The following is a 112,574-nucleotide window of genomic DNA, read 5'->3' on the forward strand; positions in this document are numbered from 1 at the left end:
GTTGGCGCCGCGCAGCTGCGTCGTGAAAGTCACCTGTTTGGACTGCCCCGGCATCATGCCGCAACCGGCTACCAGAACCACGGCGGCAGAGGCCGCCAGAAGAGCGCGAAGGGCTTGGCGATAACTCATCATCATGATTGTCTCCAGGTGAATGAACGGGCTTCATCTTAGATCGGCCCACCAAGCCAAGGTTGTAGGACACCGGCTAGTCAAGCTGCCGTTGGCGTTTCTGAGCAAGCTATCAAGACTTTCCGAAAAACAATAGAGAAATCAGCCCCCAGCCATTTACCCACGTTCGTAAACAGCTATCCATTCCATAGCAATCATGTCGCCTGAGAAAAATCCAGTAGCCGACCCCAAGGACGCAAAGGTTCCCTGTAGGACCGCCATCACACCCGCTTGCGTGCTGTGCTGACAAAGGGGCGGCTTTTCAGCCGCTGGGCAAAGCAGCGGGACGGCTCTATCGTGGGTGTCTGCCTAAGCCGGTGTGCCGGTCGGCGCTGCGTTTTATCCTCGATGGGAGCACGACATGAAGTCATTGATCACCGCCCTGCCCGTTCTCCTGGTTTTGCTTGTCCTCAGCGGCTGCCCCCAGTCCAAGCCGCCCGAGATCCCGCCACATGCGCCGCAACCCAAAGCCGCGATGCAGGCCGGGGAGGCGATCCACGCGCTGGCGTTCTTCGGCGTGCTGCCGCAAGTTTGATGTAGAGAAGACAATCACCCGATGAAGACCAAACGGCGAGCGCATGCAGCTATTGAATAGATAGCAACCACAAAGCCTTACAAACCCGCTGCGACGCCCTACGCAACTTTACAAAGCATGCGGTATGCCGTTGGCGAGACCGGCGGACACTGCCATCAACCAATAAGGAGAGCCCTCATGACCCTCAGCAGCCCCATCAAAAAAATCCTGCTCGCCACCCTGCTCGCAAGTGCTGCCGTCGCACCCGCGCTGGCTCAAGTCAGCATCAATATCGATATAGCCCCACCGCCGCAGCAATACGAGGCGGTACCCATGCTCGCGCCCGGCCAAGTCTGGGCACCGGGTTACTGGGCCTGGACCGGCAATCGCCACGTCTGGGTTCGCGGACATGCCATCTTGCAGCGCGACGGCTACCGCTGGGCGCCCGACCACTGGGAACACCGCGGCAATGGTTATTACCGCCAGCCGGGCTATTGGGTGCGCGACACCCGGCCCAGTTATAACAACAGGCCAGGTAACCGGCCGCCACACGCCGGGCCCGGAGACAAACATGGCGATAAACACGGTAACAAGCATGGGAACAAGCACCGGGACAAACATGATGACCGAGGGCATGGCAAAGACCGGGATCGTGATCGTGATCGCCACTGACGTGACGCGATCATGAAGAGATGAAAAAGCTGGCCATGCCAGCTTTTTTTGCTTCGCCCGATGCTGTCTTCTGACTTGTCAGCGAAAAACCTTCACAGACCTAGCATGACGATTGAAGCCTCAGACCAAAACCGGATCGGTGCGGCTAAATCTGAGGGCCTGGCCCCGTAACGTTACGGCAAACGTTACGAAATGACAAAAGCCTGTTACGGAACATACCCTTGTTTCGAACGACGGCCCGTGTTTCCTCAAACTCGGAGCTTCCAAATTTACCCTTTGAAATCAACGTCTTGACCTATTAACGGAAAACGATTCCCTCAAGTTCCCACCAGCGGCACGCATGTTGCCTTGTCTTGATCTCTCGTTCACTCATGGAGGTCAAAATGGCTAACTGTTACTTCATCAATGATTTGGCGCTGCGGCGCAGCTTGGCAGCGGCTGGTGTCGCGATTCTTCTGGGACTCACCGGCTGCGCCAGCGATGGCACGTTCTCAGCCGGCGACAGCGGAAGTGGTGGGGGCGGCGCGGGCAACCCTGGCGCTGGCAATCCTGGAGGCGGCGGCATTGTCCCCATACCGCCAATCGCCGATGTACTCAAGCCCATCAACGGTGTGATCCAGCAGACCGGCAACTCAGCCAGCACGCTGGGTGGCGCTGTCGGCGCCTTGGGGACCCAACTGGTCGCCGCCTTGCCCGGTGGGCTGAACACACAACTCACACAGGGTGTGGGTGGCGCGCTGGTGAAGGTTGGCGATGCGGTCGACTCCCTGGGCGATGGCCTGACCACCGGCCTGGGCCAATTGGGCAAGGTCGAAAACCCTGTCGGCGTCACCGTGGGTTCGCTGGAAGGGGTGGTGGTCAATACCGGGCAAGCCGTGAGCAAGCTGGGCGCGGGCATCTCGCTAGGTGTGCCGCAACTCGGCGTGGCAGGCACGCTTGTCGACCAGGTCGGGGGAGGCGTCAGCAACCTCGGCACCGGTTTGGGCAACACGCTCGACAGCGACGCGGTCAAGCAGGTCACCCGCACGGTCACCCAGGTGATCGTGCCCATCACGACCGGACTGCTCCACACCACGCAACAGGTCGGCGAAACCAGTGGACTCGGTCAGCCGGTTCGCAATCTTCTGACCACCGTGGGTGGTGTAGTGAATCAACTGGGCGTACAGGTTGTTGGCGATGACAAGACGCCGGTGATCAGCCCCGTTGGCCAGGTCCTTGCCAACACCGGTACCAGCGTCGCCATACTCGGCGGCGCGCTTGTGTCGCCATCGGGAATACCTGTCAACGGCTCGGCCGGACTGGGCGGCTTGCTGTCACCCGTGACGGGATTGCTGGGTGGCTTGGGCAACGGCAATGCTTCCACCAACAACCTGCTGGCACCCGTGACGGGCCTGCTGGGTGGCCTGAACTCCGGTGGCAGCAGCGCAGGTTTGCTGGCGCCAGTAACAGGCCTTGTCGGCGGCCTCACCGGCGGTGCGTCATCGTCAGGCAACGTACTGGCACCCGTGACCGGACTTGTGGCCGGCGTCACGGGTGGCTTGACGGGAGGCAATGCCGCAACTAACAATGTGCTGGAGCCCGTGACCAATTTGCTTGGAGGTCTGACCGGCGGGCCCAAAAAATAAAATAGGGAGGAGCCGGTTTGAAGCATCACTGCGTCCTGATTCTCGTGGGAGTGGCCATTCTGGACGCAGGGGGCTCGCAAAGCGCCCTGGCCCAGGCCGGTGGCGGCAATCCGCTCGACACCCTGCCGGCGGTGCCGTCCATCGAAATCCGGCCCGGCGGCGTGGCCAGTCCGCTGGCAGCGCCGCCGACAACAGCACAGCAGGTGATGGACATCCGTCTGACGCCAGCACGCTTCGACATTGAGGGCGTGCTGGCGCTTTCTTTTTCAGAGATTTCATCGCGGTTTGCGCCCTTGGCACGCCGTGAAATCACGGTCGGCCAACTGGTCGAGCTGGCGCGCGGCGTGACACAGTTGTACCAGGACCGCGGTTACGCGCTCTCGTTTTGTTATGTGCCCACGCAGGACTTCAAGGACGGCGTGGTGCGTATTGTGGTGGTGGAGGGGTATGTAGGCGAGGTTCGCATCGAAGGCGATGCGGGCAACGCCGAAGCCAAGATACGCGAGATCGCCGCGCGCATCCAGGCAGACAAGCCCTTGCACCGCGCCACCTTTGAGCGTTACGTCGGCTTGCTGGGCCAACTACCCGGCTTGCGTGTGCAAGCCAGCGCCCTGCCCCCCAACCGCACCGACGGCGCCACCGTGCTGACGCTCAAGGTGGCGCGACGCCCCGTCACCGTCTCGGCCGGTTTGGATACGCAGCAGTCCAAACCACGCCTGTTGCTGACGGGGTCGCTGAACGACGTCATTTCTTCCGGCAGCCAATTAAGCGCATCCGTCATTGCGCCGTCCTCGCAAGGTGAAACTTTCGGATCGGCACAGTTCACGCAGTTCATCGGCAGCAACGGTCTAAGCGCCAAGATAGACGCATCACACTACCGTGGCGATCCCAATGCGCAACTCGAGGTCAACAGCAGCACGCAACGCCGTGTGAGCAACGACCGGATTGAGTTATCCGCCAGTTACCCGCTGGTCCTGAGCAACACCATGAGCCTGGTCGTGAGCGGCGGCGCCTACGCGGTGAACTACAGCGACGACTACAGCAACCCGGCCAATGGCGCGGCCTTGGCCTACGACACACGTGTGCGTGCTATTTTTGGCCAGCTCAGCTACACCTTGAGCAAGCCCGACACGGTACGCCGGCTCAGCGTCCTGCTGGCGCACGGTATCAATGGCTGGGGCGCCCAAGCCACGGCGCAGACCAATGTGGCCGGCCTGGTCACGGCCAACCCGGCAAACGTGGGTTTCAGCAAGGTTTTGCTGCAAGCCAGTCAGCTCAACCAATGGCCCAACGGCTTTGGCAGCGTTATATCGCTACTAGGTCAATACAGCCCGCACATCTTGCCCACCACCGAACGCATTTCGTTTGGCGGCTTGCGCATGGCGCGGGGTTATGCCCCCGGTGAAGCCTCGGGCGACTCCGGCTGGGGACTGGGGATGGAGATCAACCGCAGCTTTGCAGCAGACATGGCCTATCTGAAGCAGGTGCAGCCCTACTTGCTTCTTGAGCTGGCACGTGTCTACAACCAAAGCGGTGTTTTCACGCCATCCAAACTCAAGTCCGTCGCCATTGGAACTCGCTTGTCTGACCAGAAATTTTTTACCGTCGATATATCGGCCGCCAAACCCCTGGGAGATCAGCCTCTTGAAAACGCCGAGCGCCACCCACGTTTTCAGGCAACGCTGAATTACCGGTTAGCACCGTAATGGTGGAGTTGATATTTTTGTAATTCTTAGGACTTAACTTTTTAAATAACTGTTGTGAAATAAGTCCGAAAAAGCGGCGTTTCAACGATCCATCGTACTTGTACGTACTTGACTTCAACGAACACTGCTAGCATGAATTTGTCAGGGAGGAATGCGCCAAAATAAGAATTGCGAAGCCTGATATTTGATTTGAAATTTAGGTTTGTTTTTTAAATGAAAGGGTCATTATGAAAAATTCCATTATTCGTTTTCTCAAAGATGAAGAAGGCGCCAGTGCAATTGAATACGGTTTGATCGCAGGTTTGATTGCTGTCTTGATTCTGGCGCCGGTGGGAGAAATTGGTACCAAGCTAAAAACCATCTTCCAAACTATCAGCAACACACTTGCCCCCCCTCCCGCCCCGACATAACTAATTGACTGCTTGTGCGATCAGCTGGCACCTCTCTTTTTTTGTTGTTCCTGCTTTTCGCAGCAGTATTCGATCTGCGTAAGCGTCGCATTCCTAATTGGTTGGTAATTGCGGGAAGTTTTTCCGCCGCGCTTACTTTATTTTTTGATATCCAGCCATTTAATTTGACTTGGCCGCAGGCAGTAGTTGGTGCACTCATTGCTTTTTTCGGCTTATTGATTTTTTATTCCATGGGCCTTATGGGTGCAGGCGATATTAAGTTCGCTGGCGTCCTGGGACTTTGGATGGGTTGGCAATTAATCATTCTTGTCTGGACGGTTGGCTCGGTAATTGCGGGATTACACGGCATTTTTATTCTGGCGACCCGTTGTCTAGAGCGAAGAACCTATGCACCTGTTGCCAACGAGATCAAAGCGGACATGGCGCCGCCAGCGCTTTTCCAGAGGAATCGGTGGAAGCGGGAAACCCCTTATGCAGCTTGCCTCGCCGCAGGCGCGGTGATTGTTTTGTTTTGGAATTCATCGACCTAGCGGATATGGAGCAAGAGACAAAGCTCAAAGCCCAGGTGCTGACGATATTGGGAGGCTTTCATGACTCAGAAAAAGAAGACTGAAGACGGTATCGAACGTCCCCGAACGCTGCGCTGCGCACAAGGAAATATGCGGGGAACCGTGGCTATCGAATTTGCTTTTTTGTTTCCCGCATTTTTTCTAATTTTTTACGCTATAACCACTTACGGCCTGATTTTTGCGGCCCAGCAAACGCTGACACTCGCCGCGGCCGAAGGCGGGCGCGCAGCGCTGCGTTATCCCGGCGGGGCTGCGGACACGTTGACCGCCCGACAAAACAATGCCTGCGCGGCTGCGCTTTTACCCTTGAGCTGGCTTCAGAACATGGGCGGCTTAGGCGCAGGCAGTGGTTGCAGCGGCGGCCCTGCGGCTCCCGGGGTCTCTGTCAAGAATGATCCCTGTTCCTATGCGACCTCGCACCGCTGCTTCACCGTGACTGTGCGCTATGACTACCAGGCTCACCCCATGGTGCCGCAACTGCTCGGAAGTTTTAGCCTGCCAACGCCAACCGCCCTGCAAGGGTCCGCCGTGGTCCAGGTCAATACGCTGTGAGTCAGCAGAACTAAAAAATCTATGCGCCGCGTTCTCACGGCAGGGAGACATCATCATGGTCCATCTCACCAAAATTATTGCGGCCGTGCTGGTACTCGCAGGGCTGGCGCTTGGCATTTATGCCTGGACGCTGAGCCGTCAGCCCGTGCCCTCGGGCCCGCCTGTTGCTGCGGCCAAGGCCAGCTATGCGGTGGTCGTGGCCGACAAGTCCTTGCCGGCCGGCCAGGCGATCAAGGCAGAGGATTTACGCATCGAACGTCTGCCCATGCAACCGACCGATGCCTTCCACGATCCGCAACTGGTGGTGGGCCGCGTTCCCATCATTGACATGAGCGCTGGTGCGCCTATCGTCGACCAACAACTGGCCTCTGGCCTGTCAATCAAAATCGCCGAAGGCGAACGTGCCGTGGCCGTCAAGGTGGATGAAGCCATAGGCGTGGGCCACAAGGTGCGACCGGGGGATTTCGTCGACGTTTTTTTTGTGCTCAAGCGTGATGGCCATGAGATCGACAGCAGTCAGGCACGACTGCTCCTGTCGCGCAAACGCGTCCTGGCCTACGGTGCCAGTTCCGTCGATGGTGTGCAGAAAGACCCGAGCCAAACTGCTGGCGGCGCACGCACGGCCATCCTGGCGGTCCCGGTAGAAGAAGTGAACCCGATCCTGCTCGGTGAAGCCAATGGGCGACTGTTGCTGGCGCTGCGCAATCCCAAGGACACGGCTGAACCCGACCCGAAAACGACCGCCCCCTGGATGATGTCCATGGTGCCTGCCCCGCGTCACCCGTCGCAAACACGACCCCCTGCCGCTTCTGACCACGCTGCCGCCGGTACGGCCCTGAGCACCCTCGCCGGGCGTGCGAAAGACAGCGCTTTACCGGTTCACGCCGTGGTGACCCAGCGCGCCAACAACCGTCCTGTGGACAAACGGCCAGCGGCACTGGATGTGGTGAGTGTGGAATTCATTCGCGGCGCCAAGCAGGAAATTGTGACCTACTGAAAACCCCAACATGCTCCATCATTCTCATTCAATTCGTTCCCGCCCAACGCCTACCTCATCCCGCGTTCTTCGAGCTTTTTTATTGCTGGCGGGCGCGGCAACGACGCCGCTGTCAACCCTGGCCCAGCCGGCAGTGCAAACCGCAACACAAGAGAAACCGCTCACCCTGCAGGTCGGCGACCAGCACGAAATCCTGGTGGAAAAAAGTCTGGAGCGCCTGGCGATTGGTGACCCGGCCGTGGCCGATGCGACCATTCTGCGGTCCGCCAAAGGCACGGCAGGTGCACGTATTCTGGTGTTGGGCAAAGCCGCCGGCCGGACCACCTTGCTGGTGTGGCCCAAAGGCGGCAAGGCACCACAGCGCTACGCCATCCAGGTCAGTGGAAAGGCTGCGGCCCCCTTGTCTGGCAAGGGCCGCGTTGAAACCTACGGGAAAACAGTGGTGATCGAAGGTCGCCTGCCTGATGTAGACAGTCACCAGCAACTGGCCGCGGTAGCCGGCGATGCGTCCGGAAAACCCGTGCTTGTCGACCGCTCGGTGGTCGATGTCCGGAGCAACATCGTCCAGGTAGATGTGAAAGTGGTGGAGTTCAGCAAAAGTGTATTGAAAGAAGCGGGATTCAATTTTTTCACCAACCGCAATGGTTTCGGGTTCGGCGTGTTTGCGCCCGGCGGCGTGCGCTCGTTTTCTGGCGGAGGCAGTGCCCCCATCAGCTTTGGCGGCATCACGCCGCTGGCCCAGGCCTTCAACCTCGTGTTCAGTTCCACCCGCAGCGGCATCGTGACCAACCTCGGCATTCTCGAAAGCAATGGTCTGGCGCGTGTGTTGGCCGAACCAACGTTGGTGGCAATGTCGGGGCAAAGTGCGAGCTTCCTGGCCGGCGGTGAGATTCCCGTTCCGGTGCCGCAAAGCCTGGGCACCATCAGCATCCAGTACAAGCCCTTCGGCATTGGCCTGTCCTTGACGCCGACAGTGCTGGCCAACGACCGGATTGCCCTGAAAGTCGCACCGGAAGCCAGCGACCTGGACTTCACGAATGCCGTCACCATCAATGGCATTGCCGTGCCGGCCATCACCACGCGCCGGGTGGACACCATGGTGGAACTCGGCAATGGCGAGAGCTTCGTGATCGGAGGGCTCGTCAGCCGAACCACTCTTTCCGATGTCGATAAGGTCCCAATGCTGGGCGATATACCGATTTTGGGGACCTTCTTCAAGCGCCAGACCTACAAACAAAACGAAAAGGAACTGGTGATCATAGTCACGCCGCACTTGGTCAAGCCCATCGCCAAAGGCACAGACCTGCAGCCCATGCTACCTGGGCGCGCCGAGCAGCGCGATGGCGCCGTCTGGCGGTCTTACCTGGCCGGCGGTGCGAGCCAGGATGCTCTGCCCGGGTTTTCCGACTGAACATGACGCTACGTTCCAGCAGCATGAACGCCAGACACGCGCCCTTTGTTGAGCAAGTGACCGAGGTTTGCCTGTGGGTGTCGGGCACCGCTGAACACGGCCGTCAGTTCGAGATAACCCTCGCAGGGCAATACGCCTTGGCGCAGGTGGAGCCCGATATGACTCTACTCAAGGAACGCCTGGTCGCACTGCTTCCGGTGGCGGTAATTTTCGATTTTTCGGCAGCCGATGCGCAGACGATGACAACGCTGGTCGAGGACCTTCGCAAGCTTCAACCCGGAATGCCGGTTTTGGGTGCGGGCTCGGTCACCCAGCCCGGGGCTACCTTGGCGGCCTTGCGCGCTGGTGTTGACGACTTTATTGGCCTGGAGATGGCCGCCGAGGAGGTGCTTCAGGTTCTGCGCGGTCGCGCCTCAGCATCGCGCATGACTGAAACCGGTCGGGTCGCCGTGCTGCTGGGCGCCCGCGGCGGCTTGGGCGTGAGCACCATCGCCTGCAACTTGTCGCAGGTGCTGCGCGAAGCCGGCCAGGCTGGGCACCGGGAGGTGGCGTTGCTGGACCTGGGTTTGCCCGCCGGCGACGGTTTGCTGTACATGGACATGAGCAGCGACTTCAGCTTTGTGGACGGCGTGCGTAATTTGAAACGCATGGACTCGACCTTGATACAGACCACGCTGGCCCGTCAGGCCAGTGGTGTGGCGGTGTTGCCCTTGCCTGCCAACCTGACGCAGATGCGCGAGATTTCGCATGGAGACAGTGTGGCGCTGATCGGCCGACTACGCGATTTCTTCCATTATCAAGTGGCCGATTTCGGCGGCTTCTCCAACCTCGACTTCCTGGCCCAGGTCTTGAGCCGCGCCCAGGGAGACCGGGTGTGGGTGGTCTGCGACCAAAGCCTGGGGGGCATAGTCTCCACCACTCAGATGTTGACGGAACTACGAGAGCGTGGTGTGGAGCTGAAGGATTTTGGTCTGATCGTGAACCGCTTCGATGTTCATGTGGACATCGCCGCCAAGGACATCGCGGACCGCCTCGCCCTTACGCTGGATGCCGTGCTGCCCTCACGTAGCGCGGCACTGATGAACGCTTGCAGTCGCGGGCAACTGCTGGCCGCAGTCCACCGGGGTGATCCCTTCGTCCAGGGCTTGCAGACGCTCGCCCGGCAACTGCTGGCCCCCTCATCCGGGCGCAGGCCGCCGCGCTCGCCATGGGTGGAGAAACTATCGCATTTTGCGGATAAATGGAGGGGAGGCACCCATGTCAACGGAAATTGAATTCGCGGACGATGGGCAGGCTTTCATGCAGACCCAGCAGTTCCAGGACATCAAGTCCTGGGCGCACGAGCACCTGCTCAACCGCATCGAGGAACTGGGCGCGGAATTCGGCCGCTGGTCACGCACCGCCATCCAGCAGTTCGTCGACCTGGAGCTGGATAGCTTCGTGCGGCTGCAGCGCGTGCCCATCAACGATGCCGAAACGCGCCTGATTGCCGAGGCGCTGACCAAGGAGCTCTCTGGTTTCGGTCCCATTGAGGATTTGCTGCAGGACCCTGCCGTCGAAGACATTCTCATCAATGGGCACAAACACGTGTATGTGTCGCGCCACGGCATTTTGCAGCGGGTGTCCTTGCGTTTCACCGACGACGACCACGTGCTACGCATCGTGCGGCGCATCCTCGCGCCCATCGGACGACGCCTGGATGAGTCCAACCCCATGGTTGACGCCCGCTTGCCGGACGGAGGGCGCATCAACGTCATCATCGAACCCTTGTCCATCGACGGCCCGGCGGTGTCTATCCGTAAGTTTCGCAAAGACCCGCTGAGCCCGGCCGACCTGGTGAAACTCGGAACCTTCGACACGCCCATCTGTCAGTTGCTGGAGATAGCCGTTCAGGGACGCTGCAACATCATTGTGAGCGGCGGGACCAGCTCTGGAAAAACCTCGCTGCTCAACGCGCTCGCCACCTTCATTCCCGAAACCGAACGTGTCGTCACCATCGAAGACACGGCAGAACTGTCGCTCAACCACCCGCACGTGGTGCGCCTGGAAAGCCGGCCCGGTGGCTTCGACGCATCCGGCGTAGTTGCCATTCGCGACCTGCTGCGCAACAGCCTGCGCATGCGACCCGACCGCATCATCGTCGGCGAGGTCCGCGGCGGCGAGGTGCTGGAGATGATGCAAGCCATGAACACCGGCCATGACGGCTCCATGGGCACCATCCACGCCAGTTCACCACGCGAATGTATCTACCGCCTGGAGATGCTGGCGGGATTTGCCGGCTACCAGGGCAGCGAGGTGAGCTTGCGCCGACAGATTGCCAATGCCGTGGACTTCATCATCCAGATTGGCCGTTTGTCCAGTGGCCAGCGCCGCATCCTGTCCGTAACCGAAGTCACCGGGCTCAACGACAGTGTGGTGGCCATGCAGGAGCTCTACCGCTACGAGCCCGCCCCAAACCCCGACGGCACCGAACGCGACCGCTGGGTCACGCTCGGCATCACACCACACTCGCCCAAGCTCGCACGCTTCCGGCAGGCGCTGCAAAAGCTCAACGGGGACGGACGTGTCTAGCGCGGCCTTCACGGTCATGAGTCTGGCCTTGCTGCTGCTAGCGGCGGGCCTGTCGTTCTGGCTCTGGGCCCAGGGCCGGCAGTCGCGCCAGGCCGTCGGCCAGCATCTGGACAAACGTCTCGCAGCAGAGGCCAGCGAAAACACCGAGGTCTTTTTTTACCCAGGTGGGCGTGCATCCAGCGAGGGTACGGGCGCACTCACCGGTGGGGCGACCGACGGCAAACAGCTGAGCCGCTGGGGCGCGCGCCTGACTCACTGGCTGTTGCCGGCCTGGCAGTTGGGCGTACTCAGCCCGCGTGCCCTGCTGGGGCTGGTCACCTTGATTGTTGTTCTGGTGACCTTCACCGGGTTAGCCGCGGGCATGGTGCCTGCGGTAGGCCTGGCCGCGATGCTGGTGCTGGGCGCGTTCTTTTTTGTCTGGTACCGCGCGCAGCATCGCCGACGCCAACTTGTGCGTCAGTTGCCGGGGTTTCTTGATTCCATGGTGCGGCTGATCAACATCGGTAACTCCACCCATGCAGCGTTCCAGATTTCGGTGCCCGCAATCAAGGCGCCGCTGCGGCATTATCTAGACGATGTGAGTGCGCTGATCAGGGCCGGTGTAGAACTCGAGCCAGCGTTGCTACAAGTGGCTCGCGGCATGCAGATCGATGAACTCCATCTGCTCGCCTCCATTCTGGGCCTGAGCGTGCGCTACGGCGGCCGGGCCGACATTCTGCTAGAACGCATGGCCAACTTCATGCGCGACCGCGAACAGGCTGACGCGGAGTTGATCGCGATGTCTGCAGAAACACGCTTGTCGGCGTGGGTTCTGGGCTTGCTGCCTGTGCTGGTGGGCGCGGGCATCATTGTCATCAACGCGTCCTACTTCATACGCATGTGGGACGACCCCACCGGACGCAGCATGCTTTATGGGGCGCTGGGCCTGCAACTGATCGGAGCCTTCCTGTTGTACCGCCTGGCACGGCTGAGCTGAGGCAGCACGAACCATGACCCCGCAGCAACTCATGATGACCGCCCTTGGACTGGTCGCACTGGGCATGCTGGCCCTGGGCGTGCTCCTGATGGTCCAGCAGTGGCGCCGCGCGCAAGGCCAACGCGCCATCGAGCGCGTCATGCATCGCAACACCGCCGGTTCTGCAGCAATGCCGGACCGGTCACGCCCCAGCGCTGCGCCCGAAACACGGGAGGTGCTCTGGACCACCTCTCTGCGCGAGGAAGGCGCGGCAGCGCGCTGGCTGGACTCGCGCATGGGGCGGCTGCTCGTGGTCAACGAAGACCGGCGGCTGATCGAGCAATGCGGTTTTCCCTCACTGCGAGCACAACTGAGCTTTCTGGCAACCCGCGTGGCGCTGGCTGCGCTGTTGCCTGCGCTCTACTATGCGCTGGCACCCGGGGAAACCCAGTTCGTCTATGCTGCGGCGCTGTTCACGGCGGGCGTTCTTGGGCCCAAATGGTTCTTGAAGTGGTTTGCCGCCCAGCGTAAACGCCTGGTGGCGCGCGAGCTTCCGCTGCTGGTGGACCTGATTGGTCTGCTGCAGGGCGTCGGACTGAGCCTGGACCAGACCTTGCAAGTCATCGCCCACGACTTTCGGACCGTGCTCAAGGTGCTTGGCAAGGAACTCGACATCGCCAACCGCCAATACAGCCAGGGCCGCACACGCGAGCAGTCCCTGCAACGTTTCGGTCAGCTTCATGACAACGCACATCTCGGCAACCTCGTGGCCTTGCTGGTCCAGGTGGACCGGCATGGCGGCGCCGTCCAGGAGCCGCTGCGCCAGTTCAGCGAGCGCCTGCGCGAGATGCGCAAGTCGGAAATGAAGGCGCAAATCGGCAAGATCACCGTCAAGATGACAGTTGTCATGGTCACCACGCTGTTGCCAGCGCTGATCCTGGTGACCGCCGGGCCAGGCTTCCTGGCCATCATTCGTTCCCTGGGAGCTATGGCCCGATGAAAATCAGATTTTTTTGCATGACAAGCGCTATTGCCGGCACATTGGCGCTTGCTGGCTGCGCCGCGCCCTCCGGCTATGGACTGGCTTCGGCCCGAGCGCCCGCGATACCGTCTGCCGAAGCGCCCATCAATCCGCTGAGCACCTATATCAACCTGATCCAGCAGATGCAGCAGAAAGGTTTGTGGTTTGCATCGCTGGCGCACATTGATGCCATGGAACAGCAAAACGGCGTGTCGCCCGAGACACAACTGATGCGCGGCGACGCCTTGCGCCAGACCGGCCAGCTCGACGAGAGCGCCGCTATCTACCGCAAACTGATGGGCACACCGGTTGAAGCGGCGGGCTACCGAGGCTTGGGGCTGATCGCCGGTGCGCGTGGCGACTTCCCGCAGTCGATCCAGATGCTGGAGCAGGCGCAGCGCCGCAACCCGACAGATGCCGTCGTCCTGAGTGATCTGGCTTATGCCTACATGCGAGCCGGCCGTGTGGCGCAAGCGCGGGTACCGGTGATGCAGGCGTCGCAGTTGCAGCCAAGTTTGGCCAAGGTGCAAGGCAACCTGGCCTTGTTCCTGCTGGTCGATGGACAGCGTGCGCAGGCCGACGCCGTGATGGACCGCGCCAAGATGTCGTCCAACCAGCGCGAAGCCATCGAGCGGGAAGTGCAACTCGTCAACCCAGACCGTGCGCTGGTGGCCAATTCCACCCCGGTGCCCTTGCGGCTCAAGACCTCGCAATGGCCGTTCAGCAACTGATGGCGGTCAGGCCCGCTTTTCAAGGAGTTAGCTCATGAATAAAAACATTCTCACTCACCGGATCGTCTGGCCAACCGGCGTGTTACTCGCTGTCGGCGCCCTGGGGTTCCCAGCCTCGGCCCAAACGCCGCCGACACCCGTGCCAGCAGCCCCGGCGGCGGTAGCCGTGGAACCCCTGCGTGTCGGCGATGCCACCCGCCAGTTGCTGTCCTTGCAGCGCAACGCCACCGGGCCCGACCGGCCCATTCCCGGCGAGCAAGCTGGGTTGAGCTACCAGCGTTATCTAGACAGCTTCAAACACCCCATCCCCGAACGCATGGGGTCGAGCATTTCCAGTACCAGCGGCAACAAGGCGCAATAAGACACCGCCAGACAGTCATGTCGATAAATCCACGCATCTCCGGAAAAAGTCCCCATCAGTTGCAGCAACGGGGCGTAGTTGCCCTCATGGGCGCGATCTGGATGATGGTGGCGCTGATCGTGTTAATGGGGCTGGATATTGGCAACCTGTTCTGGCAGAAACGGGAGTTGCAGAAGATTGCAGACATGGCGGCGCTGGCGGGGGCGCAAAGCACTGGCGAAGGCTGCAGCGTCGTCCAGTCGCACGCCCAGTCGAATGCGAAACTCAATGGATTGCGAGTTAGCGGGACGAATGCAGATATTTTCTCGCCAGCGGATTGTGGAAACTGGAACCCAAAGTTGCCCCCGGTCGTGGAGCCCGGTGCCACTTGCAACCCCGCGTGTTACTTTGACACAAGCCGAACACCGCTGAACGCCGTGCGTGTGAATGTGTCTCGAATGGTTCCCTATTTTTTCGTTTTTAACTGGGGAAGTGACAGTCGACTCGTGAAAGCAACGGCCACTGCAGCCAATGCGTCAACCACGGCAAGGTTGCAAATTCGCAATACCCTGGTCAGCGTAAACACCGAACAGTCTGATGTACTCAACGCCGTAGTCGGCGGGATGCTGGGCGGTAACCTTGCCTTGGACGCGGTCGGCTGGAACGGGCTAGTGAACAACAACATAAAACTGCTCGATTACCTTGACCAGCTGGCCGTGAATTTGAATATCGAGGCAGGAAAATACGATCAAGTTTTAGGTACAAATACCGATATTGGTCAGTTACTTCAGGCCGCAATTGATGTCATGAACCGCGCCGGTCCAACGGCCGAAGTGGCTGTTAACGCACTGAAGGCAATCAAGGTAACGGCGCAAGCGGGGGCCGCCAATCCATTGCTCAAGCTGGGTGACCTGCTGGGCGTCGCAACGAGCACGCCTGCGGAGGGATTGCGTATCGACCTCCAAGCATTTCAACTGGTCCAGGGCCTTGTTCAACTGGCTAATGGACAGAATGCTGCTGTCGCCAGCATACCTCTTCTATCTGTACCCGGACTGGTTGACAGTAACGTGAGGTTGCAGGTGATCGAGCCACCGCAACTCTCTGCTATCGGCGACCCACGGTTAGCGAAAGCCGATCCACTTGGGCCAAATCGCATTTATGTCCGAACTGCGCAGATCCGGACAATGGCATCGTTGGATCTGTCAGGGGTTGCAGGAAAAATTTCAGATATTGGAAACGCCGTTTTCTCGGCGATATCTCCGCTAACCAGTGCCGTTAACAGTGTTTTGAATCTCCAACTCAAGAGTGCAGTCGAGCAACTATTGGGCGCCGTGGCTTGTCCTATTCCCATTCTTTTACCGAGCTGTCCCGAGTACGAAGAAATGTATACCCAGGCGCTGCCGGCGCGTGTGGATATCAGCCTCGAGGTCGGTAACGCCGAGGCTTACATCACAGACTACAACTGCAACAGTTCGGAGTCAAAGACTTTGACCGTCCAAGCGCGCGCACCCATTGCCGATGTACGAGTGGGACAGATAGGGAACGCTTTTCTCTCCAAAACCCCACCAACCGTCGCTCCAGTGGCGTTAGTGGAGCTGGGCTACACAACGGCTAAACCGGACGTCTGCCTACTTGCTGTTCTCTGTGGTGGCTGGAAATGGAAACAACCCAATGGCACTTGGGGAGCCAAAGCCACGGCGGCAAAGAACATCATCGCAGGCGTCGGAGCGCAGGTTGGCTCCTCCCTGAGCACGGTTGGACAGGGACACTCACTGTTGTACGTCACCCCACCGGCTGACAACCTCCCCGACATCACAGTTCCGTTCAGTAACAACGACAGCTCGTTCAAAAAATTATCGGTCACTGATCTGATTGCACAAATTGGCAGCACCATAGGTAATGTGAATATAAATGTGTACCGCAGCAACTCCGCTGGTCTTTTAAGCGCTCTTTTAGCAGGAACACTGGACACCGTGAATGCACTAGTTTCAACACTCCAGAATGTGGTTAAAGGCGTATTAGCCCCCTTGCTCGATCCTTTACTGACTAAATTGCTTCAGACGCTGGGTATTGATCTCAACGAGGCATCCGTTGGTGCCCGGCTAAGCTGCCAACAAGGCGCCGAACTGGTCTACTGAACAGAAACCTCCCCGCATGCGAACCCCATTCCACTTCGACGAACTAGATCTCTATGTCTGGGAAGGCAAGGCCGACATCCTTGACCGCATCGCGCGTTGCATGGCCAGTTTCGACGTGGAGGTGATACGCGCCGACGGCATTCCTCATCCTCAGGAGCGCACCAAGGGGCGGGTGGGTTTGGGCATCATCAGTGTCACGGTGATCGACAGTGGGGGGTTGCCTATGGCCAGCGAGGTGTTGCAAGGCATGCCGGTGATCTGGGTGGCCGCGGCGAACCGGGACCGCGACACGCGAAACTACCCGGCGGAATACCAGCACATCCTGCCCTTTGACTTCACCGGGGCTGAGCTGCGCACCTTGGTGACCAAGCTGGTGCAGCAGATGCGCGCCCACGAAGCCACACCGGACCGGCCCGACGTGCTGGTGGCCAACTCCGAGTGCATGCAGTCGCTGCTGGCCGAGGTGACGGCTTTTGCCGACTGCGACCACAATGTGCTGGTCCACGGCGAAACCGGCGTGGGCAAGGAGCGGATTGCCCAACAGCTGCATGCGGGTCACGGTCTGTATGGCAAAGGACCGTTCATTGCGGTGAACTGCGGCGCCATTCCCGACGGCTTGTTTGAGTCGCTTTTTTTCGGCCACGCCAGAGGCTCCTTCACCGGAGCGGTACATGCACACCGGGGCCACTTTGAGCAGGCCACGGGCGGCACGCTATTCCTGGACGAGATTGGCGACCTGCCGCGTTACCAGCAGGTCAAGCTGCTGCGCGTGCTGGAAGAAAACATGGTCACCCGGCTCGGTTCGACGGTTCCTATCAAGCTCGACTTCCGCCTGGTGGCGGCGACCAATTGCGATCTGCGCGAGCTGGTGCAATCGGGCGATTTTCGGTCCGACCTGTTCTATCGGCTGGCGGTGATCGAACTGCAAGTGCCATCGCTGGAAGAACGCGGCGCGGTGGACAAAATTGCCATCTTCAAAGCGGTCATGGCCTCGGTGATGGGCGATACACACCGCGAGAACCTGCCGGATTTGCCCTACTGGCTGACCGACGCCATTGCCGACATGTACTTTCCCGGCAATGTGCGGCAATTGCGCAATCTGGCCGAACGCGTTGGGGTGATCGTGCGGCAAACCGGCGCATGGGACCAGACGCTGATTGAGCGCGCCTTGACCTTGGCCAGACGTATGTCGCCGCCTGTGCCCGCGCCCGCCGAAGCCGAGTTTCCGGAGCCCGCCGCACGCCGAAACTGGGACGCGACGGAACGCAACCGCATCATCAGCGCGCTGGAAACCAAAGATTGGCGGCGGCTCGAAACGGCGCAACTGCTGGGCATCAGCCGCAAGGTGCTTTGGGAAAAAATGCGCAAATACCAGATTAGCAATGGCGAGCCCGGCATTCCACTACCGGACTGAAGGCCGGCGACGCGCGAAAGAAAAAAGTCCTGCTGAGGGCTTTTTTTTATTTGACGGCCGACTGCTCCAGTGTTCCGGCGGCCATCGCCTCCTTGACCCACTGGGGTTTGCGGCCGCGTCCACCGGACCAGGTTTCCCCGGCGGCACTGCGGTATTTCACCTTGGCAACTGGCGCCGGCGCGGCGGCGTTTTTCCGGCCCTTGCCTGTTTTGGCGGGGAGTTTCAATTCGCTGGCGGTGATGCCGTACTGGGAAATGATCTTGCGCACCTCTGCGAGTTTGGCGGTCTTTTCCATGTTGAGCAATTCGGCCCTGCGACTCTGAAGTTCCGCAATCCGCTCTTCCAGCTTCAAGATTTCGTTGTCTATTTCGTCGAGCTTCGAATGCGTCGTCATGTAGGAATCCTTGATGGCCGAAAGCTGGAATTTTAACGAGTTCACATGGCACACTGAGCAGCCCTCGCCACTCATTCACTTCACGTTTTCTGAACGGCTGCGGGATTAGCCCTCTGCCAAAGAAGCCGCCGTATCAGCCGTCCAACTCGGGGTAGCGCCTGAAAATGCCTTCTTCGTTGAACGCAATCCGCCGGTCGCTGGCCAGGTAAGCCGCCACACGCCGGTGTTGCGCCACCCGCAGGTGCAGATCGGTCAGGTGGGGCGCCGATTTGAGCACCCGCTTGCTCGCTTTCGGAAAGGCGTAGAGCAAACCATCGACCAACTGGAACAAGGACAGATCGGCGTAACTCAGGCGCGCGCCGACCAGGTGTTCGGGACCTTTGGGATTGCGTGCCAGCACGGTTTCAAACCAGGCCAAAAACTTGGGCAGTCGCAGCTGGCGAAAGGCCTTCGCCCGTTTGCCGGCCTCCGCCTTCTGGTCTTCGTAATACAGGCTGCTCGCGATCGGGTGATGTGTCTCATGGACTTCCGCCACCAGGTCGGCCATGGTCAGTTGTAATTGATGCGTCCACAACTGGCTGGTTTCGCTTTTGCCCACCAGGCCCAGGCGCGGCCCGAGGTACAGCAGGATGGCGGCGGTCTGCGCTATGGTGTGTTTGCCATGGACCAGAAAAGGCAGCGCAAACGGCGGCTGTTCCAGCGCCGGGTCTTGCATGCAGGCCAAGGTGGCCGCCAGGCCCTGCCCCGGCTTGCCTTGGCCGCGTGCGACATCCACATAATCGACACCGGCGGCCTCCAGCGCCAGCCGCACAAACTCACCGCGGCCTTGAATGGTGGGCCAGTAATGCAGTTCGTAAGGCATGGCGATGTCCTTTTCTTGAAACAGGCCAGCCGGCTAAAGTGCCGTCAGCCTGCTTTTGGCAGGAAATTTAAATGAAATAAGCCTCCAGCCCTTTATACACGGGCGCAAGCAGCTATCACATTCATAGCTACTGTCAAGCAGCCGCTTTGGCACCCAGCCGCCAGAGCGAGGTCACCTCGGCCGCCCGGGCCGCGTGCAAGGCATCGTCCACGTCAAACACCTTGCTGTGTTGCGGTTGGGCGTCCACACGTGCCAGCACCTGCAAACCGGCGGCATCCACCCAGGCCAGCAAGTCCGCACGCGTGCGCAGGCCCAGGTGTTCTGCCAGGTCCGACAGGATCAGCCAGCCCTCTCCGCCAGGGATCAGATGGGCCGCCAGTCCGCTGAGAAAACCACGCAACATACGGCTGTCGGGGTCGTACACCGCGTGTTCAATCGGTGAGCTGGGGCGGGCCGGCACCCAGGGCGGGTTGCAGACGATCAGCGGCGCGCGCCCTTCTGGGAACAGGTCTGCCTGCAGCAGGTTGATCTGGGCGCTCAGCCCGAGTCGTTTGATGTTGTCGCGCGCACAAGCCATGGCCCGCGGGTCCTGGTCCGTCGCCACGACCCGGTCCACGCCCCGGCGCGCCAGCACCGCCGCCAGCACGCCGGTGCCGGTGCCGATGTCGAAAGCCACGCTGCCAGTCGCCAAGGCCGGCGGCAAGGCGGTGTCGGCCACCAGGCCCAGATATTCGCTGCGCACGGGCGCAAACACGCCGTAATGCGGGTGGATACGCTGACCGCCCAAGGCGGCAATCTCGACCCCTTTGCTGCGCCACTCGTGCGCGCTGATCAACCCCAGCAGTTCCCGCAGCGACATCACGTAAGGACCTTGCGCCAGGTCGCCGGGGCCATACACCTCGCGGCAGGCCTGCACCACGTTCGGCGCACGCCGCAGCGCGCTGTGATGTGCGCCGTCAAATTCCAGCACCACCATGGCCAGCGTGCGCGCCCGTTGCGACTGCGCCTGACGGTGCAGGTTGAAGACGTCTGCAGAAGAAGGTTCAGGCAGGCCTGGCTTGGCTTTTTTGGCCTTTTTAGGCCTGTCGATGCGCCTGGCCAGGGCCTGCACCAAATGCCGTGCGTTCTGGAAATCACCGCGCCACAACAAGGCCGTGCCTTCGCTGGTCAGACGATAGGCCACGTCCGCGCTCAGGGTATCGTCGGCAAGAACCACACGTTTGGGCGGCAATGCGCCGCTTTCGGAGCGCCAGCGGGCAGAACGTGTTTCGCCGGCTTCGCTCCACTCGATGTTGACCGGCGCGCTCATGCGAGCACTTTCGGGGCAATGCAGGTGATGCGCTGCAAGCGCAAAAATAGGAGAGACATTGCAAAAAACCGGTAGATGAATAGACCTCTATTATCCGGTGCCGCACCCAAAGGCGGCTGTCGGGACTAAGCCCAGCCCTTTATCGGCTGTCTTTTCCGTTGTCGAGGTCGCCTAGCGGCGCGAGGTCGGACGCGTAAGTGCGGTCGCCTATGGTCATCTGGCTGCTTTTTTGCCAGGCGGCCTCGAAAGCCGCCAGTTCTTCCGCGGTCGCACGTTCGTAACGGCGAACATCCGACGAGCGGGAGCTTCGTGCTGAGGCCGGCTCCGCTCGCACGCCCTCACCGGATCGCGGGGCATCCAGGCCCTTGAGTTCTTCATTGACGCGCCAGTACACCGCCGGCACACCCAGCCCATACCGGCTCAAGGCGTTTTTCTTGATGGCGGCGCCCAGCGCCGCCAATGGTTCTTGTCGCCCCTGCTCGTTGCGGAGGAAGTCGGTGGACAGGTCCACCATCACGGCAAAGGTATGGCCGCGCTTGTCGACACGCACCACCTTGAACCGATAACTTCCGCCCACCATGCCCCAACTCTTCATCGTGCTGTTGATCGAGTCAAAAAGCATTTCCCGACGAAACGCCATGCGTTCCTCCAGGCTCATCTGGACCGGCCCGGTCTCCGGCCCCGAACGACCGTCCTTGATAGCGCGCGAAGGGGAAAACAAATTTTCGAAAAGCGACATGGCGAAAAAAGAGATTGAGTGAGGTTTCCCAACCTCGTTGCAAAACGTTCTTCGAGTTATCAGCTGTTGACAAGTATTCAGCCAGCTCATCACCAACAAACATCCTATTCTTTTCATTACAAGTTGTCACGATCGGATACATGGCATTTTCAAGCACCGCGCCTGTTAAAAATGTCGAAAAGTAGCTTCAAAGAGTGCGTTCACCCCCCCGCGTTAGAAAATTTCCATATAGGTGCCCGAATTACCAGGAGGCTGCTTGGGCTTGCGACACCCCACTCCGCCAGCAGAAACAGGTAGGCCTTTTCTCACGCCGCAACGCGGATAGCTCCCACAGGCGCACTGCCGCCTCAGTCGCAATGTGGCGATTGGTACAGGCACGGGCAGAACTGACGCCCATGGGCCTATTTATCCATTTTTTTGGAGCCCTTATGAAACTGAACCGTCTCATCAACCTTTCCGCTGCAGCGGCCGCACTGGCTTGTTCAGGCCCTGGCCTGCTGCTGGCCCAGCCCGTTCAAAACTCGTCGATTTACATCATGCCGTCCCTGACGATCGTGGACCCCGATTCCCGCTTCAACGGCGACAAAAATCTAGGCGGCCTTGGCCTTCGTCTGGGCAAAGCGATCACTCCGTCCTGGGACATCCAGGTCGGCGGCAGCATGGCGCGAGCGACCAACAATGGTCAGCGTTTTGAGCAAAGCTCACTGGGTGTCGATGCGCTGTACCTGTTCAACCGCAGCAACTTCCGCCCCTTCCTGCTGGCTGGCGTGGGGGCCGAAAACGACAAGTTGCCCAACGCCCGCCAGACCTCGCCCTATATCAACCTGGGCTTGGGGTTTCAACTGGCACTGTCCGAGCAATGGTTTATGCAGGCCGATCTTCGCCGCAGCCGCGCCTACCAGCGCGACGACAACCTCTTTGGAGCGGACCGGACCAACAGCAACACCCTGAACTTCGGCGTGAGTTACTACTTTGACAAACCAGCACCACCGGTGGTCGCGCAGTACAACCCACCGCCCGCACCCGAACCTGTGGTCACCCCTCCGCCGCCACCACCGCCCCCACCCGCTCGGTTTGAGCGGGTCACCTTGTCGGCGACCGAGCTGTTTGAATTTGACAGCGCCGACCTGCGTATGCCACAGACCAAGCTCGACGAAATTGTCCAGGCCTTGAGCGGCGGGCAATACACCGGCAACATCACCGTGACGGGTTATACCGACCGCATCGGGGCGGACAGCTACAACCTGAAGCTCTCCCAACGCCGCGCGGATGCGGTGAAAAGCTACCTGGCGAGTAAAGGCGTCAGCGCCAATCGCCTGACGGCCATCGGCAAGGGCAAGGCCAACCCGGTCGTCAACTGCCAGGACCGCAACCAGGCGGCGCTGATCAAATGCCTGGCTCCCAACCGCCGGGTGGAGGTCGAAGAGATTGTGATTGAGCGCCGCGTCAACTGAGCGCTATCAGCAACGGCTCCGTGCCAGGCCACGGAGCCGTTGCTGAGGACAAGTCAAGGCCGCTATTTGGTACCCAGGCCCATGGCCCGCGAAATCACCTCTTTCATGATTTCGTTGGTGCCGCCGTAAATCCGTTGCACGCGCGCGTCGGCATAAGCGCGGGTGATGGGGTACTCCCACATGTAGCCGTAGCCGCCAAAAAGCTGCACACATTCATCCATGACTTTGCATTGCAGGTCCGAGCACCAGTACTTGGCCATGCTGGCCGTCGCGGTGTCCAGCTTGTCCTGGCTGATCAGCTCGGTGCATTTGTCGACAAACACGCGCGCGACCTGCACTTCGGTTTGCAACTCAGCCAGGGTGTAACGCGTGTTCTGGTAGCTGGCGACCGGCTGGCCAAACACCTTGCGCTCTTTCACATACGCCAGTGTCCAGTCAATTGCGGCCTGGGCCGAGGCGACGGCTGTGATGGCGATTTGTAAACGCTCCCAGGGCAGTTGCTCCATCAGGCAGATGAAGCCCCGGTTCTCGTGTGCCTCGCCGCCCAACAGATTCTCGGCGGGAACACGCACGTCGGAGAAAAACAGCTCGGACGTGTCCTGGGCCTTGAGACCGAGTTTTTTCAGGCGTTTGCCCACTTCAAAACCGGGCATGCCGCGCTCCACCAGCAACAAGCTGGTGCCTTTGGCGCCAGCCGTCGGGTTGGTTTTGGCGACCACAATCACCAGATCCGCATGCCAGCCGTTGGTGATGAAGGTCTTGCTGCCATTGAGCAAGTAGCTGCCATCAGCCTGCTTGAGAGCGGTGGTTTTCACGCCCTGCAGGTCGGAGCCAGCGGCCGGCTCGCTCATGGCGATGGCGCCCACCATTTCGCCGCTGGCGAGTTTGGGCAGGTACTTCTGTTTTTGCGCCTCGGTGCCGTAATGCAGAATGTAAGGCGCGACGATTTCATTGTGCAAGCCGTACCCCATGCCGGAAAAGCCGCCGCGCGCCAGCTCTTCCATCTGCACCACCGAATAAAGCTTGTCGGCGCCCGAGCCACCATAAACCTCGGGCATGGTCATGCATAAAAATCCGTTTTCACCCGCCTTGTTCCACACAGCGCGGTCGACATAACCCTGCTCCTCCCAGTCCGCATGGTGGGGGGCAATTTCCTGCGCCATGAAACGCCTGAAACTGTCGCGAAACGCTTCATGGTCCGTTGAGAAAAGGGTTCTTTCGATCATGGTGTCACCTTGAGGACTATTTATAAAAAGCAATTGCTTGGTGAAAAGAATATACTGCAAACGCCATAAAACAACCCGGGACACAGACGCACCATGTCGCAAGCCGCCGTTGATGACACAGCCCTTACGCCTCCCGCCGCCACGGCTGCCTTGCTGGAACGTATCCGGGTCCAGTTGGCCAGTGGTCAGCCGGACTGGAAGGCCAACGGTGCCGCCGAGATCCATATTCCAGTGGCGCGTTATTTTTCGCCAGAAGTCTGGCAGGCCGAGTTGCAAGCCCTGTTTCGTCCCTTGCCCCTGATTGCCGCACACGGCAGCGAACTGGCGCACGGCCAGACCATGGCACACGACAGTTTTGGCGTGCCGCTGCTGCTCAGCCGCGACGCAGATGGCACGGTGCGGTGTTTTCTCAATGTCTGCCGTCACCGCGGCATGCGGCTGGTCGAAGCCGCGGGCGGCGCGCAAACGCGCAACAGCGTGGTCTGCCCCTACCACGGCTGGACCTACAAGCTCAACGGCGAGCTGCGCCACATGTTGCATGCCGACGCTTTCGATCCCTGCCCCGCAGGTACACGCGACCTGACACCTGTGCCTTGCGCTGAGCGCCACGGCCTGATCTGGGTGGTGCCGGATCCCCAAGGCGCCATCAACCTGGACGATTTTCTGGGCGGACTCAATGATGAGTTGCCTTTTTTCGCCATCGACCAGTTGCAGCACTTTCGCACGGTTGAAGCCGACTACCCCGCCAACTGGAAACTCATCATCGATGCGTTTTTGGAGTCTTACCATATCCGGGTACTGCACCAGAACACGATCTACCCCTACTTTTCCGACGGCATCACGTCGGCCGAGCGTTTTGGCCCACACATCCATTCGCTGGTAGCGCGCAAGGCCGCGCAGGAATGGGCGGCACAGCCGGGCAACGAACCGCCCGCCACCCTGGAAGGCTTGAGCCGGCTGGCGACCACAAGCCAGGTGATTTTCCCCAACACGGTGACCATCTTCCACCCGGACTATCTGAGCCTGATCACCGTGGTGCCAACCGGCCCTGAGACCTTGCGCTGGACACACCGCATGCTGATTCCCGCCGCCAAGGCCACGCCAGACTGGACACCGCATTGGGAAAAGACCTTTCGCCTGATCGAACAAGGCGTATTCCAGAAAGAAGACATCCACTGCGCCATCGGTATTCAGCGTGGACTGAAAAGCGGCGCCAACCGACACATCACGGTGGGCCGCGCCGAACAGGGCGTGGCCTGGTTTCATGAACAGGTCCAACAAGCCACCAAGCCTTTTTTAAAAACCACATCCACCCCGCCATATTGATCAGGAGAACAACGATGACCGAAGCATTCATCTACGACGCCATCCGCACACCGCGTGGCAAGGGCAAAAAAGACGGCAGCCTGTACGAGGTCAAACCCGTCAACCTGCTGGCCGGCGTGTTGACGGAGTTGCAGCGCCGCAATAACTTCGACACGGCGCAGGTCGACGATGTGGTGATGGGCGTGGTCTCGCCAATCGGCGAACAAGGATCGGTGATTGCCAAGGTCGCCGCGCTCAAGGCCGGCTGGGACTTTCGCGCCTCGGGCGTACAGATCAACCGCTTTTGCGCCTCGGGTCTGGAAGCCGTCAACATGGCCGCGCAAAAAGTCCGTTCGGGCTGGGAAGACCTGGTGGTGGCCGGCGGCGTGGAAAGCATGAGCCGCGTGCCGATTGGCTCGGACGGCGGCGCCTGGGCGCAGGACCCGGAGACCAACAGCGCGACCGCGTTTGTGCCGCAAGGCATAGGCGCCGACCTGATCGCCACGCTGGAAGAATTCAGCCGCGCTGATGTGGACGCTTTTGCACTGGAAAGCCAGAAACGTGCGGCCACGGCGCGTGAGGCCGGCTACTTTGAGCGCTCCATCGTGCCGGTCAAAGACTTCCTGGACCAGACCATCCTGGGTCAGGACGAATTTATCAAACCCCACACCACGCTGGAAGGCCTGGCCTCGCTCAAGCCGGCGTTCGAGCAAATGGGCGGCATGGGTTTTGACCAGGTGGCGCTGACGCGTTATCCGCAGGTTGAACGTATCGCCCATGTGCACCATGCCGGCAACTCCTCGGGCATTGTGGACGGCGCAGCGGCGATGCTGATCGGTTCTGCTGCCGCTGGAAAAACCCATGGTTTCACGCCGCGCGCACGTATTGTCGCGGCAGCCCTCAGCGGCGCCGACCCGACCATCATGCTGACCGGCCCGATGCCGGCGACACGCAAAGCGCTGGCCAAGGCCGGGCTGACGATAGACCAGATCGACCTGTTTGAAGTCAACGAAGCTTTTGCCGCCGTGGTGATGCGTTTCATGAGGGAGATGAAAGTGCCGCACGACAAGGTCAACGTCAACGGTGGCGCGATTGCCATGGGCCATCCGCTGGGCGCCACCGGCGCGATGATTTTGAACACCCTGGTGGACGAACTGCACAGGCGCAAGCTGCGTTACGGACTGGCCACGCTGTGTGTGGGTGGCGGCATGGGCATTGCAACGATTGTGGAAAGAATCTGATGAAGACCATCCAGTACGAATTGGCAAACGGCATCGCCACCCTGACCTTTGACGAGCCCGGCTCGCCGGTCAACACCATGTGTGCGCAATGGCAACAGGATATGTCCGAAGTGACCGCGCAAGTCCTCAAGGACAAGGCGGCTATCCAGGGCATCGTCCTGGCCTCGGCCAAATCCACCTTTTTTGCCGGCGCCGATCTCAAGGCGGTGATGCGCCTGAGCCCGGCGGATGCGTTGGCCTCGTATACCGAAATCGAGCTGCTGAAGAAGAACTTCCGCACGCTGGAAACACTGGGTGTCCCGGTGGTAAGTTGCCTCAACGGCACGGCGCTGGGCGGCGGATGGGAGGTGGCCCTGGTCGGCCATCACCGGATTGCGGTAGACGATAAAAAAATCCAGTTCGGCCTGCCGGAAGTGACGCTGGGCCTGTTGCCCGGCGCCTCGGGCGTGACCAAGATGACGCGCCACCTGGGCCTGCTGGCGGCGCAGCCCTATTTGCTGGAGGGCAAACTGTTTGGCCCGCGCGAAGCCCACGAAATGGGTCTGGTCCATGCGCTGGTCAGCGATGCCAGCCAGTTGCGCAGCGAAGCACTGGCCTGGATCGCATCCAGCCAGGGTGAGCCGGCAAAAGCCCAACACCCCTGGGACGCCAAGGATTACAAGATTCCCGGCGGCACACCAGCCAACCCAAAGATCGCCATGGCACTGACGGTTGCGCCGGCCATGCTGAAAAAGCAGACGCGTGGCCTCTACCCGGCCCCCGAAGCCATCCTGGCCTGCATGGTCGAAGGCGCGCAGGTGGATCTGGAAACGGCCTTGCGCATTGAAAGCCGTTATCTCGCCAAACTGATGACGGGCACCAACGCGAAGGCCATGATCAACACCTTCTTCTTCAACATGAACGCAATCAAAAGCGGCCAGTCACGGCCCAGGGATGTATCGCGTTTCAAACCCGCCAAAGTCGGCCTCTTGGGCGCCGGCATGATGGGCGCCGGCATTGCCTATGCACAAGCCAGCAAAGGCATCCCCACCGTACTCAGGGATGTCAGCCAGGACAAGGCCGATGCCGGCAAGGCTTACAGCGCAAAGATCACGCAAGCTCGCGTGGACAAGGGCCGCATGAGTAGCAGCGACCAGGCCGCCCTGCTTGCGCGGATTCACGCCACGGACAAAATCGCCGATCTGGCTGGCTGCGACCTGATCATCGAAGCGGTGTTTGAGCGCCGCGACCTGAAAGCCAAGGTCACGCAGGAAGCCGAGCCGCTGCTGGCGCTTGGCGGCTTTTTTGCATCCAACACCTCCACGCTGCCTATCAGCGGCCTCGCGCATGCCAGTGCCAACCCGGCCAAATTCATAGGTATCCATTTCTTCAGCCCGGTCGACAAGATGAAGCTGGTCGAGATCATCCGCGGCAAACAAACCGACGACGAAACCGTGGCGCACGCTTTCGACTATGTACAGGCCCTCGGCAAGATTCCCATCGTGGTCAATGACTCGCGCGGGTTTTACACCAGCCGCACATTTGGCACTTTTGTGATGGAAGGCGCGGCCATGTTAGGCGAAGGTATTCCGGCCGCCGCCATTGAAAATGCCGGCATCCAGTGCGGCATGCCGGTCGGCCCGCTCGCCGTGCTCGACGAAACCGCCTTGTCATTGAGCGTGCATGTGCTGGACCAGACCCGCGCCGACTACGTGGCCGAAAGCAAGACCTACATCGCCACGCCGGGCGAATTGATTGTCGAGCGCATGGTCAAGGAGTTCGACCGCAAGGGCCGAGCCGCGGGCGCCGGTTTTTACGACTACCCCGCGGAAAAAGGCGCGAAGAAAACCCTGTGGCCTCAGCTGAAGACACTGTTTGAAAAACCCGGCGTCACCTGGGACATCACCGAACTGAAAGACCGGCTGCTCTACCGCCAGGCCGTGGAAACCGCGCGTTGCCTCAGTGAAAACGTGCTGACCACCGTGCACGATGCCAACATCGGCTCCATCTTCGGCATCGGCTTTCCGGCCTGGACCGGGGGGGCCATGCAGTTCATCTACGGCATGGGGGTGGATGCTTTTGTGCAACGTGCCGACCAGTTGGCCGCGAAGTTCGGTCCGGGTTTTGTTCTCAGCGACAAGGTCAAGGCCGCGATCAAGCAACACCAGCCGGTTTATTGACCCAGGCGCTCCAGCAAGCCGGCTTTTTGCACCTTGCCCAAAGCTGTTTTGGGCAAGGCATCGCAAAACAGGATGCGTTTCGGATGTTTGAAACGCGCCAGCCGGCCTTCGAACAAACGCATGACGGCGGCAACGTCCAGGTCTGCCCCCGGTGTTTTAACCACCACGGCAACCACCACCTCGCCCCAGTGGCTGTCCGGCTGGCCGACCACGGCTACCTCGGCAATCTGCGGGCAATCGGCCAGCAGGTTTTCGATCTCGGCCGGGTAAACGTTTTCTCCGCCCGAGATGATCATGTCTTTGGACCGGCCCACGACTTCATAAAACCCCGCGTCGTCACAACGCGCCAGGTCGCCCGTGTGAAACCAGCCTTGCGCCAACGCCGGGTTGTCCGCATCCTTCCAGTAGCCACACAACAGGTTGGGGCCACGCACCCACAACTCACCGACCTCCCCCACGGCCACCGGCTCGCCCGTATCGTTGACCAACCTCACCGCTACATGGAGACCCGCCTGGCCGGCTGAGCCGACATGCGCCATCGCATCTTCACGGCGAAGATAGATGGACACCGGACCGGTCTCGGTCGCGCCGTAAACCTGGCACACCGGCACGCCGCGCGCGTGGATCGCCGCGATCATGGCGGCAGGAATTGTGGAAGAACCCGCGGCCAGCAGCTTCAGTGAAGACACATCCGTCTTTGCAAAATCCGCATGCTCAAGCACCGCACGCAAGGTGGCCGGCACCATCAGCGACAGCGTGGGCCGGCGCTTTTCCACATCGCCCAGCCAGGCCGCCGGGTCAAAGCGTGCATGCAAGGTCACGGTCGCCCCGGCGTGTAAAGCCGGCAAGGTCTGGATGCACAAACCGCCGACATGAAACATCGGCAACACACTCAACACATGGTCGTTCTGCGTCAGCTCGTGCGCATGGGTGGAGATCACACAGTTCCAGACCAGGCCAGCCTGGGTGTGCAACACCCCTTTGGGCTGGCCAGTGGTACCGGAGGTATAGACCAGCAACACCGGCGAGGTTTCGCCACCGCTTAACACCCGCGCGTCCGACCCGTCCGGTGCGGAACTCAGGTCAGCGGCCTGCAGCAAGCGGCAGGTGCCAAGTGTTGGCGCGGCGTCGGCATGTACGGCGTCGGCCACCAGCCAAGCTGCACCTGCGTGCTGAAGAATCGCCGTCTGTTCCGGCGTGGCCAGGCGGTAGTTGAGTGGCAGCAGGATGGCGCCGATGCGCGCCAGCGCAAAAAGCAGCACCAGCAAAGCCGGATCGTTCAGGCCTAACCAGGCGACACGGTCACCGGGCTGAATACCCGCTGCCAGCAACACCTCGGTCGCGCGCTGGATACGTCGCCACAGTTCGGCGTAAGTGATGTCTTCGCCGGAAAAATGCAGGGCCACCTGCGCCGGAGAAAGCTGCGCGTGCCGCTCGATGATGTTGGCCAGACCCATGCCGGACCTTGTTTACAGCGCGGCCTGTTCGTCCTGCTCACCGGCCTCGTACAAGCACTCGCGCCCTAGCCGGTCCAGACACAGCTCCGCGGTCCACGGCAACATCAACGAGCCGCAGCGCGAGTCGCGGTACAGACGCTCCAGCGGCAGGCTTTTGAGCATGGACTGGCCGCCGCAGGTACGCACCGCCAGGCGGCAAATTTCGTTGGCATTCTCCATGATGGTGTAATGCGCCGCGTAAAGCCCCAGGCGGATTTCCTTGGAAGGATCAACCCGGGCGGCGCGGGCATTCTGCAGAAAAATGGCGCGCGTCTGCTCCAGCCTGACTTTCATTTCCGCCACGGCGATCTGTTTGGTCGGGTACATGCGGCGTTTGACCGGCGGCGTGCCAGGCACTTCGCCGCGCAGGTATTGCACCGTGAAATCGTAAGCAGCCTGGGCAATGCCCATGTAGGTCGGCGACAAGGTGGCAAACATGTGCGGCCAGCGCAGCGCTGCCTGGGCGTACAGGCCTTCGGGCATCAGGCGTTCGATCTCCGGGACAAACACGTCCTGGAACACCAGCGTGCGCGACACCGTGCCGCGCATGCCCAGCGGGTCCCAGTCGCCGGTGACGCTGACACCGGCCAGGTTTTTGTCCACCGCCAGGTAGAGCGAGTCACGCTGGGTCGCACCCGGTTTATCCAGGGTGCACAAAATGCCGTAATAGTCGGCAGCCCCTGCCAGCGAGGCAAAAATCTTCTTGCCGTTGACGATGTAGCCACCTTCGACTTTTCTGGCCAGCGTGCCGAAAGGCGCTTTGCCGGCGGCAGCGGCACCACCTTCCGAGAAAGGCTGCGAATAGACCTTGCCCTGCACCACCACGCGCTGGTAATGCAGTTGGCGGTGTGCCTCGTGGCTGGCACGTTGGTCGGCCGTCATGTCGAGGTCGTCGGCGATAAAACCGGTCCACATCGTCGAGCTCACATGCATGTTCAGGGTCAGCGCGGTTGCGCCGCAATGGCGGCCAATTTCAGCAGCCGTCATCACGTAGGTGGCAAAGTCGGCGCCCCAGCCGCCATAAGCTTCGGGCACACAAATTTTGAGCAGGCCGGCGGCACGCAGATCGGCGTAATTTTCAAAAGGAAAAACCGCATCACGGTCTATCTGCCCGGCACGTGGTGCAAACTTGGTACGCCCGAGGTCGGAGGCAATCGCCAGCAGCTCGGTTTGTTTGGCCGTCAGTTCGCTGTAGTCCCCCGCGATGGATGGCGGCACATAACACACAGCAGACGGCGGGCAGGCAGGGAGAGCAGACATGGGCAATTCCTCGTGGCTAATCGTGGCTAAAAGTGTTGCTTCAGAAATGTCAGGACCGCGCGGTTGAACAGCGCCGGCTGCTCGATGTTGGCGATGTGCCCGACACCCGGCAGGCACAGGTAGTCGGCCCCTGCAATGCGGCTGGCCATTTTTTCCACGACGGTGGGCGGCGCATTCAGATCCAACTCCCCGGCCAGGCACAAGGTCGGCACGGCGATCTGGCCCAGCTCGCTGAGCCGGTTGAAAGACACGATGGCCGAGAGTGCGGCGCGGTAAGCCTCGGCGGGCACCTGGGCCATCAGGCTGCGGGCCTCGCTCATACGTGCGGGATCGGCCTCAGGCGCAAACATGCCGGGTACCAGCGTCTCCGCCAGGCCCGCCATGCCCAGGCCCTGGTCCAGCGGCGCAAAACGGCTTTGCAAAAACTGCTGCTGCCAGTCGCCACCGGGCTTGCCAAAAGCCGGCGAAGTGCTGTGTAACACCAGGCCGTGGACCAGCGTGCGATACAAGGCCGCGAATTCCTGCGCGATCATGCCGCCCATGCTGTGGCCCAGCAGCACATTGCGCTGGGCGCCGATGTGCTCTATCAGCGTTTTGAGCGCCCCGGCCAGCATGGCATTGCTGCAAGGCTGGACCGCCGGCGAAGCGCCGTAACCCGGCATGTCCCAGGCGATGGTCTTGAACCCCTGGTCGGCCAGTGCGGCCTGGTTGTGCGCCCAAGCCTCCTTGCCGCCGCCCACACCGTGCAGCAAGAAGATGGCGGTATCTCCGTCACCCCGTTCAAGATAAGCCGGCAGTGTGTGCATGGTTCAGCCCATCTCGCCACACAGGCGGCCGGCGTCGACAGCAAGCTGACCATCCAGGGCCACGGTGCAGCCCCGGAGCGGCAGATCAAAATGCCCGAGGGTGTGGCGGCCGGCGGCTTCGTTGGCGCCTGTGGAATACAAAAAGTTGCCGGCAAAGGCGCGCAGCTCGGTGCCGTTGAAATCGTTTTTGTCGTAAAAAGCCATGGCATCCCAGCGTGCTTGAGGGTTCATGCCCCAGCCGACATGTGACACCGCATAAGCCTCACGGTCGCCCCAGGCCGCCCAGTAGCTGCGCATCAAATCCGCGTCCACATGCTGGCCCGCAATGTCGGTGACAAAGTCGTTTTCAATCGTCAGCACCACCGGTTTTTCCAGGTAACGCTTGAAGGTGAGGTTGACATCGCCCTGGTCCAGCACCAGCCGGCCGTTGACGCTGCTTTTAGCCGGAAAAGCCAGACATAGCCCACCCGGCCAATGCGAGATGCTGCCGGGTTTGGCGGTGTAACCCCAGCCGCCACCGGTACGCGCACCTTCGAGTGAAATGTGCAGGTCGGTACCCGCGCCTGACGTCACGTGCATGGTTTTTGCGTTTCTGAGCAGCTTCATGCCGGCCTTGACCTTGGGCTCCAGCGCGGTGTTGGGCATGCAGCGCTCCAGTATTTCCGGGTGTTCGTTGGAGACCATCAACACACGCGCACCCCCTTGCAGGATCTCGGGCAATTCCGCCGCATGCAACAAACCTTCCACCGTCAGGTCGGCCACAAAGCTGCAGACCGCCAGCGCCTGCACCACCGGCGCCAAGCGTGCAATGGCATCCGAGGCGCCGGTGGAGCGCACCGGCACGGGTGCAGCCAGTTTGGGACTGGTGAGCACCAGATGAAAGGCCCGCGCGCCCAGACGCGCCAGCGCCAACTCGGCCAGTTGCACATTGACCGGTCGTGATTGCGTCTCGGACAGGATGGCCGCTGTGTCGCCAGCCTTGACGCCGCACAGCGCAAAGGTTTGGGCGAAACAGTCAATCCAGCGGGCTTCAATGCGTTGTTGCAGCATGCATCACTTTCTTAAAGGCGTGAACCCAGTGCGAAGTAGCCGCCGGCGTGAAACAGCAGCGGTGCCACCTCGGACGCGGTGAAACGTTCGACTTCGGCGATAAACAAACAATGGTCGCCGGCGGTTTGCCGCGACAGCGTGCGGCACTCCAGCCAGGCACTGGCGCCGTGGAGCAAAGGCAAGCCCCATTGATTTTCTGCGTGCGCCACACCGTCGAACTTGTCCGCCTGGGGCGATGCAAAACGGCGCGACAAATCGACCTGGGCTTCAGCCAGCACATTGACCACAAAACGCTCGGTCTTTTCAAACACCGGCAGGCTGGGCGAACTGGCCCGCAAAGACCAGAGGATCAGCGGCGGATCAAGCGACAGGGCTGCAAACGAATTGACCGTGAGTCCAACAAATACCCCGGTCGCGGCACGCGCCGTGACCACCGTGATGCCAGTGGCAAACTGGCCCAGTGCACTGCGCAGGAGCCGGCTGTCTGGCGCGGCCCGGCTGGCGAGGGCATCGGGGTCTGCGACGGCTTGCAAGGCAAGGTTCATTTATTCATAATATATGAAAATTCATGCAATACCAACCTGACTTTCCCGCAACCCAAGGCCGGCCGTGAACCGTTCCAAGGCCCCTGCCGACCCGGCACCGCCCCCTGTCGCCCGCTTCATCGACGGCTATCTGTCTTACCTGCTGGCCCGCGCCAGCCACACCGTGTACCGCGAGTTTCATGCGCAGGTCCAGGCGGCCGGATTGAGCTCTCTGGAATGGCGGCTGCTGGCCACCCTGTCCGACGGCGATGGACTGACCATCGGCGAGCTGGCGCATGAAATCCTGGCGCAGCAGCCCACCTTGACCAAGCTGGTGCAACGCATGGAAAAAGCCGGCTGGGTGCGGCGCGGCGAAGACCCGAGCGACGCCAGGCGCACCCTGGTGTTTGAAACCGCCCAAGGTAAAGCCACCGTGGCCGCACTGCTGGCCCAGGCCAAGACGCATGAAGACTCCTTGCTGCAGGACTTTAGCGAGCGGGATGTCACGGCCCTGAAGAAAATCCTGCAAACCCTGATCAGTCGCGGCGACGAAGGTTGAGCCGCGCGCCCCAATTACTTGACCAAGTCAAGTAATTGCCGGATGATCAGCGCCATGAAACCCGCACCTTCTTCCGCCGTGCCCGTCGCCCATGTCAAGGCCGTACGCGGCTTCAACCGCTTTTACACCCAGCGCATCGGGGTGCTGGCGCCCTACCTGGGCAGCGAGTTTTCGCTGACCGAAGTACGCGTCTTGTACGAGCTGGCGCACCGCCAGCAACTGACGGCCACCGAGTTGGGGCGCGATCTGGCCCTGGACGCGGGTTACCTCAGCCGTATCCTGCGCCGTTTTGAAAGTCAGGGCTGGATGGCCCGCAGTCCCTCCCCGGTCGATGCGCGGCAAAGCCTGTTGCAACTCACCGAGGCCGGTTACCAAGCTTTTGCACCACTGCAGCAACGCTCGCGCGACGAAGCCGCCGCGCTGCTGGCGCCGCTGCCCGCGCCGGCCCAACAAGAATTGACCGCCGCGTTGGCCACGGTGCAGCGCCTGCTGGCACCGGCCGACACGCCCGCTCCCAGCGTGCTGCTGCGTGAACCGCAACCCGGCGACATGGGTTGGGTGGTGCAGCAACACGGTGAAATTTACGCGCGTGAATACGGCTGGAACAGCGCGTTCGAAGCCCTGGTCGCGGGCATCGTGGCTGGCTATATACGCAAGTACCGGCCCGGCTCGGACCGCTGCTGGATTGCCGAGCTGAATGGCGAGCGGGTCGGCTCCATCTTTGTGGTGCGCAAATCCGCCACCGTGGCCCAGTTGCGCATGCTGATCCTGACACCGCAGGCGCGCGGCCTGGGCCTGGGTGCGCGTCTGACCGACGAATGCATCACGTTTGCCCGCAGCCAGGGTTACAAAAAAATGGTGCTCTGGACCAACAGCTGCCTGGACAGCGCCCGGGCGCTGTATGCCAAACGCGGCTTCCAGCTGGTCAAAAGTGAGCCTTACACCGGCTTTGGGAAAGACCTGGTGGGAGAAACCTGGGCACTCAAGCTGTAGAAACTTGGCGCCGATTTGGCTGGATTTTCGTATTTTTATATGCTTTTTAGGCCTTCATCCCTTATGGGACGGGCGCAAGCAGCTATAAAAACAGAAGCAACTCAAAGGAGCTATGCCCTTGTGCTCCGCAGTCGCACAACAACAAGCCAGTGATAATTGCGGCATGACTGCCTTCCCCACCGACGAAGAAGCCCCCCGCCCGCGACCCGAATCCCTGACCGACCTGTTTGTCTCCTTCACCCTGCTGGCACTGCAAGGTTTTGGCGGTGTGCTGGCCGTGGTGCAGCGCGAGCTGGTCGAGAAAAAGCGCTGGATGACGCGCGAGGAGTTTGTCGAGGAATGGGCGGTGGCCCAAATCATGCCCGGGCCCAACGTGGTCAACATCTCCATGATGATTGGCCACCGCTACTTCGGCCTGCGCGGCGCCATGGTGGCGCTGGCCGGCATGTTGACCGTGCCACTGGTGGTGGTTTTGTTGCTGGCGCTGGTGTATGCGCAGTTTGCCGACAACCCCGGCGTGGCGGGTGCCTTGCGCGGCATGGGCGCGGTCGCCGCCGGCCTGATCGCCGCCACCGGCCTGAAGCTGATGGGTGCCCTCAAAACCCACCCGCTCGGCCTGCCCCTGTGTATCGGGCTGGCGCTGCTGTGTTTTGTCGGCATCGCGCTGCTACGCCTGCCGCTGGCTTATGTTTTACTGGGCCTGGGTGTGACGGCCTGTACCCTGACCTACCGGAAGCTGGCACCATGAGCCTGACCCTGCACTGGAGCGACTGGCTCGCCATGTTTGGGCATTTCATGACCCTGTCGCTGCTGTCGATTGGCGGCGCCATCACCACCGCACCCGATATGCACCGCTACCTGGTGGACCGTCAGCACTGGCTGACCGACCCTCAGTTCAACGCCTCGGTGGCGATTGCGCAGGCCGCGCCCGGCCCCAACGTCTTGTTTGTCGCACTGATGGGCTGGCATGTGGGCCTGAATGCCGGCGGACCGCTGCTCGGGCTGTTCGGCGTCTTGGTCACCATGCTGGGCATCATGTTGCCCAGCACCACCCTGACCTACCTGGCCGCCAGCTGGGGCCATCGCAACCGCAACCTGCGCTGGGTGCGCGCTTTCAAACAAGGCATGGCGCCGATTGTGATTGCGCTGCTGATCGCCACCGGCTGGATCCTGGCCAGCGCCAGCGTCACCAGCCTGAAAAACTGGCCGGTGATGTTGCTGACCGCGGTGACGGCACTCATCGTCTGGCGCACCCGGCTGCATTTGTTGTGGCTGCTGGGCGCGGGGGCCTTGCTGGGCTGGTTCGGCTTCGTTTGAAGCGCGGCCTGCAGAAGATGCCGAATGCGGAAACAATGGCCCTTCCGCATTTGAACCCAAGCACCAAGGACAGCGCATGACTCACCCCGGCTACCGAGAACTGGGCCGCTCCGGCCTGCAGGTTTCACCACTCACCCTGGGCGGCAATGTTTTTGGCTGGACGGTGGACGAACCCACCTCCTTCACCCTGCTGGACGCCTGGGTTGATGCCGGCTTCAACTTCATAGATACGGCGGACGTGTACTCCAGCTGGGCCCCTGGCCACAGCGGCGGGGAGTCTGAAACCGTGATCGGAAAGTGGCTCAAATACAGCGACAAGCGTGACCGCGTGCTGATTGCCACCAAGGTGGGTAAACCCATGGGGCCGGGCAAGCAAGGCTTGAAGCCGGCGTATATCCGCCAGGCGGTGGAAGACTCCTTGCGTCGCCTGCAGACGGATCACATCGACCTGTACCAGTCGCATGACGACGATACCGACACGCCCCTCGAAGAAACCCTGGCCGTCTTTGGCGAACTGATCCAGGCCGGCAAGGTGCGCGCCATCGGCGCATCCAATTACAGCGCCGCCCGACTGGCCCAGGCACTGGAGGTCAGCGCCACAAACAGCCTGCCCCGTTATGAAAGCCTGCAGCCGCTCTACAACCTGTATGACCGGGCCGTGTTTGAAGACGAGTTGGCGCCGCTGTGCCTGAAACATGGCGTGGGGGTGATCAACTTTTACACCCTGGCCGCCGGTTTTTTGACAGGCAAATACCGCACGGCGGCCGATGCCGGCAAAAGCGCGCGCGGCGCGGGCAGCACGGCAAAATACCTCAATGCGCGCGGATTGCGCATCCTGGCCGCGCTGGACCAGGTGGCAGCGCGTTACAACACCACGCCGACGCAAATCGCCATCGCTTGGCTGATGGCGCAAGCCGCCGTGACCGCCCCGATTGCCAGCGTCACCTCGCTGGCGCAGATGGCGGAGCTGGTCGCCGCCACACGCCTGACGCTGGATGCCGAGGCGATGGCAACGCTGAACCAGGCCAGCGCCTGACGGCGCTTTGGGACTAAGGGGCGCGCTGAGGGGTGGCCGTCGCCGGCACGCGCAACTGCCTTAGTTTGCTGGCCAGGGAGGCGGCCGACAACTCCCCCAGATGGCTGTCGACCAAACGCCCACTGGCGTCATAAAACAAGGTGGTCGGCAAGGAACGCGAGCCGACGGCCAGCGCGAGCGCGGTGCGGGGGTCGAACACCACATGGGAGAGCTTCAACTGGCTGCTGGCCAGGTAACGCAGCACGGTCGCGCCGTCTTCGCCCTGGTTGGCAAACACAAAACGCATACCGCTTTCCTGTTGTTGTGCGGCGGCGAGAACCGGCATTTCACGGCGGCAAGGCGGGCACCAGGTGGCCCAAAGGTTCACCACCAGGGGTTTGCCCGCCGCCAGATCCGTGAGTTGGACCGACTCGCCCGCGAGTGTGGTCAACACCACCGTGGGTAACACCGGCGGTTCCTTGTTCACCCAGTGCAGCGTTGCCAACATCGCGCCCCAGACCAGGGCGCCTGCAGCCAGTCCAAAAATCAGCGGCTTGCGTAATGCCGCGCGGCGCCTCCCCTGCCCGATCGCCACACCTAAGGCCCCCAGCAGCCCGGCCCAGAGGGTAAAGCCGCCATCACGGATATCGAGAATAGACAAAGGCACCTGGCGGTAGCTGTCAAACCAGAGGGCCACAAACACCAGGCGTGCCACCAGCAGCCCGATGAGCAACATGTCGGACAAGGTGCTGGCGATGCCGCCCGTTTTCTGCCTGCGCCCGACCAGGTGGCCAATCGCCAGAGCCACCAACAGCGCCACCATCAGAAACAGCTGGCTGAGCGGCAATGGGAAAGGACCGATATTGACGCTTAACATGTCTCAAGCGCCGGCCTGGCACGTGGCCAACGTGCCGTGAAGGCAGTCAATGCCAATGGTCAGCCGCGCTGACGCAGGGCTTCGTACAGGCAGACGCCGCTGGCCACCGACACGTTCAGGCTTTCGACCGCGCCGCGCATCGGGATGCTGACCAGTTCGTCGCAGGTTTTGCGTGTCAACTGGCGCATGCCTTCACCTTCGGCGCCCAGCACCAAGGCCACCGGGCCCGTGAGTTTGACGTCGTAAATGGTTTTGGTCGCGTCGTCGCTGGTGCCAATGATCCAGATATTGCGTTCCTTGAGTTCGCCCAGGGTGCGCGCCAGGTTGGTCACCATGAAATACGGCATGGTTTCGGCCGCACCGCTGGCGACCTTGGCCACCGTGGCGTTGATGCCAGCCGCATGGTCCTTGGGTGCAATCACCGCATGTGCGCCGGCACCGTCGGCCACCCGCAGGCAGGCGCCCAGGTTGTGCGGGTCGGTCACGCCGTCCAGCACCAGCAACAGCGGCTGGGTGGTGCCCGCCGCCTCCAGATTTTCAAGCAGCTCGTCGAGTGAGGTGACCTGGGCCACAGCGTCCACCCGCGCCACCACGCCCTGGTGGCCATGGCTGCCGCACATCTTGGCCAGGCGCAGGCCGTCCGACTCGATCAGGCGGACACCGGCCTCTTTGGCACGGTCCACAAACTGGCGCATACGCGCGTCACGGCGCGAAACATCGAAAAAAACTTCAAAAACGGACTGGGGTGCGGTCTTGATACGCACACCGACGGCATGAAATCCGAACAGGACTTTGGGGGATGAGGACATGGCTGGATTATCGCTGCAACGCAGCATCGGGCTGACAGCAGGAAGTCCAGACAGGATGGACGGTCCGGCTGTAAGCCTAAAATAGTAACAAGACGTTTTTTCAACAAGGGCGACATGGGACTGCGGCTTAAATTCAACTTGGTGCTGATCGTCGTGTTTCTGGCCGGTTTTGCTGCGGTCGGTTTTGTCTCGCGCGAGTTGCTGCAGGAGAACGCGCGTGAAGAAGTGTTGCGCAACGCCCGCCTGATGATGGACACCGCGTTGTCCGTGCGCAGCTACACCGTCGAGCAGGTCAAACCGCACCTGGACAAACAACTTGAAGACGTGTTTTTGCCGCAAAGCGTGCCGGCTTATGCGGCCACCGAAACCCTGAACCAGCTGCAGAAAAAATACCGCGACTACGGCTACAAGGAAGCCACGTTGAACCCGACCAACCCGCGCAACCGGGCCACCGACTGGGAAGCCGACATCGTCCAGCAGTTCCGCCAGAACGCGGCGTCTAAAGAACTGGTGTCCGAACGTGTGGGCGGCACCGGTCGCATCCTCTACATTGCCAAACCGATCCAGATCACCAACGCCGCCTGCCTGCAATGCCACAGCGTGCCTGCCGCAGCCCCGGCCAGCATGCTCAAAATTTATGGCGATGCCAACGGTTTTGGCTGGAGACACAATGAGATCATTGGCGCGCAGGTGGTGACCGTGCCCATGGACATCCCCATCCTGAACGCCGACCGCGCCTTCAAGACCTTCATGGCTTCGCTGGCTGGCGTGTTTGCCGTCGTATTCATCGCTCTCAACGTCATGCTGAGCTGGCTCATCGTGCGTCCGATACGGCGCATGTCGCAGGCCGCCGACAAGGTCAGCACGGGTGACTTTGATGTGCCCGAATTTTCCGACGCGGGCCGCGACGAAGTCGCCGTGTTGGGCAGCTCTTTCAACCGCATGCGCCGCAGCCTGGAAAAAGCCATGCAGATGATTGAACGGGGCGGACACTGAGCTTATGCGTGTTCTGCCAGACCCCGGTGTCCGGCCTGTAGCGGCCGGTGTGGACGCGGCCGCCCTCCCCGCTGGCCACACGGTGTTTGAATACCGCATCGAAAAAATGCTGGGCGGCGGCGGTTTCGGCATCACCTACCTGGCGCACGACATCAACCTGGACCTGCCGGTCGCGATCAAGGAATATTTTCCGGGCGAGCTGGCCCTGCGCGCGTCAGACCTGTCGGTGCAAGTGCGCAACCCCGGAGGCCAACAGCAGTTTCAATGGGGGCTGGAGCGTTTTCTCGATGAGGCGCGTGCGCTGGCCTCGTTTCGCCACCCCAATATTGCGCGTGTGCTGCGTTATTTCCGGGAAAACGACACCGCCTATATCGTCATGGAATACGAGTCCGGCGACCCGCTCAGGCGCTGGCTGGCGCGCCAGCCCGCATTGAACCAGGCCAGCCTGTTGAAGGTGATTTACCCGCTGATGGATGGGCTGGAGGCGGTGCACAAGCTGAACTTCCTGCATCGCGACATCAAGCCCGACAACATCTATATCCGCGCCGATGGCACGCCGGTGCTTCTCGACTTTGGCGCGGCGCGGCGCATCACCGGCGAGCGCGATTTGACCCACATCGTCAGCCCTGGTTTTGCACCTTTTGAGCAATACCACAGCCAGGGCAAACAAGGGCCGTGGAGCGATATCTATTCCTTGGGCGCGGTGATGTACTGGCTGACCACCGGGCAAAAACCCGTGGAGTCGGCCGCACGCGTGCAGCACGACAACATGCCGGGCGCGCTGGCCCTCGGCCATGCCGCGACCTTCGGCGAAGGCGTGTTGCGCGCCATCGACTGGGCCTTGAGCCCGGACGAAGCCGGCCGGCCGCAAAACGTGGCCGAATTGCGCGCGGTGCTGGTCGGTGTGGCCGCCGTGAGCCCCGCCGCCCACGCGCCGACCCACCCCGGGGCCATGCCCGGCAGCGGCGCCCTGGCCTTTGCCGCCAGCGCGCAGACAATTCCCGGCCACAGCAGCCAAAACCCGCGCAAAAACGTGCTCGGCACGTTGATGTTCCTTAACCTGATGGCCCAATCCAGGCGGTCTATCGAGCAGCAGAGGCTGCTGAAAGAACGTTTCAACGAGCTGATCCTCAAGGCCCTCAAAGGGGTGCCCGAGGCCTCGCGTATCGTGATCGATACCCCCGATGGCGCGGCCACCTGTTTTCTCGGCGACCCGGAAGAGGCCTTGCAGTCGGCTCAGCTGCTGCGCGGGCTGCTGTTGCAAAAATACGGGCCCTTGCTGTCGCTGCGTATCGGGCTGCACCTGGGGCCCATGCGTATCGTGTTTGATGCCAACCAGCGTGTCACGGTGGTCGGCGACGGCATCAACGTGGCCCAGCGCATCATGGACTTTGCGCAGCCCAACCAGATCGTGGTGTCGCGTGCTTATTACGACGTGATCTTGCGTATCACCGACAACGCCGCCGGCCTGTTCAGCGCGCTGGGGCCACACCTGGACAAACACCTGCGCTCACACGACATTTACGCCTTGCTGGAGCCGCAGGCCCGCGCCGCGCCGGCACCGCTTCCGTCCAGCAGCGCGTTTGAACACACCGCGTCTCTGGCCACCCTGGCGTCCCTGACACCGGAAGTGGTGGTCGAGATCGAGGCCGAACTGGCCCGCAACATCGGGCCGCTGGCCAGGGTGCTGGTGAAAAAAGCGCTGCCGCGCAGTGTCAGCGCCCAGCGCCTGCGTGAATTGCTGGCGGTGTCCATCCCCGACCCGAAAGCGCGCGAGTTGTTTGTCAACCCCAAGAGCCACCACACCCAGCCCACGCCCCACACCGACGGCCGGCCTGAGGTCACAGCGCCTATCAGCCAGCGCTGGGCAGACCGCAGCCAGCCGGTCAGCACCACCATCAGCGGGCGGACTGTCCCGGTGTCCTCGCCCTACTTCAGCGCAGCCCTGCTGCAGCAGCTGGAAAAAGCCCTGAGCCAAAGCATAGGCCCCTTGGCCAAGATGATTCTCAAACAGGGAGTGACGCGGCATCACACGCCGGAGGCGCTGCGGCAAGCCCTGGCAGCGCAGGTGGACTCGCCCACCGAGCGCGAAAAATTCCTGGCCGCCACGCACAAACTCCAGCAGTCGCTACCTAATTGATAGCTGCTTGCGCCCGTCAATAAAGGGCTGGAGGCCTATTTTGTGCTCAAGAAGCGATGACTTGCCCGGCTTCCAGCGTGATACGCCGCTCGCAGCGCGCCGCGATGCTGCGGTCGTGGGTCACCAGGACCAGCGTGGTGCCCAGCTCCTGGTTCAGCTCGAACATCAAGGCCATGACTTTTTCGCCGGTGGCAAAGTCCAGACTGCCGGTCGGCTCGTCGGCCAGCAGCAGCGCCGGCTGCACCACAAAGGCCCGGGCCAGCGCCACACGCTGTTGCTCGCCGCCCGACAAAACCTTGGGGTAATGGCCCAGACGTTCGCCCAGGCCCACCCGTTTGAGCATCTCGGTGGCTTGCGCCCGCGCGTTTTTGGCACCCGACAACTCCAGCGGCAACATGACGTTTTCCAGCGCGCTGAGGTTGCCCATCAGCTGAAAACTCTGGAACACAAAACCGACCTTCTGTGCGCGCAGCGCGGCGCGGTCGTCTTCACTGAGCGCAAACAGGTCCTGGCCGGCCAGTTGCACCGTGCCTTGTGTGGGCGTGTCCAGCCCGGCAATGATGGACAGCAGCGTGCTTTTGCCCGAACCGGAAGCCCCGACAATGGCGGCAGTCTCCCTGGCTGCGAGTGCGAAATGAATATCGCGCAAAATAGTCAGGGTGCCGGTCGAGTCGCTCACACTCTTGAATACATGCTCCACGGAAATAATTGAAGAGGGAGAGGACGCGCATGCAGCGTCGTTCAGCACATTAACCGCGGGTTCAAACATGTCAGCCTTGTCAGAAAACTTGAGAACAGACTTTACCAAGCTTGCCCGCGCCGCGGCTGGCCGCCTGCTAAAACCTTTCGCCGCGCTGCTGCTGGCCGGGCTGGCGGCCGGTACCGGCTTTGCCCAGGCGCCTGCCGCCGCTTCCGCGCCCGGCGAAACCATTCTGGTGGTGGGTGATTCGCTGAGTGCCGAATACGGCCTCAAACGCGGCAGCGGCTGGGTGCCCCTGCTTGAAAAACAACTGGCCCGCGAGAACAAAGCCGCCAAAGTCGTCAACGCCAGCATCAGCGGCGACACCACCTCCGGCGGCCGGTCGCGTCTGCCGGCGCTGCTGGCGCAACACCAGCCGGCCACCGTGGTGATCGAACTCGGCGGCAACGACGCGCTGCGCGGCCTGCCGCTGGACATGACCGAAAACAACCTGCGCGCCATGACCCAGGCCGCCAAAAAAGCTGGCGCCAAGGTCCTGCTGGTCGGCATGCAGGTGCCGCCCAACTACGGCGGCGACTACAGCGCAAAATTTTCCGGCCTGTTCACCAACATCGCCAAAGCCGAAAAAGTCGGGCTGGTGCCCTTTTTCCTCAAAGGTATTGCCGATGTTGACGACGCCGTCGCCAACTTCCAGGCCGACCGCATCCATCCCAACGAACAGTCGCAGGCCCGTATGTTGGCCAATGTCTGGCCTGAACTGAAGAAACTCATCAAGTGACCCTGGAACGCATTTCCGCCGAGCAAGCGCTCGGCACACTCGCCGATTATTCCCTTGTGATCGACGCTCGCAGCGAGGGGGAATACGCCGAAGACCACCTGCCCGGCGCCGTCAACTGGCCCAGCTTGCACGACGATGAACGCGCCATTGTCGGCACCAGCTACAAACAGATCAGCCAGTTCGAGGCCAAAAAACTGGGCGCCGCGCTGGTCGCCCAAAACATCGCCGAACATATCCGGCGCGAGGTGCTGGACAAACCCCGTGAGTGGCAACCACTGATCTATTGCTGGCGCGGCGGCAAACGCAGCGGCTCGCTGGCGTTGATCCTGGATCAGATCGGTTTCAAGGTCACCTTGGTGGACGGCGGCTACAAGGCCTTCCGGGCAGCCCTGGTGACCGATCTGCCGCAGCTGGCGGCACGCCACCACTACCAGGTGGTCTGTGGCCCCACCGGCGCCGGCAAGACCCGCCTGTTGCACGCGCTGGCGCAACAAGGCGCGCAGGTGCTGGACCTGGAGGCGCTGGCCAGGCACCGCAGCTCGGTGCTGGGCATGATTCCCGGCGTGGCCCAGCCCAGCCAGAAGGCTTTTGACAGCCTGATCTGGGCCGCCTTGCACCGCTTTGATCCAGCGCGCCCGGTGTTTATCGAAAGCGAAAGCAAAAAAGTCGGTAATGTCGCCGTGCCCGAAGGCCTGATCACCGCCATGCGCCGCAGCCCCTGCCTGCGCCTGGACCTGCCCGAAAGCGAACGTGTGGCGCTGCTGCTGGAGGACTATGCGTTTTTTGTCAAAGACACCGCATTTTTCTGCGAGCGCCTGGGCGCGCTGACCGAAGCCCGCGGCAAAGCCATGGTGGAAGACTGGCAGGCCCGTGCACGCAGCGGCGATGTCGCATCGGTGGTGCAGGAATTGCTGGTGAAACATTACGACCCGGCCTACCTGCAATCGATACGGCGCAACTTTGACCAGTATGAAAGCGCACGGGTGTTGGCACCACGCGACCACACGGCGGGCGCCATGAGCGAACTCGCGCAGACCCTGCTGGCGGCCTGAACGCCGCCCCAAAAAACAAGGCCCCGGGGGACAGGGTGTCTGTCCCGGCGGAGCCTGTTGTGGTGCAGTCGCTATCAATACAATAGCTGCTTGCGTCCGATCATAAAGGGCTAGCGCCCTCTTTCATTTAAATTTTCAGTGACGTGCGCCCTTCAGGGTGCTGCATCGGTGGCGGGCGGCGTGCCGGCTTCCTGGCCGTCAGTCCCCTCATCGTCCGGCAGGTCCGGCTTGCCTTCGGCCTTGCGTTTGAGTTTTTCCTCTTTTTTCTTCTTTTTGGCCAGCTCTTTCTGGCGTTTTTCGTAGGAATAATTGGGAGTTGCCACGGCGTACTTTCTTCAGGAATATAGCCCTAACTGTACTGCATCGCAGCCAGCGATTGGGCCAGGTCGGCCTGCAGGTCGGAGGTAGCCTCCAAGCCGATGGAAAAGCGCACCAGACCGCCTGTATAAGGCCAGGGCGTGCTGCGGATCGCGGGCACGTCATAAGGCACACACAAGCTCATGGGGCCGGCCCAGCTGTAGCCCAGCTGAAACAGTTGCAAGCGGTCACAAAAACCATCAATCTCGGCCTGCGTAAAAGCCGGCTTGAACACCACGCTGAGCAGACAGGCCGCCGCCGTGCAGTCGCGCTGCCAGACCGCGTGGCCAGGCGAGCCGGTCAGCGCCGGGTGTAACACCGCCTCAATCTGCGGCTGCTGTTGCAACCAGATGGCCAGGCTGCGGGTGGCGCTGTCCTGCGCCGCATAACGCAAGGCCAGGCTACCCAGGCCGCGCAAGACCAGTTCGACGTCGTTGCCGCTGACGCCGAAACCCAGGCGCATATGGCAAAAATGCACCAACTGGTACAAGGCGTCGTTGCGCGTGACCACCGAGCCCATCAACACATCCGCGCCGCCGCTGGGGTATTTGGTCAGGGCCTGGACCGAGATGTCGGCGCCCAGCGCAAAAGCGTTAAAGGCCACGCCCGCACCCCAGGTGTTGTCCAGCGCCGTGACGATGCCATCCGGATGTACGTCGCCGTGCGCCTTGACCACGGCCACCAGTGCCGGCAGGTCGGGAAACTCCAGCGTGATCGAACCCGGCGCTTCCAGCCAGACCAGGCGGGTTCTGGCACTGAGTTTGGCCGCCAGATCGCTGGGCCGCATGGGGTCGTAATAGGCGTAACTGATGCCCCAGGCCGCCAGTTCGTGCTGCGCAAAGGCCTTGTTCGGGCCGTAGGCGTTGTCGGGGATCAGGACCTCGTCGCCAGCCTTGAGCAGCGCCATGTCGACCAGCGCCACCGCCGCCAGCCCGCTGGGCACCAGGGTGCAGAACTGACCGCCTTCCAGCGTGGCGATACGCTCTTCCAGTATGAAGGTCGTGGGTGTGCCGTGCAGGCCGTAGGTGTAGCCGGTCTTGTGTTTCCAGTCGCGCTGACGCAGGACCGCAACACTGGGGAAGAGGATGGTGGAAGCCTTGTGCACGCCCGGCTGGACAGACTCAAAACCGGACGGCGGCCGGTAGGCGTGGTGGATCAGTTGGGTGGAAATGTCGCTCATGCACCGATGTTAACGGCAGGCGACCATGCCATGAACCATCCCTCTTGGAGTGCCGGCATGGATTGCGGATCAAGCCCGCAATGACCAAGACGAGCTCCGCGAGGCTCGGTCTTCCACCAGCCAGGGCCGCGGAACCGGCTACGCCGGGCCGCAGGCGCAACGGCCCCCTCGGGGGGCAGGAAGCTACACGCAGTGAGCGACCGTGGGGGCTAAATTTTCCACTTCTCCATCAACTGCGCCGGCCGCATCGAATCGTAACTTTCGAAGGGCTGGTGAATCCACGGATTGGTGGCCAAAAACTCGACCGAATAGTCCGCCTGGAAAGTCGACACGCCCTTGGTCCAGATCACGGCGCTGCGCAGCTCGGAAATCGGCTCGTAGTTGTCGCGCAACTGGTTGATCACGGCGTTCAGCGTGTGGCCCGTGTCGGCCAGGTCGTCGACCAGCAGCACCTTGCCGGCGATCTCACCTTGCGGGGTGGTGATGTAGCGGGCGATGTCCAGCTTGCCCTGCACCATGCCGGCTTCGGCACGGTAAGAGCTGGTGGACATGATGGCCAGCGGCTTGTCGAAAATACGCGACAGGATGTCGCCCGGCCGCATGCCGCCACGCGCCAGACACAGAATGGTGTCGAACTCCCAGCCCGATTGGTAGATCTTGAGCGCCAGTTTTTCAATCAGGTTGTGGTATTCGTCATAACTGACATAAAGGTGCTTGCCGTCTTCGGTCAACATGAAAAATGCTCCTGATTAAATAGCTGGTTACGCCCACAGATACTGGGCCAGGCCACGATTTGGCTTGAAACTTTTTTAAAACCCGACTTACACCGCCGGCGCCGCGAAGGGGTCGCGCAACAAGATGGTGTGGTCGCGGTCCGGGCTGGTGGAAATCATGTGGACCGGCACGCCGGTGACATCTTCGATGCGTTTCAGGTAACGCTGGGCTGCGGCAGGCAGCTTGTCGTAGTCGGTCACACCCACCGTGCTTTGGGTCCAGCCCGACAGGGTTTCGTAAATCGGCGTGCAGCGGGCAATGTCGTCGGCACCCATGGGCAGGATATCGGTGATATGGCCGTCCAGCTCGTAACCGGTGCACAGTTCCAGTTGCTCAATGCCGTCCAGCACGTCCAGCTTGGTGATACACAGACCGGACAAACCGTTGACTTGCGCAGAACGCTTGAGCAAGGCCGCGTCAAACCAGCCGCAACGGCGGCTGCGGCCTGTGGTCACGCCTTTTTCGGCGCCCACGGTGCTCATGTGGTAACCCGGCGTGCCAGGTGTTTCCCAGTCCAGCTCGGTCGGGAACGGGCCACCGCCCACACGGGTGCAATACGCCTTGGTGATGCCCAGGATGTAATGCAGCATGCCGGGGCCGACACCCGCGCCGGCGGAGGCATTGCCGGCCACGCAGTTGCTGGAGGTCACATAGGGGTAGGTGCCATGGTCCACGTCCAGCAAAGTGCCCTGCGCGCCTTCAAACAGCAGGTTCGCGCCTTCAGCGTGCGCGTCGTTGAGTTCGCGCGAGACGTCGGCCATCATGGGTTTGAGCAACTCGGCGTGTTTCATGGCCTCGTTGTAGACCGTGTCGAAATCGATGGCCGGGGCATGCAGGTAACCGGTCAGCACATAGTTGTGCAGGTCCAGCAGCTCGCGCAGCTTGGTGGCAAAACGCTCGGGGTACTTCAAATCTTGCACGCGCAACGCGCGGCGGGCGATTTTGTCTTCGTAAGCAGGGCCGATGCCGCGGCCGGTGGTGCCGATCTTGGTCACGCCGCCTTTTTCGCGGAAAGCTTCGCGGGCGATATCAATCGCCGCGTGGAAAGGCAGGATCAGCGGGCAGGCTTCGCTGATGCGCAGGCGCGAACGCACTTCCACACCGGCTTTTTCCAGGCCTTCGATTTCTTCAAACAGCTTGGCCGCCGACAACACGACGCCGTTGCCGATGTAACACTTGACACCGGGGCGCATGATGCCGCTGGGGATCAGGTGCAAGGCGGTTTTGACACCGTTGATGACCAGCGTGTGGCCGGCGTTGTGGCCGCCCTGGAAACGCACCACGCCTTGCGAACTTTCGGTCAGCCAGTCGACCAGCTTGCCCTTGCCTTCGTCACCCCATTGGGTGCCCACGACCACCACGTTGCGTCCGGGGCTGGCGGCTAATGTTTTTGTCATCATCGGTTTACTCACTAAGAATGGATTGCGGAATGCGGGGTCGAACGCCGTGCCGGTCAGGCTGGCGTTTTGCCCAGGGGCTGGACCTGCCACTGGCCGGCCACGCTGGCCAGTTCGCGGTCACAGTAAAACTCGTCGACTTCATGTTCATGGCCGGGCAACACACAGGCCACGGTTTCGCCGCTGGCGCGCAGCTGGGCAATGGCGGCGCGCAGGCCGGCCTCTTCGCCCCAGGGCGCACGAATCGCGGCTTTCAGCGGCTTGGGCAACAACACGCTGACCAGTTCCTTCAAATCCAGGCTGAAGCCTGCGGCCGGGCGGTTGCGCCCGAACACCGCACCGACTTCGTCGTAACGGCCGCCGCGCACCAGCTCGGCGCCTTGTGCGCCTTCGCGCTGGCCATGGCCATAAATCGCAAAACGGGTGCCGCTGTAATAGGCGTAACCCCGCAAGTCGGCCAGATCGAAACCGATCTTGACCTCGCCGGCGAGGTTGCCGACATGCGTCGCCAGCCATTTCAAGTTTTGCAGCGCCTTGAGCGCTTCAGGCATGGCCTGGAAGGCTTTTTCAGCCTCTTGCAAGACTTTTTCGTCACCGTAGAACTGCAGCAGCGCCAGCAGGCCCTGGCGCGCGGCGGCGGAGATCTCGCTGCCCAGGCTGGTGCTCAGGCTGGCCAGCTCGCTGGCATCTTTGCCGGCCAGGGCCGCGTGAATCCGCGCCAGCATGGCGGGGCTGATTTTGGCGCCCGCCAGCAAGCTGCTGACGATGCGCACATCGGCCATATCCACAGACAGTTGTGTCACGCCGGCGGCGCTCAAGCCCTGCAACGCCAGCAACTGGGCTTCGAGGTCGGCTTCGAGTCCGGCATGGCCATAAATCTCGGCACCAAACTGCAATGGCTCACGCGTGGCGTAGGGGCGGTCTGCGCGGGTATGCACCACCGGGCCGCAGTAACACAGGCGGGCCACGCCCTGGCGATTCAGCAAATGGGCGTCGATACGCGCCACTTGCGGCGTGGTGTCGGCGCGCAGGCCCAGAGTGCGGCCCGAGAGCTGGTCCACCAGCTTGAAGGTCTGCAGGTCCAGTGCTTCACCGGTGCCGGTGAGCAGGGACTCCAGGTGCTCCATCAGCGGGGGCATGACGAGTTCGTAGCCGTAGCTGCGTGCCGTGTCCAGAAACAAACGACGCAGTTCTTCGATGTGACGCGCCTCGGAAGGCAGGACATCGGCAATTTGATCCGGCAATTGCCATGATGACGACCAGGCGGGCATGTATTTATCGTAGGCTGTTAAAAACAGGATTTTACCGGGCTTGGACGCGGTTTCCGGCCCGCTCGGGAATTGGCAGCGAAAAGCGAGCCCAATTACAGGCGCCCGCCCCTCGCGTCAGGCAAGAATTGTCAAAGCAGAAAAGCGATCCAGGCCAAGCCTGCGAGCACGCTGCACAGGCCAAAAAACCGGATCTGGCCGTTGCTCATCTTGAGGATTTGCTCAAACATGCGGCGCCAGCCACCCGGCGAAAAAAACGGCAGCAGGCCCTCGATCACGAGCAGGCAGGCCAGCGCCAGCCAAAGCGTGCTGCTGTCCAAGGAGAATTACTTCTTGGCCGGAGCCGGAGCAGTGCCCGAGCCTGAACCACGCATGGCCTTGAAGAAGTCCGAAGACGGGTCCAGCACCATCACGTCGCTCTTCTTGCTGAAGCTGGCCTTGTAGGCGTCCAGGCTGCGGTAGAACTGGGCGAACTGCGGGTCGCGGCCAAATGATTCGGCGTAAGTGCGTGCCGCCTCGGCATCGCCCTCACCCTTGATCTTCTGGGCATCACGGTAGGCGTTGGCAATTGTGATTTCGCGCTGGCGGTCGGCATCGGCGCGAATTTTTTCGCCTTCGGCAGCACCGGTGGAGCGCAGTTCGTTGGCTACCCGTTTACGTTCGGCTTCCATGCGGCGGTAAACCGACTCGGTGATGGCTTCAACATAGTCCACACGCGTGATACGCACGTCGACCACGTCCATGCCCAGAGGCTGGGCGCCGCGCACTTTTTCAAGCACTTCGCGTTTGACGTCGACCATCAAGACCTCGCGTTTTTGCGACAACAAGTCCTTGAGCGTGTATTTGTTGATTTCTTCCTGGAAGGCATTACGCACCACCCGGTTCAACTGATTCGCACCCGCACGTTCGTCCGTCCCGACATTGCGGATGTATTCGGACGGCTGGCTGATGCGCCAGCGCACATACCAGTCGATGACCACACGCTGCTTTTCGGCGGTGTAGATAGGCTCCACATCGGTGCTGTCCAGCGTGAGCAGGCGCTTGTCGATATAAGACACGTTCTGGAACGGCGGCGGCAACTTGAAATGCAAGCCGGGCTCGGTCACCACGGACTTGATTTCGCCGAGTGCGTAGACCACACCAAATTGCCGCTGATCGACGACAAACAACATGGAACTGGCCAGTGCAAGCACAACCAGCAACGAAGAAGCAATAAATCCAACTCTGTTCACGGTATCTTCCTCTTAACGGGTGTCGCGGTCACGCGTACGGGACGCATCACGGGCACGTGAATCGGTGCTGGTGGCGGGCACATTCGGGGCGGCGGGCGCTGCGGCACCCGGCAACAAGGTCGGCTCACCGCCGGCGGCGCCGCTTGCGGTCGACTGCTGCATGATCTTATCCAGCGGCAGGTACAAGAGGTTGGAACCCTGGCGCGATTCGACCAGAACCTTGGTCACGTTGGTGTAGACCTGCTGCATGGTGTCGGTGTACATGCGGTCACGCGTGACCTGCGGCGCCTTCTGGTACTCGGCCAAGACCGAACGGAAGCGCTGTGCATCACCCTGTGCCTGCGCCACGATACGGGCTTTGTAAGCTTCGGACTCTTCTTTCAGGCGCGATGCGGAACCCACAGCCCGCGGAATCACGTCATTGGCGTAAGCCTCGGCTTCGTTCTTGGCGCGTTCGCGCTCCTGGCCGGCCTTGAGCACGTCGTCGAAGGCGGCTTGCACCTGCTCGGGCGGACGCACACCGCCTTGCTGCAAGTTGATGGCCACCACTTCCACACCCACTTTGTAGCGGTCCAGGATGGTCTGCATCAGCATGCGTACTTGCGGCGCGATCTTGTCGCGGTCTTCGCCGAGCGCAGCGTCCATACGCATCTTGCCGACGACTTCGCGCACTGCGGTTTCAGCCGCCTGCACCACCGCGCCGGCGGGGTCCTTGCTTTCAAACAGGTAGGCACGGGCATCGCTCAGGCGGTATTGCACGGCAAACTTGATCTCGACGATATTTTCATCGGCGGTCAGCATGGCCGACTCGCGCAGGCCGGTGGCCTTGATCACGGTGTCACGACCCACGTCGACCGAACGGATTTGTGTCACCACCACCATTTCATGGCGCTGCACCGGATACGGCAGGCGCCAGTTGAAACCGGCCCCTACGGTTGACTTGTACTTGCCGAACTGCGTGATCACGGCCTGCTGGCCCTCTTGCACGATGAAAAAACCCGTGCCCAGCCAGATCAGGACAGCCACACCGGCGATCAGGCCAACGCCGATGCCGGCACTTTTCATGTCGGGCTGGAAACCACCGGGGCCGCCATTGCCGCCCCCACCCATGCCGCCATTACCACCGTTGCCGCGCGCACGCTGACCCGCATTTTTGGCGCCACCGAACAAGCCACCGAGCTTGCGGTTGAAGTCACGCCACAACTCATCCAGATCGGGCGGGCCCTGATTCGGACCCTGGCCTTGCTGCCCCTGCGGTCGATTCGGCGCTGCTGGAGGCCGGACCGGAGCATTCTCGTCGCGGCCAGCTTCCGGCTTGGATTCGTCGGGAGAAGCTTTGTTGTCGTCGTCGCGGCCCCAGCGTGGATCGTTCAGATTGAACATTCCTCGGGCGCCTTGCCTCAGGCGTCCCGGCAGGGTTGTCAGCGTCTGTAGCACAGGGTTCAGGTTCATGGAATCAAGCTCTTTTTTTTAATGACTTCGACATTGTGCCCAATCAGGCGACAGCCTCACTTATTGGGAGGGTATCTTCGGCCGGTGGCAATGCGGCATGCCGCGCCAGCAACTCGCGCAGCAAAGGCAAACCTTCACCGCTTTGCGCACTGACAAACACCCGATCGACCCGCTTGCCGGTGTCGGAAAAGGCGTCCTTGATTTCAAAGCTGTCACTTAGCTGCAGCGGCCAGCGTGCCTTTTCAAGGGCATCCAGCTTGTTGAAGACCAGAATTTGCGGCACATCGGCAGCACCTATCTCGGACAATACACGCTGGACTTCCTCGATCTGCTCCAGATGGTTGGGATTGGCACCGTCCACCACATGCAGCAGCAAGTCGGCATCGGCCGCTTCTTGCAAGGTGGCGGCAAACGCGTCAATCAGGCCGTGAGGCAAGTCGCGGATAAAACCCACGGTGTCCGACAGCGACACGGAACGTCCGGCATCCCCCAGGTAAAGTTGCCGCGTGGTGGTGTCCAAGGTGGCGAACAGCTGGTCGGCCGCGTAGGCACGCGCCTTCACCAAGGCGTTGAACAGCGTCGATTTGCCAGCATTGGTGTAACCCACCAGCGAGATCGTGAAGGCATTTCGGCGACCACGTTGCTTGCGTTGGGTTTGCCGTTGTTTTTTGACTTTGCTCAGGCGTTCTTTGGTGCGCTTGATGGCCTCGCCGATCATGCGTTTGTCCAGCTCGATCTGCTTTTCACCCGGGCCGCCGCGCACGCCGGCACCGCCGGTTTGCCGCTCCAGATGCGACCAGCGCCGGACCAGTCGGGTCGACAGGTATTGCAGACGTGCCAGTTCGACCTGCAGCTTGCCCTCGTGGCTGCGTGCACGCTGGGCAAAAATCTCCAGGATCAGCAAGGTCCGGTCATTGACCGCCAAACCGAGCACCCGCTCGAGGTTGCGCTGCTGGGCCGGGCTCAGGGACTGGTCGAACAGGATTTCGCTGGCACCCGTCTCCAGGGCCAGCATCTTGATCTCGTCAGCTTTGCCGCTGCCGATGAACAAAGCCGCGTCGGGCGCCTTGCGTTTGCAAGTGACACGGGCAACAGGCTGCAAACCCGCAGTTTGCGCGAGCAAGCCCAGCTCTTCAAGGCCGGCATCAAAATTGGGGTAGCCCAGATCAACCCCGACCAGGATGGCCAGGGGTGGAGATGTCTGGGAGAAGTCCTGCGAACTCAGCTGGCTGGGCTTTCTTGAGATTCTGCTGCAGCAAAATTGACTGCACGACCGGGAACGATGGTCGAAATCGCGTGTTTGTAGACCATCTGCGTGACAGTATTACGCAGAAGGACCACATACTGATCGAAAGATTCGATCTGGCCCTGAAGTTTGATGCCGTTGACGAGGTAAATCGAAACCGGCACATGCTCACGGCGCAAAGTATTGAGGAAGGGGTCCTGCAAGAGCTGACCTTTGTTATTGCTCACGATATTTTCCGTGTTCAAGAGTTGATAGGGCTTCACCTTACCACAGCCCATAGGCTGTGGACGTCATCCTAGGTCGAATCTTTGTCCGCGTAAGGGTTGCTCGACGATTTCATCTGGATGCGCAGCGGCGTGCCCACCAGGTCGAACTCCTTGCGGAAGCGCCCTTCGAGGAAACGCTTGTAGGATTCGGTCACATGTTCCAGCGAATTGCCGTGAACAATGATGATGGGCGGGTTCATGCCGCCCTGGTGCGCGTAACGCAGCTTGGGTCGGAACATGCCGGCCCGTTGCGGGCTCTGGAACTGCACCGCTTCGAGCAACAGACGCGTCAGCACCGGCGTGGACATTTTGCGGGTTGCCGAGGCGTGGGCCTGGATGATGGACTTCCAGACCGGCCCCAGGCCCTGGCGCTTGATGGCTGAAATATTGTGGATGGCGGCAAATTTCAGAAACGACAAACGGGTTTCAACGGAACGCTCCAGGGTTTCCCGCTGGTAGCTGTCCACGGCATCCCATTTGTTCACGGCCAGCACCACCGCGCGGCCGCTCTCCAGGATGTAACCGGCGATATGGGCGTCCTGGTCAGTCACACCCTGGGTCGCGTCCAGCAGCAACAAGACAACATTGGCGCTTTCGATGGCCTGCAAGGTCTTGACGACGGAGAACTTCTCGATCGCCTCGAAGACCTTGCCCTTGCGTCGCAAACCGGCGGTGTCGATCAGCTCGAACTTCTGCCCGGCGCGCTCGAAAGGCACGGAAATCGCGTCACGTGTGGTGCCAGGCTGGTCAAACGCCACCAGGCGCTCCTCACCCAACCAGGTGTTGATCAAGGTCGATTTGCCAACATTGGGACGGCCGGCCACGGCCAGCTTGATCACCGACGGATCGTCCTGCGGGCCGTCTTCGTCGGGGTCCGGCAGCTTTAGGGGCTGCAGCGCCAGCTCAACCAGCGTGCGCATGCCCTGCCCGTGTGATGCCGAGACCGGTAGTATTTCGCCCAGGCCCAGCTCAAAAAACTCGGAAAGCTGCACGCCCTCGGTCATGCCTTCGGCCTTGTTGGCGGTCAGCACTGTCGGTTTGCCCAGTTTGCGCAAATAACGCGCAATCTCGTGATCCTGGGCATTGACGCCGGCACGTGCGTCGACCACAAACACCACGACGTCGGCTTCAGCCACGGCCTGCCGCGTCTGCTTGGCCATTTCCTTGTAGATACCGTCGATGGCGTCGGGCTCGAAGCCGCCGGTATCGATAACGATGAACTCCTGCGAGCCAAGCCGGCCATTGCCGTAATGGCGGTCCCGCGTCAAACCGGCGTAGTCGGCCACAATCGCATCCCGCGATTTGGTCAGCCGGTTAAAAAGTGTCGATTTCCCCACATTGGGACGACCGACCAGGGCAATTACAGGTTTCATCAATACATTTCACGACCACAAAGGCCGGTTGAATTATTCAGGCGCAAAGCCGTAAACGGTGCCAGAGCGCGTCACCGCGACCAGCGTGTTGGCAGCCAGTACCGGGGAAGCTGCCACGGGTGAGCCATCGGTCGTGAGCCGGTTTAACAGGGAACCATCGGCACGCGACAGCAGGTGGATAAAACCGGCAGAGTCGCCGATGGCGAGCGAGCGGCCCACCACCAGTGGCGCCGTCAGGCTGCGGTATTGCAGGCGGTCCGTGTTCCAGGCATTTTCGCCATCGGTGCGGCGCCAGGCCAGCACCCGGCCATCGGATTCGGTGCCAAAGACAAACTTGTCGTCGCCGTCAAGACCTTGCGCGCCGTTGGCGGGCTTGCTCCAGAGCAAGGTGCCACGCTCGGCATCCACGCAGCCCACGCTGGCCTGGAAGGCTCGGGCACAGACTGTGTTGCCGGTGCGGCTGACGGAACCGACCAGATCGACCAGGCGCTCCACGTCGTTGATACCGCGCGGCGAGGCAATCGGGGCCTCCCAACGAATGCTGCCGTTGAGCGGGTTCAACCCGGTCAAGCGGCCGGCCATGCCAACCACCAGCGTGTCACCCACAGCCAGCATGACGCCAGCCTGGCGCAGCACCAGCGGCTCGCTGGGGCGTTGCTGGGACCAGAGCTTGCGCCCAGTCTGGCCGTCAAAGGCATTGACCGAACGGTCGGCGGCCAGCACAAAAACACGGCCGCCGGCCACAAAGGGCGAGGTGAAGGCCTGGGCCGACAGTTTTTGGCGCCAGATTTCACGACCACTGGCCACAGCCACGACTTCATTGCCGCGTGTGACCACGGCGGCCACTTTGCCGTCGCTGCCGACACCGGCGGCAATGGGTGTGCCGATGTTGGTACGCCAGACATCACGGCCGGTACGCGCATCGAGTGCGGCGACCGCACCATCGGTGCTGGCCACCACCACGGTGTCACCCGCCACCTCGACTTCGAGGGGAAAACTCACCTCGCCGATACGTGCACTCCAGGCCAGCTTGGCCGGCACCAGTGCCACCACAGGCTGCAATTCGGCCGGCTGCGGCTTTTTGCCCGAGCTGCTGAAAAAACCGCTGAACATCGAGCAACCCGACAGGGCCGCTATCAAAACAATAGCTACTGGCGCTTTAACAGAAAGGGCCAGAGGTCTGAAAGACTTAAGAATCACGGCTTCACCTCGGTCACGGACACGGAAGAAGCTGCAGCCACGGCCGCAGTGCTGGGCAATGCCGCCGACGGGTTCACACCCAGCGCATTGAGTTTGACCTCGACCAGGCGCCGGTATTCGGTGCGGTCGTCCATGCCCTGGTAGGCTTTTTCATACTCGGCCTTGGCCTCGGTCTTTTTGCCTTGCGCGGTGAAGATGTCGCCACGGCGATCAGCCACCAAAGCGGTGAAATCTTTCGGGAAAGTTCCGGACAGCTGCTTGAGCGCCTCGTCATAGGCCTTGGTCTCGACCAACACACCGGTCAGGCGCAATTTAGCGATGGCCTGGTAACCTTCGTCGGCGCTTTTGCCGGCGACCCATTCCAGGGCGGCCTTGGCGGCGTCGATATTGCCCTTGTCGAAATAAGTCTTGGCCGCGAGCAAGCCAGCTTGCTGCGCAAACGTGGTGCTGCCAAAACGCTCTTTCATGTCGGCCAGCGCGCGGTCCACCCGGGTGGTATCACCCGAGACGGCAGCACGCTCCACTTCGTCGTACATGACGGCGGCCTGCGCCGCCTGGCTGCGCTGCCAATAGTGGTAACCGTTCCAGGCGGCCACCGAGCCAAAAACGACAATCAGCGCCCAGGTGATCAGGTTGCCGTATTGCTTCCAGAAGTGTTTCAGCTCATCAAGCTGTTCCTGCTCTTCCAAATCGAGATGTTTTGCCATATAGCTCTTCTTGTTCTGTTCAGTGATTTGTGTTGATTGTAGGGGGCTGCCGTCAGCCGCCTGTGCGCAAGCCCTGCGCCCACGAGGGAATATTGTCCAGCGGCTGCAAGGTCTGGGCCTGCGCGGCCTCGCCCTTGTCACCGCGCAAGGCTTTCACAGCCACTCTGCCCTCGGCCAGCTCGGCTTCGCCAAAAATCAGGGCGAAACGTGCGCCACTGCCGTCGGCTTTTTTGAACTGCGACTTCATGCTGCCCATGCCCTCTGCGCCGCTACCGTGCATCTGCACGCTGACACCGGCCGCGCGCAGGGCCTGGAGCGTTTTCAACACCACAGGCAAGGCCGCCGCATCGGGAATGATGGCGTAGGCATCGGGCACCGGCAGGTCGATGGCGCTGCCCTGCTCCTTCAGAAGCTCCAGCACACGTTCGACACCCAGCGCCCAACCCACGGCAGGCGCTGATTTGCCACCCATTTGTTCGATCAGATAGTCATAACGGCCACCGGCACAAATCGTGCCCTGGGCACCCAGGCGGTCGGTCACAAACTCAAAGACCGTCAGGTTGTAATAGTCCAGACCACGCACCAGACGGTGGTTCAGAGTCCAGGGAATCTCGTTGGCATCCAGAATGGCTTTCAGGCCTTCAAAATGCGCCAGCGATTGCGGGCCCAGAAAATCGATCAACCGGGGCGCACTCTCCACCACCACTTTCATGGCCGGGTTCTTGGTGTCCAGAATACGCAGCGGATTGCTGTGCAGGCGTCGACGCGCTTCTTCGTCGAGCAGATCGGCATGTTTCTCCAAATGAACAATCAGCTCGGCACGGTGTTGGGCACGTTCTTCGGGCTGACCCAGGCTGTTGATCTCCAGGCGCCAGTCGCTCAGACCCAGCTCTTTCCAGAGCGCTGCGGCCAGCAGGATCAGTTCGGCATCAATGTCCGGGCCGGCAAAACCCAGGGCTTCGGCGCCTATCTGGTGAAACTGGCGATAACGCCCGCGCTGCGGCCGCTCGCGGCGAAACATAGGCCCCATGTAATACAGGCGTTTGCCGCCTTCGTACAAGAGGTTGTGCTCGGTGACGGCACGGACCACGCTGGCGGTGTTTTCCGGCCGCATGGTCAGGTGATCATGGCTGCCATGCTTGTCCGAACGGTCTTCAAAGGAATACATTTCCTTCTCGACAATGTCGGTGACCTCCCCGATGCCGCGCACAAACAGCTGCGTGTGCTCCAGGATGGGGGTGCGGATATTGCGGTAGGCATAACGCCCCATCAGGGAGCGGACTTTTTCCTCAAGCCATTCCCAGCGCGCCGAATCAGGCGGCAATATGTCGTTCATGCCTTTGACGGCAGTAAGTTTTTCAGCCATGGAATTAGTTAAGCGACCTGGGCGACGGCGTGCGTGCCAAAGCGCTTTTCAATGTAGTTTTCGACAATGACCCGGAACTCCTGCGCAATCCGATCGCCGCGCAGGGTCACACTTTTCTCGCCATCAATATAAACCGGTGCTGCCGGCGCTTCGCCGGAGCCCGGCAGGCTGATGCCGATGTCGGCATGTTTGCTTTCACCCGGGCCATTGACGATACAACCCATGACCGCGACCTTGAGTTTTTCGACACCCGGGTATTGCGCCCGCCAGACCGGCATCTGGGCGCGCAGGAAATCGTCAATTTCTTTGGTCAATTCCTGGAAGGTGGTGCTGGTGGTGCGGCCGCAGCCGGGACAGGCGGTCACGCTGGGCACAAAACTGCGCAGGCCCAGTGCCTGCAAAATTTCAGACGCGATCAGCACCTCTTGGGTGCGTGCTTCTCCGGGCTGAGGCGTCAAGGACACCCGGATGGTGTCGCCAATGCCCTCTTGCAGCAACACGGCCAGGGCCACACTGGAGGCCACCGTGCCTTTGGTGCCCATGCCGGCTTCGGTCAGGCCCAGGTGCAGCGCGTAACGCGAGCGTTTGGACAGTTCGCGGTAGACCGAGATCAAATCCTGAACACCGCTGACCTTGCAGGACAGGATGATCTGGTTTTTATCCATGCCCAGCTGTTCGGCCAGCACGGCCGAGTCAATGGCCGAGGTGATCAAGGCCTCGTACATCACCTGCTTGGCATCCCAGGGCTGGGCACGGCGGCTGTTTTCGTCCATCAGGCTGGCCAGCAGTTCCTGGTCCAGGCTGCCCCAGTTGACGCCGATACGCACAGGCTTGTTCCAGCGCACAGCCGCTTCAATCATCTGGCCAAACTGCCGGTCGTGTTTGTCGCCCTTGCCCACATTGCCGGGATTGATGCGGTATTTGGACAAAGCCTCGGCGCAGGCCGGGTAGTCGGTCAACAGGCGGTGGCCGTTGTAGTGAAAGTCGCCGATCAGCGGTACATCGATGCCCATGCGATCAAGCTGCTCGCGGATGTAGGGGACCTGCTGCGCGGCTTCGGGGGTGTTGACGGTGATACGCACCATCTCCGAGCCCGCAATTGCCAACGCCTTGACCTGGATGGCCGTGCCGATCGCATCCACCGTGTCGGTATTGGTCATGGACTGCACACGCACAGGCGCGTCACCCCCCACCGTCACCACACGCGAACCCCAGACCACGCGGGCCTGCGACGAGACACGCGCCTTGGGCGCTGCCGATTCAACAGGTAAACAAGCTGCCACTATTTCACCTCAAACCGTGCGACGTTGTCTTTGCTCACGGCGTTCAAATCGAAAGCCTGACCACGCACCTGCACCAGTGTGGCGTCAACCCGGCCCACCACGGCGGCCAGGGGCAAGACGCCCGAGGCGCTAGCCGCTTCTCCGGCGGCCAGGGTGCGGCGCAAAACCACCGTGCCTTTGGCATCGGTGACCTCGACCCAGGAAGAACCTTTGGCCGTGAAAAGAATGATGCCGGCGGCTGCGGCTGGCGCCACGCCGGCCACGATGGGCGTCGCGGGAACGGGGACTGCGGGAGCGGCAACGGGTAAAGGCGGCGCCAACACCGCTGCGACCGGCAAGGTAGGCGTCACAGCAACAGGTTCAGCCGGACTGACCGGGACAGCAGCGTTGGCGCTACCCGGCACGTCCAGGGTGGTCGTGACAACATTCGGGGAAACGGCTTGGGGTTCGATTTGGACCTGCCCCGCATCAGCGGCTGGGACGGTGGTCAACATGTCTGCCTTGGGTTGCAACTGCATTGCTGGCAAAAAGATCAGCACCAGCGCACCCAGCAGCAACAACAAACCTGCCAAAACGGCGGGCCGGGACACATGTGCCCACAAGGAGGGGCCCGGCGCGTCGTTGGGGGCACGGAATGGGGTGTTGATGCTGGGGCCATGTTCGCCGACACGCGACTTGCCGGTTTGCGGCAGCAGTGCCAGCACCGGCGCCACATCGATTTTGAGGGTGCGGCAGACACTGGACGCCAGCGCACGCACAAACACCGAATCGGGCAACTCGTCCAGCCTGTCGGCTTCCAGCGCTTCCAATTTTTTCACCGGCACCTTCAAAGCCACCGCCAGCGCGGCAATATGCAGGCCGGCGGCCTCGCGGGCCTGCCGCAGCAGGGTTCCGGCGCTGACTGTCGGCGTATTCGACAAGGATTCCCCCTGTGTCATGGCGTTATGGCCTGGCAACTGGCCATCGAACTCACTCATTAAAAGCCCCTCTGTCATAGGCTGCCGCCTCGCGCGACTGCCCGAAGCGTTTTCTCAATTGACCGGCCAGTTGCGTCATCGCGTCGCGATCACCCAGGCTGCGCTCGACCTTGACACCCAACCACAAGGTTTCCGCATTGGCCAGGTCGCTGTTGTTCAAGCGGCGAATGTAAAACTGTGAACGCGTGAGATCGCCGCGCTGAAACAGCAGGTTCGCCAGGTTGTAACCCGTCAGCGGATTGCCCGGGTCCAACTCGTAAGAACGCAACAGGCTGCGTTCGGCTTCTGCACGCTGGCCTGCACGTTCCTGGCAAAGGCCTTGCGTCATCAGGGTTTTGGCCTGCCCGTCATACGAGGGACTGGCAATGGCGCGCGCGAAGGTCGCGACGGACTCGCTGTAGCGACCTTGCTGGCACAAGAGCCAGCCGTAGTTGTGCAACACATTGCCATCCCGCGGATTCAGCGTCATCGCGCGGCGGAAGCTGTCTTCCGCCAACACGTTGTCGTTCAGGCGCATGTAGACCAGACCACGCAGGTTATGTGCGTCGGCATACGTGGGGTCGGCGGCCAGCGACTGCTTGAGTTCATCCAGCGCCACATTCGTCTGGCCCTGCTGAAAATAATTGGCGGCCAGCTCAAGCCGAAGGCGGGCGCGCTTGCGGCCATCGGTTTCATCCGATTCGGTGAAGATCTCCGGATGCCCGCTCCCGGCCGCCGGCGCACCCGCATGGCCGGCACAGCCGGCCAGCAGCACGGCCGCCCAACAGGCAGAAAGCCACAGGGTATTGCGGACGAGCTTCATACACCAACCTCTTTGGAAACGATCTTGATGCCTTTGAGCATACCTTGCCGCTGTGACGCCATGCGTTGCTCGACGCCGGTCCGGTCCTGCACGTCGCCGGCGAGTTGGCCGCAGGCTGCATCGATGTCGTCACCCCGGGTTTTACGCACCGTGGTGATCATGCCGGCATCCATCAGGATTTTGGCAAACGCCATCACTTGCGGCATGTCCGAACGTTTCAGGCCCGAGGCTGGAAATGGGTTGAAGGGAATCAGGTTGAACTTGCAGGACAAGCCGCTGACCGCATGCCGCTGCATCAAGGCCACCAGTTGGCGCGCATGTTCGGGCTGGTCGTTCACACCGTCGAGCATGCAATATTCAAAAGTAATGAAATCTCGGGGGGCTGCCACCTGGTAACGGCTGCAGGCGTCCAGCAGTTCGGCAATCGGGTATTTTTTATTCAGCGGCACCAGGTTGCTGCGCAGCTCGTCTTCCGGCGCATGCAAGGACACCGCGAGGGCCACCGGGCAGTCTTGCGCCAGGCGGTCAATCATGGGGACCACGCCCGAGGTCGAAACCGTCACACGCCGGCGCGACAGGCCGTAGCCATGGTCGTCCAGCATCACGCGCAAGGCCGGCAGCAACTGAGAATAATTTTGCAAGGGCTCGCCCATGCCCATCATCACGACATTGGAGACAACACGTTCGTCCTTGCCGAGGTGCTTGCGCAGAAAGTGTTCGGCAAACCAGAGCTGGCCGAGAATCTCGGCGGTGGTCAGATTCCGGCTAAAACCCTGGTGTCCCGTCGAGCAAAAACGGCAACCCACGGCGCAACCCGCTTGCGACGAAATACACAGGGTGCCGCGATCGGATTCGGGAATAAAAACGGTTTCAATCACATCACCGGCACCGACGTCGAACAGCCACTTGATGGTGCCGTCGGCCGAATCGTGGCGCGACACCACCTGGGGGCCGGCAATATGCGCCGATGCGGGAAGTTTTTCGCGCAGGGACTTGGCCAGATCGGTCATCTGATCGAAACCGGTCGCGCCTTTTTGATGAATCCAGCGGAAAAGCTGGGTGGCCCGGAAACGTTTTTCTCCGAGCCGCTCGCAAAAAGCTGCCAGCCCGTCCAGATCGTAATCAAGCAGGTTGGTTGTCATTGCGAGAAGCCGCGGGCTGCGAGGCACCGCGAAAAGCCGCCCCGGGCAAGCGACGACCCCGTGGCGGGGCAGCGAAGCGTGGGGGCAGCCATGTGATTAACGCGCGTAGATGTTCATGCCCGCGAAGAAGAAGCTGATCTCCACCTGGGCAGTTTCGACGGCATCAGAACCGTGCACGGCATTGGCATCAATGCTGTCGGCGAAGTCGGCGCGGATGGTACCGGCGTCAGCCTTCTTCGGGTCCGTGGCACCCATCAGATCGCGATGTTTGAGGATCGCATTTTCGCCTTCCAGCGCGGAAATCATGACCGGGCCGGAAATCATGAACTCGACCAGATCCTTGAAGAAAGGACGCTCTTTGTGCACAGCGTAAAAAGCTTCGGCTTCACCGCGCGACAGGTGCGCCATGCGGGCAGCGACCACCTTCAGGCCTGCAGCTTCAAAACGTGCGTAGATTTGACCGATGACATTTTTTGCCACGGCATCGGGTTTGATGATTGAGAGAGTGCGTTCGATCGCCATGAGATTTCCTTAACCTTGATTTTCTTGATTTATTCAAATCGAATAAAGCCTCTGATTTTAACCCGCAGCCAATGGCCCTGGTCAAAAAAGGCGTGTGTTGCTACCGCTGGGGTCAGCGGTTTCCGCCCCGGTTGCCGCCGCCACTGCCGCGATTACCGCCACTGCGGTTGCCACCGCCCCCGCCGCTGCCGCCGCGGCGCGGGCCTGCACCACCGCCGCCGCCGCCGCCACCAGCGCCAAAACCACCACCCCCACCACGTCGCGGACCCTGTCCTTGCGCCTGGCGCTGACGGGTAAAGGTTTCCGCGCCGATGTAGCCGAAAGAAGTTTTCATCGGATCGGGCTGGGCGCCACCCGAGCCTTTGTCGTTGCGCTCACCACGGCCACCCGCGTCATCACGGCGCTTGGGACCGCGCCCGGGATTTCCGCCGAAATTGCCGGGCGGGCCGGATCGGGGGGCGCCGCCGCCATTGCCGCCGCCTGGCCCACGGCCTTTGCCGCCGCGACGCTGATTGGCGTCACGCGGCGCATCGCTGTGGCTCCTGGGCGGCTGAAACTCGTTCGGCTCCTGCTGGGCGCCACCGCTCTGTTGATTGGGCGATCGGGCAGGCCCGGCATCCGGCCGTCCCCGCGCGCCGCCGCGTGAGCGGTCATTTCTGCGCGGACCACGGTCTGGGCGACCCTCGCCGGCAGGCGCATCACCGGATTCGGCGGAGTTTCTTGCTCCCCGCGAATCGGCGCGGGCTTCCGCGCGACCAATCGCACCGGTCAGGGCCAGGATGTCGTGCTCGTCGAGCTCGACAAAAGCGCCGCGCTTGAGACCACGTGGCAGCACCACGGCGCCGTAACGAATCCGGATCAGGCGGCTGACGGCATGGCCGACCGCCTCGAACATGCGGCGCACCTCGCGGTTGCGCCCCTCGGAAATGGTCACCCGGTACCAGCAGTTGGCGCCCTCGCCTCCGCCAGCTTCAATCGAGCTGAACTGCGCCAGGCCATCCTCGAGAGTCACACCCTCAAGCAGGCGTTTTTTCTCTTCGTTGCTGAGCGCACCCAGCACCCGCACCGCGTATTCGCGCTCCAGGCCAAAACGGGGGTGCATCAGCTTGTTGGCCAGCTCGCCGGAGCTGGTCAGCAGCAGCAGGCCTTCGGTGTTCAGATCCAGGCGACCGACGGACTGCCATTTCCCCTGAAACAGCTTGGGCAAACGGCGAAACACCGTGGGCCGGTTTTGCGGGTCGTCATGGGTGACCACTTCGCCGGCAGGCTTGTGATAGGCGATCACGCGCGGAGGCGGCGGATCGATACGCACGCGAATCGGCTTGCCATTGACCTTGACGGTGTCGCCAAACTGGATGCGCTGGCCGATGTGCGCCGGCTCGCCGTTGACGGAAATCCGCCCTTCCAGGATCAGTTGCTCCATTTCCAACCGCGAACCCAGACCCGCCTGCGCGAGCACCTTGTGCAGCTTGGGGGTTTCCGGCTGGGGCAACAACACCCGCTTGGGCAGCTCCAGCGCAACGTCTTCCTCGTCGGCATCAAACTTGCCGGTCACCACGTCGTCAAAACGATAGCCCAAATCTGACTCCGCCAACTCCGCACGGGCGGGTTTGCCAGCAGCCGCATCGGCGGCCGGCGCCTCAGTCGCTACCAAATCAATAGCTTCCTGCGCTTGTGGGATAAGGGCTGGAGCCTCATTTGACTCTTCATTCTGAGGAGCCGGGGGGGCCGAAGCCGGGTTGTCGTGTTGGTTCATGCGGTTTACGTTCAGGCGTGTGGATCAGTGGATGCCTGGCTGTTGAGCGAGGTATCCTGCAAGCTTTCAAAATCGGCCGAAGCGGGGTCGGTGGCACAAAGCACTTCAACCTCCGCATCGGCGGGTAGCCCGGCCTCGTCCGGAACCGTCTCCTCAGCGGCCACAGGCGCCGCCAGACCAAACTCAATCTGCTCCAGCATGGAGGCCTGCCCCGCCGCGTTGTCCATGGCGGGCAGTTGATCCAGTGACTCGACACCCAGATCGTCCAGGAACTGCCGGGTGGTGGCGTACAGGCCGGGGCGCCCGACGGTTTCGCGGTGGCCAATGACCTCCACCCAACCCCGGTCTTCCAGCTGCTTGAGCAGCAGGCTGTTGATCGTGACGCCGCGAATATCTTCCATGTCGCCCCGGGTCACCGGCTGGCGGTAGGCGATGATGGCCAGGGTTTCCAGCGTGGCACGTGTATAACGCGGCGGCTTTTCAGGGTGCAGGCGATCCAGGAACTCGCGCATCTGCGGCCGGCTCTGAAAACGCCAGCCGGTGGCCACATGTACCAGTTCTACCCCTCGTCCGGCCCAGTCGTTCTGCAAGTCCTCAAGCAGAAGTTTGAGGGTATCGGCCGTCATCGCCCCGTTGAACAAAACACCCATGTCACGCAGAGGCAGTGGCTGCTGAGCGCAAATAAGTGCCGTTTCGAGGACGCGCTTGGCATCCGTCGTATTCATGTACTTGGTTCCGAAATTATTCGAGATATAGGCGCCGGGAAGCGCAATTCACATTCACGCGCCACGGCTTCTTCGGCGGGCGTCATGTGCGGGTAGCAGAAAACTACTGACCCTGATTGTATCCCAGCCCCAAACTTTCCACGGCTGCCGCCAGATCAGCGGGCAACGGCGACTTGAATTCAAGCGCCTCTTGCGTCACGGGGTGCTCAAAAGCCAGTCGGCAGGCATGCAAGGCCTGGCGCGTGAGCCCGGCCGCGGGTCGGCCGCCATAAACCTCGTCCGCCACCAGCGGATGGCCGATCGAGGCCATGTGCACACGAATCTGATGCGTCCGCCCGGTCTGCAGCTTGCACCGCACCAGGCAGAAGTCGCCCTCGCTGCCCAGCCGAAAAATCCCGGTGGACGCCGTTTTTCCGGCATTTTTTTCCAGATCCACCACCGCCATGCGCAAGCGGTTGCGAGGATCACGTCCGACGGGCGCCTCCACCTGCCGCGCCGCCGACCCTTGCCAGGCGTTGTGGGCCACTGCCAGGTATTCGCGGCTGACCGTCCGCTCGGCAATCATGGCCACCAGTTGGTCCATCACCTGGCGTCGGCGTGCCACCACCATCAGACCGCTGGTGTCCTTATCGAGCCGGTGCACAATGCCGGCGCGCGGCAGCAGGCTGGCCTGCGGATCACGGGCCAGCAAGCCATTGAGCAAGGTGCCGCTCCAGTTGCCGGGGGCCGGATGCACCACCAGGCCGGCCGGCTTGTTGACCACCAGCAAGTGTTCATCCTCAAACACAATCTCCAGTTCCATCGCTTCGGGCTTGAAAGCCTGACTTTGCGGTGTGGGTTTGAGTTCGATCTGGAGGTCGTCGCCAGCCTTCACCTTGGACGAGACTTTGGTGATGGTTGCGCCGTTGATCTTGACGGCCGCCGCCTCGATCAATTGCTGCAGATAGCTGCGGGAAAACTCGGGCACAATGCCAGCCAGCGCGCGGTCAAGACGCTCGCCATGGCTGCCCACAGGAACCATCACCTGGCGCAATTCAAACTCTGCGCCAGCCTCCGCGTCGCCCAGGACCTCTTCCGGCAGGATGTCCGCCTCAGTGGCGCTCGATATAATTAGTTTGCTTTGTACAGAATCAGTCATTTACAGGATCAATTGCGATGTTTTCCACCAAATTATCGGTTGTTCCAGCGACGACGCCTTTTTCAGCGGCCCTGATCGTTTGCGTGCTCGCTCTTTCGGCCTGCTCTTCCACCAAGGTGAAGGACCCGACAGCCGCCTGGAGCCCGAACAAAATTTACGCAGAAGCCCGGGACGAAGCCAATGCCGGCGCCTACGACAAAGCCATTCCGCTGTTCGAAAAACTGGAAGGCCGCGCGGCCGGTACGCCACTGGCCCAGCAAGCCCAGCTGGAAAAAGCCTATGCCCAGTACAAAGGCGGCGAGCAAGCCCAGGCCCAGGCCACACTGGACCGCTTCATGAAGCTGCATCCCGCCAGCCCGGCGATTGATTACGCCCTCTACCTCAAAGGCCTGGTCACCTTCAACGAAAACCTGGGCCTCTTCAGCTTCCTGTACAAGCAGGATCTCTCCGAACGCGACCAGAAAGCGGCCAAGGAGTCCTTTGAAGCCTTCAAGGAGCTGATTAACCGTTTTCCCGAGTCCAAATACTCCGCCGACGCCCGCCTGCGCATGACTTACATCGTCAATTCGCTGGCGCAGTATGAGGTGCATGTGGCGCGTTATTACTACAGCCGCGGCGCTTACGTCTCGGCCATCAACCGCGCCCAGTCCGCGCTGACCGACTACCGGGATGTGCCGGTGCTGGAAGATGCGCTCTTTATTTTGTACAAGTCTTACGATGCCCTGGGCATGGCCCAGCTGCGCGACGATGCCAAACGGGTGATGGAAAAAACCTACCCGAAAAGCGAGTACCTGACCAAGGGTGTCAGGTCGGTTGATACGCCGTGGTATCGCTTCTGGTAAGCAGATCCAGCCTGTCGTTCAGCTCTTGTTCTGACGCCAGGCGTTGCATCGCCGGCAAGGCACGCAGCAGGCGCTTGCCGTAACCCATGGACGCCAGCCGGCTGTCACACACCACCAGCACACCTTGATCGGTTTCGCGGCGTATCAAACGCCCGGCGCCCTGCTTCAGAGCCACCGCAGCCTCCGGAAGAAAGTAGTCGCTGAAGGCGCTTTTGCCTTGCGACTCCAGCAACTTGGACTTCGCCTCCACCATGGGATCGTTGGGTGGCGGAAAAGGCAGCTTGTCAATGATCACCAATTGCAGCGCGTCTCCCGGCACATCGATGCCCTCCCAGAACGACGCAGACGCCACCAGCACACAACCCCGGCCGCCATGCGCGTCGGCCTGGCGGAAACGTTCGATCAGCGTTCGTTTGGGCATCGCGCCCTGCACCAGCACCTCGATGTCGCTGCAGTTCTCAAACCTTGCCTGCAAGGCATCACCGATAGCACGCAAGGCCCGCAATGTGGTGGTCAGCACCATGGTGCGACCACCCAAGCGGCTCGCCCAGTCCGCCGCAGACGCAGCCACCGCCGCGGTATGTGTGGGGTCGCCCGGTTTGGGGAAATTTCGCGGCACATAAAAAGCGGCCTGGCGGGCATAGTCAAAAGGACTGCCGACGCGTAACACTTGCGCTTCGGTCAAACCACAGGGCTCGGTGAACCAGCTTAGTTGTTCGTCATCGCCCAGGGTGGCCGAGGTAAAAATCCAGGACTTGGCGGCGGCCTTGTCGTCCGTGAACACCTTGGCCTGAATCGCTTTGGCAATGTCCAGCGGCGACTCCACCAGCCGCAATTGCATGCCCACGTCCAGCCAGCGGACACCGCCCGGCTCCGCGGGACCAGTGAACGCCAGAGCCCGCGCAGCCAACTCCGCGGCACGTTCCTGCAGGCGTACAAAATCGGGCGCCATTTCACTGACGGTGTTGAGCGCTTCGCAAGCCTCGGTCAGCGCGGTAGACACCGCCGCCAGCGCCGAAATCCAGGCCTCGGGCTCCAGGCTTTCCGGCACAGACTCTGTCCAGCGCAGCTTGCTGCCGGGGTAGGCTTTGCCCACACACAGGCGTAATTCACGCGCGGTGTGTTCGACGGCGCCTGCCAGTGACTGCCAGTCCTGCAGACCGCGCGCCAGTTGCAAACCGGTGCCCAAGATGTCGCGTGAAAAATCCAGCAATTGCCCGGTCGACAGGTTTTTACCCAAAAACTGCACGCCAGTTTCATTGAGCTGGTGGGCTTCGTCAAAAATCGCGATACGCACCGTTGGCAACAGTTCGGCGACGCCCGATTCGCGCACCGCCATGTCGGCAAAAAACAGGTGGTGGTTGATCACCACCACGTCCGCCGCCAGGGCTTCACGGCGGGCATGGTTGACATGGCAGGCACGAAATTTCGGACATTGGGAGCCCAGGCAGTTTTCCCGCGTGGAGGTCACCCAGGGAATCACCGGCGATTTTTCGTCCAGGCCGGGAAGTTCCGCCAGATCACCGGTGTTGGTCACGCGTGACCACTCCTCGACTTTGCTGAGTGCACGAAGCGACGTACGCTCCGGAAAGCCCGCATCATGGCGGGCCATCTCCATCCGGTGCAAGCAGAGGTAGCTGCCGCGGCCCTTGAGCAAGGCGGTGCTGACCGGCACACCCAAGGCTTTCACCAGGGCCGGCAGGTCGCGCCCGTACAACTGATCCTGCAAAGCCTTGGTGGCCGTGGACAGCAACACACGTTCGCCGCTCAGCAGCGCCGGCACCAGGTAGGAAAAAGTTTTGCCGACCCCGGTGCTGGCTTCCACCACCAGGGGGTAAGCACCTTCAATGGCACGCGCCACGGCCAGCGCCATCTCGGTCTGCCCGCTGCGGGGAACAAAGTGGTCGGCGGCACGCGACAACACGCCTTCGGGGTCGAAGGCCGCCAGGACTTGAGACTCCAGGTTCATCAGGCAGGTTCAGGGGGGTCCAGGGAGAGCTCGAGTTGGGATATTGCGTCGCGCAGCAAGAGACGGCGTTTTTTAAGACGCCTGAGCATCAACTCGTCAATCGGGATGGCGTGTGAAGTGATGTCCACCAGGGCATTGAGGTCCGCATGTTCGATTTTGAGGTCAATCAGGCGGCGCTCCGGTGAGTGTAAATTTAAGTCCAAGGTTTTTTATCCGCGCAGGCTGCTTCATCTGATAATACGTCGATTACGGAGAGAAATCGAGTCCACATGACTCGACCCATTTCAAAATGTCCAAAGGTCATCGAATCACAGCGTCCACCGGTATCCACAAGGGAGACCGCGACTACCAGCAGGACCAGGTGGCCCTGCTCAGTCATCCGCGTATCGCCGGTTGCATGCTCGGCATCGTGGCCGATGGCATGGGCGGTCGGAGCGGCGGGCGCAAGGCGTCTGACCAGGTCATGCTCACCGCCAAACAGCTGTTTGAGCGTTATTCGCCAGCGACGGACGATACCGTCTCCATGCTCAAGCAACTGGTGGAAGAAGCCCATCTGGTGATCAAACTCACGGCGATTTCTTCCGAGCAGGAACCGCACAGCACGCTGGCTGCTTTTTTGATCAACCCCGGCGGCGACTGCCACTGGGTGCATACCGGTGACTCACGCATTTATCATTTCCACGGCGCCAAGCTGGTCTCGCGGACCATAGACCACTCCTACGTGCAGACACTGGTCGACAAGGGTGAACTCACCGAAGACGAAGCCAATGTGCACCCGCAGTCCAACATCCTGATGGGCTGCCTGGGCACCGAAGAAGTCCCGCCCGTCAGCCAGCATTTCATTCCGAAACTGCGTCCTGGCGATGCGCTGATCGCCTGCAGCGACGGGATCTGGCACTACTTCAGCCCGAATGAAATAGGCTCGGCACTGTCCATGTTGTCACCACGCGAGGCGACCGAGTTTTTGATCCAGAAAGCCCGATCCCGCGCGCATGGCGCCGGAGACAACCTGTCGCTGGTGATTGTCAAGTTTGAAGCGCTGGCCTGAGTCCGCTCTACCGACGGACAGCCGCACACAGGAACCTAGCCCGTAAGGGCTGAGTAAAAGCTAGTTGGGTGTTGGCAGGGACGGCGCTGGGGGTTTGGTCTGCTCGCGTCGCTTTTTCTCATTGGCAGCTTTTTTCTCCGCAACTTCCTGCTGCTTTTCATTGTATTTTTCACGCTCTTCCGCCACGGCCGCACGTTTGTCTGCGCGAGCTTGGGCTCTTTCCTGCGAGCCCTTGGCCTTGTCCGCCGCACCGGCGGCATTAAGCGCCTCATTTTTCTGGAGGTCGAGACGTTCATCCGCCTTTTTTTGCGAACGCTCGCCGCGCGCCTGCGTATCCTGCAAGGCTTTGGTCCGGCGCTCTGCCGCTTGCTGCAAGACTTCGAGCGATGATTTTTCTTCAGTTTTCTGGATTTGCTCTGCCGCCTTTTGCTTGCGCTTCTGGTCGTTGAGTGCCACTTCCTGCAGCCGCAACTGGGCCATCGCCTCACGCCGACGCGGTTTGATGGCATTCAGGCAGCTGTTGACGGCAAACTTCTTGTAACAGGCCGCCTCTTCCGCACTAAAACGCGCTTCGAGTTCAATACGCTCGGCAGCGATACGTTCCCGCTCGCGGTCAGCGGCGGCCGAGGCAAGGTCATCGCTGGATTGCGCCATGGCCGAGAACCCAATAGCACCAGCAAACCACAAAAGAAAAAGTTTTTTCATGTCAATGTTGTATCCACATTTCTGCGCTCCAGCGCCAGAAACTCGGCGGACTGCATTTCATTGAGTCTAGAAATCGTCCGGGGAAACTCATGCGCCAAAGGGCCCTCGGTGTACAACGCCTCGGGGGCCACTTCCGCCGACATGATGAGTTTGACGCGGCGGTCATACAACACATCCACCAGCCACGTGAAGCGCCGCGCTTCCGAGGCCATACGCACCGGCATATGCGGGACATCGCTGAGCAAGACCGTATGAAACTGGCTGGCGATCTCCAGGTAGTCGTTTTGAGAACGCGGCCCGCCGCACAGGGTTTTGAAGTCAAACCACACCAAACCACCGGCCTTGCGTCTGGCCTGGATTTTCCGGGCCTCGATATGCAAAATCGGCGATTCGTCGTGAGACTCCGCCAGGCGCTCAAAAGTTTCCCGCATCTCCGCATCGGCCTGCGCGCCTAGCGGCGTATGGTAGAGCTTGACCTGCTCCAGCGTGCGCCTGCGGTAGTCGGTGCCGTTGTCGACACTCAATATTTCCAGCTTCTCCTTGAGCAAGGCTATGGCCGGAAAAATGCGGTCTCGGTGCATGCCGTTGGGATAAAGATCGTCGGGATGGAAGTTGGACGTCGTGACAAAACCTACCCCGTTGTCAAACAGCGCCACCATCAGCCGATGCAGGATCATGGCGTCGGTGATGTCTGCCACATGGAACTCGTCAAAACAGATCAGGCGGTAACGTTTGGAAATCCGCTTGCCCAATTCGTCCAGCGGATTGGCCATGCCCTGCAGATCACGCAGTTCACGGTGAACCTCACGCATGAACTCGTGAAAATGCAGGCGTGTCTTGCGTTTGAGCGGAACCGCGTTGTAAAAGCAGTCCATCAGAAAACTCTTGCCTCGCCCTACCCCGCCGTGCATGTAAACACCGCGCGGAACATCCGGCCGGTTGATGAGCTTTTTCAGCGCGTTGGAGCGCTTTGCCTTGAACTCGGTCCATTCATTGGCGCAGCGCTCCAGCGCGTCCACCGCACGCAACTGGGCTGGATCGCTGGTATATCCCCGCGTCTTCAGCTCAGACGCGTACTCTGAACGCACAGACATCGTTGATGATGTTCCGGGCTTCAGAAGTTCAGGGTGCGCTTGTCAACAGCGAGGGCCGCTTCCTTGGTAGCTTCGCTGAGCGACGGATGGGCGTGGCAGATTCTGGCAATGTCTTCCGAGCTGGCCCGGAACTCCATCGCCACGACACACTCAGCGATCAGTTCGCTGGCCATGGGGCCGACGATATGCACGCCCAGGATTTCATCAGTCGCAGCATCGGCCAGCATCTTCACCATGCCGGTGGTGTCGCCCAGCGCCCGCGCACGGCCGTTGGCCATGAAGGGAAAGGTGCCGGCCTTGTAGGCACGGCCAGCAGCTTTGAGTTGCTCTTCTGTCTGGCCAACCCATGCAATCTCGGGGTTGGTGTAAATCACCCAGGGAATGGTGTTGAAGTTGACATGGCCGTGCTGGCCGGCGATACGCTCGGCCACGGCAACGCCCTCTTCCTCGGCCTTGTGCGCCAGCATGGGGCCGCGCACCACGTCGCCAACCGCCCAGACGTTGGGCAGATTGGTTTTGCAATCGCCGTCAACCACAATGGCTCCGCGTTCATCCAGCGCCAGGCCTACAGCTTCGGGCGAAAGACCTATGGTGTTGGCAACGCGGCCAATCGAGATGATGAGTTTGTCAACTTCAAGAGTCTGGGCATCGCCCTTCGCATTCGTGTAGGCAACACTGACGCCTTTCTTGCTGTTCTTGATCTCGCCAACCGTCACACCCAACGCAATCTTCAGCCCTTGCTTGTCAAAGGCTTTTTTGGCTTCCTTGGCGATCTGCTGATCAACCGCACCCAGGAAGGTCGGCAGACCTTCCAGCACCGTGACTTCGGCACCCAGGCGGCGCCAGACCGAGCCCATCTCCAGACCGATCACGCCAGAACCGATCAGACCGAGTTTGGCCGGGACAGCACCGATGCGCAGTGCACCGTCGTTCGACAAAATGGTTTCTTCATCAAACGGCGCACCGGGCAAAGCCCGTGCGTTGGAACCCGTGGCCACGATGATGTGTTTGCCGGAAATGGTTTCCTCGGCCGTACCCGCCACCTTGATGTCATACAGGCCTTCTTTGGCGGCAGCAAAAGAACCGCGGCCGTGGAAGAAAGTGACCTTGTTCTTTTTGAACAGGTACACAATGCCGTCGTTGTTTTGTTTGACGACCGTATCCTTGCGGCCGATCATTTTCGCCAGGTCCAGGCTCAGGCCTTTGACCTCGATGCCATGCTCGGCAAAGTGATGGCTGGCATGGTCGAAATGTTCCGACGACTGCAGCAAGGCCTTGGAAGGAATGCAGCCGACGTTGGTGCAAGTACCGCCCAGGGCCGGGCCGCCCTTGGCGTTTTTCCACTCGTCGATACAGGCCACGTTGAAACCCAGTTGGGCGGCGCGGATGGCGGCAATGTAACCGCCGGGGCCGCCACCGATGACGACCACGTCAAATTGTTTGGACATGTTCTTCTCCTTAGATGTCAAACAACAGACGTGCCGGATCTTCCAGCGCTTCTTTCATCGCCACCAGGCCGAGCACGGCTTCGCGGCCGTCGATGATGCGGTGGTCGTAGGACATGGCGAAATAGTTCATGGGGCGAACCACCACCTGACCGTTTTCGACCATGGCACGGTCCTTGGTTGCATGCACGCCCAGGATCGCCGACTGTGGCGGGTTGATGATGGGCGTGGACATCATGGAGCCGAAGGTACCACCATTGCTGATGGAGAAGGTACCGCCGGTCATGTCGTCAATGCCCAGCTTGCCGTCGCGCGCCTTCTGGCCGTACTCGGCGATCTTTTTCTCGATGTCGGCAAAGCTCATCTGGTCCGCATTACGCAGGATGGGCACCACCAGACCGCGCGGCGAACCGACAGCGATACCGATGTCAAAGTAGCCGTGGTAGACGACATCATTGCCATCGACCGAGGCGTTGAGCACCGGGAATTTCTTCAGCGCGTGCACGGCCGCCTTGACGAAGAAACTCATGAAACCGAGCTTGACGCCATGCTCCTTCTCGAAACGCTCTTGCATGCGCTTGCGCATCTCCATGACCGGCGCCATGTTGATTTCGTTGAAGGTGGTCAGGATGGCGTTGGTGGACTGCGATTGCAGCAGGCGCTCGGCGATACGGGCGCGCAGACGGCTCATGGGCACGCGCTGCTCGGGACGCTCACCCAGGTCGTTGGCCTTGGTGGCAACTGTCACTTGAGGCAAAGAAGTGGTCGGAGCCCCCGTCGGTATTGCGCTAGCAGCTACCGATTTAGGAGCAGATCCGGCGGCAACCGCACCCAGCACATCCCCCTTGGTGACACGGCCATCGCGGCCGGTGCCCGGCACCGAGCCGGATGCCAACTGGTTGTCGGCCATCAGCTTGGCGGCGGCGGGCATGGCCACACCGGCCATGCTGCCACCAGCCACTGCGGTGGCGGTAGCTGGCGCTGCGGCTGCAGCGGATGCCGAAGCAGGTGCAGCAGCGGCGGGCGCAGCGGCAGCAGCCTTGCCTTCGGTATCGATTTTGGCAATCAGTTGTTCGGCCAGGACCGTGCTGCCATCGGCCATCACGATGTCAACCAGCACGCCGGCCGCCGGCGCCGGGACTTCAAGCACCACCTTGTCGGTCTCGATCTCGATCAGGATTTCGTCGATGGCAATGGCGTCACCGACCTTTTTCTTCCACTGCAGCATGGTGGCTTCGGCGATGGATTCGGATAACTGCGGAACTTTTACTTCTACGATAGCCATTTGACTTCTTTCGTGTGTTGTTTCTGGACGGCCAGGCCTCAGGGCCTGGCCTTTTCATTTATTTGGTCAGGACAAAGCCTTTGAGCTTGCTGAAAGCGCCGTCGACCAGCGCTTTTTGCTGCTCCTGGTGCAGACGCGAATAACCCACGGCCGGCGAAGCCGACGCGGCACGGCCGGAGTAGCCGAGCTTCTGGCCTTCGGCCATGTTTTCGTGGATGTAATGCTGCACAAAGAACCAGGCGCCCTGGTTTTGCGGCTCGTCCTGGCACCACACGATCTCGGCGAGATTCGGGTACTTCTTGAGCTCGGTAGCAAACGCCTTGTGCGGGAAGGGGTACAACTGCTCAACGCGCAGGATGGCGACGTCGTCAATTTCTTTTTCTTCACGCTTTTTGGCCAAGTCGTAATAAACCTTGCCGGAACAGGCGATCACCCGTTTGACCTTGTCGGCCTTGAGATCCTTGTTCTCCGGAATCACCGTCTGGAAACTGCCCTTGGTGAACTCGCTCAATGGCGAGGTTGCATCCTTGTTGCGCAGCAGCGACTTGGGCGTCATGATGATCAGAGGCTTGCGCAGGTTGCGCACCATCTGGCGACGCAACACGTGGAAGATCTGGCTGGCCGTCGTAGGCTGCACCACTTGCATATTGGTGTCGGCCGACAACTGCATGAAACGCTCCAGGCGGGCCGAGCTGTGCTCCGGACCCTGGCCTTCGTAGCCGTGTGGCAGCATCAAGGTGATGCCGTTGACACGGCCCCACTTGACTTCGCCGGAGGCGATGAACTGGTCGATCACGACCTGCGCTCCGTTCACAAAATCGCCGAACTGGGCTTCCCAGATCACCAGGGTGTTGGGATCGTTGGAGGCGTAACCGTATTCAAAAGCCAGCACAGCTTCTTCGGACAGGATGGAGTCGATAACAACAAACGGGGCCTGGTTCTCGGCAACGTTTTGCAGCGGCACATAGGTGCCGGTATCCCACTTCTCGCGGCTCTGGTCATGAATCACCGCATGGCGGTGCGTGAAGGTACCGCGTCCGCAGTCTTCGCCGGACAAACGCACTGGGTAGCCGCTGGCCACCAGCGAGGCAAAAGCCATGTGTTCGCCCATGCCCCAGTCCACCGGAATGTCGCCGCGGCCCATGGCTGCGCGGTCGTCATACACCTTTTTGACCAGTTGGTGCGCCGTCACGGTCGCGGGAATGGTGCTGACTTTTTCAGACAGGCGTTTCCACTCGGCCATAGGGATCGCGGTGTCGCCAGCGTCGGTCCATTTTTTGCCGAGGTAAGGACGCCAGTCCACCGCGTAATTGCTCTTGAAGTTGGTCACCACCGGGTCAAAGGTACTTTTGCCCGCGTCCAGTGCGGCGCGTGTGGCCTTGACCATGTCGTCACCCAGCGTCTCACCCATGCCCTGGGCCGACAGCTTGTCGGCGTAGAGGCGGCGGGTGCCGGGGTGTTGTGCAATTTTCTTGTACATCAGCGGCTGCGTCAGCGCCGGTGTGTCCTGCTCGTTGTGGCCCAGCTTGCGGAAGCAGATGATGTCAACCACGACATCTTTCTGGAACTCCATGCGGAACTCGAGTGCCAGCTGAGTTGCCAGCACCACGGCTTCAGGATCATCGCCGTTGACGTGCAACACAGGCGCTTCGATCATCTTGACGACGTCGGTGCAATACAGCGTGGAACGGCTGTCGCGCGGATCGCTGGTGGTGAAACCGATCTGGTTGTTGATCACGATGTGCACCGTGCCGCCTGTGGAATAACCACGGGTTTCGGCCAGCGCCAGGGTTTCCATGACCACGCCCTGCCCGGCAAAGGCTGCATCTCCGTGCACCAGCACTGGCAACACTTGCAGGCCTTTGGGGTCGGCGCGACGGTCCATACGAGCCCGCACCGAACCTTCAACCACAGGGTTGACGATTTCCAGGTGCGAGGGGTTGAACGCCAGCGAGAGGTGTACCGGACCGCCAGGGGTCGTCACATCGGAGCTGAAACCCTGGTGGTATTTGACGTCGCCGCTGGGCAGGTCTTCCGGCGCGGTGTGGTCGAACTCGGCAAACAGGTCAGCCGGTACCTTGCCCAGCGAATTGACCAGCACGTTCAAACGGCCACGGTGGGCCATACCGATCACGATTTCCTTCACGCCGATTTCACCGCCGCGCTGGATCAACTCGTCCATGCTGGCGATGAAACTTTCGCCACCTTCCAGCGAGAAACGCTTCTGGCCGACGTATTTGGTGTGCAGGAAACGCTCCAGGCCTTCGGCCGCGCTCAGGCGGTCCAGGATGTGGAGTTTCTTTTCCTTGCTGAAATTGGGTTTGCTGCGAATACCTTCGAGCTTTGTTTGCCACCAGCGCTTCTGCGCCTGGTCCGTCATGTACATGTATTCGGCGCCAATGGTGCCGCAATAGGTTTCGCGCAGAGCATTCATCAGCTCGCGCAAGCTCATGGTGTCTTTGCCGAAGAAGGTGTTGCTGGTGTTGAACACCGTTTCCTGGTCCGCGTCGGTGAAGCCGTAAAAAGACGGGTCCAGTTCAGGAATGTTGTCGCGCTCGGCGCGTTTGAGCGGGTCCAGGTCGGCCCAGCGGGCACCGACGTTGCGATAGGCGGCAATCAGCTGCTGAACGGCTGTGCGTTTGCGACCCAGTTCGGAGTCGGCGCTGGCGACCACCACCTTGGTGCCGCCCTGTTTGGCGCGTTCGGCAAAGGCATTGACCACAGGTAGATGCGGCACATCTTTGGCGTTGCTGCCATCGACGGCGGGCACGTTTTGCAGCGCGTCGAAGTATTCGCGCCAGGTGTCAGGCACGCTGCCGGGATTGGCGAGGTAGTTTTCGTACATCTCTTCGACATAGGGCGCATTGCCGCCGAAGAGATAAGTGTTGCCTTGATAGGCAGAATAAACAGACGAAGCTGTTGGGCTGGAACTCATATCCGCTGACCTCCGTTTCCCTTGGGGAAACATTAGCTGGTTAAAGCTGGTTAATTAACCTTCCGCAACACGGCTGGACCGATTAGCGGATGCGACTGTGGCAAGGAAGGGCCTGTCAGAAACAGGCCCAATTGTGCCACCAAATGGCTGCCCAAGGACTTGGCCCGCCTCTGTAACCACGTGTTTCAAGGCTCAGCCATCTCGCGCCAGCTCATGCGTTTGTAGGTCGCGACCAGGACCTCACCCTCCTCGCGCTCAAGTGCCATCGCCAGTCGCATGGTGGCTTCGCCCAATTGCCAGATCAGAAACGCCGAAGAAGCGATTTTTTCGGCATCAGCACCCGGTGATGCCCGCTGCATGGCGGCCGCCAGCAGTGCACCGCAGGCGCGACTTTCTTCCAGTTCCAGCGCTGTGAGTTGTTTGTCGGCCTGCATGCCCGACCAGATATCCCGCATCACCGGCTCCGCCAGCAGCAACTCGTAATACTGGTCGACAAGGCCGTCGTAGGCGATATGCAGGCTTTCGAGGTCGCTCACGCCGGCCAGGGCTTCCGCTATGCAGCGGTGGCTTTCGGCGTTGTAACGCTGGGCCAAGGTTCGGATCACCGCACTTTTATCCGGAAAGTACTGGTACAGCGAGCCAATCGAGATATCCGCCAGGGCGGCGATCTCGCTCATCTTGACCCGGTCGCTGCCGGTCGTCGCGATCAATTCCTTGGCCGCCGCCAGAATGCGATCCAGCCGCTCCTGGCTGCGCTGCTGGGTCGGCTGGCGTCGGGCGCCAAGCGCGGGGGGCTGCGAAAAAACGTTGCTCATGGGCTTGACAGTTAAATGTGAGTGTTTATCATATTAACGAATATGAGAGTTACTCATATTTTAACTTCAAAGGTGACATCATGACTACCGAACTTTCTACAGAGTCGACCACCCTGGTTCTGGGCGGCACCGGCAAAACCGGCCGCCGGGTGGCGCAGCGGCTTCTTCAGGCCGGCCATCATGTGCGCATAGCCTCGCGCCATGCCGCACTGCCGTTTGACTGGGACAACCAGACTACCTGGGCGCCCGCCCTGCAAGGCATCCATGCGGCTTATGTGGCCTACCAGCCGGACCTGGCGGTGCCGGGTGCGGTGGCCACGGTCAAGGCGTTTTTCAGACTGGCGGCGGACAGCGGTGTGCGCAAACTGGTGTTGCTGTCCGGCCGGGGTGAAGTGGAAGCCGAGCAGGCTGAAGAAGTACTGCAGCAAACCGCGGGTGTGGACTGGACCATCCTGCGCTGCAGCTGGTTCAGCCAGAACTTCAGCGAAAGCTTTTTCCTGGATCCCATCCTGGCCGGTGAAGTGGCCCTGCCGTCCGGCCTGGCGGCGGAACCTTTTGTGGACGTGGAAGATATTGCGGAGATCGCTTTTCGCGCCCTCACGGAGCCGGATCATGCCGGTCAGCTTTACGAGATCACCGGCCCCGAGGCCATCAGCTTCGCCGATGCCATCGCCGCCATCGCCAGCGCGACCGGCCGCACCATCTCCTTTGCCGAGGTGCCGCCGCAAGACTACCGGGCGGCGCTGGTGCAGCAAGAGGTGCCCGGCGACTACATCGAGCTGGTCATGTATTTGTTCAGCACCGTGCTGGACGGCCGGAACATCCTCCCAGGCGATGGTGTGCAACAAGCCCTGGGACGTGCGCCGCGCAGCTTCGCGGACTATGTGTTGCGCACAGCCAGCACCGGCATCTGGGGCAGCCGCAGCGCAAACTCGCTATAAAGTTAATAGCTGCTTGCGCCCGACCCGTCTGGGCTGGAGGCCTGTTTGACCATCAAGCCAGGCCGGGATTGCCGGCCATGCCAACCAGGCTGGGCACATTGAGCTTGGGCGGTTTGACGACTTTGTGCGTCTGCAGATAAGTCTCGACGACTTCCCAGACCGGCGGGCCGGCATTTTTGCTGGCTTCGGCGACGGGCGCCCAGCCGGCGACCTTGTAGGTCTTGTCGGCGTCGATCAACTTGCCCTTGAGGCGCATGTCCTGAATCCGCGATCCCATCTTGGCGCCAGGCTCGCAGCGGTAGCTCAGACCACCCACCCGCACCATGTCGCCACCCTGCTGGTAATAAGGATCGGCGTTGAACAGGTTGTCACCCACGTCTTCGAGGATGGTCTTGATCATGTCGCCGCGCATGTCGGTCAGCGTGGTCCAGGGGTAGCTGATGGCGGTCTGGTCCATCACGTGTTCACGCGTGATGGCCTGGCCCGGCAGCAGCGAGGTGCCCCAGCGGAAGCCCGGCGAAAACGCGATGTCGGCGCCACGCACATCCATCAGCGCATCCAGGATCAGCTGATCGAAGCTGCCGTTGAAGTTGCCGCGGCGGAACAAGGTGCCTTCCGTGACCGCCAGCTTTTCGCTGAGCTTGGCTTCGTAAGGTGCGCGGATGCCCGTGATCAAGGCACTCATGGCCGCGTCGGCGGGCAGGAGTTTGGAGAACACCGGCAACAGGCGGTAGTTGAAACCCACGACCTTTTTGTCTTTGACATCCAAATCCAGCACGCCCAGGAACTTGCCGTTGCTGCCGGCATTGGTCACGATGGTCTGGCCGCCCGGGTTTTTGACAATCACGGGCACCGGCACGCCGTCATGCGTGTGGCCGCCCAAAATGGCGTCGATACCGGTGATGCGCGAAGCCATCTTCAGGTCCACGTCCATGCCGTTGTGGCTCAGCAGCACCACGGCTTGTGCACCCTTGGCGCGGGCCTCGTTGACGGTTTCCTGCATCTCGCTTTCGCGTATGCCAAAGCTCCAGTTCGGCGTGAGCCAGGCCGGGTTGGCAATCGGGGTGTAAGGGAAGGCTTGACCGACGATGGCCACGGCCACGCCGTTCATTTCCTTGATCACATAAGGCTTGAACACCGGGTCGCCAAAATCATTGGTCTTGACGTTTTGCGCGACAAAATCAATCTTGCCGGCAAAGTCTTTTTCGACAATGGTCTTGATGCGTTCTTCGCCATAGGTAAAGTCCCAGTGGCCGGTCATCACATCCACGCCCAGCAGCTTGGCCGCATCCACCATGTCCTGGCCCTGGGTCCACAGCGCGGTCGCACTGCCCTGCCAGGTGTCACCACCGTCCAGCAGCAAGGCGCCAGGGCGTCCGCCCTTGAGCTGTTTGACCAAAGTGGCCAAATGCGCGAAACCGCCGACCTTGCCGTATTGGCGCGCGGCGCGTTCAAAATTCAGATAGGTAAACGCATGGGCTTCGGGCGTGCCGGCCTTGATGTGGGCGGCCTTGAGCAGATGTTCACCGACCAGGTGTGGCACCTTGCCCTGCATGGCGCCTACGCCCAGGTTGACCGAAGGCTCGCGGAAATACACAGGCATCAACTGGGCGTGGCAATCGGTCATGTGCAGAAAATGCACATTGCCGGTACGCGGCACCTCGTACAGACTGCTGGCCTGCGCGGCGTTGGCTTCGCGCTGGATAGGGAAACCGGCGGCCAGGGCAGCGGCCATCACGGTGGAAAACTCTCGGCGAGACAAATTCATGACGTCAAACATCCCGCCCGACAAACCAGGCACAGGTTAAAAATACTATCAATTAAATAGCTGCCTGCGCCCGTGGGGTAAGGGCTACAGGCAGAAAAGACTCATGACTTGTCAACAAATCACTTGTTGACGGGCGACTTCGGGTCCAGCAGCAAAGCCATCACATCACGCAACTGGTTTTCACTGAGAATGCCGCCATGGCCAAAACGCGGCATGCCGGAGCAAGCGTTGTAAGCCTTGGCATTCCAGAGCTTGCCCCAGGTGTAGTCGACGATGGGTTTGCTGGCTTCGGCCGCCGGGTCGGTCACACCGCGCAGCTTGCCGTAGTTGTACAGGCTGGGGCCGATGGAGCCGAAGGAGAGCTCTTCCTTGCTGATCTGGTGGCAGTTGTAGCAGCTGCCACCATTGACCGCATCCGCCTTGTCCGACCAGGTCATGCCACGGCCGTTTTGCGCGATTTTTTCGCCCTCTTTCCAGTCGCCGATCAGTTTGCCGTTGGCCGGCATCTTCACGGTTTTCAGATTGGCTTCTTCGATGGTTTTGCCCAGTTTCTCATCCAGCGCAACGCCTGCGGCTTCCGAACAAGCCTTGTTCGAAGCGTCCTGGTCCAGCCAGCTGACTTTGGCCATGCCTTCGTCGCGAAAGGACGACTTCAGCATTCTTTGCGTGGCTTCGCTCACATCTTGCGGCGAAGGGCCGGTGGCGCAGCTCGCGAGCAGAACAGTCATGGCCAGCAAACCGGCGTGTTGATAGGTTTTTTTCATGTCTATGCTTCCTGTTCTGATCAACGCTTGAGCGCCGGTGCCGTGGAGACACCACCCTTGCCGTTCACACCCATGTAGACGCCCAACGCAATCGTGACGTCCGAGGCGTAGCCGGGGAAAGGAAAACGCTGCTGACGGAAACAATCGTTCAGGCGGCGCTGCATGCTCCAGAGGTCACCGCTGGAAACGCGGTAAGCCGGCCAGGCACCAAAACCCTCACCCGCACCCGGATTTTTGGTCAGGTTGGGCAGGTCTTGCAGGCGAACCCGCTTGTTGTCTTCGCCATGGCAGGAGGCGCAGGAAAAATCGTAGGGGCCGCCGCGCTGGTTAAACACCTGCTTGCCGACCGCATACATGAGTTTTTCCTCTTTATGCGCCTGCGGCAGGTTGAAAGTCATGCCGCGGGATTCGCCGGAAATATAGGCGACCAGCGACTCGATGTTCTTTTGCTCGTCACGGCCAAACGGTGTTTTGGCGATGGTCTCGGCCTTAAAACCCTGCAGGGTTTCCATGCAGGTCAGTAGACGCGACTCCAGGTCTTGCACCCGGCCGGTGTCGGAAAAATAACGCGGCAATTCCACGAAAGCGCCTTTGACGACGCCTGGGCCCTTGCCCAGGTCGCACTGCGCGAGACTGGCATTTTTCGGGCCGCGGGCCTGTTTCCACAGACCTTCGCCCTTGGCTTCGTACAACTCGGCCGGATTGCCGTCGGCCAACATGGCGCGGTATTCGGCAATGCCTTCGGCCGTGCTTTTTTGCGCCGCTGCCAACATAGGCAACAGGCCCAGGGCTGCCAGCCCCAACAGTTTCCATTTCATCGTGCGCTCCTCGTGGTTTTTATGACGTTATTTTGTGACTCGACGAATCAGGAAATGACGGCTTCGTCGGTGCGTTTGTCGCCCTTGCTGTCAACCCAGCTGACAATGACTTTTTCACCGGCTTTGGCGCCCGCGAAGCTGAACTGCATGAACGGGTTTTTGGAGACTGCCGGGCCCCACTGGGCGCTCATGACGGTCTTGCCGTTGTGTGTGGCGCTGATGTTCTGGATGAACCAGGCCGGCACGGTTTTACCGGCGGCGTCCTTGCGCTGACCGCTTTCCATTTCGTGGCTGACCAACACACGCACGGTGGTTTTGTCGCCTTGGGCCTGGGCCCGGATTCTCATCGGATCTGACATGATTTATTCCTTTAATTGTTTGTTAATAACGCTTTGAGGCGTAGCGAGTAGCTAGCAGCCTGGGCGCGGGTGGCTGGGGAAGCCGGAACGTCCTTCGGGGAGGTGGCTTGGCCAGACCGGCCCCCAGCGCCGACTTAGCCGCCGCAGCCGCCCAGCGTGACCTTGACTTCCTTGACCGCGTAGAAGAACTTGTCGCCGACCTTGGCCAACGCATACACGTTGGAGGACTGGCCCATCTTCAAGTTGGTCGACACGTTGGCGTCGGTGCCGGCGGGAATGTCAAACAGTGCGGCCAGCGCACTTGGGTTTTTCTCGACCACCAAGGCGACCTGCGTGGTGCCGGCGATGTTGCTCTGGGCGCCAACACGCACCACGCTGCCGTTTTCGGCGATTTCCGGCGCTTGCAGGATCAGGTCCTTGCTTTCGACCGGTGCGCTGGTGGCACCCAGTGCTTTGGCGGCGTCGGCCAGCGTCTTGCTTTCAAAAGCGACCTTGTTCCAGGCAGCCGCTGCTTGCGCGTGGGCTGGCGACAAGCCGGCCGAAGCCGCCAAGGCCAGCGCGGTGGCGCCTGAACTGGTGGCGAGAAAATGACGACGTTCCATGCTCTGAACTCCTTTGGATATAACTTCAGCTTATTAAAAAACTTGAACTTGATTGGACACAAAAATTGGCGCAACGGACAGGGTGTTTCTCCCAAGCCGGTGCGCACACGCGTTTCGCCTCAGGGCGCAAAATCCCGGGTCAGCCATTGGGCCAACTGCGCGGCTTCGGCCTCACTCAAGGCCTGGGCCGGCATCGGCATGCTGCCCCAGACGCCTTGTCCACCAGCCTTGATTTTGCCCGATAGATACTTCACCCCATCGGCCTTGTCCTTATATTTGTTAGCTATATCTTTGAAGGACGGGCCGACCAGTTTGCTGTCCATGCCATGACAGGCCACACAGGCATTTTTTTGCAGCAGCGGCATCACCACCGCCGTGGCCGAAGCCGGCCCTGCAGCAGCCGTTGCGACTTTTTCAGGCGCCGCCTTCGCCGCTGGGGCCAAAGCTGCCACCTTGACGGGCATCGCGCTACCGGCCGGCTGGCTGGTATCGGTGCCGCGGCTGCCACCTATCAGGCGGAACTGCTCGGACAACTGGCCATGGGCATTACGTGTGTAATCCGGCAAAAAGCTCTTCACTTCGACGTCTTTTTTGCAGTCGCGCACACAGGTAGCACCCTGCACGTCCGGCTGCTTGGTGCCGCCCAGCTCAGTTGTTGGCCACATCGCGTGGGCGGTGGTCACACCTTTGCGGTTGGGCAAACGCTCCTGGACTTCACGGATATTGCGGTCGGACAGCGTGAAATCCGCGGGAACAATATTGCCCAGGTTCAGGATGTAGGCCGTCACGGCATACACCTCGTCGGCCGTCAGCGACTTGGGCGCGGTCCAGGGCATGGCGCGGTTGATGTAGTCCCACAGAGTGGACAAGGTCGAGACCTTCATCAAGGTCGTGCGCTGTGGCTGGTTGGAGCCCGGCAACAGACTGTCAACCTTGCCTGTCCGGATGTCTTCGGCCGAGGTGCCGCCGGCAATTGGCGTGAATATCTCGGACGACTCGCCAAAGCTGCCGTGGCAGGACGCACATTGCGCTTCCCACACGGTTTCGCCCTGGTGCACCGAACCCTGGCCCTTGGGCAAACCCTTGAAATCGGGACGCACGTCGATGTCCCAGGCTTTGACTTCCGTGGTGGTTGCGGTGCGGCCTACGCCGGGAAACTTGTCACCCGCTTTTTCGCCGGCCTGTGCCCCGGCCATGAAAGACAGACATAGGAGAAGCGCCGCGCTATAGCTTCGCATGGGTTTAAGACAGCTGGACATTGTTGACCTCGCCGTTTTCGGTCAGCGCCCAGGACTGGATCGCGTTGTTGTGATAAATACTGCGCGAAGCGCGCACCTTGCGCAGCTCGCCATAGGTCGGCTGGATCTGGCCGGTTTCGTCAATCGCCCGGCTCTGGAAAAAGGCCGGTTTGCCATCCCAGACAAAGTCGCTGTTGAAACGTGTCAAACACTTGGACAAAACCGGCCCTTCCAGGCGCGCGGCCTTCCAGTTTTTGCCGCCGTCCACAGACACTTCCACCCGTTTGATCTTGCCGCGGCCGCTCCAGGCCAGGCCGGTGACGTTGTGAAAGCCTTTTTCCAGCAACACCTGGCCGCCGCTGGGCGAGGTGATCACACTTTTGACTTCCTGGATGCTGGTGTACTGGCGATGCAGGCCGTTGGGCATCAAGTCCACGTAGTGGATGGTTTCATCCTTGGTGGCATAAGGCATGTCGCCCAGTTCGATGCGGCGCAGGTATTTGATCCAGCTCACGCCTTGCACGCCGGGTACGATCAGGCGCAGCGGATAACCGTTTTCAGGACGCAACATTTCGCCGTTCTGGCCGTAGGCCACCAGCACTTCACCGTTCATCACCATGCTCATGGGAATGGTGCGTGTCATGCCGGAGCCGTCCGCGCCCTCGCCCAAGACAAACTTGGCGCGTTTGAAGTCAGCGCCGCAGAGTTCCAGAATCGTGCGCAGCGGCACGCCGGTGAACTCGCTGCAGCTCAGCATGCCGTGGGTGTATTGCACCGTGGGCACGGCCGCATTGCCCCACTCCATGCCGGTGTTGGCGCCACATTCGATGAAATGCATGCGACTGACGCTGGGCAGGCGCATCAACTCGTCCATGCTGAACACCATGGGGCGTTTGAGCATGGTGTCGTCCGAGCCGTTGACCATCAGGCGATGCTGGGTCGGATCGATGTCCCACCAGCCTTGGTGGTGGCGCTCAAAATGCAGGCCGCTGGGCGTGATGATGCCGAACAGCCCCTGCAACGGCGCAAAACTCACGCTGGATTGGGGCACACGGGTCAGGCCCGGGCTTTGCCGGCGCTGCAGGTTTTTCTCCCACTCGCTGGGCATGCCGTAACCACGCGTGGCCACACCCTGCCCCAGCCCTTTGCTGTGGGCCGGCAAATTGACAATCGCGGGATCGTCCTGCGCCATGGCGCGCTGGGCTGCCAGGCTGCTGGCGGCAGCAGCGGCCACCGCCCCGGCCAGAAAGCCGCGACGGCCGGAACGAACCGACTTGATATCGTCCTGGCTCAGAAAGTTTTCCGGCGCGCGCCGGATGAAACGGCTCAGCATGGGCAAGCCTCTCGGTGTTTAAAGTTCATAAGGGCGTTCAGGTTGGGTGAAGGGGCGACAGGCTTTGCTCGGCCGAAACCGCGCCGGGCTCATCAAGCTCAATGGCGATCTGGGTGCAGACGCTGCGGCACAAGGCCACGGCTTTTTCGCTCTGCACGCGGTAGATCACCTGGGTGCCCTCCTTGCGTTTGGCCAACACACCGGTGCGGTACAACACCGCCAGATGCTGGGACAAATTGGGTTGGGTCGTGTCGATTTCAGACAGCAGCTCGGTGACCGACTTTTCGCGGTCACACAAGGCGCTGAGCACACGCAGCCGCATCGGCGTGGCCAACACGGCGAACAGCTCGGCGGCCAGCTCAAAAACCCGACCCTGCTCGGACTTGGCCCCGGCTTGAATCATGTCGTTCATGGGGATGAATTCTTAAATATAAGCAATGACTGATATTACAACGATTTCAAGGGCGTTTATTCGTGGGGAATACCCCTAAGACCACAAATAGCTGGAAGCGCCGCAGGTGATTTCGAGGGCGTGAATACCGACCTTGTTCTCCGTCGGAAGTGTTGCTCAGGGCGCAAGACATTCGCCGGCACGCGAGCCAACATCTCAGCCCGCCGATGCTCGGGCGGGCTTAAGCGCTACCAATTTAGTAGCTATTCACGCTTATGAAACGGGGGCTAGAAGCACATTTCATCAATGATGAACGTGCTTCCAGGCCAATCATCGCGGATTAAACTTGAACCGCCTTCAAGCCTTGGCGAGATTTTCATGCAGCGGCAACTGGCGCACACGTTTGCCGGTCGCCGCAAACAAGGCGTTGGCCACCGCGGGCGCCACCAGTGCCGTCGCCGGCTCGCCGATACCGCCGGGTTTTTCCGTGCTGGGCACCAGGGTGATGTCCATCACCGGCACCTCATGCATACGCAGCACCGGGTAGTCGCCGAAGTTGCTTTGCTGCACACGGCCCTTGTCCAGCGTGATCTGGCCATTCAGTGCAGCGGTCAGGCCAAACACGATGCTGGATTGAATCTGCGCCTGCACCGTGTCCGGATTGATCATGCGGCCCAGGTCGGCCACCACCGTCACCTTGTGCACCGTAATCTGTTTGTCCTTGACCGAAATTTCAGCCACCTGCGCCATGTAGGTGTCATAACCCTCCATCAGCGCGATGCCGCGAAAACGCCCTGCCGGCGCGGGTGTGGACCAGCCGGCCTTGTCCGCCGCCATCTTCAGCACATTGGCAAAACGCGGCTGTTTTTCCAGCAGGGACATGCGGTAGGCATAGGGGTCCTTACCTGCACCGGCGGCCAGTTCGTCAATAAAACTTTCATTGGCAAAGGCATTCAGCGCATGGCTGACGGAGCGCCAGTAACCCACACGCAAACCGCTGTCGTGTTTGACGATCTCGTGGCGCGTGGCGGGAATTTCGTAAGGCGCCAGTGCCGCCTCGCTCATCAGCGGGTCCATCGCCTCCAGCGGCAGGCCAAAAACACGGCCCGTGACCGACTGCGAGACCATGCGAAAAGTCATGGCCGTGGGTTTGCCATCCTGCCCCACCGCAGCGGCCAGCTGGTGCACGGACATGGGCCGGTAAAAGTCGTGGGTCATGTCGTCTTCACGCGACCAGATCAGCTTGACCGGCTTGTTGACGGCCTTGGAGATTTGCGCGGCCTGCACGATGAAGTCCAGGTCGATGCGCCGCCCGAAGCCACCACCCAGGAAGGTCGTTCGGAGTGTGATGTCTTCCGGCTTCATGCCCAGTGCCTGGGCCACCGCGCCCTGTGCGCCGTCCTGCCACTGGGTCGGGCCGACCAGCGCCATCTTTCCATTGCTGTAGCTGGCGGTAAAGTTCATGGGCTCCATGGTCGCGTGCGCCAGCAGCGGCGACACGTATTCGGCCTTCACGACCTTGGCGGCACCCTTGATCACTGCATCGGCATCCCCCACGGCCTTGAGCGGCAGCGGCTTGTCGGTCGCCTTGCGTATGCCCTCCAGCATGGACGTGTGGTTGATGGTCGCGCCCGGGCCTTCATCCCACTGCACCACCAGGGTTTCGCGCGCCTTCTTGGCATGCCAATAGCTATCGGCAACCACGGCCACGCCGTCGGGAATCTGCACCACGTCGATCACGCCCGGCATGCCTTTGGCCTTGGTCCCGTCAAAACTCTTGACCTTGCCGCCAATCACCGGACATTGCTCCAGCGAGGCGTAAACCATGCCCGGCAACTTGACGTCGATGCCGAATTCGGCCGTGCCGTTGACTTTGGCCGGGGTGTCCAGCCGCTTGGTGGGTTTTCCCACAATTTTGAATTCGCTCGGGTCCTTGAGTTTCACATCCTTGGGCACAGGCAGTTTGGACGCCGCCTCGGCCAGCTGGCCATAGGTCGCTTTTTTGCCGCCGGGGCCGGTGACCATGCCGTTTTCGGCCTTGAGTTGCGAGGCACTGACTTTCCATTTTTCGGCCGCTGCGGCCACCAGCATCTCGCGTACCTGGGCGCCCGCCACGCGCAGCTTCTCCCAACCATCGCGCACCGAGGTCGAGCCGCCTGTGAGTTGCGGGCCACCCAGCAAGGCATTGCCATACACCTTGCCGTCAGGCGGCGCGATCGCGACCTTGATGCGGCGGATGTCCACGTTGAGTTCTTCGGCGATCAGCATGGGCATCGCGGTGTAGACACCCTGCCCCATCTCCGAACGGGCGGAGATCAAGGTGATGGTGTTGTCGTCGGCGATGTGCACCCAGGCATTCGGGGTGTAAAGCGTGCCGGCGGCCTGGCTGGCAAGCGGCAGGCCCAGGGTCACGCCCAACATCAGGCCGCCGGTGACGGCCGATGAGCTTTTGAGGAAATCGCGGCGATTGACGGACGCAGCTTGCTCGGTTTGGTCGGCTTGGAAAGTGGTGTTCATGATGGTCTTCCTCAGGCTTTGCGCAGGGTTGAAGCAGCATCCTTGATCGCGGCCTTGATGCGGGGATAGGTGCCGCAGCGGCAGATGTTGCCGCTCATGGCTGCGTCGATATCGGCGTCCGTCGGATTTTTATTGGCGCTCAGCAACGCCGCGGCACTCATCAACTGACCCGATTGGCAGTAGCCGCATTGCGGCACATCATGTTTGATCCAGGCCACCTGCAGGGGGTGGGTATTGTTGCGCGACAGGCTTTCAATCGTCGCCACCTTCTTGCCCGCCGCCGCAGACACCGGCGTCTGGCATGAGCGCACGGGCTGGCCGTCGAGGTGCACGGTGCAAGCCCCACACAAAGCCACGCCACAACCGAACTTGGTGCCGGTCATGCCCAGCTCGTCGCGTATGACCCACAAGAGAGGTGTGTCGGGTTCAGCATTCACTGAAACGGCACGGCCGTTCACATTGAGTTTCGTCGTCATGGTGGGGATCCTTTTGTCTTTTGTTATCGTGGACATCTGCTGACCTGCCTGGATGAAGGCCAAAGTGAATGCCCCGGCCGCCATCACCATCGGATGCTACGACTGGGCATTTGGGCGCATCCAGGTAGAAGCCCTCGGTGGAAACAAGTGCATACAGATATTCTCAAGTTGAGACAATTCGGTATTCCACCGGATATGACTCTCTACTCAAGGGGCCTCTGCGGCTGTCCATTTAGATCGTCTTTGTTCAAAACGTCTGCCACGTCATTTCTATGCCATCCACTGCCGCTTGCAAACTATGTCTCCAGTACCGCCCGCTGTGCGCGTCCCATGCGCTTCCTCACTCAATTTTTAACTACGTTCTCCGCAAAAATGATGGGAAAGCAATTGAGATAACTGACGACGAATCGACGCCAATTCAGTACTCATCGGACACGTGGGACGCCAAGTTGCTGTGCCGCAATTGCGAAAGCCTGCTGAATGCTAATTACGATTCATACGGGATAGCCGTGTTTCGTGGCCACGAAGGCCAAACCTATCGAGATGCCAGCGGAGTCACTTTGCTAAGAATCGATCAGAGACGACTCCGCATGTTTTTTCTCTCTTTGCTGTGGCGAATTTCTGTCTCCACGCACCCGAATTATTCGAACATTGACCTACCTTTCCCTTGGGAGGAAGAGATGCGACATGCGCTACAGCATGAAACTTACCTTTCGGAGAATAAATTCACCGTCACGCTACGAAAGCTACACGACCCCACTCCTGATGGCGGATTCAGCAATGAGAATCTTCGTTCACTCATCTTCTCCCCCTTCGGAAGAAAATATGAGCGCTTTATTTCAGTAGGCTATCCATTTCTTGGCTTTTTCGTTGAAGTGTTTCTTCCGAAAATTCCTAAAGAATATTCAAAACGCGCCAACGTACTTCACGGGAAAAATCCTGTTTTCTTTGCCCCGTTTGTAGATGTGTTGAGTATTCCGGAAATAATGAACTCACTAGTCCAAGGACTTCGAAAGCACAATAAAGGAATAAGCAAGGTCAACTAGGGCGAATAGAGAATTAGTACCACATTGGTGCCGAGATGCCGCGCCAACAAGTAGCGCGTCTTCTTACTCGACAGTGCTGGTTGCAATAATTGAGTAGCAAAGAGGCCACCCGATCCCGAATCTGCTGCAGCGCAGCCGGATCGTCCATGGTCGTCAAATCCCCAGCATCCCTGCCCTCGCACACTGCCTGAATCGCGCGCCGCAGCAGCTTGCCACTGCGGGTCTTGGGCAGCGCCGTCACAAAAATGCACGCGTTATCGCCTGGCGACTGCGCCCAGGTCGCATCGACGCGTTTCATGATGTCGCCTTCCAGCTTGCGGGCTGCGGGCTTGTGCAGCCCAGAGCCAAAAGGCAGGCACCTATCGGAGGCAGTCGAAACAGCATCATTAACGACTTCGGATCAATTTGAGCCTCTTCAAAAACTCAAGGTCGCAGCGCCCCGCTTGATCAGTTCGTGGATGACGCTAGCCCTCGCGATGACGACACCCTCAAGCAGGTTCTCCTGCGTGTAGCCGCGGCTTTTCACGCAGGGAGTGCAGGCCCACAGCGTACCGCCTTCGCGCAGCATGTCCGCCAGCGGTTCCAGCGGCTTAACGTGCGTCATGTCGGATGCGCCGCGCCGCACAAGATCAACGCCGGCGCTGGTGAGAAAAATGGAAACCTTCAGGCCCGAAGTCATGCGGCCCAAGGCGATGACCAGGCCGACGGAGGATAATTCGTGGTCGATTCCATGCGTTTTCTCAACAACCAGATCGCGTGTTTCAGTGTTCATTGCAGTCCTTCCGTTTGATGGTGGCGTCAGCGTACGCTTTATGCCGGAGACAGACCATGACCGAAATGCCGGGAGACTTGGCTCAAACAGCGCCGCGCTCTGCCGACCCGCTGTCGGACTGGCTGCTGAACATGCACATCACGGGCATGGTGCTGTTTCGCGCCGAGTTTCGCGAGCCCTGGTCCGTCACGACCGTTGACTCGCGCCAACTGGCAGTGATGCTCGCGCTCGGTTCAAGTCGCGTGATCCCCTTTCACATCATCGGCTCTGGCGGCTGCTGGCTGGACGTGCCTGAACACGAACCCGTGTGGATGAACAGCGGTGATGCCGTGCTACTCCCATATGGCGGCATTCACCGCCTGGGTGGGCGGGATACCACGGCACCCGTGCACATCGGCCAGTTGCTGCCGCAGCTCCCGTGGGCCGAGATGCCATTGGTCGAGCACGGCGGGAGCGGCGTCGCAACCAGCGTCATTTGCGGCTTCATCCAGTGCGATGAGTTGCTGTTTCACCCCGTTCTACGACATTTGCCGGACGTGCTGTACATTCGCCCGAAAGCCACGCTGGCCGACCACTGGCTGGCGACCACGATCCGACACACTGTGACGGAAGCCAGCGAGCCGCAGCCAGGATGGCGAAGCATGCTGCCTAGCCTGACCGAGCTGATGTTCGTGGAGATCCACCCAGGGCAAAGCTTACCCAGCCACCCTATCCCGAATCTGCTGCAACGCAGCCGGATCGTCCATGGTCGTCAAATCCCCGGCATCCCTGCCCTCACACACGGCCTGGATCGCGCGTCGCAGCAGTTTGCCACTGCGGGTCTTGGGCAGCAGCGACAAAAAATACACACGTGCGGGCCGGGCCAGCGCCCCCAGGTCCTGGTCCACACGTTTCATGATTTCGCCTTCAAGCTTGCGCGCGCCAACACTGTCCTGCAACACGCGGCCGTCCTTGGGCACCACAAAGGCCACGGCCACCTGGCCCTTGAGGCTGTCGGCCACACCGACCACCGCCACTTCGGCCACGCCGGCGTGACCGGAAATACTTTCTTCAATCTCGCGTGTGCCCAGGCGGTGGCCGGCCACATTGATCACGTCGTCGGTACGGCCCAGGATGAAGAAGTAGCCGTCTTCGTCGCGTATGCCCCAGTCAAAGGTGCTGTAGATCGTCTTGCCCGGAACGCTTTTCCAGTAGGTGTTGACGAAACGTGCATCGTCTTTCCAGATGGTTTGCATAAACCCGGGTGGTGTCGGGCCTTCGATCACCACCACGCCTTTTTCATTCGGCTGGGTCAGTTCCTCGCCGGTGGACTCGTGCAGAATTTTGACGCGGTAGCCGTACATGGGCACACCCGGGCTGCCGAACTTGCTGGCTTTTTTCTCGACACCGTTGGCGATGGTGATGATGGGCCAGCCACTTTCTGTCTGCCAGTAGTTGTCGATGATGGGCACGTTCAGCCCTTCGCTGATCCAGCGTGCCGTCGGCTCATCCAGCGGCTCGCCGGCCAGAAACAAGGCCCGCAAGCTGGACAGGTCGTGTTGTTTGAGCAGCGCCGGGTCCTGCTTCTTGAGCACACGCACCGCCGTGGGGGCGCTGAACATGGCCGTGACTTTGTATTTTTCGACCAGGCTCCACCAGATCGCGCCATTCGGCTGGCCATCCATGCCTTGCGTCGGCAGGCCCTCGTACATGATGGTCGCCATGCCGGCAATCAGCGGGCCGTAAACGATATAACTGTGGCCGACCACCCAACCGATGTCGCTGGTGGAAAAATAGGTTTCGCCGGGGCGGCCGTCGAAAATGTGTTTCATGCTGGCGGCCAAGGCCACGGCATAACCGCCGGTGTCGCGCTGCACACCTTTGGGTTTGCCGGTAGTGCCGCTGGTGTAGATGGTGTAACTGATGGCCGTGGAATCCAGCCATTCGCAAGGGACCAGGGCATCCATGTGTTTTGCACGCAGCTCGGTCCATAGCTGATCGCGACCGGCGACCAGGGCCATGGGCGACAACTGGCGGTCGGCCAGCAACACAGCTTCGGGCTTGTGGCTGGACAGGCGAATCGCTTCATCCAGCAGCGGCTTGTAAGGCACGATCTTGCCGCCGCGTGAACCGGCGTCGGCGCTGACAATCACTTTGGGCGTCGCGTCGTCAATACGCGAAGCCAGCGAGCCACTGGCAAAACCGCCAAACACCACGCAATGGATGGCACCTATGCGTGCGCAAGCCAGCATGGCAAACGCCGCTTCGGCGATCATGGGCATGTAGATCAGCACACGGTCGCCTTTTTGCACCCCCAGCGCCTGCAGGCTGGCAGCCATGCGTTGCACCTCACTATGCAACTCGGCAAAACTGTAGGTTTTTTCAACACCGGTTTCGCTCGACACATAAATCAGCGCGGCCTGGTCCGGTCTGTCTTTCAGGTGCCTGTCCACGGCGTTGTGGCAGAGGTTGGTTTGCCCACCCTCATACCAGTTGGCGAATGGCGGCTTGTCGTAGTTGCAGACGCGGGTGAAGGGTGTATGCCAGTCGATCAGTTTGGCTTGTTCGGTCCAGAAAGCGTCGGGTTGCTCTATGGACTGGCGGTAAAACTCTGCGTAACTCGTCATGTCTTGTCTCCGTTTTTTTCTTTAAATCTTCACAATCACGCGGCCTCTAACCTTGCCCGCCATCAGCTCGGCGGCTTTTTCCACCGCACGGGCCAGGGGCACCTCTTCCACCATGGTGGCCAGCTTGGCCGGGTCCAAGTCAAGGGCCAGGCGGTCCCAGGCTTGCTGGCGCTTGGCCAGGGGCGCCATCACACTGTCAATGCCGCAAAGCGTGACGCCGCGCAAGATAAACGGCATCACCGTCGCCGGGAAATCGGCGCCCTGCGCCAGCCCGCAAGCAGCCACCACCCCGCCATAAGACATCTGCGCACAGGCGTTGGCCAGGGTATGCGAGCCGACCGCGTCCACCACGCCGGCCCAGCGTTCCTTTTGCAGCGGCTTGCCGGGTGCAGACAACTCGGCTCGGTCGATCACACTGCTGGCGCCCAGTTGTTTCAGATAAGTTTCTTCACTGGCTTTGCCGGTCGCCGTCACCACGCTGTAACCCAGCTTGCTGAGCAAGGCCACCGCGACACTGCCGACACCGCCGGTCGCGCCCGTCACCAACACCTCACCGCTGGCGGGCTTGAGGCCGTGTTGCTCCAGCGCCAGCACACATAACATGGCGGTGTAACCTGCCGTGCCAATCGCCATGGCTTGGCGGGTGTCGAAGGCCGCGGGCAGCTTCACCAGCCAGTCGCCTTGCAGCCGCGCACGTTCGGCCATCAAGCCCCAGCGTGTTTCGCCCAGGCCCCAGCCGTTGTGCACAAACCGGTCACCGGCTTTCCAGTGGACATGTGTCGATGCCAACACCGTGCCTGCGCCATCAATGCCCGCCACCATGGGCCAGTTGCGCACCACTGGGCTTTTGTTGGTAATCGCCAGGCCATCCTTGTAGTTGAGCGTGGAATAGTCCACCTGCACCAGCACGTCGCCGGGCGGCAAGGCGGCTTCGTCGAGCTCGGTGATGGCGGCCGAAAAACCGGCGTCAGACTTGTTGAGTTGCAGGGCTTTGAACACGGCTGTCTCCGATGAATTAACGAAACTGAATTCATAATTATGGATAACAGACTTGCGACAAGCTGACGGCGGCCAACCAAGCGCCGTCCCTGAACCTCGCCGGCTGATCGGGAAGACGACCCGGCGTCCGCGCAGGACACGCCCTGCCCCCGGGCGTTTGCGAGCGCCCTCTGGTCGCTACCCCTCGATACAAATGGAGTCCACAACCACAGCGCCGCCAGACTGGCCTGCGCGCCCTGGAGATTTCCGGCTACATGCCCGCGTCGTAGAAAAACTCTTCGCGGACGACTTTCCCGTTGCGAACCGTGTACAGGGCGGCCTCGGCCATCTTCATCCTTTTTCCAGAAGGCTTGTTTGTCACGTCGAATTCGAAGCCAACGATAAAACGGTCGCCATGTGGCCAGGGCCCCGTCACCGAGGCGGAATGAACCTCGTGATTGTTGACCCACCACTCACCTTTGGCCTTGACCGCCGCGAGGCCTTTCGCCTCCTGCTGTGCCCCCGGCATCGCAACCGCTTCCACGCTCACCACGTCGTCTGCGAAAAGCGTGTCCAGCGCCTCCGCGTTCTTGCCTTGTTTGCAAAGCTCCACCAGTTTTTTGGCAATCTCCATCGTCGTCATGTGATTTCCTTTCGGCCCGTCGCTGCGACGAAACTGTCGCACTGTCCAGTCTACTGACTCCGCCGAGCTTCGGCAGCAGCGCTGCGCCTGGTCTTTGTAAAAGTTCCCGCGTGAAAGCCAGGCATCGCCGGTCACCGGCATCATCCCCTTGCGAGGGCCTTCACCCTCGATTCGCACGCGACCCGGCCTGACGACACGAACAAGCATGGGGATTGCCGACCCAACGGCCTCTGATGTATTTCATGACACTCTCCAGAAGTCGTTGTTAAGGGTTGCCGCGGTTTGCGCACACCGGCCTCGCGGCATCCCTCTCCCATGGGCCGACCCGGGGCTTGGAAGCGGACGCCGCTCATTGGCCGAACGAAAGCCCAGCTGTTCTTGTTTGTAAGGCGCTCAAGCGCTTCATTCGCTGGACATAACAAGCAGCGAATGCAAAGGACTTTCCCGTCTCAGGCTAAGCGCGTGTTGTGAGACTTGTGGTTGACGGCGACTTCGGCAAATTCCGGACAGGCCAAGCTCAGCACGAACACTGGCGCTTGAATGGCTGCTGTTGTTTCGCTATGAATTCAATAGCTGCTTGCGCCCATCACATATGGGCCAGAGGCATAAAACTCCGTAAATTCAAGTACAAGATGCATCCGCGAGTCGTTTAAGCGGGCGCTCTCCACGCCGTCAAAGACCTCGTGAGGGGTGCGGTAGCCCTGCAGCGCCTTGACGGGGTCAAGCCAGCGCCAGACAATTTCCCGATGTTTTCCAACCTGTTATCCGGTGCCGTACCCACCACCGCGTCACGGATGGTTGCCGTGGAATTCGCCCCCAGCCTGCGCCGCCATGTGGCGTGCGCGCCGCAGTCGGTTGCGCCTGGCAGCTTGCGCGAGGTGCTGGAGGCCGCGCTCAAGGCCGCGCCCGAGCTGGCGCACTATGTGTTTGACGACCAGCGCGCGGTGCGCAAACATGTGGCCGTGTTCGTGAACCGGCAGATGGTGCTGGACCGCATTCATATGAATCAACTCTTGATGCCCGGGGACCGCGTGTTGGTCATCCAGGCCCTGACCGGCGGCTAAGTACGGAACAGGGCCGCCGTTTTCACACCCGTCATCGCAAGGAGTCATCATGCACACACTGCTGGCCGGCAGCCGCAAGGGTTTGTTTGTCATCCGTGGCGAAGGCACGCGCTGGGACATCGCGTCGCACCACTTCGCTGGCGACCCGGTCAGCCAGGTGCTGGCCGACCCGCGCGACGGCGCCTGGTACGCCGCACTGCGCCTGGGGCATTTCGGCGTCAAGCTGCGCAAAAGCACAGACCAGGGCGCGAGCTGGCAGGAAATCGCCGCGCCCGCCTTCCCGCCCAAACCCGAGCAAGGGCCTTTGGCCGATGACATGACGCCCTGGAGTGTGGATCTGATCTGGGCGCTGGCCGCCGGCGGCGCGGACCAGCCCGCTACGCTGTGGGCCGGTTGCATGCCCGCGGGCCTGTTCAAGTCCGAAGACGGCGGTGCCAGCTGGGCACTGAACACCGCGCTGTGGGAAGAACCGCGGCGCCAGGGCTGGCTGGGCGGCGGCTACGACCATGCGGGCATTCACACCGTGCTGGTAGACCCGCGCGACGCCCGCCACCTGAGCCTGGCCATCTCCTGCGGCGGTGTCTGGCAAACGCGTGATGGCGGTGCCAGCTGGGCGCTGACAGCGGCCGGCATGCGCGCCGACTACATGCCCGAAGAAGGCGCCTACGACGAAAACATCCAGGACGTGCACCGCATGGTGCAATGCGCGGACCAGCCCGAGGTGTTGTGGGTGCAGCACCATTGCGGCATCTACCGCTCCAGCGACGGCGCGCAGAGCTGGCAGGCGGTTTCCCCGCCGCAGCCCTCGGGTTTTGGCTTTGCCGTGGCCTGTGATCCGCGCCAACCGCAGCGCGCCTGGTTTGTACCGGCGCAATCCGATGCCGTGCGCGTGCCGGTCGACGGCCGGATGGTGGTCACCCGCACCGACGACGGCGGCGCCACGTTCAAGGTGCTGGCCGAAGGCCTGCCACAGCACCAGGCCTACCACCTGGTCTACCGCCACGCGCTGGACGTCACGAACGACGGCCAGACCCTGGCGATGGCCTCCACCACCGGCGGGCTCTGGCTCAGCGCCAATGCCGGCGAAGCCTGGCATTGCGTGTCACGCGATTTGCCGCCGCTGGCGGCGTTGCAGTTTGTCCATTAGTCATCTTCGAAAAAAAACTCGACGCCACCCCATGGCCGACCTTCACGACCTGCAGCGTTTTGTCCTGGCGCAAGACCCGGTTTACGCCCAGGTCTGCGCCGAACTGGCGGCCGGCGCCAAGACCAGCCACTGGATGTGGTTTGTGTTTCCCCAGCTCAAGGAACTGGGCCGCAGCGCCACCGCGCAGCATTTCGGCATCGCGTCACACGCCGAAGCGCTGGCCTACTGGCAACACCTCGTGCTCGGGCCACGCCTGAAGGCGTGCAGCGAACTGGTCGTGGCCGTCGAGGGGAAGTCGGCATGGGAAATTTTTCACTCACCGGACGAGCTCAAGTTCCGCTCGTGCATGAGCTTGTTTGCGCAGGTCGCACCGCAAGAGCCGGTATTCAAGCAGGCGCTGGCCAAGTATTTCGAGGGTGAAGCCGATGCGAGGACGCTTGCGCTGCTGGCATAGCACCGGCCCCCTTTCGGCCGACACCCGGTGGGGGCGCTGGCCTGACACAGGCGCAAGGCCGTCGTTCATGAATGGCGCACGATTGGCGCTACCCGCCAACACCTGCCGTCGAAGCCCTTGCGTGTCTTTGAAACCTTCTGCATCCCAACTACCCGCAACATGGGGAATGCCAGTGTGGTGTTGCATGCTTGACGCTACAAATCAAACGATGGATTTTTGTTCAAGGCAAGGCGCCAACCGCAGCCATAGTCCGACTATGGCGAGGATTTGCAACGCCGCCATGGGCAAAAAGACGCGGTTTGATGTGCCGGATAGCGTGCAACACCACGCTAAGATCAGACGACGCCTTTTTGAAACGTCTTTTTGGGAAACAAATGAAAAAATCGTGTTTTTTCCGTGGCACCGCAATCGGCCTGGCTTTGACACTCGCCGCTTGGCTGAATCCGGTCCATGCGGCTTGGCCTGACAAGCCGATCAGGCTGGTGGTTCCCTTCCCGCCTGGCCAGGCTAGCGATATTTTTGCGCGGGCCCTTGCAGAGCAACTCGGCAAACGGTTGGGCCAAAGTGTCATCGTAGACAACAGAGCCGGCGCCGGCAGCAATATAGGCTCTGAGGTGGTGGTTCGTGCCGCACCCGATGGCTACACCTTGTTGGTAGCAGGCAGCGCCATGGCAGTCAACCAGACCTTGTACAGCAAGGTCAACTTTGATCCAAGCAAGGACTTGGTTGGCATCTCGCTCATCGCCAAGGTGCCGCTGATCTTCTTGGCCACGCCGGGCTCGGGCATCACCTCGCTGCCGGACTTGGTTAAAAAGGCCAAGGCAGCACCGGGCCGCTTGAACTACGCCAGCGCGGGCATCGGCGGCACGCAGCACCTCTCCGGCGAAATGTTCAAGAGCCAGGCTGGTGTGTTCATTACGCATATTCCCTACCGCGGCAGCGGGCCGGCACAAGCCGACTTCCTGGGCGGGCAAGTGCCGCTGATGGTGGATTCCGTCACTGCCGCGCTGGCGCACATTCAAGCCAAACGCGCCGTGCCACTGGCCGTGACCTCGGCCACGCGTTCGTCACAATTGCCTGACGTCCCCACAGTGCGTGAAAGCGGCCTGCGCGAACTCAAGGACTTTGAAGCCGTGGGCTGGCTGGGCCTGATGGCCCCTAAAGGCATATCTACCGATATCACGACCCGTCTGAACCGCGAAGTAACCGACATCCTGAAAAGCGACAGCATGGTCCAATTTATTCGCGAGAGGGGGTCAGAGCCAGCGCCGACCACGGGGCCTGAGTTTGACCGTTTTGTCGCCACTGAGATTCAAAAATGGGGTCAAATCGTTAAGGCATCCGGTGCCACCGTTGAGTGATCGGCCGCAGGCCGGTTTGACGCCAGGATGACGACCGTTTGCGATTGGCCGCTCATGGCCCATGCGCAAATCAAATCGCAGGACCCGGTATGACGATGATTACTGCGGATATCGAACGCATCGCCGCACTGACGCTGGCGCATTATGAGCGTCGCGCGGACGAGTTCTGGGAGGGCACGCGCCACCATGACGTCAGCCAAAACATTGCCGCGCTACTGCAATACATCGAGGTTTCACCGCCGTTTGAGCTGCTCGATTTCGGATGCGGACCAGGACGCGACCTCAAGACCTTCAAAGAACTTGGCCACCACCCCACCGGTTTGGAAGGTGCGGTGCAACTGGCCACCATGGCACGCGCCTACAGTGGTTGCGAGGTGTTGCAGCAGAATTTTCTCAAACTCAATTTGCCTGCCGAGCACTTCGACGGCGTGTTCGCAAATGCCGTGCTGTTCCACGTCCCCAGTCAGGCATTGCCGCATGTGCTGAAGCAGCTCCATGCGACGCTCAAACCTGGCGGCGTACTCTTCAGCTCGAACCCCCGCGGCGATGGCCAAGAGGGTTGGAGCGGCGACCGATACGGCACCTTCCATGATTGGCAGGCTTGGCGTGAGTACATGTCAGCAGCAGAATTCATCGAACTGACGCATTACTATCGCCCTGCTGGCCTGCCGCTCGAACAGCAGCCTTGGCTGGCCAGTGTGTGGCGCAAGCCGAAGGCCTAGGAGCCTGCTCCCGATCTACAGGGGGCCGCTTTGGGAAACACGGACGATGTGAGCCTCGGCTGCGAGGCTCACATTCCCCATGGCAGTGGCCGTAGCTGACCCGGCATCAGCCGGGTTCGGCCTCTTCCAGCAGTGAAAACAGCACAGGAAGCGTCTCCCGCGTCGATACCGCACCACTGGCGTCTTTCTCGACCAGGATAAGTTGCTGCTCATCGGGCAGACCAGCGGGTATCACCATCTTGCCGCCCGGTTTCAGCTGGTAGATCAGCTGTGCCGGAATCAACTCCGGCGCCGCCGTGACCAGCACCTTGTCAAACGGCGCGTGTTCGGGCCAGCCACCGCAACCGTTGCCCATCTTGCTGCTGACATTGCCATGCCCCTGCCGGGCCAGCCGTTGCCGTGCCTGCATGGCCAGCTCTTCAATGATTTCGACGGTGTAAACATGCTGCGCAAGCTCCGCCAGGATCGCCGTCTGGTAGCCCAGCCCGGTGCCGATCTCCAGCACTGTATCGGTCAGGCGCAGATCAAGCAGGTCGGTCATGACCGCAACGATAAACGGCTGTGAAATCGTCTTGCCGAAGCCGCTTGGCAACGGCGTGTCGGCGTAGGCGTAGGACCGCAGTTCCAGCAGAACGAACTCGTGGCGTGGCACCTTGGCCATGGCGGTCATGACCCGTGGGTCCAGCGCCGCTTTACCCAGGCGCGCACTGTCATAAATCGTCTTGGCGGCGATTTCCGCAAGCATGATTCGGCGCAGCGCCGAGAAATCCGGGTCGGTCATGGTGCCTTCTGAAGGAAGCGGCACAAGGTCTTTATCCTACGCCCGCCCCTGGGCTGAGTGCAAGAGCCTGAGGGCATGAGCAAGACCATCGCCGCTGCCGGCTGAACTGACTATTTTGAAACAAGGGACAGCAGCATCAGGCGCAACGCCTCAGGTTACAGCGATCAGCGCCAGGCGCCGCGCACCCGCAGGCGCGACACCGAAACCGGCTGCGCCAGCAACCAGCCCGTGGTGGCATAAACATCCTGGGTGCGTTTGCCGTCCAGCATGTAGTGAATCTCCATGCCTATGGCTTCGCCGAGTTCGGGCAACAAAACCCGCAGCAGCAGGATGGCGGCAGCCACATCGGTGACGCTGATGTCAACCCGAATATAGGCCGGCACACGGGCGCCATTCGGCTGCATCTCGCCCAGCGAGTCACCCCAGCCGACCACCCAACCAAGGCCCTTGTCCCGCAGCCCCTGGTCAATGCGGTCTTCCCGTCGGTGAAAGGGATCGGCGTCTCCCTTGCCCACAGGAATTTTCACGTACACAAAAGGCGTTTCCCCGCGCGACATCGCTTGCGCGTACCCATCGCCCGACGGAGGCGCGGAAGGAGGACCAGAAGGAGGCGGCAGGCTCATAAAAATTGATTCTAGCGATGACGCACAAAAATAGGGCTGTCCCTGACACCACGCGCAATAGCTATCATTTTGATAGCTTCCTTCGCTTTAACAGCATGGGCTGGCGGCCTATTCAACACATGATCAGGCATTCAGGCAGCCCGAACGCGTCTCGCTGGCCTCGCGCCTATCGCAGCGGCTTCCACCACAACACATTTTTCCTAGGCTGGCCCAGCGTCAAGACCTCACCAATCTCTGGCGTCGCCAAAGCAATGCCCTGCTTGCCGGCCAGGTCCGCCACCCGGTCCAGCGGGTCGCGCCAGGTGTGGAAAGCCAGGTCGAACGTGCTGTTGTGCACCAGGTAAAGCAGCTTGCCGCGCAAGTCCTTGAAGGCCTGCACCGTTTCTTCGGGCGACATGTGAACGGAAGGCCAATAGTCGTCGTAAGCGCCGTTTTCCATCAGGGCGATGTCGAAACCGCCCAGGCGCGCACCGATTTGCTTGAAGCCCGGGAAGTAACCCGAGTCCCCGCTGTAATAAATGCGCTCGGGGCCGCTCTGGATCACCCATGAGGCCCACAAGGTGCTGTTGCGGTCCGATAAGGTGCGGCCGGAGAAGTGCTGCGCCGGCGCCGCCGTGAGTTCGACCTCCCCGTGCTTGCCCTTTTGCCACCAGTCGAACTCCTCGATACGCTCTGACGCCACCCCCATGTCCCTGATCCGCCGGCCCACGCCCAGCGGCACGAAGTAACGCTGCACCTTGCCCAGCAGGTACTCGATGGTGGCTGTGTCGAGGTGGTCGTAGTGGTCGTGCGAAAGAATCAGCCCTTCTATCGGCGGCAAGTCGGTCAGCGCCAGCGGCGTGGGATGGAAACGCTTGGGTCCGGCCCATTGGACCGGCGATGCCCTTTCGCTGAACACCGGATCGATCAGCCAGTATTTGCCGCGCAGCTTGAGCAGATGCGACGAATGGCCCAAGCGCATGATGTGGTTGGCAGCCGGGTCGAGCGCATCCAGCGCCGCCTTGTCGAGCCGGCGCACCGGTATCGGGTCGACCGGCACCGTGCCCTGCTTGGTCGCCGTGAAAAAGCGGCTCCAGATTTTCCAGCTGGTCTGACTGGGCTTCGCATCCGGGTTGGGCATGTTGGTGAAGCCGCATTTTCCGTCCGCCTGCGGCGAAGCCGCCGAACGCGGATCACAGGCGGTCTGGCTCACGGCGCAGGCAGAAGCCAGGCAAGCCACGCCTGCGACAAGGCAAGAGCCGAACCAGCGGGGCAAACTGCGCATGGGGAGTTTCCTGGGTAATCTGACGTTGAGGGGGAACTTACTTCACCAGCGCCAGCACATCCTTGAAGTCCGGATGTTCGGCCGTGCGCAGCCACTCAAACGCCACCATCTCGGTGGTCACCAGTTCAGCACCTGCGCCGGCCAGGCGGTCGAAGGCGGCGTCGCGGTTGCGTTCGGTGCGTGAGCTGCAGGCGTCGGTGACGACCCAGACGTCGAACTCTTCTTCCAGCAGGCCCAGCGCGGTCTGCAGCAGGCAGACATGCGCTTCGCAGCCGGCGATCACGATGGTGCTGCGGCCCGGTTCTTCTTCAGGCGCGGCGCGTTGCAGGTGTTTGGGCAGGCTGCGGGCGTTACCGCCCTGGGTAGGTTTGCGCACAGGCGGGCGCAGCCAGTCGCCCAGGCCTTCATCCACCGCATTGAAATGCATCTTGCTCAGCGTTTTGCCGCCGGCCGCTTCGATGGCGGCCTGGATCTCTGGCGTATTGGGGCCCAGGCCATCCGGGTTTTGCACCGTGCCCCAGACCGGCAGCGCCAGCAACTGGGCGATGCGCGCCAGACGCAAGGCGTTGGCGACAATAAGTTCATTTTCAAAAATGGCGGGCATCAGGCGGACTTGGTAGTCCACCAGCACGAGTTGGGAGTCGTCGGCGTCAAGCAACATGGTTATTCCTGAAATTCTGGAGGTTGAGAAAGTTGATGGAGGCCCAGGGCGTTTAGCGTTGCAAGCGCTCCACCAAACCGATCACATAGGTGTCAAACAGCATGGTGGCATCTTGCCCGAACATGCGGATACGGCCGGTGTGCTGCATCAGCAGCAAACCCACGCCGTGGGCGAACAAGGAGGTATTTTCGCGCAAGGCGTCTTCGGCATTCAGCCCCATGGCTTGCAAGGCCATTTCGCAGGGGCGCAAGGCATCGTGCAAGCGGTCGTTCAACTGGTAGTTCAGCTCTGCCGTCAGGCCACGCGGCTGCATGCCCTGCACGAGGTAAAAGCCCAGGTCCAGGTCGCGCGGATTGGCGGCGTAAAAGCCAAACCAGGCGCTGGCCTTGGCCTCCAGCAAATCGGCCGGGCTGGCGGCGTTCAGGCCGGCCGCAGCAACCACCGCATTCAGGCGCTCCAGCGATTCGGCCAGCAACGCACCGTAAATCGCTTCCTTGTTTTCAAAATAGGAGTAAATCGCGCCCGGTGTGTAACCGGCCTGTTTGGCAATTTCACGGATGCTGGCGCCCTCGATGCCCAGCCGCTCAAACACCGAGCGGGCGGCGGCTAACACCAGCGCCCGGCGCGAATCATTCATGGCCTGTTGGCGGTCTAGTCTGGCTTGCATCGGATGAATATAACCCCAAAACCCCGGCCACCCACTTTGAATTGAACACTAAAACAATGTATTGAACAGTGTTTAATTTGTCACTAGAATTATCAAAACAAACTCGGAGACAAGCCATGAATGCACCCGCCCCTGCCGCCACACTGATGTCCGGCGATGATTTTCGCGAGTCGCTGCGCCGCTACAAACCGCGCGTATTCCTCGACGGCCGGCTGGTGGACAACGTGGTGGACGAACGCGGCTTTGGCCCGGGCATCAATGCCATTGCGCTGACCTACGACTACGCCCTCAAGGCCCAGTACGCGCCCATCATGACGGCGCTGCAGCACACCAGCGGCAAGCGGGTGAACCGCCTCACCCATATCAACACCAGCAGCGGCGACCTGCTTAACAAACTGGAAGCCGTGCGCCTGGTCTGCCAGGAAACCGGTTGCGCCCAGCGTTATCTGACGCACGATGCGCTCAACGCGATTGGCCAGGTCTCGGCCCGCATCGATGACGCACGCGGCACCAGCGAAAACACCGCGCGCTTTTTGAACTACCTGCACCGCGTGCAAGACCAGGACCTGACCCTGGGCATCGCCATGACGGACGCCAAGGGTGACCGCAGCCGCCGGCCGCATGAACAGGCCAATGTCGACAGCTATGTGCATGTGGTCGAGCGCAATTCAAAAGGCATCGTCATCAGCGGCACCAAGGCCATCGTGACCGGCGCACCCTATATGCACGAGCTGCTGGTCATGCCCTGCCGCAACATGGGCAAGGAAGACGCCGACTTTGCGGTCTGCTGCGCCGTGCCGGTGGACGCGCCCGGCATCACCATCGTTGCGCGACCGGCGGGCCGGCCCGGGGAGAAGGTGGAGCACGGCGCCGCCCTGTTCAGCCGCAAATACGGCCAGAGCACAGGCGTGGTGATGTTCGACAAGGTGTTGGTGCCCTGGGACAACGTCTTTTACGCCGGCGAATGGGAACACACCGGCCACCTGACCTACAGCTACGCCACGCATCACCGCCACACCTGCATAGGCGCACGCGCCGGCTTTGGCGACTTGCTGATTGGCGCCGGTGCGCTGATGTGCGAGGCCAATGGCTTTGACCCGGCCAAGGAAACACATTTGCGTGAGCAGATGGTGGAACTCATCACCATCACCGAGAGTTTTTACGCCTGCGGCGTGGCGGCCAGCGTCTATGGCAAGCCTGACGAACACAGCCAAACCTTCATGCCCGATCCGGTGTTTTCCAACATCGGCAAGCTGCTGCTGGCGACCAAGATTTACGACATGCACCGCATCGCCCACTACGTCAGCGGCGGCCTGATCGTCACCCTGCCCGGCCCCGACGAAGACCACAACCCCGAGACCGGCGCCAAACTCTCGGAAGTGTTACGCGCCAACCCGGATGTGCCTTATGAACAGCGCATTGAAACGGCACGCTTCATCGAAGACCTGACGGCCGGCTACCAGGGCGGCTGGTACAGCGTGATCAGCCTGCACGGCGGCGGTTCACCGGCCGCCATGAAGCAGGAGATTTACCGCAACTACCCGGTGGGCAGCAAGGTCGAGCTGGTGGAACGCATCCTGGAACGCGGCGTGGCGCACGACCCGGACCGTGCGATTACAAAGAACCGCCAGCCCGGCAAATGCTGCGACACCGGCTGCACCACACCCGGCCAGCCGGTGATGGTGGATTTGCCGGCTGTGGAGGCAACACTGCCGTCCCGGCGTGGGACTTGAGCCCTATTTATGAAGAAAAAAGGCCTGTAGCCCTTGTGGAACGTGCGCAATCAGCTACTGAAACAATAGCAAATACAGCACCTGGGTGACGCGGAGAGCGAGCTAGGCTTCTTTGGCAGGCAACTCGGCAAACCGGAGCAAGCGCGTGGCCAGCATGGTTTCAGCCAGAAAGCAGACCAGCGCCGCGAGAAAACACAACACGCCGGACAAAAAGGAGATCGTCGCGATTTTCAGGATCGGCCACTCGGCGGTCTCGCCCAGAAACAGCAAAATAATGGTCACGCCGATCAGCATGGCGCAAAAAGTCAGCAAAGCCAGGCAGCTGTTAACCAGCCATCCGCGGTGCCTGAGCGCCCGCAGTTCGGCGTACATCTTGAGGGCGCGTGGCGGCGCCACACCGCCATCCTCCAACCGGTTTTCCAGGAAACGCGCACGGTCAATGATGCGGGCCAGCCGGCCCGCCACGGCACCAATCATGCCGGCGACCGCCGTCAAAAGAAACACCGGCGCCACGGCCAGTTGTATGCCGTGGGTGACCGTTGAAAGATCAGTCGCAAAGTTCATCTGAAACTCCTCGCGGCAAGCGGGCTGGCCACCCGTAGCGATAGTAAGGAACAAGGCACAAAGGCCGGTTGAGGACGCATATTCAGCTCGTGTTTGTTATTGAATTTTTCAGCCCAAGTGTAGGTGCATGCCCGCGGCCTTTTTTACCTCGGCTGGCGCCCTCGCCGGCATCACCGTTCTTTGGAAACGGCGGCTTGCCCCTGGCGCGCCTCAACCTCACTCAGCAATTGCGGCCAGTGGTCGGCCCAGCAGCATGGGTGGCCATAGCCGGGTTTGACGATGACAAGCGGCCTGTTGTTCAAAGGAAAACGTTGGGCAAAGTCGAAGATCAGTGACGGCGGGATGGTTTTATCCGCATCACCCGCAAAATGCGTTTGCGGGATGTGTTGCAGTTGAGCCATGGCATCCGCAGGGTTAAGCGATCCGGTCAGCGCTTCTACCTTCATCTTCTGCGTCCACGCCTGATGGTCCAGATTGCCTGCGACGGTGATCACGCTCGCAATGTCGGTGCGGCGCGCCGCGAGCAGCAGCGCCACGGCGGCGCCGCCGGAATAACCCACCAGCGTGATGTGGGTCGCGCCAAACTGCTGCTTCAAGCCATCCAAAGCCTGGCTGCTGGACTCAATCACCTCAGGGGCAAAGCGTTGATGGGTCCAGTAAGTCTCGGCACAGCCCGCACTGGCGGCCCCCACGTATTGGCATGGGCGGCCCAGGTAAGCGGCATTGCCCTTGGGCTGGGCCAGGGCCAGACGTAAGGCCAGTGGGTTGTTAGGCGTGGGGTCTGACGAAGGCTGCTGGCCATTGATCCAGGCCAGGCCATCGCCCTCGATATACACCGTCAAATACTCGTCGGCGACATGGCTTGATGGCGTGTAACGCATCAGCCGGAACCTGCCCGCGTTGATCGTTGACGGCAACCACCCCCGGCTTGCGGCCAGCGTATCAGCACGCTGACTTCTCAGCTCTGGCGCCGGCACGCTGCTACACGCGGCCAAAAACCAGACACAAACAAACAGGGGGAGTAAGCGTTTCACGGTATCAGAAGTTCCAACGCAGCTTGAGCGACGCAGTCTGGTTCAAAAAGTGGTTACGAAACTCGGCATCGTAGCGCGCCGTGAGTTCCACGCCGCTGCTGAGTTTCTGCACCAGCCCGGCACCGACACGACCGATCCAGGGGTCTTGTTCCAGGCCATAGGTCACAAACGATGCGCTGGGGGCGCCCGCAAACGCCGCCGTGATGCTGCTTTGCTTGTTCAAGGCGTCATAACCCAGACCGGCATAGGCCGTCAGTGCGGTGCCCGGATTGAGCTGGTGGCTTTCCGGTATAGGTCAAGGGAGCAACGTTGCCGCCTTGTCCGTTGATGAGTGTGCCAAGTTGGCCGAGGTTGCGAATCGAAGTCCCGCCGACCGCAGAAAGAATGCCTGTGACGTTTCTGATGGTTCCTATCGTGCCCGCAGCCGTGTTACGGATGGCGGAAGAGGTAACACTGGCATCTGTGACTGCGATCAAGCCTGAATTGTCAATCTGGGAAATCACTCCACCATTGTTATCAACCCCTCGATATGTTGCGAGCAACTGCCCCGTCACCACCAGGTTTGTGATGGTCCCGCCAATATTCTGCACGCCATTGTAGGTACCGCTGCGGTTTCCAGCGATGGTCAAGGTGCGGATCACCGTAGGGCCATTGGGAGCGGCCGTGCCGCTGTCAATCACAACATCGTTTTGTACAGCCGCGCTGCTGTTGGCGTTAGCATTCAGCGCCAGTTCGGCCACACCATCGCCGGTACAGACATAGTTCGTCAGGCCAAAGTCACCTGTCGCCGGGTTGCAGCTCACAGCGGCCTGGGCCAGGTTGGCCAGCAGCAGGCCGGGGATGGCCAGGGTCAGGGACTGGATGATTTTCAGCAAGTGACGCGCCGGGGCTTTGGCGGAACCTGGTTTATCCTGAACCAAAAAGCCGCCCGGCGTTTGACGCGGGGTGATGGTGTGTGTATTTTTCATTCAAACAATTTCAAAAGTTGATTCGCGGATGCACAGCGTCGCGCGCCAGGAAGGCCACACGGTCTGCTTGATCTGCTTTTTGGTTTTAAGCGGGACACAGTGCCGATAACGGCGCGCCGGCCGCACGGCTTTAGGGTTAACCCGCCGGGAAAATCTGAGCGCTCAAACCTGCAAGAACCTAGATCGCTATTGATTTGATAGCTTGTGGCGCATGACTGATAATGGATACAGGCCTATTCCACCTACAAAACAGGAGCACCCAGCAAGCAGCAGTCCAGGCCAGCACGCCGCAGCGCGCGCCACAGCCGACAATACAAAGCATGCAAACAATGGCTGGCGCGCACCCATGAACAAAAGCGGGATTCTTCTCCACATCGCCGGCCTGTGGCTGCTCTCGACGCTGGATGCCTCTGGCAAGTGGCTGGTCATGGCCGGTGTGCCGGTGCTGATGTTGTCCTGGGTACGCTATGCCGTGCACACCGCGCTGATGACGGCCGTGGTCCTGCCTTCGCGTGGCCTGGCAATTTTCAAAACCCAATCGCTGGCGCGCCAGATGATTCGCGGCGTGTTGATGATTGCCACCACCGTGCTGTTTTTTTCGGTGCTGGCCCGGCTGCCGCTGGCCGAAGCCACGGCCATGAACTTCCTGGCGCCGCTGTTCCTGATGGCCATGGCACCCTGGCTGCTGCATGAGCCGCACCGCCTGCACCGCTGGCTGGGTGTGCTGGCCGGTTTTGCCGGCATGCTGATTGTGGTGCGGCCCGGCGCCCAGCTCGATCCGGTGGGTGTGGTGCTGGGTCTGCTGACGGCCTTGACCTTTGCCTTGTTCCAGATCGCCACGCGCCGTGTCGCCCACGACGATCCGCTGACCACCAACTATTACGGCGGCCTGTTTGGCACCGTGGCGCTGACTCTGGCCCTGCCCTGGTTCTGGGAAATGCCGCAGTTGTCGCCCTGGCAGTGGGCGTTGCTGATCTCCACCGGCCTCACCGGTTTTCTTGGGCACTGGCTGCAGATTGCCGCCTTCCGGAAAAGCCCGGCCACTTTGCTGGCGCCTTTCAGCTACCTGCAAATTGTGGCCGCCGCCACGCTGGGCTGGCTGGTGTTCGACCAGTTGCCGGGCCGGATCAGCAGCTTGGGCATAGGGCTGATTTGCCTGGCCGGTTTGGGTGTTGCGCTGACCGAGGCGCGTCTGGCGGTGATCCGGTCACACCGCCTGGCGCCTTGATTTTTTAGCCGGCCACTCAGGCCGGAAACAGCGGCAGATCCGCCTTCTTCAAGGTGCGCAGCACAAAGCTGGACTTGCTGTGGCGTATGCCCTTGATCTTGTAAAGGCGTTCGCGCAGCAGGCGCTCGTAGTCCCGGGTGCCGCTGACGGCGATACGCAGCAAGTAGTCGTAGTCGCCGGAGACCAAATAGGCCTCGATCACTTCCGGAATTTTGGCCAGGGTTTCGCCAAACTTTTCCAGCGTGTTGTCAGAGTGGCTGTCCAGCGTGACCTGCACCAGCACGGTGTCGCTCAAGTCCAGCGCCGCGGCATTGATGCGCACGGTGTAACCCTCGATCACGCCGGACTCTTCCATCTTCTTGATGCGGTTCCAGCACGGTGTGTGGCTCAGGCCCACGGCCAGGCCGATCTCCTGCAGACTGGCGCGGGCGTTGGCCTGCAAGACCTGCAATATTTTTCGGTCGGTTTTATCCATTTGGCAAACTTTCCTACATAAATTAGATATTGAAGGAATTATTGCTTAATTGACCCTGAACCTGAAGAAATACAGAAGCACTTTCTCTGCCAGAGCGCCGATACTTCTTTCTAGCAAGCGGATTTACCGATACGTGTTGCAAGGCAAATTCACCAGCGGGTTACCGCCCGCTGGTGTGTTTGGGCATGGATTGCGGGTCTAGCCCGCAATGACACTTCTTCAGCCGAACTTGCGCAGCGCATCCAGCGCCAGGCCAGCGCCAATGCTGCCGAACAAATCACCCTCGACGCGACGCGCCTGCGGCAGCAGCGCCGCAATGCGCTCGCGCAGCAAAGGCACGCTGCTGGAGCCGCCGGTAAAAAACACCGTGTCCACGGCGTCGGCTTGCAGGCCCGCGTCGCGCAGCAGAGCGGCCACGTTTTGCGCTACGGTGTCCACCAAGGGGGCAATCGCCGCATCAAAATCAGGCCGCTGCAACAACAAGGTTTCACCGGGCGCGATGCGGCCCAGGTCCATGCTGGTTTCGGCCGCGCCGGACAGCGCGATCTTGGCCTCCTCGACCTGCATGGCCAGCCAGTGGCCGGCACGTTCTTTCACCAGGTTCTGCAAACGCCCCAGTTTGTCTTTGTCCTGCGCGTCGCGGTGCAGGTCGCTGATCTGCGCCCAGGCCTTCTTGGTGTAGGCGAAGTTGATGGTGTGCCAGGTCGCCAGGTTGAAGTATTGGGCCGAGGGCAAGGCCAGCCCGCTTTTCAGCTGGCTGCCCAAGCCCAGCATGGGCATCACGCTGGCCAGGCTCAGATATTTATCGAAGTCGGTGCCACCTATATGCACACCGCCGCTGGCCAGGATGTCGTCGCGCCGCTCTGCCCTGCCCGCACGTTGAGGCGCCAGGCGCACCAGCGCAAAGTCCGAGGTACCGCCGCCTATGTCTACCACCAGCACCAGCTCTTCGCGGGTGATTTGCGACTCGTAGTCGAAGGCGGCCGCAATCGGTTCGTACTGGAAAGCAATTTCGCGCAGGCCCACGCCGCGGGCGATCTCGGCCAGGGTGTTTTCGGCCTGTTTGTCGGCCGTGGCATCACCATCCACAAAAAAGACCGGCCGCCCCAACACGGCGCGGCTGAACCCGCGGCCGGCGGATTCTTCAGCGCGGCGCTTGAGCTCGGCGATGAACTGCGCCAGCAGCGCGCGAAACGGCAACGCCCGGCCGGCCACTTCGGTCTGCTCGTCGATCAGCGAGGTGCCCAGCAGACTTTTGAGCGAGCGCATCAAGCGCCCTTCGTATCCCGCCAGGTAGTCGGCCAACGCGGCGCGGCCATAACTCACATGGGCATCTTCGGCGTGAAAAAACACCACCGACGGCAAGGTCGGTTTGCCATCTTCAAGCGGCAGCAAGGCCACCTGCCCGCTGACGCCGACC

General features: G+C 61.0%; 110 protein-coding genes and 2 pseudogenes (2 of these 112 cut by a window edge). 42 read left to right on the top strand and 70 right to left on the bottom strand.

Going from position 1 to position 112,574, the window contains the following annotated elements:
- On the bottom strand, positions 1–132 hold the 5' portion of the coding sequence (locus R6254_RS03925; protein ID WP_318405202.1) for a CHRD domain-containing protein. Its footprint begins 324 nt before the window's first position; the window shows 132 of its 456 coding nt (coding positions 1–132); its start codon is at positions 130–132; its stop codon lies off the left edge, out of view.
- A gap of 397 nt (positions 133–529) precedes the next feature.
- On the opposite strand from R6254_RS03925, the gene R6254_RS03930 reads away from it, so the two are divergent.
- The 17 genes from R6254_RS03930 (at position 530) to R6254_RS04010 (ending at position 17,794) form a co-directional block, all read left to right on the top strand.
- The gene (locus R6254_RS03930; protein WP_318404586.1) at positions 530–703 is read left to right on the top strand and encodes a hypothetical protein; all 174 of its coding nucleotides are present in this window, start codon (positions 530–532) and stop codon (positions 701–703) included.
- Between the two features lie 177 nt (positions 704–880).
- The gene (locus tag R6254_RS03935) at positions 881–1,354 is read left to right on the top strand and encodes a YXWGXW repeat-containing protein (protein ID WP_318404587.1); all 474 of its coding nucleotides are present in this window, start codon (positions 881–883) and stop codon (positions 1,352–1,354) included.
- Positions 1,355–1,737: 383 nt separating this feature from the next.
- Positions 1,738–2,979 (top strand): collagen-like triple helix repeat-containing protein, encoded by a 1,242-nt coding sequence (locus R6254_RS03940; RefSeq protein WP_318404588.1) that lies wholly within the window; start codon positions 1,738–1,740, stop codon positions 2,977–2,979.
- 44 nt (positions 2,980–3,023) lie between these two features.
- Positions 3,024–4,685, top strand: a complete 1,662-nt coding sequence (locus R6254_RS03945; protein ID WP_318404590.1) for a ShlB/FhaC/HecB family hemolysin secretion/activation protein — start codon at positions 3,024–3,026, stop codon at positions 4,683–4,685.
- A 227-nt stretch (positions 4,686–4,912) separates the two neighbouring features.
- Positions 4,913–5,095 (top strand): Flp family type IVb pilin, encoded by a 183-nt coding sequence (locus tag R6254_RS03950; protein ID WP_318404592.1) that lies wholly within the window; start codon positions 4,913–4,915, stop codon positions 5,093–5,095.
- Positions 5,096–5,139: 44 nt separating this feature from the next.
- The gene (locus R6254_RS03955) at positions 5,140–5,625 is read left to right on the top strand and encodes an A24 family peptidase (protein WP_318404594.1); all 486 of its coding nucleotides are present in this window, start codon (positions 5,140–5,142) and stop codon (positions 5,623–5,625) included.
- A gap of 60 nt (positions 5,626–5,685) precedes the next feature.
- Positions 5,686–6,216: a TadE/TadG family type IV pilus assembly protein gene (locus R6254_RS03960; RefSeq protein WP_412103100.1), complete on the top strand. Its 531-nt coding sequence runs from the start codon at positions 5,686–5,688 to the stop codon at positions 6,214–6,216.
- Between the two features lie 55 nt (positions 6,217–6,271).
- A complete protein-coding gene (cpaB, locus tag R6254_RS03965; protein WP_318404596.1) occupies positions 6,272–7,213 on the top strand; it encodes a Flp pilus assembly protein CpaB in 942 nt (313 codons plus the stop codon).
- 10 nt (positions 7,214–7,223) lie between these two features.
- The gene (locus R6254_RS03970; RefSeq protein WP_412103101.1) at positions 7,224–8,624 is read left to right on the top strand and encodes a type II and III secretion system protein family protein; all 1,401 of its coding nucleotides are present in this window, start codon (positions 7,224–7,226) and stop codon (positions 8,622–8,624) included.
- Between the two features lie 2 nt (positions 8,625–8,626).
- The gene (locus R6254_RS03975) at positions 8,627–9,898 is read left to right on the top strand and encodes a CpaE/TadZ family protein (protein ID WP_318404600.1); all 1,272 of its coding nucleotides are present in this window, start codon (positions 8,627–8,629) and stop codon (positions 9,896–9,898) included.
- The gene (locus R6254_RS03980) at positions 9,882–11,195 is read left to right on the top strand and encodes a TadA family conjugal transfer-associated ATPase (protein ID WP_318404601.1); all 1,314 of its coding nucleotides are present in this window, start codon (positions 9,882–9,884) and stop codon (positions 11,193–11,195) included. Before R6254_RS03975 ends, R6254_RS03980 begins: the two co-directional genes overlap by 17 nt.
- Positions 11,188–12,171 carry a type II secretion system F family protein gene (locus tag R6254_RS03985; RefSeq protein WP_318404603.1) on the top strand — a complete coding sequence of 328 codons (984 nt, stop codon included), beginning with the start codon at positions 11,188–11,190 and terminating at the stop codon, positions 12,169–12,171. The genes R6254_RS03980 and R6254_RS03985 overlap by 8 nt, the downstream gene beginning before the upstream one ends.
- A gap of 13 nt (positions 12,172–12,184) precedes the next feature.
- Positions 12,185–13,150, top strand: coding sequence for a type II secretion system F family protein (locus tag R6254_RS03990; protein WP_318404605.1), 966 nt, complete (start codon positions 12,185–12,187; stop codon positions 13,148–13,150).
- A 17-nt stretch (positions 13,151–13,167) separates the two neighbouring features.
- Entirely contained in the window at positions 13,168–13,902 is a 735-nt protein-coding gene (locus R6254_RS03995; RefSeq protein WP_318404606.1) for a tetratricopeptide repeat protein, read from the top strand.
- A 34-nt stretch (positions 13,903–13,936) separates the two neighbouring features.
- On the top strand, positions 13,937–14,263 hold the full coding sequence (locus R6254_RS04000) for a DUF3613 domain-containing protein (protein WP_318404608.1): 327 nt from the start codon (positions 13,937–13,939) through the stop codon (positions 14,261–14,263).
- Between the two features lie 17 nt (positions 14,264–14,280).
- Positions 14,281–16,380 (top strand): TadG family pilus assembly protein, encoded by a 2,100-nt coding sequence (locus R6254_RS04005; RefSeq protein WP_318404609.1) that lies wholly within the window; start codon positions 14,281–14,283, stop codon positions 16,378–16,380.
- Positions 16,381–16,396: 16 nt separating this feature from the next.
- Positions 16,397–17,794, top strand: coding sequence for a sigma-54 dependent transcriptional regulator (locus R6254_RS04010; RefSeq protein ID WP_318404611.1), 1,398 nt, complete (start codon positions 16,397–16,399; stop codon positions 17,792–17,794).
- 46 nt (positions 17,795–17,840) lie between these two features.
- Here the strand turns inward: R6254_RS04010 and R6254_RS04015 are convergent, their stop codons facing one another.
- From R6254_RS04015 to R6254_RS04030, 4 genes are all read right to left on the bottom strand, one after another.
- On the bottom strand, positions 17,841–18,263 hold the full coding sequence (locus R6254_RS04015) for an H-NS histone family protein (RefSeq protein WP_318404613.1): 423 nt from the start codon (positions 18,261–18,263) through the stop codon (positions 17,841–17,843).
- Positions 18,264–18,321: 58 nt separating this feature from the next.
- The gene (locus tag R6254_RS04020) at positions 18,322–19,050 is read right to left on the bottom strand and encodes a glutathione S-transferase (RefSeq protein ID WP_318404615.1); all 729 of its coding nucleotides are present in this window, start codon (positions 19,048–19,050) and stop codon (positions 18,322–18,324) included.
- A gap of 133 nt (positions 19,051–19,183) precedes the next feature.
- On the bottom strand, positions 19,184–20,359 hold the full coding sequence (locus R6254_RS04025; protein ID WP_318404617.1) for a class I SAM-dependent methyltransferase: 1,176 nt from the start codon (positions 20,357–20,359) through the stop codon (positions 19,184–19,186).
- Between the two features lie 139 nt (positions 20,360–20,498).
- Complete coding sequence (locus tag R6254_RS04030) at positions 20,499–21,098, bottom strand: hypothetical protein (protein ID WP_318404619.1); 600 nt, start codon at positions 21,096–21,098, stop codon at positions 20,499–20,501.
- 428 nt (positions 21,099–21,526) lie between these two features.
- Between R6254_RS04030 and R6254_RS04035 the strand changes: the two genes are divergently transcribed.
- The gene (locus R6254_RS04035) at positions 21,527–22,552 is read left to right on the top strand and encodes an OmpA family protein (RefSeq protein ID WP_318404620.1); all 1,026 of its coding nucleotides are present in this window, start codon (positions 21,527–21,529) and stop codon (positions 22,550–22,552) included.
- Positions 22,553–22,614: 62 nt separating this feature from the next.
- On the opposite strand, the gene R6254_RS04040 is transcribed toward R6254_RS04035, so the two are convergent.
- Positions 22,615–23,778, bottom strand: a complete 1,164-nt coding sequence (locus R6254_RS04040; protein ID WP_318404621.1) for an acyl-CoA dehydrogenase family protein — start codon at positions 23,776–23,778, stop codon at positions 22,615–22,617.
- 93 nt (positions 23,779–23,871) lie between these two features.
- Between R6254_RS04040 and R6254_RS04045 the strand changes: the two genes are divergently transcribed.
- Genes R6254_RS04045 through R6254_RS04055 form a run of 3 tightly spaced genes read left to right on the top strand, consistent with a single transcriptional unit; the run spans position 23,872 to position 28,483 of the window.
- Complete coding sequence (locus R6254_RS04045; RefSeq protein WP_318404622.1) at positions 23,872–25,104, top strand: aromatic ring-hydroxylating oxygenase subunit alpha; 1,233 nt, start codon at positions 23,872–23,874, stop codon at positions 25,102–25,104.
- 14 nt (positions 25,105–25,118) lie between these two features.
- Entirely contained in the window at positions 25,119–26,324 is a 1,206-nt protein-coding gene (locus R6254_RS04050; protein WP_318404623.1) for an acetyl-CoA C-acetyltransferase, read from the top strand.
- Entirely contained in the window at positions 26,324–28,483 is a 2,160-nt protein-coding gene (locus R6254_RS04055) for a 3-hydroxyacyl-CoA dehydrogenase NAD-binding domain-containing protein (RefSeq protein WP_318404625.1), read from the top strand. The genes R6254_RS04050 and R6254_RS04055 overlap by 1 nt, the downstream gene beginning before the upstream one ends.
- Here R6254_RS04055 and R6254_RS04060 read toward each other — a convergent pair.
- From R6254_RS04060 to R6254_RS04080, 5 genes are read right to left on the bottom strand one after another with little or no spacing between them, the layout of a single operon-like run.
- On the bottom strand, positions 28,477–29,940 hold the full coding sequence (locus R6254_RS04060) for a class I adenylate-forming enzyme family protein (protein ID WP_318404627.1): 1,464 nt from the start codon (positions 29,938–29,940) through the stop codon (positions 28,477–28,479). The genes R6254_RS04055 and R6254_RS04060 overlap by 7 nt on opposite strands.
- Positions 29,941–29,952: 12 nt before the next feature.
- Positions 29,953–31,239, bottom strand: coding sequence for an acyl-CoA dehydrogenase family protein (locus R6254_RS04065; RefSeq protein WP_318404628.1), 1,287 nt, complete (start codon positions 31,237–31,239; stop codon positions 29,953–29,955).
- Between the two features lie 26 nt (positions 31,240–31,265).
- The gene (locus tag R6254_RS04070) at positions 31,266–32,045 is read right to left on the bottom strand and encodes an alpha/beta fold hydrolase (protein ID WP_318404630.1); all 780 of its coding nucleotides are present in this window, start codon (positions 32,043–32,045) and stop codon (positions 31,266–31,268) included.
- A 3-nt stretch (positions 32,046–32,048) separates the two neighbouring features.
- The gene (locus tag R6254_RS04075) at positions 32,049–33,095 is read right to left on the bottom strand and encodes a 2,5-dihydroxypyridine 5,6-dioxygenase NicX family protein (protein ID WP_318404631.1); all 1,047 of its coding nucleotides are present in this window, start codon (positions 33,093–33,095) and stop codon (positions 32,049–32,051) included.
- An 11-nt stretch (positions 33,096–33,106) separates the two neighbouring features.
- Entirely contained in the window at positions 33,107–33,640 is a 534-nt protein-coding gene (locus tag R6254_RS04080; protein WP_318404633.1) for a flavin reductase family protein, read from the bottom strand.
- Positions 33,641–33,704: 64 nt separating this feature from the next.
- On the opposite strand from R6254_RS04080, the gene R6254_RS04085 reads away from it, so the two are divergent.
- The 5 genes from R6254_RS04085 to R6254_RS04105 all read left to right on the top strand — a co-directional run bounded on the left by R6254_RS04085 (position 33,705) and on the right by R6254_RS04105 (position 37,524).
- Positions 33,705–34,178, top strand: coding sequence for a MarR family winged helix-turn-helix transcriptional regulator (locus R6254_RS04085; protein ID WP_318404635.1), 474 nt, complete (start codon positions 33,705–33,707; stop codon positions 34,176–34,178).
- Positions 34,179–34,232: 54 nt separating this feature from the next.
- A complete protein-coding gene (locus tag R6254_RS04090) occupies positions 34,233–35,171 on the top strand; it encodes a bifunctional helix-turn-helix transcriptional regulator/GNAT family N-acetyltransferase (RefSeq protein ID WP_318404636.1) in 939 nt (312 codons plus the stop codon).
- 163 nt (positions 35,172–35,334) lie between these two features.
- Positions 35,335–35,919 carry a chromate transporter gene (locus R6254_RS04095; RefSeq protein WP_318404638.1) on the top strand — a complete coding sequence of 195 codons (585 nt, stop codon included), beginning with the start codon at positions 35,335–35,337 and terminating at the stop codon, positions 35,917–35,919.
- Positions 35,916–36,488, top strand: coding sequence for a chromate transporter (locus R6254_RS04100; RefSeq protein WP_318404639.1), 573 nt, complete (start codon positions 35,916–35,918; stop codon positions 36,486–36,488). Before R6254_RS04095 ends, R6254_RS04100 begins: the two co-directional genes overlap by 4 nt.
- Before the next feature lie 76 nt (positions 36,489–36,564).
- The gene (locus R6254_RS04105) at positions 36,565–37,524 is read left to right on the top strand and encodes an aldo/keto reductase (protein ID WP_318404641.1); all 960 of its coding nucleotides are present in this window, start codon (positions 36,565–36,567) and stop codon (positions 37,522–37,524) included.
- Positions 37,525–37,537: 13 nt separating this feature from the next.
- Here R6254_RS04105 and R6254_RS04110 read toward each other — a convergent pair whose 3' ends face one another.
- Positions 37,538–38,380: a TlpA disulfide reductase family protein gene (locus tag R6254_RS04110; protein WP_318404642.1), complete on the bottom strand. Its 843-nt coding sequence runs from the start codon at positions 38,378–38,380 to the stop codon at positions 37,538–37,540.
- 59 nt (positions 38,381–38,439) lie between these two features.
- Positions 38,440–39,189, bottom strand: coding sequence for a 23S rRNA (guanosine(2251)-2'-O)-methyltransferase RlmB (rlmB, locus tag R6254_RS04115; RefSeq protein ID WP_318404644.1), 750 nt, complete (start codon positions 39,187–39,189; stop codon positions 38,440–38,442).
- Positions 39,190–39,303: 114 nt separating this feature from the next.
- Between rlmB and R6254_RS04120 the strand changes: the two genes are divergently transcribed.
- A complete protein-coding gene (locus R6254_RS04120; protein WP_318404646.1) occupies positions 39,304–40,185 on the top strand; it encodes a Tll0287-like domain-containing protein in 882 nt (293 codons plus the stop codon).
- A 4-nt stretch (positions 40,186–40,189) separates the two neighbouring features.
- Positions 40,190–42,325, top strand: coding sequence for a protein kinase domain-containing protein (locus tag R6254_RS04125; RefSeq protein WP_318404649.1), 2,136 nt, complete (start codon positions 40,190–40,192; stop codon positions 42,323–42,325).
- A 46-nt stretch (positions 42,326–42,371) separates the two neighbouring features.
- Here R6254_RS04125 and R6254_RS04130 read toward each other — a convergent pair whose 3' ends face one another.
- Positions 42,372–43,094, bottom strand: a complete 723-nt coding sequence (locus R6254_RS04130; RefSeq protein ID WP_318404651.1) for an ABC transporter ATP-binding protein — start codon at positions 43,092–43,094, stop codon at positions 42,372–42,374.
- Between R6254_RS04130 and R6254_RS04135 the strand changes: the two genes are divergently transcribed.
- On the top strand, positions 43,093–43,803 hold the full coding sequence (locus tag R6254_RS04135; protein ID WP_412103102.1) for an arylesterase: 711 nt from the start codon (positions 43,093–43,095) through the stop codon (positions 43,801–43,803). The genes R6254_RS04130 and R6254_RS04135 overlap by 2 nt on opposite strands.
- Positions 43,800–44,855 (top strand): tRNA 2-selenouridine(34) synthase MnmH, encoded by a 1,056-nt coding sequence (gene mnmH, locus R6254_RS04140; protein WP_318404655.1) that lies wholly within the window; start codon positions 43,800–43,802, stop codon positions 44,853–44,855. The genes R6254_RS04135 and mnmH overlap by 4 nt, the downstream gene beginning before the upstream one ends.
- Before the next feature lie 152 nt (positions 44,856–45,007).
- On the opposite strand, the gene R6254_RS04145 is transcribed toward mnmH, so the two are convergent.
- The 22 genes from R6254_RS04145 to R6254_RS04250 all read right to left on the bottom strand — a co-directional run bounded on the left by R6254_RS04145 (position 45,008) and on the right by R6254_RS04250 (position 67,018).
- On the bottom strand, positions 45,008–45,178 hold the full coding sequence (locus tag R6254_RS04145; RefSeq protein WP_318404657.1) for a hypothetical protein: 171 nt from the start codon (positions 45,176–45,178) through the stop codon (positions 45,008–45,010).
- Between the two features lie 26 nt (positions 45,179–45,204).
- Positions 45,205–46,392 (bottom strand): PLP-dependent transferase, encoded by a 1,188-nt coding sequence (locus tag R6254_RS04150; RefSeq protein ID WP_318404659.1) that lies wholly within the window; start codon positions 46,390–46,392, stop codon positions 45,205–45,207.
- A 209-nt stretch (positions 46,393–46,601) separates the two neighbouring features.
- A complete protein-coding gene (locus R6254_RS04155; protein ID WP_318404660.1) occupies positions 46,602–47,126 on the bottom strand; it encodes a phosphoribosyltransferase in 525 nt (174 codons plus the stop codon).
- 87 nt (positions 47,127–47,213) lie between these two features.
- Positions 47,214–48,563 (bottom strand): adenylosuccinate synthase, encoded by a 1,350-nt coding sequence (locus R6254_RS04160; RefSeq protein ID WP_318404661.1) that lies wholly within the window; start codon positions 48,561–48,563, stop codon positions 47,214–47,216.
- Between the two features lie 56 nt (positions 48,564–48,619).
- Complete coding sequence (locus R6254_RS04165) at positions 48,620–49,834, bottom strand: ATP phosphoribosyltransferase regulatory subunit (protein WP_318404662.1); 1,215 nt, start codon at positions 49,832–49,834, stop codon at positions 48,620–48,622.
- A gap of 128 nt (positions 49,835–49,962) precedes the next feature.
- Positions 49,963–50,151: a DUF2065 domain-containing protein gene (locus R6254_RS04170; protein ID WP_318404664.1), complete on the bottom strand. Its 189-nt coding sequence runs from the start codon at positions 50,149–50,151 to the stop codon at positions 49,963–49,965.
- Positions 50,152–50,157: 6 nt separating this feature from the next.
- Entirely contained in the window at positions 50,158–51,063 is a 906-nt protein-coding gene (hflC, locus tag R6254_RS04175) for a protease modulator HflC (RefSeq protein WP_318404665.1), read from the bottom strand.
- 12 nt (positions 51,064–51,075) lie between these two features.
- Positions 51,076–52,515 (bottom strand): FtsH protease activity modulator HflK, encoded by a 1,440-nt coding sequence (hflK, locus tag R6254_RS04180; protein WP_318404666.1) that lies wholly within the window; start codon positions 52,513–52,515, stop codon positions 51,076–51,078.
- A gap of 43 nt (positions 52,516–52,558) precedes the next feature.
- A complete protein-coding gene (gene hflX, locus R6254_RS04185) occupies positions 52,559–53,740 on the bottom strand; it encodes a GTPase HflX (protein ID WP_318405206.1) in 1,182 nt (393 codons plus the stop codon).
- Positions 53,737–54,039, bottom strand: coding sequence for an RNA chaperone Hfq (gene hfq, locus R6254_RS04190; RefSeq protein WP_318404667.1), 303 nt, complete (start codon positions 54,037–54,039; stop codon positions 53,737–53,739). The genes hflX and hfq overlap by 4 nt, the downstream gene beginning before the upstream one ends.
- Positions 54,040–54,056: 17 nt before the next feature.
- The gene (der, locus tag R6254_RS04195; RefSeq protein WP_318404669.1) at positions 54,057–55,400 is read right to left on the bottom strand and encodes a ribosome biogenesis GTPase Der; all 1,344 of its coding nucleotides are present in this window, start codon (positions 55,398–55,400) and stop codon (positions 54,057–54,059) included.
- A gap of 33 nt (positions 55,401–55,433) precedes the next feature.
- The gene (bamB, locus tag R6254_RS04200; protein WP_318404671.1) at positions 55,434–56,600 is read right to left on the bottom strand and encodes an outer membrane protein assembly factor BamB; all 1,167 of its coding nucleotides are present in this window, start codon (positions 56,598–56,600) and stop codon (positions 55,434–55,436) included.
- Positions 56,597–57,307, bottom strand: coding sequence for a YfgM family protein (locus R6254_RS04205; protein ID WP_318404672.1), 711 nt, complete (start codon positions 57,305–57,307; stop codon positions 56,597–56,599). The genes bamB and R6254_RS04205 overlap by 4 nt, the downstream gene beginning before the upstream one ends.
- Positions 57,308–57,359: 52 nt before the next feature.
- Positions 57,360–58,673, bottom strand: coding sequence for a histidine--tRNA ligase (gene hisS, locus R6254_RS04210; RefSeq protein WP_318404673.1), 1,314 nt, complete (start codon positions 58,671–58,673; stop codon positions 57,360–57,362).
- Positions 58,674–58,681: 8 nt separating this feature from the next.
- Positions 58,682–59,956 (bottom strand): flavodoxin-dependent (E)-4-hydroxy-3-methylbut-2-enyl-diphosphate synthase, encoded by a 1,275-nt coding sequence (gene ispG, locus R6254_RS04215; RefSeq protein ID WP_318404674.1) that lies wholly within the window; start codon positions 59,954–59,956, stop codon positions 58,682–58,684.
- Entirely contained in the window at positions 59,956–60,933 is a 978-nt protein-coding gene (locus R6254_RS04220) for a helix-turn-helix domain-containing protein (protein WP_318404675.1), read from the bottom strand. Before R6254_RS04220 ends, ispG begins: the two co-directional genes overlap by 1 nt.
- The gene (gene pilW / locus R6254_RS04225; protein ID WP_318404677.1) at positions 60,926–61,735 is read right to left on the bottom strand and encodes a type IV pilus biogenesis/stability protein PilW; all 810 of its coding nucleotides are present in this window, start codon (positions 61,733–61,735) and stop codon (positions 60,926–60,928) included. The genes R6254_RS04220 and pilW overlap by 8 nt, the downstream gene beginning before the upstream one ends.
- Positions 61,732–62,877, bottom strand: coding sequence for a dual-specificity RNA methyltransferase RlmN (rlmN, locus tag R6254_RS04230; RefSeq protein WP_318404678.1), 1,146 nt, complete (start codon positions 62,875–62,877; stop codon positions 61,732–61,734). The genes pilW and rlmN overlap by 4 nt, the downstream gene beginning before the upstream one ends.
- A gap of 96 nt (positions 62,878–62,973) precedes the next feature.
- Positions 62,974–63,399: a nucleoside-diphosphate kinase gene (gene ndk / locus R6254_RS04235; RefSeq protein ID WP_318404679.1), complete on the bottom strand. Its 426-nt coding sequence runs from the start codon at positions 63,397–63,399 to the stop codon at positions 62,974–62,976.
- 112 nt (positions 63,400–63,511) lie between these two features.
- Positions 63,512–65,155, bottom strand: a complete 1,644-nt coding sequence (locus R6254_RS04240; protein WP_318404680.1) for a pseudouridine synthase — start codon at positions 65,153–65,155, stop codon at positions 63,512–63,514.
- A gap of 11 nt (positions 65,156–65,166) precedes the next feature.
- On the bottom strand, positions 65,167–65,880 hold the full coding sequence (gene scpB, locus R6254_RS04245) for an SMC-Scp complex subunit ScpB (protein ID WP_318404682.1): 714 nt from the start codon (positions 65,878–65,880) through the stop codon (positions 65,167–65,169).
- Positions 65,881–65,983: 103 nt separating this feature from the next.
- Positions 65,984–67,018, bottom strand: a complete 1,035-nt coding sequence (locus R6254_RS04250) for an RluA family pseudouridine synthase (RefSeq protein WP_318404684.1) — start codon at positions 67,016–67,018, stop codon at positions 65,984–65,986.
- A gap of 17 nt (positions 67,019–67,035) precedes the next feature.
- Between R6254_RS04250 and R6254_RS04255 the strand changes: the two genes are divergently transcribed.
- Positions 67,036–67,860: an outer membrane protein assembly factor BamD gene (locus R6254_RS04255; RefSeq protein WP_318404685.1), complete on the top strand. Its 825-nt coding sequence runs from the start codon at positions 67,036–67,038 to the stop codon at positions 67,858–67,860.
- On the opposite strand, the gene yoaA is transcribed toward R6254_RS04255, so the two are convergent.
- Entirely contained in the window at positions 67,823–69,829 is a 2,007-nt protein-coding gene (yoaA, locus tag R6254_RS04260) for a DNA repair helicase YoaA (RefSeq protein WP_318404687.1), read from the bottom strand. The two genes, R6254_RS04255 and yoaA, sit on opposite strands and share 38 nt — an antisense overlap.
- Complete coding sequence (locus R6254_RS04265) at positions 69,829–70,032, bottom strand: DUF465 domain-containing protein (RefSeq protein ID WP_318404688.1); 204 nt, start codon at positions 70,030–70,032, stop codon at positions 69,829–69,831. Before R6254_RS04265 ends, yoaA begins: the two co-directional genes overlap by 1 nt.
- 86 nt (positions 70,033–70,118) lie before the next feature.
- Between R6254_RS04265 and R6254_RS04270 the strand changes: the two genes are divergently transcribed.
- On the top strand, positions 70,119–70,877 hold the full coding sequence (locus R6254_RS04270) for a PP2C family protein-serine/threonine phosphatase (RefSeq protein ID WP_318404690.1): 759 nt from the start codon (positions 70,119–70,121) through the stop codon (positions 70,875–70,877).
- 60 nt (positions 70,878–70,937) lie between these two features.
- On the opposite strand, the gene R6254_RS04275 is transcribed toward R6254_RS04270, so the two are convergent.
- The 6 genes from R6254_RS04275 to R6254_RS04300 form a co-directional block, all read right to left on the bottom strand.
- Positions 70,938–71,582: a hypothetical protein gene (locus R6254_RS04275; protein WP_318404692.1), complete on the bottom strand. Its 645-nt coding sequence runs from the start codon at positions 71,580–71,582 to the stop codon at positions 70,938–70,940.
- Positions 71,579–72,676 carry a cell division protein ZapE gene (gene zapE, locus R6254_RS04280; protein ID WP_318404693.1) on the bottom strand — a complete coding sequence of 366 codons (1,098 nt, stop codon included), beginning with the start codon at positions 72,674–72,676 and terminating at the stop codon, positions 71,579–71,581. The genes R6254_RS04275 and zapE overlap by 4 nt, the downstream gene beginning before the upstream one ends.
- Positions 72,677–72,696: 20 nt before the next feature.
- Entirely contained in the window at positions 72,697–74,124 is a 1,428-nt protein-coding gene (gene lpdA / locus R6254_RS04285) for a dihydrolipoyl dehydrogenase (RefSeq protein ID WP_318404695.1), read from the bottom strand.
- Positions 74,125–74,134: 10 nt separating this feature from the next.
- The gene (gene odhB, locus R6254_RS04290; RefSeq protein ID WP_318404696.1) at positions 74,135–75,406 is read right to left on the bottom strand and encodes a 2-oxoglutarate dehydrogenase complex dihydrolipoyllysine-residue succinyltransferase; all 1,272 of its coding nucleotides are present in this window, start codon (positions 75,404–75,406) and stop codon (positions 74,135–74,137) included.
- Positions 75,407–75,464: 58 nt separating this feature from the next.
- Entirely contained in the window at positions 75,465–78,341 is a 2,877-nt protein-coding gene (locus R6254_RS04295) for a 2-oxoglutarate dehydrogenase E1 component (RefSeq protein ID WP_318404697.1), read from the bottom strand.
- Between the two features lie 185 nt (positions 78,342–78,526).
- On the bottom strand, positions 78,527–79,156 hold the full coding sequence (locus R6254_RS04300) for a TetR/AcrR family transcriptional regulator (protein ID WP_318404699.1): 630 nt from the start codon (positions 79,154–79,156) through the stop codon (positions 78,527–78,529).
- 80 nt (positions 79,157–79,236) lie between these two features.
- Between R6254_RS04300 and R6254_RS04305 the strand changes: the two genes are divergently transcribed.
- Positions 79,237–80,097, top strand: coding sequence for an NAD(P)H-binding protein (locus R6254_RS04305; RefSeq protein WP_318404700.1), 861 nt, complete (start codon positions 79,237–79,239; stop codon positions 80,095–80,097).
- A gap of 52 nt (positions 80,098–80,149) precedes the next feature.
- Here the strand turns inward: R6254_RS04305 and soxB are convergent, their stop codons facing one another.
- The 10 genes from soxB to R6254_RS04355 form a co-directional block, all read right to left on the bottom strand.
- Positions 80,150–81,865: a thiosulfohydrolase SoxB gene (gene soxB / locus R6254_RS04310; RefSeq protein WP_318404701.1), complete on the bottom strand. Its 1,716-nt coding sequence runs from the start codon at positions 81,863–81,865 to the stop codon at positions 80,150–80,152.
- A gap of 119 nt (positions 81,866–81,984) precedes the next feature.
- Positions 81,985–82,629 carry a sulfur oxidation c-type cytochrome SoxX gene (gene soxX, locus R6254_RS04315; RefSeq protein WP_318404702.1) on the bottom strand — a complete coding sequence of 215 codons (645 nt, stop codon included), beginning with the start codon at positions 82,627–82,629 and terminating at the stop codon, positions 81,985–81,987.
- A gap of 20 nt (positions 82,630–82,649) precedes the next feature.
- On the bottom strand, positions 82,650–83,447 hold the full coding sequence (gene soxA, locus R6254_RS04320) for a sulfur oxidation c-type cytochrome SoxA (protein WP_318404704.1): 798 nt from the start codon (positions 83,445–83,447) through the stop codon (positions 82,650–82,652).
- A gap of 47 nt (positions 83,448–83,494) precedes the next feature.
- Positions 83,495–83,806 (bottom strand): thiosulfate oxidation carrier complex protein SoxZ, encoded by a 312-nt coding sequence (soxZ, locus tag R6254_RS04325; protein WP_318404706.1) that lies wholly within the window; start codon positions 83,804–83,806, stop codon positions 83,495–83,497.
- A gap of 134 nt (positions 83,807–83,940) precedes the next feature.
- Positions 83,941–84,408: a thiosulfate oxidation carrier protein SoxY gene (gene soxY, locus R6254_RS04330; RefSeq protein ID WP_318404708.1), complete on the bottom strand. Its 468-nt coding sequence runs from the start codon at positions 84,406–84,408 to the stop codon at positions 83,941–83,943.
- Between the two features lie 119 nt (positions 84,409–84,527).
- On the bottom strand, positions 84,528–85,667 hold the full coding sequence (locus R6254_RS04335; protein ID WP_412103103.1) for a c-type cytochrome: 1,140 nt from the start codon (positions 85,665–85,667) through the stop codon (positions 84,528–84,530).
- Positions 85,651–86,979, bottom strand: a complete 1,329-nt coding sequence (gene soxC / locus R6254_RS04340) for a sulfite dehydrogenase (RefSeq protein WP_318404710.1) — start codon at positions 86,977–86,979, stop codon at positions 85,651–85,653. The genes R6254_RS04335 and soxC overlap by 17 nt, the downstream gene beginning before the upstream one ends.
- Before the next feature lie 37 nt (positions 86,980–87,016).
- Entirely contained in the window at positions 87,017–87,391 is a 375-nt protein-coding gene (locus R6254_RS04345; protein ID WP_318404711.1) for an ArsR/SmtB family transcription factor, read from the bottom strand.
- A 336-nt stretch (positions 87,392–87,727) separates the two neighbouring features.
- Positions 87,728–89,887 carry a xanthine dehydrogenase family protein molybdopterin-binding subunit gene (locus R6254_RS04350; RefSeq protein WP_318404713.1) on the bottom strand — a complete coding sequence of 720 codons (2,160 nt, stop codon included), beginning with the start codon at positions 89,885–89,887 and terminating at the stop codon, positions 87,728–87,730.
- An 11-nt stretch (positions 89,888–89,898) separates the two neighbouring features.
- Positions 89,899–90,363, bottom strand: coding sequence for a (2Fe-2S)-binding protein (locus R6254_RS04355; protein WP_318404715.1), 465 nt, complete (start codon positions 90,361–90,363; stop codon positions 89,899–89,901).
- Positions 90,364–90,953: 590 nt separating this feature from the next.
- Between R6254_RS04355 and R6254_RS04360 the strand changes: the two genes are divergently transcribed.
- The gene (locus R6254_RS04360) at positions 90,954–91,409 is read left to right on the top strand and encodes a hypothetical protein (protein ID WP_318404717.1); all 456 of its coding nucleotides are present in this window, start codon (positions 90,954–90,956) and stop codon (positions 91,407–91,409) included.
- 13 nt (positions 91,410–91,422) lie between these two features.
- Here the strand turns inward: R6254_RS04360 and R6254_RS04365 are convergent, their stop codons facing one another.
- The gene (locus tag R6254_RS04365; RefSeq protein WP_412103104.1) at positions 91,423–91,707 is read right to left on the bottom strand and encodes a hypothetical protein; all 285 of its coding nucleotides are present in this window, start codon (positions 91,705–91,707) and stop codon (positions 91,423–91,425) included.
- A 117-nt stretch (positions 91,708–91,824) separates the two neighbouring features.
- Positions 91,825–92,181 carry a DsrE family protein gene (locus tag R6254_RS04370; RefSeq protein WP_318404718.1) on the bottom strand — a complete coding sequence of 119 codons (357 nt, stop codon included), beginning with the start codon at positions 92,179–92,181 and terminating at the stop codon, positions 91,825–91,827.
- A 146-nt stretch (positions 92,182–92,327) separates the two neighbouring features.
- Here R6254_RS04370 and R6254_RS04375 point away from each other — a divergent pair.
- Positions 92,328–92,801: pseudogene (locus R6254_RS04375) on the top strand (cupin domain-containing protein); the annotation flags it as partial.
- 75 nt (positions 92,802–92,876) lie between these two features.
- Here the strand turns inward: R6254_RS04375 and R6254_RS04380 are convergent.
- The 3 genes and pseudogenes from R6254_RS04380 to R6254_RS04390 form a co-directional block, all read right to left on the bottom strand.
- Positions 92,877–94,790 (bottom strand): annotated as a pseudogene (locus tag R6254_RS04380) (propionate--CoA ligase); the annotation flags it as partial.
- An 18-nt stretch (positions 94,791–94,808) separates the two neighbouring features.
- Positions 94,809–95,786 (bottom strand): acrylyl-CoA reductase (NADPH), encoded by a 978-nt coding sequence (acuI, locus tag R6254_RS04385; RefSeq protein WP_318404719.1) that lies wholly within the window; start codon positions 95,784–95,786, stop codon positions 94,809–94,811.
- Positions 95,787–96,036: 250 nt separating this feature from the next.
- Positions 96,037–96,615 carry a nuclear transport factor 2 family protein gene (locus R6254_RS04390; protein WP_318404720.1) on the bottom strand — a complete coding sequence of 193 codons (579 nt, stop codon included), beginning with the start codon at positions 96,613–96,615 and terminating at the stop codon, positions 96,037–96,039.
- A gap of 539 nt (positions 96,616–97,154) precedes the next feature.
- On the opposite strand from R6254_RS04390, the gene R6254_RS04395 reads away from it, so the two are divergent.
- From R6254_RS04395 to R6254_RS04415, 5 genes are all read left to right on the top strand, one after another.
- The gene (locus tag R6254_RS04395) at positions 97,155–97,472 is read left to right on the top strand and encodes a MoaD/ThiS family protein (protein WP_318404722.1); all 318 of its coding nucleotides are present in this window, start codon (positions 97,155–97,157) and stop codon (positions 97,470–97,472) included.
- A gap of 49 nt (positions 97,473–97,521) precedes the next feature.
- Entirely contained in the window at positions 97,522–98,619 is a 1,098-nt protein-coding gene (locus tag R6254_RS04400) for a WD40/YVTN/BNR-like repeat-containing protein (protein ID WP_412103105.1), read from the top strand.
- 31 nt (positions 98,620–98,650) lie between these two features.
- Positions 98,651–99,073: a DUF1810 domain-containing protein gene (locus tag R6254_RS04405; RefSeq protein ID WP_318404723.1), complete on the top strand. Its 423-nt coding sequence runs from the start codon at positions 98,651–98,653 to the stop codon at positions 99,071–99,073.
- Between the two features lie 374 nt (positions 99,074–99,447).
- The gene (locus tag R6254_RS04410) at positions 99,448–100,434 is read left to right on the top strand and encodes a Bug family tripartite tricarboxylate transporter substrate binding protein (protein ID WP_412103112.1); all 987 of its coding nucleotides are present in this window, start codon (positions 99,448–99,450) and stop codon (positions 100,432–100,434) included.
- Between the two features lie 89 nt (positions 100,435–100,523).
- Positions 100,524–101,156 carry a class I SAM-dependent methyltransferase gene (locus R6254_RS04415; RefSeq protein ID WP_318404726.1) on the top strand — a complete coding sequence of 211 codons (633 nt, stop codon included), beginning with the start codon at positions 100,524–100,526 and terminating at the stop codon, positions 101,154–101,156.
- A 106-nt stretch (positions 101,157–101,262) separates the two neighbouring features.
- On the opposite strand, the gene R6254_RS04420 is transcribed toward R6254_RS04415, so the two are convergent.
- From R6254_RS04420 to R6254_RS04440, 5 genes are all read right to left on the bottom strand, one after another.
- Positions 101,263–101,937: a protein-L-isoaspartate(D-aspartate) O-methyltransferase gene (locus tag R6254_RS04420; RefSeq protein ID WP_318404728.1), complete on the bottom strand. Its 675-nt coding sequence runs from the start codon at positions 101,935–101,937 to the stop codon at positions 101,263–101,265.
- 164 nt (positions 101,938–102,101) lie between these two features.
- Positions 102,102–102,464 (bottom strand): hypothetical protein, encoded by a 363-nt coding sequence (locus tag R6254_RS04425; protein WP_318404729.1) that lies wholly within the window; start codon positions 102,462–102,464, stop codon positions 102,102–102,104.
- A gap of 262 nt (positions 102,465–102,726) precedes the next feature.
- Entirely contained in the window at positions 102,727–103,824 is a 1,098-nt protein-coding gene (locus tag R6254_RS04430; RefSeq protein WP_318404731.1) for an MBL fold metallo-hydrolase, read from the bottom strand.
- Positions 103,825–103,861: 37 nt separating this feature from the next.
- A complete protein-coding gene (locus R6254_RS04435; protein WP_318404732.1) occupies positions 103,862–104,485 on the bottom strand; it encodes an isochorismatase family protein in 624 nt (207 codons plus the stop codon).
- A 52-nt stretch (positions 104,486–104,537) separates the two neighbouring features.
- Positions 104,538–105,122 carry a TetR/AcrR family transcriptional regulator gene (locus R6254_RS04440; protein WP_318404733.1) on the bottom strand — a complete coding sequence of 195 codons (585 nt, stop codon included), beginning with the start codon at positions 105,120–105,122 and terminating at the stop codon, positions 104,538–104,540.
- Between the two features lie 146 nt (positions 105,123–105,268).
- Between R6254_RS04440 and R6254_RS04445 the strand changes: the two genes are divergently transcribed.
- Positions 105,269–106,885 carry a 4-hydroxyphenylacetate 3-hydroxylase family protein gene (locus R6254_RS04445; RefSeq protein WP_318404734.1) on the top strand — a complete coding sequence of 539 codons (1,617 nt, stop codon included), beginning with the start codon at positions 105,269–105,271 and terminating at the stop codon, positions 106,883–106,885.
- 102 nt (positions 106,886–106,987) lie between these two features.
- Here R6254_RS04445 and R6254_RS04450 read toward each other — a convergent pair whose 3' ends face one another.
- The 4 genes from R6254_RS04450 to R6254_RS04465 form a co-directional block, all read right to left on the bottom strand.
- Entirely contained in the window at positions 106,988–107,449 is a 462-nt protein-coding gene (locus tag R6254_RS04450; protein ID WP_318404735.1) for a DUF2721 domain-containing protein, read from the bottom strand.
- Between the two features lie 170 nt (positions 107,450–107,619).
- Complete coding sequence (locus tag R6254_RS04455) at positions 107,620–108,330, bottom strand: alpha/beta hydrolase (protein WP_318404736.1); 711 nt, start codon at positions 108,328–108,330, stop codon at positions 107,620–107,622.
- Positions 108,331–108,487: 157 nt separating this feature from the next.
- Positions 108,488–108,706 carry an autotransporter outer membrane beta-barrel domain-containing protein gene (locus R6254_RS04460; RefSeq protein WP_318404738.1) on the bottom strand — a complete coding sequence of 73 codons (219 nt, stop codon included), beginning with the start codon at positions 108,704–108,706 and terminating at the stop codon, positions 108,488–108,490.
- Between the two features lie 4 nt (positions 108,707–108,710).
- Entirely contained in the window at positions 108,711–109,451 is a 741-nt protein-coding gene (locus tag R6254_RS04465; protein ID WP_318404740.1) for a hypothetical protein, read from the bottom strand.
- A 346-nt stretch (positions 109,452–109,797) separates the two neighbouring features.
- Between R6254_RS04465 and R6254_RS04470 the strand changes: the two genes are divergently transcribed.
- Complete coding sequence (locus tag R6254_RS04470) at positions 109,798–110,679, top strand: DMT family transporter (RefSeq protein ID WP_318404742.1); 882 nt, start codon at positions 109,798–109,800, stop codon at positions 110,677–110,679.
- A 16-nt stretch (positions 110,680–110,695) separates the two neighbouring features.
- Here R6254_RS04470 and R6254_RS04475 read toward each other — a convergent pair whose 3' ends face one another.
- Together R6254_RS04475 and R6254_RS04480 are read right to left on the bottom strand one after the other, a co-directional pair.
- A complete protein-coding gene (locus R6254_RS04475) occupies positions 110,696–111,154 on the bottom strand; it encodes an Lrp/AsnC family transcriptional regulator (protein WP_318404744.1) in 459 nt (152 codons plus the stop codon).
- 219 nt (positions 111,155–111,373) lie between these two features.
- Positions 111,374–112,574, bottom strand: the 3' portion of a protein-coding gene (locus R6254_RS04480; protein ID WP_318404745.1) for an Hsp70 family protein. The gene runs 68 nt beyond the window's last position; only the last 1,201 of its 1,269 coding nucleotides appear in the window; its start codon lies off the right edge, out of view — the gene reads right to left on this strand; the stop codon is at positions 111,374–111,376.

Source organism: Polaromonas potterensis (assembly GCF_033446725.1).
Taxonomy (GTDB): Bacteria; Pseudomonadota; Gammaproteobacteria; order Burkholderiales; family Burkholderiaceae_C; genus Polaromonas.

Bases quoted from the DNA above. Each gene is read 5' to 3' on its own strand.
- R6254_RS03930 (WP_318404586.1), top strand. From the start codon at position 530: ATGAAGTCATTGATCACCGCCCTGCCCGTTCTCCTGGTTTTGCTTGTC.
- R6254_RS03935 (WP_318404587.1), top strand. From the start codon at position 881: ATGACCCTCAGCAGCCCCATCAAAAAAATCCTGCTCGCCACCCTGCTC.
- R6254_RS03940 (WP_318404588.1), top strand. From the start codon at position 1,738: ATGGCTAACTGTTACTTCATCAATGATTTGGCGCTGCGGCGCAGCTTG.
- R6254_RS03950 (WP_318404592.1), top strand. From the start codon at position 4,913: ATGAAAAATTCCATTATTCGTTTTCTCAAAGATGAAGAAGGCGCCAGT.
- R6254_RS03960 (WP_412103100.1), top strand. From the start codon at position 5,686: ATGACTCAGAAAAAGAAGACTGAAGACGGTATCGAACGTCCCCGAACG.
- cpaB (WP_318404596.1), top strand. From the start codon at position 6,272: ATGGTCCATCTCACCAAAATTATTGCGGCCGTGCTGGTACTCGCAGGG.
- R6254_RS03970 (WP_412103101.1), top strand. From the start codon at position 7,224: ATGCTCCATCATTCTCATTCAATTCGTTCCCGCCCAACGCCTACCTCA.
- R6254_RS03975 (WP_318404600.1), top strand. From the start codon at position 8,627: ATGACGCTACGTTCCAGCAGCATGAACGCCAGACACGCGCCCTTTGTT.
- R6254_RS03980 (WP_318404601.1), top strand. From the start codon at position 9,882: ATGTCAACGGAAATTGAATTCGCGGACGATGGGCAGGCTTTCATGCAG.
- R6254_RS03990 (WP_318404605.1), top strand. From the start codon at position 12,185: ATGACCCCGCAGCAACTCATGATGACCGCCCTTGGACTGGTCGCACTG.
- R6254_RS03995 (WP_318404606.1), top strand. From the start codon at position 13,168: ATGACAAGCGCTATTGCCGGCACATTGGCGCTTGCTGGCTGCGCCGCG.
- R6254_RS04000 (WP_318404608.1), top strand. From the start codon at position 13,937: ATGAATAAAAACATTCTCACTCACCGGATCGTCTGGCCAACCGGCGTG.
- R6254_RS04005 (WP_318404609.1), top strand. From the start codon at position 14,281: ATGTCGATAAATCCACGCATCTCCGGAAAAAGTCCCCATCAGTTGCAG.
- R6254_RS04010 (WP_318404611.1), top strand. From the start codon at position 16,397: ATGCGAACCCCATTCCACTTCGACGAACTAGATCTCTATGTCTGGGAA.
- R6254_RS04015 (WP_318404613.1), bottom strand. From the start codon at position 18,263: ATGAGTGGCGAGGGCTGCTCAGTGTGCCATGTGAACTCGTTAAAATTC.
- R6254_RS04020 (WP_318404615.1), bottom strand. From the start codon at position 19,050: ATGCCTTACGAACTGCATTACTGGCCCACCATTCAAGGCCGCGGTGAG.
- R6254_RS04025 (WP_318404617.1), bottom strand. From the start codon at position 20,359: ATGAGCGCGCCGGTCAACATCGAGTGGAGCGAAGCCGGCGAAACACGT.
- R6254_RS04030 (WP_318404619.1), bottom strand. From the start codon at position 21,098: ATGTCGCTTTTCGAAAATTTGTTTTCCCCTTCGCGCGCTATCAAGGAC.
- R6254_RS04035 (WP_318404620.1), top strand. From the start codon at position 21,527: ATGAAACTGAACCGTCTCATCAACCTTTCCGCTGCAGCGGCCGCACTG.
- R6254_RS04040 (WP_318404621.1), bottom strand. From the start codon at position 23,778: ATGATCGAAAGAACCCTTTTCTCAACGGACCATGAAGCGTTTCGCGAC.
- R6254_RS04045 (WP_318404622.1), top strand. From the start codon at position 23,872: ATGTCGCAAGCCGCCGTTGATGACACAGCCCTTACGCCTCCCGCCGCC.
- R6254_RS04050 (WP_318404623.1), top strand. From the start codon at position 25,119: ATGACCGAAGCATTCATCTACGACGCCATCCGCACACCGCGTGGCAAG.
- R6254_RS04055 (WP_318404625.1), top strand. From the start codon at position 26,324: ATGAAGACCATCCAGTACGAATTGGCAAACGGCATCGCCACCCTGACC.
- R6254_RS04060 (WP_318404627.1), bottom strand. From the start codon at position 29,940: ATGGGTCTGGCCAACATCATCGAGCGGCACGCGCAGCTTTCTCCGGCG.
- R6254_RS04065 (WP_318404628.1), bottom strand. From the start codon at position 31,239: ATGTCTGCTCTCCCTGCCTGCCCGCCGTCTGCTGTGTGTTATGTGCCG.
- R6254_RS04070 (WP_318404630.1), bottom strand. From the start codon at position 32,045: ATGCACACACTGCCGGCTTATCTTGAACGGGGTGACGGAGATACCGCC.
- R6254_RS04075 (WP_318404631.1), bottom strand. From the start codon at position 33,095: ATGCTGCAACAACGCATTGAAGCCCGCTGGATTGACTGTTTCGCCCAA.
- R6254_RS04080 (WP_318404633.1), bottom strand. From the start codon at position 33,640: ATGAACCTTGCCTTGCAAGCCGTCGCAGACCCCGATGCCCTCGCCAGC.
- R6254_RS04090 (WP_318404636.1), top strand. From the start codon at position 34,233: ATGAAACCCGCACCTTCTTCCGCCGTGCCCGTCGCCCATGTCAAGGCC.
- R6254_RS04095 (WP_318404638.1), top strand. From the start codon at position 35,335: ATGACTGCCTTCCCCACCGACGAAGAAGCCCCCCGCCCGCGACCCGAA.
- R6254_RS04100 (WP_318404639.1), top strand. From the start codon at position 35,916: ATGAGCCTGACCCTGCACTGGAGCGACTGGCTCGCCATGTTTGGGCAT.
- R6254_RS04105 (WP_318404641.1), top strand. From the start codon at position 36,565: ATGACTCACCCCGGCTACCGAGAACTGGGCCGCTCCGGCCTGCAGGTT.
- R6254_RS04110 (WP_318404642.1), bottom strand. From the start codon at position 38,380: ATGTTAAGCGTCAATATCGGTCCTTTCCCATTGCCGCTCAGCCAGCTG.
- rlmB (WP_318404644.1), bottom strand. From the start codon at position 39,189: ATGTCCTCATCCCCCAAAGTCCTGTTCGGATTTCATGCCGTCGGTGTG.
- R6254_RS04120 (WP_318404646.1), top strand. From the start codon at position 39,304: ATGGGACTGCGGCTTAAATTCAACTTGGTGCTGATCGTCGTGTTTCTG.
- R6254_RS04125 (WP_318404649.1), top strand. From the start codon at position 40,190: ATGCGTGTTCTGCCAGACCCCGGTGTCCGGCCTGTAGCGGCCGGTGTG.
- R6254_RS04135 (WP_412103102.1), top strand. From the start codon at position 43,093: ATGTCAGCCTTGTCAGAAAACTTGAGAACAGACTTTACCAAGCTTGCC.
- R6254_RS04130 (WP_318404651.1), bottom strand. From the start codon at position 43,094: ATGTTTGAACCCGCGGTTAATGTGCTGAACGACGCTGCATGCGCGTCC.
- R6254_RS04150 (WP_318404659.1), bottom strand. From the start codon at position 46,392: ATGAGCGACATTTCCACCCAACTGATCCACCACGCCTACCGGCCGCCG.
- R6254_RS04155 (WP_318404660.1), bottom strand. From the start codon at position 47,126: ATGTTGACCGAAGACGGCAAGCACCTTTATGTCAGTTATGACGAATAC.
- R6254_RS04160 (WP_318404661.1), bottom strand. From the start codon at position 48,563: ATGACAAAAACATTAGCCGCCAGCCCCGGACGCAACGTGGTGGTCGTG.
- R6254_RS04165 (WP_318404662.1), bottom strand. From the start codon at position 49,834: ATGCCCGCCTGGTCGTCATCATGGCAATTGCCGGATCAAATTGCCGAT.
- hflK (WP_318404666.1), bottom strand. From the start codon at position 52,515: ATGAACCTGAACCCTGTGCTACAGACGCTGACAACCCTGCCGGGACGC.
- hfq (WP_318404667.1), bottom strand. From the start codon at position 54,039: ATGGGCTGTGGTAAGGTGAAGCCCTATCAACTCTTGAACACGGAAAAT.
- der (WP_318404669.1), bottom strand. From the start codon at position 55,400: ATGAAACCTGTAATTGCCCTGGTCGGTCGTCCCAATGTGGGGAAATCG.
- R6254_RS04205 (WP_318404672.1), bottom strand. From the start codon at position 57,307: ATGGCAAAACATCTCGATTTGGAAGAGCAGGAACAGCTTGATGAGCTG.
- hisS (WP_318404673.1), bottom strand. From the start codon at position 58,673: ATGGCTGAAAAACTTACTGCCGTCAAAGGCATGAACGACATATTGCCG.
- R6254_RS04220 (WP_318404675.1), bottom strand. From the start codon at position 60,933: ATGAGTGAGTTCGATGGCCAGTTGCCAGGCCATAACGCCATGACACAG.
- pilW (WP_318404677.1), bottom strand. From the start codon at position 61,735: ATGAAGCTCGTCCGCAATACCCTGTGGCTTTCTGCCTGTTGGGCGGCC.
- rlmN (WP_318404678.1), bottom strand. From the start codon at position 62,877: ATGACAACCAACCTGCTTGATTACGATCTGGACGGGCTGGCAGCTTTT.
- ndk (WP_318404679.1), bottom strand. From the start codon at position 63,399: ATGGCGATCGAACGCACTCTCTCAATCATCAAACCCGATGCCGTGGCA.
- R6254_RS04240 (WP_318404680.1), bottom strand. From the start codon at position 65,155: ATGAACCAACACGACAACCCGGCTTCGGCCCCCCCGGCTCCTCAGAAT.
- scpB (WP_318404682.1), bottom strand. From the start codon at position 65,880: ATGAATACGACGGATGCCAAGCGCGTCCTCGAAACGGCACTTATTTGC.
- R6254_RS04250 (WP_318404684.1), bottom strand. From the start codon at position 67,018: ATGACTGATTCTGTACAAAGCAAACTAATTATATCGAGCGCCACTGAG.
- R6254_RS04255 (WP_318404685.1), top strand. From the start codon at position 67,036: ATGTTTTCCACCAAATTATCGGTTGTTCCAGCGACGACGCCTTTTTCA.
- yoaA (WP_318404687.1), bottom strand. From the start codon at position 69,829: ATGAACCTGGAGTCTCAAGTCCTGGCGGCCTTCGACCCCGAAGGCGTG.
- R6254_RS04270 (WP_318404690.1), top strand. From the start codon at position 70,119: ATGTCCAAAGGTCATCGAATCACAGCGTCCACCGGTATCCACAAGGGA.
- R6254_RS04275 (WP_318404692.1), bottom strand. From the start codon at position 71,582: ATGAAAAAACTTTTTCTTTTGTGGTTTGCTGGTGCTATTGGGTTCTCG.
- zapE (WP_318404693.1), bottom strand. From the start codon at position 72,676: ATGTCTGTGCGTTCAGAGTACGCGTCTGAGCTGAAGACGCGGGGATAT.
- lpdA (WP_318404695.1), bottom strand. From the start codon at position 74,124: ATGTCCAAACAATTTGACGTGGTCGTCATCGGTGGCGGCCCCGGCGGT.
- odhB (WP_318404696.1), bottom strand. From the start codon at position 75,406: ATGGCTATCGTAGAAGTAAAAGTTCCGCAGTTATCCGAATCCATCGCC.
- R6254_RS04295 (WP_318404697.1), bottom strand. From the start codon at position 78,341: ATGAGTTCCAGCCCAACAGCTTCGTCTGTTTATTCTGCCTATCAAGGC.
- R6254_RS04300 (WP_318404699.1), bottom strand. From the start codon at position 79,156: ATGAGCAACGTTTTTTCGCAGCCCCCCGCGCTTGGCGCCCGACGCCAG.
- R6254_RS04305 (WP_318404700.1), top strand. From the start codon at position 79,237: ATGACTACCGAACTTTCTACAGAGTCGACCACCCTGGTTCTGGGCGGC.
- soxB (WP_318404701.1), bottom strand. From the start codon at position 81,865: ATGAATTTGTCTCGCCGAGAGTTTTCCACCGTGATGGCCGCTGCCCTG.
- soxX (WP_318404702.1), bottom strand. From the start codon at position 82,629: ATGAAAAAAACCTATCAACACGCCGGTTTGCTGGCCATGACTGTTCTG.
- soxA (WP_318404704.1), bottom strand. From the start codon at position 83,447: ATGAAATGGAAACTGTTGGGGCTGGCAGCCCTGGGCCTGTTGCCTATG.
- soxZ (WP_318404706.1), bottom strand. From the start codon at position 83,806: ATGTCAGATCCGATGAGAATCCGGGCCCAGGCCCAAGGCGACAAAACC.
- soxY (WP_318404708.1), bottom strand. From the start codon at position 84,408: ATGGAACGTCGTCATTTTCTCGCCACCAGTTCAGGCGCCACCGCGCTG.
- R6254_RS04335 (WP_412103103.1), bottom strand. From the start codon at position 85,667: ATGTCCAGCTGTCTTAAACCCATGCGAAGCTATAGCGCGGCGCTTCTC.
- soxC (WP_318404710.1), bottom strand. From the start codon at position 86,979: ATGCTGAGCCGTTTCATCCGGCGCGCGCCGGAAAACTTTCTGAGCCAG.
- R6254_RS04345 (WP_318404711.1), bottom strand. From the start codon at position 87,391: ATGAACGACATGATTCAAGCCGGGGCCAAGTCCGAGCAGGGTCGGGTT.
- R6254_RS04350 (WP_318404713.1), bottom strand. From the start codon at position 89,887: ATGAACACCACTTTCCAAGCCGACCAAACCGAGCAAGCTGCGTCCGTC.
- R6254_RS04355 (WP_318404715.1), bottom strand. From the start codon at position 90,363: ATGACGACGAAACTCAATGTGAACGGCCGTGCCGTTTCAGTGAATGCT.
- R6254_RS04360 (WP_318404717.1), top strand. From the start codon at position 90,954: ATGTTTTTTCTCTCTTTGCTGTGGCGAATTTCTGTCTCCACGCACCCG.
- R6254_RS04365 (WP_412103104.1), bottom strand. From the start codon at position 91,707: ATGAAACGCGTCGATGCGACCTGGGCGCAGTCGCCAGGCGATAACGCG.
- R6254_RS04370 (WP_318404718.1), bottom strand. From the start codon at position 92,181: ATGAACACTGAAACACGCGATCTGGTTGTTGAGAAAACGCATGGAATC.
- R6254_RS04390 (WP_318404720.1), bottom strand. From the start codon at position 96,615: ATGCTTGTTCGTGTCGTCAGGCCGGGTCGCGTGCGAATCGAGGGTGAA.
- R6254_RS04395 (WP_318404722.1), top strand. From the start codon at position 97,155: ATGTTTTCCAACCTGTTATCCGGTGCCGTACCCACCACCGCGTCACGG.
- R6254_RS04400 (WP_412103105.1), top strand. From the start codon at position 97,522: ATGCACACACTGCTGGCCGGCAGCCGCAAGGGTTTGTTTGTCATCCGT.
- R6254_RS04405 (WP_318404723.1), top strand. From the start codon at position 98,651: ATGGCCGACCTTCACGACCTGCAGCGTTTTGTCCTGGCGCAAGACCCG.
- R6254_RS04410 (WP_412103112.1), top strand. From the start codon at position 99,448: ATGAAAAAATCGTGTTTTTTCCGTGGCACCGCAATCGGCCTGGCTTTG.
- R6254_RS04415 (WP_318404726.1), top strand. From the start codon at position 100,524: ATGACGATGATTACTGCGGATATCGAACGCATCGCCGCACTGACGCTG.
- R6254_RS04420 (WP_318404728.1), bottom strand. From the start codon at position 101,937: ATGACCGACCCGGATTTCTCGGCGCTGCGCCGAATCATGCTTGCGGAA.
- R6254_RS04430 (WP_318404731.1), bottom strand. From the start codon at position 103,824: ATGCGCAGTTTGCCCCGCTGGTTCGGCTCTTGCCTTGTCGCAGGCGTG.
- R6254_RS04435 (WP_318404732.1), bottom strand. From the start codon at position 104,485: ATGTTGCTTGACGCCGACGACTCCCAACTCGTGCTGGTGGACTACCAA.
- R6254_RS04440 (WP_318404733.1), bottom strand. From the start codon at position 105,122: ATGAATGATTCGCGCCGGGCGCTGGTGTTAGCCGCCGCCCGCTCGGTG.
- R6254_RS04445 (WP_318404734.1), top strand. From the start codon at position 105,269: ATGAATGCACCCGCCCCTGCCGCCACACTGATGTCCGGCGATGATTTT.
- R6254_RS04450 (WP_318404735.1), bottom strand. From the start codon at position 107,449: ATGAACTTTGCGACTGATCTTTCAACGGTCACCCACGGCATACAACTG.
- R6254_RS04455 (WP_318404736.1), bottom strand. From the start codon at position 108,330: ATGCGTTACACGCCATCAAGCCATGTCGCCGACGAGTATTTGACGGTG.
- R6254_RS04465 (WP_318404740.1), bottom strand. From the start codon at position 109,451: ATGAAAAATACACACACCATCACCCCGCGTCAAACGCCGGGCGGCTTT.
- R6254_RS04470 (WP_318404742.1), top strand. From the start codon at position 109,798: ATGAACAAAAGCGGGATTCTTCTCCACATCGCCGGCCTGTGGCTGCTC.
- R6254_RS04475 (WP_318404744.1), bottom strand. From the start codon at position 111,154: ATGGATAAAACCGACCGAAAAATATTGCAGGTCTTGCAGGCCAACGCC.